Source organism: Gordonia sp. NPDC057258, from assembly GCF_042668985.1.
In the GTDB taxonomy this organism is placed as follows: domain Bacteria; phylum Actinomycetota; class Actinomycetes; order Mycobacteriales; family Mycobacteriaceae; genus Gordonia; species Gordonia hongkongensis.
Genome location: NZ_JBHUXZ010000002.1, coordinates 169,756 through 270,078 on the forward strand (window position 1 = coordinate 169,756; position 100,323 = coordinate 270,078).

Sequence of the window (100,323 nt, forward strand, 5' to 3'; positions counted from 1 at the left end):
CATTGGGCGTGGGCACGGGCGACACGGTGGAACTCGCGACCCCCAACGGTCCGCGGCAGACGGTCGTGCGTGACACCGTCGACTACGTCTCCCTCGACTCCGGTGTGGCGGCCATGTCGCAGGAGTTGCTGGGGGAGTGGTTCGACCGCGACGGCGACACCTACCTTCAGGTGATCACCTCGCCCGATGCCGACCCGGAGCAGGTCCGCCGGGACCTCGAGGCGCTCGTCGACGGCGTCCCGACGACGGGCAACAAGCCCATCAGTGTCTACAGCGGTGCCGAGGCCCTCGCGGCCACCCAGGCCACTGTCGAGCAGGCGGGCGCGTTCGCGGTCGCCATCCAGTGGATCGTCGCCGGTGCGGCCGCGATCGCACTGCTCAACACGCTGCTGCTGTCGGTCCTCGAACGACGCCGCGAGCTGGGCGTCCTGCGGGCGATGGGGGCCTCCCGCCGGTTCGTCTCGCGGACGGTGCTCGCCGAGGCGGGAGCGGTCGCCCTGGTCGGGTCGGTCCTCGGCGTCGTCCTCGGTGCCGCCATGCATCTGCTCAGCAACCAGATCCTGACCATCACGACGTCCCTGACGGTGCTGTACTCGCCACGGCCGTCGGCCCTGCTCTTCGTGACCATCGCCGTGGCTCTCTGCCTGATCGGTGCCTTCGTCCCCGCGGTCCGGGCCGGGCGGATGAACATCAGCGAGTCGATCCAGAACGAGTAGTCCGGTCGCGGATGCGCGATCGAACCAGGTGTGCCATGCCCCGCTCGTCAACTATTCTTGACACGACCATGATGTCAACATAACCTGACATCATGCACGACGACCACAGCACCGACACCGCACCCGACGCACCGAGCGCCGAGCTGGCCGGAGACGCCGCGAGCGGCGATCCGGCGAGGGGCCTGGCCGCGGTACGCGCCCTGCGCACCCTGGCCGACCGACTCGAGGACGTGCAGGTGGCCAACGCCCGTGCCCACGGGTGGAGCTGGCAGGCGATCGCAGAAGTGCTGCAGATCAGCCGACAGGCCGTGCATCAGAAGCACTCACAACGTGAGGCCCGCGCGAGTGGGCCAGAAGGAGACACAGATGTTTGAGCGAATCAGTCGCGATGACAAGATGCTGCTGGCTTTCGCCACGCAGGAGGCCGGCGACCTGGGTCACCGGCAACTCGGCAACGACCACCTGATCCTGGGCATGCTCTGCAACGCCCGCAGCCCGTTGTTCGCGCTGCTGGCCGACCAGGGGCTAGCGCTGACGTCGGCCCGGGAGGTGGTTCGGAAGTATCACGACGAGCACGCGGAACGGTCCGACGCCGCGGAGACCGCCGACGACGAGTCGGCTCGCGAACGCTATGAGGAGGATCGAGAAGCCCTGCGCGGCATCGGGATCGACCTCGACAAGGTCCGGGACGCGGTGCGCGGGCGCTTCGGTGAGGACCTGTCCGACGGCTGGGGCGAGCGTGCCCAGCGCGGCCCTCGAGGACGTGGTCACGGGCGTCGGGGGCACCGGCACCATGGTCGCGGTCGCGGACCCCGGCCGGATTGCGGCCCACAGGGTCTCGGGCCAGAGGGTTTCGGGCCGGGTGGTTTGGGGCCGGAGGGTTTCGGGCCGGGAAGTTTCGGACCGGGCGGACCGTTCGGCGGCGAGGGGCCCTGGGAGCCGGGGCGCGGCCGGCGCGGACCGCGGGGCCGGGGCGCCCGTCCGCGTTTCGCGGACGACACCCGGACGGTGTTCGGCCGGGCCATGGAGATCGCGCGGGAACGGGGTGACCGCCGCCTCCGCGCGGAGTACCTGTTGCTGGGGATCATCGACACCGCCGACGACGCGTCGCGGGCGTTGATCGAGTCCGCCACCACGGCCGACGAACTCCGCGCCGCGGTCGTGGCGAGCCTGCCCGACGTCGAGGCGCAGGTCTGATCGTCGGCGCAGGTCTGGCGTCGAGGTCCGTCAGGTGAGCGCGAGCGAGACCGCCGTGACGACCGCCCAGGCGAGCATCGCCTTGCCGGTCGTCCCGATCGACGGGATCAGTCCCGGTCCGGCCGCCCCGGTTCGGACCGGGGCGTAGGCCTGCCACAGCAGTGGGAACGTCACCAGTCCGAGCAGCGCCCAGGGGGTCGCGAACGCCAGGACCACGCTCATCGCGAGCGGAGTCAGGAGAAGCACGGCGAACAGGATCCGGGTCCGGGCGTCACCGAGGCGCACGGCGAGGGTGATCTTGCCGGATTCGGTGTCGCTGGGGATGTCTCGGAGGTTGTTGACGACCAGCACGCTGCTCGAGATCGCGCCGATCGCGATCGCGCCGGCCAGTCCGACCCAGTCGACGCGGCCGGCGGAGACGAACTGGGTGCCGAGGACGGCCACGAGCCCGAAGAAGGTGAACACCGCGACCTCGCCCCAGCCGGCGTAGCCGTATGGGCGCTTGCCGCCGGTGTAGAACCAGGCGCCGGCGATGCAGATCGCGCCGACCAGCACGAGCCACCACGCCGTCGCGATGGCGAGGACGAGCCCGCAGACCGCGCCGATCCCGAAGCACAGGAACGCGGCGGTCTTCACGGCCTTCGGCGAGGCGGCGCCCGACCCGACCAGGCGCATCGGACCGACCCGGTCGTCGTCGGTCCCCCGCACGCCGTCGGAGTAGTCGTTGGCGAAGTTCACGCCGATGATGAACGCGACGGCCACCGCCAGCGCGAGTACGGACTTCCACCACGTGACGTCGCCGGAGTGCGCCGCCGCGCCGACACCGACCACGACCGGCGCGATCGCGTTGGGGAGCGTGCGCGGACGAGCGCCCTGGATCCACTGCGAGGGGGTAGCCACGGGGTTCATCGTGTCACGGCCGCGCGCGCGAGCCGGCGGCTGCCCGGCAGGTGTAGAACTTCGTGGCGCCTGGCGCGACGACACACTACATCTGCGGGGGACGTCGAGCGATGGAACCGGTTGCGGCGCAGGTGCGTCTGAAGGTCATGCATCTTCCGCCGGACTTTCGGGCGTTCGCCCTCGACCAGGACGGCGTGTTCACCGTTGCCGATGCCCGCGGACACGGCATCAACCGGTCGGCGGTGCACCGTCGGGTGCGGGCCGGCGAGTGGGTATCGGTGCATCCTCGTGTCTATCGGCTCGCCGACCACCCCGAGACCGACCGCACGCGAATCCGGACCGCGACGCTGGCCGTCGGCACTCACGGGGTCCTCTCGGGACTCGCTGCCGCATGGTGGCATGGGATCGTCGAAGCCCCACCCGCCTTGCCCACGGTCACCGCTCTCCGCGGCCGCCACGGTCATCCGGTGACGGGAGTCCGGATTCTCAACCGCGCTCTCGCCGACGCCGACGTGCTGACCCGGGACGGGCTACCGGTCACCGGGGTCGCGTTGTCGGCTTTGGAGGGTGCGGTTGAGGGCGGCGTCGAGGTCATCGATGCTGCGCTGCAGCAGCGGCGCACCACGGTCGAGCGTCTCGTCGAAGCCTACGAGCGGCGGCGCCGGTGCGTCGGCGCGGCGGACATGGGTCCGATGGTCGAGTTGCTGGAATCGGGTGCGCGGTCGGCCGCCGAGCGTCTCGCTGTCACGATCCTCCGGACCGCGGGTATCGAAGGGTGGGTGGCGAACCATCCGACCTGTGGGTACGAGATCGACTTCGCCTTCCTCGACCGGATGGTGGCGGTGGAGATCGACGGGTTCGCCTTCCACCGCGACTCGAAGACGTTCCAGCGTGACCGCACCCGACGCAATGCGCTCCTCGCGGCGGGTTGGACGGTGCTGAACTACACCTGGGGTGACCTCCGCGACCGAGCGGAGTACGTCGCGACGTCGATCTCCCAGGCACTTGCGACCGCCGCCTGAACTGCAGTTGTCGCACATCGTTGCGCCAGGCGCGACGACACACTACATCTGCGCACCGAAGCGGGCCCGCAAGGCGCGTCGGTCGTACTTGCCGGGTCCGCGGAGGGGGAGGGCGTCGAGTTCGACGACCCGCCTGGGGGCCGCGTACTTGTCGAGCCGCTCGGTGACCGAATCGCGAATGCGGTTGACGTCGAGGCGTTCTCCGGGACGGACGACGACGAACGCGGTGACCGCCTCGCCGAGCCGGTCGTCGGGGAGTCCGACGACGACGCATTCGGCGACCGCCGGGTCGTCGGCGATCACGGCCTCGACGACCTGCGGTACGACGGTCAGCCCGCCGGTCGAGATGGCCTCGTCGGCGCGGCCGACGATCGAGAGCAGTCCGGCGTCGTCGACGCGGCCGAGGTCGTCGGTGCGGAACCAGCCCGGCTCGGCGAAGGCCGGATGGTCGGGCAGATTGCGATAGCCGGAGGCGACGACCGGACCGCCGAGCAGTACGCGCCCCACCCCGTCGGGTGCCGGATCGGCGATGCGGACCGCGACGCCGTCGAGGGGCCGCCCGTCGTAGACGCACCCTCCGGCGGTCTCGCTCATCCCGTATGTCGCGACGACCGGCAGACCTTCGTCGACCGCTCTGTCCCACAACGGTTTCGGGGTCGCCGCACCGCCGACGAGGATGGCGTCGAGCTCCCGCGAGGCGGCGGTCGCGGCGGGCTGGTCGAGAACCTTGACGAGTTGGGTGGGCACCAGCGAGGTGTATCGCCGCGGACCTTCGAAGTCGCGTACGGCGCGGGCGTAGACCTCGGGATCGAAACCGGCCCGCATGTCCAGGACCACCGGCGTCTGCCCGGCGGTCAGCGCGCGGAGCAGGACCTGCAGGCCGGCGATGTGGTGCGGGGCCAGCGCCAGCAGCCAGTTGCCCGGCCCGCCCAGATGATCGGCGGTGGCCCGCGACGACGCGGCGAGGGTCGCCGGAGTGTGTTGCGCGCCCTTGGGGGTGCCCGTCGACCCCGATGTCGAGACCACGAGGGACACGGGGTCGTCGATGGGTGCGCCCACCTGCAGCGCCGAGGCGAGTTCGGCTGCGGCGCGGGCGTCGTCGGGCACGGGCAGGAAGGCCGAGGAACCGTCGAGGATCGCCCGGAGGTCGTCGACGTGGTCGAGCACGGCGGCGGTCGACGGCAGCGGCAGGGTTCGCAGGGTCCTCAGGGCAGGTCCCCATCGGTCGGACCGTCCCCATCAGGATCGGGGTCGTCGCTGAACGGCCATCCGCGGGCGACGAGGTGTGCGCGTACCCGCGCGATGTCGTCCTCGTGCGGCAGTTCATGGGTGTAGTGGGTGATCTTCACCGCCGCGTCGATCCGCGATATCGGTTCGGGTGGCGGCGGGGACTCGCGGGCCAGCTCCGCCGACACCTGGCTCACCTCGTCGTCGGTCAGCTGCCGGCGCAGCAGCGCCACGAGCGGTATGTAGTCGTTGTGCGGGACGCCGTCGGGGTAGCCGGCGCGCAACCACTCCACGACCTTCTGCAGAAGTGTCGGGCGGTCCACGGGGTGTCTCCGATCAGAAGCGGGGACGATCACTTGTAGCCGAACGGGAAGATCTTGACGCCGGTGTAGTAGAAGATCGTCTGCCGGGTGATCCAGAGGATCCCGACGACGATCACCAGGATGACGACGCCGAAGATGAGATACGCCACGGGCTTCAGCGCGGGATGCGGATCGGAGGTCGTTCCGTCGGCGGCGACGGAACCCTCGGCGAGGGACCGCAGACGCAACCCGACTGCGAACAGCGCGGGCAGTCCCGCTCCCAGTACCAGTCCGACGATGAGGACCTTGCCGATGGCCTCGAACGTCTCCATTCTCAGGCGCTCCTCTCCGGGTCGTGCTGCACGATGATCTCGGCCGGGATGACCGGTGGCAGCGGGAGGGTCGTGTCGTCCGTCTCGGTGGCGACCGCTTCCTCCCACTCCTCGCCCGCGAGGGCCTCGCCCTCCCAGGCGTCGTTGACGTTCTCGTGGTCGACCTTGTTCTCCTGCGCGCGCCAGTACATGTAGCCCGACGCGACGACCAGGATCGCGAAGATGATGAGGGCCCCGGTGACGTCGCCGAACAGGTGCGCGAGGAAGTAGCAGGCGGCACCGACCGCGCCGGCGGCGGGCAGGGTCGTCACCCAGGCGACGGCCATCCGGCCGGCGACCGACCAGCGGACCTGGGCGCCTTTGCGGCCGACCCCCGAACCCAGGATGGAGCCGGTCGCGACCTGGGTGGTCGAGAGCGCCATGCCCGCGGCACTCGAGGTGAGGATGATGGCGGCCGACGACGCCTCGGCGGCCATGCCCTGCGGCGAGGTGATCTCGACGAGTCCCTTGCCGAGTGTGCGGATGATCCGCCAGCCGCCCAGGTAGGTGCCGATCGCGATGGCGGCGGCGCAGCTGAACACCACCCAGAAGGGGAGTCCGTGGCTGACGCTCGACGCCTCGAGGTGTCCGGTGGCGATGAGGGCCATCGCGATGACACCCATCGTCTTCTGGGCGTCTCCGGTGCCGTGGGCCAGCGAGACCAGCGATGCGGTGGCGACCTGCCCGTAGCGGAAGCCGTCCTCCTTCTGCCGGTCGGCGATCCGGCGGGTGATCGCGAAGACCAGCCAGGTTCCGCACGCCGCGACCAGACAGGCGATGACCGGTGCGGCCAGCGCGGGGATGAGGATCTTGGAGGTGATCCCGGACCAGTTGATCCCGCTGACACCGATCGCGGCCAGGCCCGAACCGATCAGCCCGCCGAACAGGGCGTGGGACGAACTCGAGGGCAGCCCGAACAGCCAGGTGAAGAGATTCCACAGGATGCCGCCGATCAGGCCCGCGAAGATGATGAGCAGCGCCGTCGTCGCCGACAAGCCGGCCACCAGCTCCCCGGCGTCGGGTCCCGAGGTCTGCTGGATGTTCAGCACGTCCTTGGTGATGGTCGCCGCGACCTCCACGGACAGGAAGGCGCCGACCAGGTTGAGCAACGCCGACAGCCCGACCGCGACCTTCGGCTTCAGGGCGCCGGTGGCGATCGACGTCGCCATCGCGTTGCCGGTGTCGTGGAAGCCGTTGGTGAAGTCGAAGCCGAGGGCTGTGACCACCAACAGCACCAGGATCAGCATCTCGCCGCTCATGGTGACGATTGTGGGACCTACCGCCCTCATTTACCTAAACATCGGGCACAGTTCCGGTGCGCGGGGTCCCCGGCCGGGGCCGACCTATCGAACGTTCAACAGACCCTCGGAAACCGGTCGCCGCTGTGGAAGAATCCGTCGGCATGACATCGATGAAGCTGGGCATGCCGATCAACTACGCGGGCGACTTCCGCGAGACCATCAACAACCTCGCGGACTTCGAAGCCGCGGGCGTGCAGCGCATCGCGGTTCCGGAGGCCTACAGCTTCGACGCCGTCTCGCAGCTGGGGTACATCGCGGCCAAGACCGAGACGATGGAACTGCAGACCGCGATCCTGCCGATGTACTCGCGGACGCCCACCAACCTGGCGATGACCGCGGCCGGCCTCGACTACATCAGCGGCGGTCGCGCGGTGCTCGGTATCGGCGCATCCGGTCCGCAGGTGATCGAGGGATTCCACGGCGTCAAGTACGACTACCCGCTGGGACGCGCCCGCGAGCACGCCGAGATCTGCCGGATGGTCTGGCGCCGCGAGAAGCTGAACTACCAGGGCAAGCACTACACGTTGCCGCTCGACGAGGAGCATGGCGGCTCGGGACTGGGCAAGTCCCTGAAGATCATCAATCACCCCGTACGCGACAACATCCCGTTGCTCCTCGCCGCCATCGGCCCGAAGAACATCGAGTTGGCCGCGGAGATGTTCGACGAGCTGCAGCCGATCCTGTTCCACCCCGAGCAGATCGACGCGGCCTTCGGTGAGTCGCTGGCGGCGGGCAAGGCCAAGCGCGATCCGTCGCTGGGGGATCTGGGCATCGTCGTCCAGGCCACCGCCCGCATCTCCGACGACGCCGAGCAGATCGACAACGCCAAGCAGCTCGTGCGCCATCATGCCGCCCTGTACATCGGCGGGATGGGCGCCCGTGGGAAGAACTTCTACAACCAGCTCGCCATCCGCTACGGCTACACCGACGAGGCGAAGCTGATCCAGGACCTCTACCTCGACGGCAAGAAGATGGAGGCCGCCGCCGCGGTCCCCGAGGACCTCGTCACGTCGATGTCGCTGATCGGTTCCAAGGCCCAGGTGGCCGAGCGGGTCGCGGCGTTCCGGGAGGCCGGTGTCACGTGCATCCTGGCCTCGCCCACCGCGCCGACCCACGCCGAGCGCGTCACCGAGGTCGAGCACCTGCGCGACATCTTCGGGGGCTGATCGCGCGATCGGCGATTGTTGTCCGGAAAACGACGGCCCGTGTACGCACGGCCGTCGTTTTCCTTTCTCGGTCTTTGCTCCTCGGGTGCAATTCCGAGACATTTCACTACACTTCGACGTTGTTCTGCCGACCGTGAATTCGGGTGTGCATTCACGGTGTTTCCGAATCCCGTCGCAGGTCGCGCGAAATACCATTCCGTTCACATCGATTAGCGTCAGTAACGGCGTTCCCCCCGAGTTGTGAGGCGACAACCCGTCCCATAGGCTCTTGTCATCCGCTCGGCCCGCATCGGTTTCACGCCGAGCGGCCGTCGCGATGACAGTGTCGGGAAATGGCCGTTCGCCCCGGTGACGCGTCGATGATGAGAATCACCACGCGACCGGCGGCAACGGATCGGCGTGACAAGAGGACGGCACATGGTGAGTGGTGAGGCAAGGCGTTGAATTCGACGACGCCCGTGTTTCGATCTCGCGGCCGACGCATGCCTTTTTCATGCACGGCTGGGTGTGGCATGGCATTTCTGGGACCGGGGGGATCAGACGGTCGGCCCGCCCCGTGAGCCCCGTTCTCCCCGGCCGCACGCGTAGAGGCCGGGTCGTCGTATGAGCGATTCGTCCAAGCGCGAGTTCGTGGCCCCGTCGGGTCCCTCCGACCCCGACGCCCCGCGTCGTTTCACCCTCAGCGCGGCCCAGCGATCGCTGTGGTTCACCCAGCAGGCGGCGCTCGATGTGCCGATCAACGTCGCCCAGTACGTCGAGATCGACGGTCCCATCGACGCCGAACTCTTCGTGCGGGCGACCAGCACGGTGGTGCAGCGCGCGCAGTTCACCCAGCTCCGGTTCGTCGACACCGAGGACGGGCTGGTCGGCGTGTACGACCCCGCCCTGCACTACTGGGCCGACATCATCGATCTTCGTGACCGGCCGGACCCGCGCGCCGTCGCCGAGGAGATGATGGCGCAGGACTATTCGCGACCCCTCGACCCCCGGGTGGACCGGACCGCACGCGGGTGCCTGTTCCGGCTGTCCGACGACAAGGCGCTGGTCTACAACCGCGGTCATCACCTGCTCTCGGACGGGATGGGCGGCAAGGACCGGATGGTCGAGGCCCTCGCGGCCTATCACGCGGCGGTCACCGGCGAGCCCGCGCCGCCCCAGAAGCCGGTCGACCTGGACCTTCCGGCCCGCGCCGACGCCGAGTACCGCCAGTCGAAGCGCTTCGCCACCGACCGCGCGTATTGGCGGGAGAACATGGCGGGCGTCGGGATCGCCGCGACCCTGGCGCACCGCCCGGGGCGTCCCGCAGCCGTTGCCAGGCGCGTCGCCTCCGCAGTGCCCGCCGACACGATGGCGCGGTTGCGTGCGGCGGCACAACACGGTTCGACGATCCTGCCCAACGTTCTCGTCGCCGCCTTCGCGGCCTATCTGGGCCGCGCGGCCGCGCAAGGCGACGAAGTGATCTTCCAGTTCCCGGTCGCCGCGCGGACGACCGCGGCGCTGCGTGCCACCCCGCTCCCGGTCGCCAACATCGTGCCGCTGCGCACCGGGGTCACCGGATCGGGCAGCGTCGCCGACGCGCTCGCGTCCACCCAGGCCGCGCTCATGGGCGCACTGCGACATCAGCGCTACCGCGGCGAGGACATCTGGGCCGACCTCGCCGCCGACGAGTCCTCCGGGGCGACACCCCGCACGGCGGCTCAGGAACGCTCCGGGCCGATGCTCAACCTGATGCTGTTCGACCGCCAATTCCCCTGCGGCGAAGCACGAGCCACGTTTCACATCCTGACCGTCGGCCCAGCCGACGACCTGACGATCAACATCTACCCGGTACCCGGCGAGGATCAGGATTCGTCGCTGATGATCGGCGTCGAGGCGAACCCCAACCGGTACGACGACGCGGAGGTCGCCGAACACCACGGGCAGTTCCTGTCGATGCTCGACACGTTCGCCGATGCGCTCCTCCGGGCGCCGGACACCCGCGTCGACGACCTGCCGCTGCGTTTCTCCGACACCCCGGCCGGTGAGGCGCGTGCGCTGACGGCGAACGAGGCGCCGGACGCGGGCACCGTCTGGACGGCCCTCACAGACGTCGCGCTGCGGCACCGGCATGAACCCGCCGTCGAGGTCTCTGGAACATCCTCGGACGCATCGCTGCTGACCTTCGAGCAGCTGCACGCGCGGGCTCGCGACCTCGGCGCCCGGTTGCGCACGCTCGGAGCGCGACCCGGCTCGGCGGTCGGCGTCCTGGTCGGGCCAAACGCGGACCGGGTGCTGTCGTGGTGGGCCGTCGCGGCGACGGGGGCCGCCGTGATCCTGCTCGATCCCGCAGCACCGCACTCGGTGTCGCCGGATGTCCCGGGGGTGTCCGGCGTGCTGGTGATCGCCGACGACGATGCGGACGTGCCGGCCGGCGTCCGCGCGGAGGACGTGCACACCCTGTCCGGACTGACCGGCGTCGCGCCGTCGGCGGAGCCCGCGTCGTCCCGTCCGGAGGACACCGCCTGCTTCGCCGTCGGCGCCGAGGGTGTCGTCGCACTCCCGCAGCGGGCCGTGTCCGTGCTCATCGTTGACGGCCTGTTCGCGCCGGAAACAATCGGCCACAACGTATCCGACGCGGGACAAGGACAGCTGGCGGTCACGGCGCCGACGGCCTCCTGGGCGGCCCACCTCGAGATCGTCGCCGGTGCCGCCCACGGGTTGCGGCTCGTCGAGACCGACGCCGCCGGCGTGACGCACCGGATCGTGCCCTCCGGGCTGCTTGTCGACGACCCGCAGCACGGCGCCGGGACGACGGTGCTGATCGTCGACGCCGGCGCCGCGCCGGCACCGGCCGTCCGATACGCCGCGGGCCGCGATGTGCGGACCGCCTACAGCCCTCGGGGCGTGCTGGGCCCCTACACCGCAGCGAACCGGGTCCGTTCCGACCAGCCGATCGACCGGCCCCTCCCGAGTGGACACCCGCGCGACGGCGTCGGCATCGCGATCCTCGACCACCGTCTACGACCCCTCCCGCCCGGCATTACCGGTGACGTGTACGTCGTGGGAAGCGTTGTGCCACAGTACTTCGCCGGAGACGGAATGCGTACTTCGACGACGCTCGTCGCCTGTCCGTGGCATCCCGGCCGGCGCATGCTGGTCACCGGCGACCGCGGGCACCTCGAACCGGGGACGGGACTTCTCGTCGTCGATCACCGTGCCGGCGAGATCGTCGAGATCGACGGCATCCGAGTCGATCTCGCACTGCTCGAACGTGCCGCCGCGGAGGTCCCCGGTGTTGCGGCCGCGACCGCGACCGTACTCGGCGACGGCGACGGCGACGGCGACGGGCTCGCGCTCGGACTCGTGCCCGCCCGTTCCGCGTCGTCGGAGGCGACCGAACCCCTTGATTCGCAACGGATTCGGGCGGCGGCTCGGCGCCGGGTCAACGCGGAACTCCCGGCGGTGCTGTGGCTTCGCCGGGTCACGATCCTGGATGCGGTACCGCTCGACGGGTTCGGCGGCGTCGACCGGTCTGCCGCCGCCGGGCTGATCGCCGCGGCGCCCGAAACGCCCGCCGCGCGCCGCCGTCCGTCGACGCCGATCGAACGCGCCGTTGCCGACGCGGTGACGTCCGTCCTCGGCGTGCCCGACCCGTCCCTGGACGACGAACTGGTCCAGCTCGGCGCCACGTCACTGGGATTCATGCAACTGGCCACGCACCTCGGTGACACCTTGCAGGTCGTCGTCAGCGTGCGCGATCTCGGTGATGTCACGACCCTCGCCGAACTCGCCGCCGTCCTCGAGGCCTCCGCGCCGCGCCGCGCCGCGCCGGGTGATCCCGCGGGCACCGTCCGCTACCGGCCGACCCGCGCGCAGCAGGAGATCTGGCTGCTCAATCGCGCCGACCGGCAGGCGACCGTTTATCACCTGCCGGTGCATGTCGTTCTCGCCGAGGGTATCTCGGCCGAAGTCGTCCGCGCCGCACTCATCGACGTCGCGGCGCGGCACGAGGCGCTGCGGACCGTGTACCCCGACAACGGCGGGGAGCCGGTCGCGGTCGTCCGCGGAGTCGACGAGGCGAGTGTGGCCGCGCCGATGACCGCGGCCACCCTCGACGCGACCGGCATCGACCTCGCCGTCGCGGCCCCCTTCGACCTGACGGTGGACCTGCCGTGGCGTGCGGTCGTCGACGAGACCGGCGAACGGACCGAGCTCGCACTCGTCGCCCACCACATCGCGATCGACGAGTGGTCGCTGCACACCGTCGTCGACGACTTCGCGCATGCACTGCGTGCTCGTCTCGACGGTGCGACTCCGGTGTGGACCGAGGACGCGGTGGCCTTCAGTGCCGCGCTGTCCGCGCGGCCGGCCGCGGTGGATGCGGCGGCCGAGGTCTATTGGGCGAAGACATTGCGGGAGGCCCCTTCTCGCCTCGTGCTGCCGGAGCCGGCGCAACCGGTGCCGGCGGGACTCACCTCCGGTCCGGCGACCGTCCTGCGTCGTGACGTCGACCGTGGGGCCCGGGACCGTGCCGCTGCTCGTGCACGCGACTACGGGACGACGCTCAACACGATGCTGTGCGTGGCGCTCTCGGCCGTACTGGCCGAGTACTCGGATTCCGACGACTTCGTGTTGTCGGTGCCGGTCTCAGGACGATTCACCACCGAGGAACTACGCCCGGTCGGCATGTTCGTCGAGACGGTACCGGTGCGGATCACCGGGGTGCGGCGCCGCAGCGTTGCGGAGGCCCTCGCCCGCGTGGGCGCGGACCTGACGGCGGCGATCACCCACGCCGACGCGGCACCGACGGGGCTCGCCGATGTCATCTTCGCCTATCACGCCTCCCGGCCCGACGTCGCCGACCCGGCGGTGTTCGCCGAGGTCCAGACCTTGGCCGCCGGCCAGGCGCGAACCGCATTGGAATTGACCGTCTTCGACGAGCCGGACGGGTTGTCGGTCTCGCTGACCGTCGCCGAACGCCGGGTCGACCCGATGGTTGCCGGCCACCTGCTCGACCGTTTCGTCGAGACGGTCGCCGCGCTCGGTGTCGCGACGCCCGACTCGGTCGTCGCGGGGTGCGTCCCGGTTCCCGCCGCCCGGGCGCTCTCCGACCGCAGCCGCCGGACCACTCCCGTCGACCCGATCGATGCCCTGCGACGCCGTGCGCAGGCGAAGCCGGACGCCGCCGCGGTGATCGCCGACGACGCGATTCTGACCTACCGGGATCTGCTCGGTCGCGCCGAGTCCCTCGCGAACACGTTGCGGGAGAACGGGGTACAACCGGGCGACCGAGTCGCGCTGTCGCTGCCCCGGAGCGCCGAGCCCGTGATCGCGATCGTCGCGGTGCTCTTGGCCGACGCGGTGTACGTGCCCATCGAACCCGACGATCCGCCGTCGAGGACGGAGCTGATCGTCGACGCCACCGCTCCCGTCGCGGTCATCGAAGCCGGGCCGGCGGTGCGCGCCGTCGCGACGGGCGAACGTGCACAACCGGTTCCGGGTGGCGCCTACGTGATCCACACCTCCGGCTCCACCGGTGTACCGAAAGCCGTCCTGGTGACCCGCGCGAATCTGGCGGCCATGCTCGGCGCCGCGCTGGACACGATCGCCGCGTCCGACGACGACGTGTGGAGCTGGGTGCACTCCTACGCGTTCGACTTCTCCGTCTGGGAGATCCTGGGGCCGTTGGCCTCCGGTGGTGCCGTGGTCGTACTGGAGCGCGCCACCGTGCTCGACCCGCGCTTGCTGGCGGCGGCGATCGACCGGTACGGGGTCACCGTCTGTTCGCAGACCCCGACGGCGTTCGGCAACCTCATCGACCCGACGGTGGCCGCCGTCGCCCCGGACGCCGGATCACCCGCGTTGCGAGCCGTCGTCTTCGGTGGCGAACCGTTGTCGCCGGGGCTGTTACGGGAGTGGTCGGCCGCGCATCCGGACGTCCGGTTGGTCAACATGTACGGCATCACCGAGACGACCGTGCACCTCACTGCGGTCGACGTCGATGTCGACGACGCCCGGAGCGACATCGGTGTCCCGCTGGACGGCGTCTCGACGGCGATCCTGGGCCGCGACCTACGCCCGGTTCCGGTGGGCGCCATCGGCGAACTGTACGTGAGCGGCGATCAGGTCACGCTCGGCTATCACAACGCCCCGGCCACGACCGCCTCGCGGTTCGTCGCCGACCCGCGCGGCATTGGCCGCCGGATGTACCGTACCGGCGACCGCGTACGCGAGATCGCCGGCGGCCGCATGGTCTATCTCGGCCGCAGCGACGACCAGGTCCAGATCCGCGGGCACCGCATCGAACTCGGTGAGATCACGTCGGTGCTGCGCGAGCACCCCGGCGTCGGCGACGCGCGCGTGCTCCTCGACCCGGGCAGCCGCCGCGGCGAGGAACGGCTGCTCGCATTCGTCACCGAGGACGGCCTCGCCGACTTCGATGTGCTGGACGCCCTCTCCGCGGAGCAGATCCTCGTGTCCTGTGCGAACAGGCTCCCGGCGCACATGATCCCGACGCGGGTCGCGATCGTCGACGGTTGGCCGATGACCCCGACCGGCAAACTCGACCGCCACCGGCTCACGGAACTGCTGCCCGAGGTGCCGACGGGATCGACCCGAGCACTGACACCGGTCGAGCAGACCGTCGCCGACGCCATGCGTGCCGTGATCGGCACGGATGCCGTGGTCGCCGCGGACACCAACTTCTTCGCGACCGGAGGGACGTCGCTGTCGGCAGCACGACTCGCGGCCACGCTGACGGGCACGGGCGACCATGTCTCCGTCGCCGATGTGTTCGCCCACCCGACGGTGGCCGCACTCGCCGCGCACATCGAGTCCGCGGCGAGTTCGGGACGCACGATCGCCGACGGCTCCCGGACCGGTCTCGCCGACTTCGCAGCCGCTGACGGGGTGGATCTGCCGCTCACCCCCGAGCAGATGGATCTGTGGCTCCGGTGGCGCACCGAGCCGGACTTCACCGGGTATCTGATGCCGCTCGCCCTCCCGATCGACGCCGGCCCCGACGAGCTGCGCCGTGCCCTGCTCGAGATCGTGACGCGGCACGACGCGTTGTGCACCGTGTTCCCGTCGGGTCCCGACGGCCCGGTGCAGCGTCGCCGACCCGACTACCTTGTCGCGGGTGAACTGAGAGCGCAACTGGCGCAGACGGTCTCGGTCGCGGACGTCGAGTCGGTCGACGCCGCGCTGGGTGCGCTGCACACGCCGATCGACCTGGCCGCCGAACTGCCCTGGCGGGTACGGATCTGCGCGGTGGACGGGCAGACCTGGCTTCTCGTCGTCGCGCACCACATCGCGGTCGACGGCGAGTCGTTCGGCATCCTGTTCGCAGAGCTGCGATACGCCCTGTCCGGGACCCTCCCGGCACCCGCCGATGTCGACTACCAGGAGTACTCGGCGTGGCGAGCCGGGTCGCTGGCCGCCCGGCGGACCGAGCTCGTCGCGCACTGGGTCTCGGCGTTCGATCGGGCCGTCGAACCACTGCGCCTGCCCGAACTGAACCCGGCGGCCCCGCATCCGTCCGCGCCGGAACGAGCGGTGGTGCACCGTGCGCACCGGGCGCTCGACCGCACCGAGACCGGAGCACTCGACGAACTGGCGGTGGCCAGACACAGCACTCCGTTCATCGTCGTGCACACCGCGCTCGCGGCGGTGCTGACAAGGCAATCCGACGCCGAGGCGGTCACGATCGGCACCGCCCTGTCCGGGCGGATCGACCCGCGCCTGGTCTCCGTGCCGGGGCTGTTCGCCCGTGCCGTACCCCTGCACACCCCGATCGACGTCGGCCTGCCGTTCGTCGACCTCCTGGCCTCGGTCACCGCGGTCGACCTCGGCGCGTTCGCGCACGCCGACCTCCCGCTCACCGAGATCACCGAGATCGCCGATCCCGGTCGGGTCAAGGCGGGCACCCCGCTGTTCGAGGTTTCCCTCGGCGCCGTCCCGGACGAGCTGGTGGCGGCGAGTCCGGCTGCGGCAGCGGGTGTCCCGTCGGACGCGAGTGCCTTCGGGGGAGTGCCGCTGTTCGGTGTGGACGTGTCGATGTACCGCCGGGACGGTGCGCTGCATCTGATGATGACGTGCACGGATGCGGTGGCGAGCGCCGCGAGACTGGACGCGCTGTGCGACCTCGTCGTCGAGACGATCCGGCGCGGGGTCCGCGAGCCGAACCGGACGGTCGCGGCGCTGCTCGCCCCGGCTGCCTCGACGACGGTCTTGGAAACCGTGCCGGAGAACCGGATTCGCGAGTTCGACACGCTCGACGAGCTGCTGACCGGTGGGCTCGCTGACGATCCGGATGCGATCGCGGTCGTCGACCGGCGCCATCCGGTGCCCGGGCCGGGTGTCTCGCTCACCAATTCCGACCTCGACCGCCTCGCGTCGTTCACGGCTCGCTCGCTCATCGAGGCGGGAATCGGTCCGGGGGACGTGGTGGTCGCCCTGCTGCCGCGCTCGGTCTTCGGCGTGCTCGCCACGGTCGCGGTCGCCCGCGCGGGCGCAGCGTTCGTGAACGTCGATCCGGCCGACCCAGCGGGGCGCCGGCAGATGATCATCGAGCGGTGCCGACCGCGTGCCGTTGTCACCCTCGCGGCGACCGCGGAATCCGTGACCGGCGGCATCCCGGTGCTCGCCCTTGACGAGTTGCTCGCCCGACATACCGATTCCGTTGCGAATGCGGCGGATTCGCTGCCGTTCGCCGCCGCCGAGCGGGTGCGCCCGCTGTCGGTGGACGACGTCGCCTACATCACCTTCACCTCGGGGACGACCGGACTGCCCAAGGGTGTGCAGGTGACCCATCGGGGCCTCACGGACTGGGCGCGCGACACCGTGGCCCGATTGCGGCTCGACTCGTCGGACGCGGTGTTGCACACGTATGCAACCGGATTCGACGCCCACCTGATGGGGCTCGTGCCCCCGCGGGTCGCCGGCGCCACGATCGTCGTGTGCCCGCCCGATGTCATCGCCGCGGACGAGCTCGCCGAGTTCGTCGACGCCGAACGGGTCAGCGTCCTGCTGACCACCCCGTCGGTGCTCGCGACCCTGCGGCCCGACGAACTCCCCGGTGTTCGTCACGTGGCGGTCGGCGGTGAACCCCTCGGCGCCGGGCTGGTCCGGGAGTGGACGGCCGGCCACACGCTGAGCAACGAGTACGGCCCGACCGAGGCGACCGTGGCGGTGAGCAGCGCGCGGTACACGGCGACTCCGGGCGGACCGATTCACATGGGCGCGCCGCTGGTGGGTGTGGGGATGTATGTGCTCGACCGTGCGCTGCGACGGGTGCCCGACCACACCGTCGGCGAACTGTACCTTTCCGGGAACTGCCTTGCCCGTGGGTATCTCGACGACCCGGCGACGACGGCCGGGGCGTTCGTCCCCGATCCGTTCAGCACCGACCCGTTCAGCGCCGGCGGGCGGATGTACCGGACCGGTGACCTCGTCCACCGTCGTCCCGACGGCACGTTCGTGATCCACGGTCGCACCGACGATCAGGTGAAGATCCGCGGCGTGCGTTTGGAGCCGGGTGAGGTCGATGCGGCGCTGTCGGGGCTGCCCGGCGTGGCGACCTCGGTGACCGCGACGCGGACCACCCCGGCGGGCGAGAAGATCCTCGTGTCGTGGGTCGTGGTCGACGGAGACGATGCGGAAGTGGCCGACCTGCCTCGTCAGCTCGCGCACCTGTTGCCGCGCAGCATGATCCCGAGTGCGATCGTCGGTGTCCCGGCGTTGCCGTTCGGACGCAACGGGAAGATCGACGTGGCGGCGCTGCCCGATCCCGATTTCGCCGGTGCGGCAGCGGGTTCGGATGTCCGCCCCGGGCGGCCGCCGTCGGGGGCCACCGAGGAACTGGTGACCGCGGTGTGGGCGGAGGTCCTCGACCGTCCCGTTCAGTCGCTGGACGCCGATTCCGATTTCTTCACCGAGGGTGGTACCTCGCTGTCGGCCACGCAGGTGACGTCGAGGCTGACGGCGGCGACCGGTGCGGACATCGGGGTCCGCGAGATCTTCGAAGCACGCACGGTCGCGGGAGTCGCGCGACGTGTCGACGAACTGCTGGCCGGGCCGGGTGATACCGGCGCCGGAAGCGGAGTGGAGTCCGGCGCGGCACCCACCCGACTCCCGGTGCCGGAGTTCCTGCCGCTCGCATATCCGCAGCGCCGCATGTGGATTCACCATCAGTTCGATCCGCGTTCGACGGCCTACCATGTTCCGCTCGTGTTGCGGATGAGTGGCCGTGTCGACCTCGCCCGCCTGCGGAAGGCGGTCGACGAGGTGGTCGCGGCTCATGCCGTCCTCCGGACCGTCCACCCGGACTCGCCGTCGGGTCCACGGCAGCGCCGGATCGAGCATCGGAGTCCGGTGCTACGGCATCGCCTCGTCGACGCCGCGACGGGTCCCGAGGGTCTCCGTCGGGACATCGACGACTTCCTGCGGCGGCCGTTCGATCTGGGGTCCGAGACCGGGTTCCGGGCCGCGGTCTTCGAGCTCGACTCGGCGGAGGATCCGCACACCCATCTGGCGGTGGTCCTGCATCACGTCGCGATCGACGGGTGGTCGATCCGGGTGCTGCTCACGGACCTGCTCCGTGCCTACGACGGCCAGCGGCTCTCGGTCCCCGCCGACGAGGCGTTCACCTACGCCGACTTCACCCAGTGGCAGATCGCCCGTCTCGGCGACCCGTCCGATCCGCGCAGCAGGTACGCACGGCAACTGCGTTTCTGGACGTCGACGCTCGCCGAAGCCCCCGGCCCGCTCCGGTTGCCGGGCATCGCGGACACCGGCGGGCGGCCGCGCGACGCTGCCGCCGGGCGGTTGTCGGCGTCGATCGTCGGCACGGATTCACTGCACCAGACCGCGAAAGCGATGTCGGCGAGCGTCTTCCAGGTCGCACACGCCGCGCTCGCGACGGTGCTGGGCCGGTGGACCGGTGAGTGGGACCTGCTGATCGGCGTACCGGTGCACGGCCGGCACGCGCCGGAGTGGGAGTCGGTGGTTGGCATGTTCGTCAACACCGTCGCCCTGCGGACGCGACTGCATCCGGAGCTCCCGATCCGCGACGCCGTCGTGCGGGCTCGCGATGCCGCCCTGGCCGCCCAGCCGCACAGTGAGGTCCCCTATGAGGACGTCGCCCGTATGGTCCGTCCCGATGGCCGGGGGGCCGGGGACCCGCTGATCTCGATACTGCTGGTCAATCAGGACGTCGTGCCCCAGTCCTCCGGCGAAGTCGTGCTCGGCGGAGCGTCGGCGGGTGGCCCGGGTCCCGAGGCGGATGCCGTGATCGCCAGGCTGGTCCCGGAGTACACCGAGACCGTGGACGCCAAGTTCGACGTCGAGGTCGTGCTCGCCGAACGCGACGACGAGTTGCACATCACGGTGGTGCACTCCGCCGCCGTCCCGACCGTGGTCGCGCAGGCGCTTCTCGACGACTTCCGCAGATCGGTCGTCGCGGCGGCAACCGATGCCGATCAGCCGTTCCCGGAGGTCGACGGACCGGACGTCGACGTCATTGCGGCCGAACGGGTATCGGGCACCGCGGTGGCGCCGGCTGGTGCCGGGGCGCCGTCGCATGCGGTGTCCTCGGCTCCACTCGTCGCGGCGATCGCCGACGCGATGGCCGAGGTGCTGGAGGTCTCACCGGGTTCGGTGGGGGACGCCGACGACTTCTTCACGATGGGCGGTACCTCGCTCTCGGCCACACGGGTGACCTCCGCGCTGGGGCGCCGGCTCGGCGTCCGCGTGCCCACCCGGTTGCTCTTCGAGCACCCCACCCCGGTCGCGCTCGCGCGGGCGGTGACCGAACTCCCCGCGGAGGGGACGGATGCGGGAGGCGGCGCGCCGGCCGGCGCGTCGGAGTCCGACCTCGGCGACCTCCAACTCGCTCCGACGCAGCGCCGGATGTGGGTGGGCGCGCAGATGCTCGGAGCGGTGCCGATCTACGCCGTGCCCGCGGTGGTGCCCGTGCCGCCCGGAACCGACGAGTCCGCGGTCATCGGCGCGGTCGAGGCCCTCGTCGACCGCCATCCCGCGCTCCGTACCCGGTATCTCACGACACCTGACGGTCCCCGGCAGCGTGTTCTCGACGCCTGGCGCCCGTCCCTGCGGCGGGTGGGTGCGGCCGAGCTCACGACGCCCGCGGGGATCGGGATGCTCGGGGAGGCTTTCGATCTCACCGGTGAGCCACCGGTCCGGGTGTGGCTGGTCATCGGCGACGATCAGGTGACCCCGGTGGCGGTCGTGGTGATCGCGCACCACATCACCATGGACGGTGAATCCGCCGGCATCGTGCAGCGTGAGCTCGCGTCGCTGCTGGCGGGTCTCGACCTCGGCCCGGCGCCGACGGGTTTCGCGGCGGTCGCCCGGCAGATGGCGGCCGACGACGAGCGATCCCGGGTTGCCCTGGTGGACTTCTGGCGGCGCGCGCTCGAGGGGCACAGCGGCGAGCTCGACCTCGCCCAGCGCCGCCCCGTCGTTCGGGACCTGCGGACCTCGACGACCGAGTATCTGCTGGAAGATGCGGTCGGACAGGCGATTCCGGCGGCCGCGCGCCGGGCGTCGGCGAGCGAGTTCCACATCCTGCACGCGGCGCTGGTGCTGGCCCTCGCGGTGCAGTCGGGATCCGATGACATCGCGCTGGCCACGCCCGCCTCGATGCGCCGCGACTCCGACACCGCCGGCACGGTCGGCATGCTCATCTCCACCGTCGTGTTGCGCACCCGGATTCGCCCCGGCATGACCGTCGGCGAGCTGATCACGGCGGTCCGCGACGACGACCTGGCGGCGCTCGATCATGCTGCGATCGCCTTCGACGATGTGGTCGCCCTGATCGACCCGCCGCGCGTCCCCGGGCGGCATCCGCTGGTACAGGTGGCGTTCTCGATGGCCGATCCGGACATGCCCGGGCCCGACCCGGCAGACACCGGCGCGCCGACGTGGATGTCGCCGCGCAGCGAGTTCGACATCCACGTCGAGGCGGTGCCCGACGCCGGCGGCTGGCGGTTGCGGGTCCACCACGGCCGGGAACTGTTCGACGAGGGCACGATCCGCGCCCTCGGCGAGCGAGTGGTCGCCGCGGTCGCCGCCGTCGTGGGGGAGCCGTCACGTCGCCTCGCGGCCATCGAGCCGCTGACCGGCGCCGAACGACGCTTCGTCGCCGACCGGGCGCGGGCGTCCTCGACGACGGGGGCCGAACCGCTGCTGGCCGAGCTGTTCACGACGGCTGTCGCGGCGTACGGCGACCGTCCCGGCATCGCCGACGAGCACCGGTCCCTCACCTACCGCGAATTCGACGGGTGGGTCTCGGTGACCGCCCGCGCGATGCGACGTCGAGGGCTCGGTGCCGGTGACGCGGTGGCCGTCGTGGTGCCGCGGTCGATCGAGTCGGTCGTCGCCATCTGGGCGGTGAGCCGGATCGGCGCGGTGTGCGTACCGGTCGACGTCACCTACCCGACGGCCCGGATCGACCACGTGGTCGCCGGCGCGTCCGCGAGTGTGATCACGCCCGCCGACATCCCCGCACAACCGACGGAACCCGTTGTGTCCGAACCCGTCACACCGGTGTCGCGCGACGCGCTGGCCTACGTCATCACCACGTCGGGTACCACCGGGACCCCGAACATCGTCGGGGTCACCCATCGCGGTGTACACCGCGTGGCCTCGCTCGGCGACGTCGAACCAGACGACCGCGTCGGGATGGCCATCAGTCCGGGATTCGACGCCACGTTCCACGACATGCTGTTGCCACTCGCCGCCGGCGCCACCCTGGTGGTGGTCCCGGCCGGGATCACCGGCGGGGACGACCTCACCCGGTTCCTCGACCGCACCGGGGTCAGCGTCTTCACGGCGACGCCTTCGGTCGTCCGCACACTGCGACCGGCGGCGATCGGTGCGCTGCGCCTGGTGTACATCGGCGGCGAGGCACTCTCGGCCGATCTGGCCGCGGTGTGGTCGGAGCATGCCCAGGTTCTCAACATCTACGGCCCCACCGAGACGACGGTGACCGTGTCCACCAGTGCGTTCCGGCGCGGCGAACCGATCCGGCTGGGGCATCCGCGACCGGGCATCGGCGCCGAGGTGCTCGACGCCCAGCTGCGCCACGTCCCGCCGGGTGTCGTCGGCGAGTTGTACATCGGCGGAACCGGGGTCGCCCGTGGCTATCTCGGTGATCCGGCGCACACCGCTACGACGTTCGTCGCCGGCGCCGACGGCGTGCGCCGCTACCGCACCGGGGACCTGGTGCGGTGGGATCGCGACACCGGCGAGCTGGTCTACGTCGGCCGGGCGGACCGTCAGGTCAAGATCCGGGGTCAGCGGGTGGAACCCGCCGAGATCGACGCGGTGATCGTGCGGGCGGGCGCCGAGCGCTCGGTGACCGTCCTGCGGCCGGGTCCGGTCGGACCAGCGCTTGTGTCCTATGTGGTGGCACCGTCGGTGCCGGCCACCGAGCTCCGGGCCGCGTGCCGGTCGTCGCTGCCGCGGCACATGGTGCCTAGCCGGGTCGTCGTGCTCGACGACCTGCCGCTCAGCGGCGCGGGCAAGATCGACGTACGCCGACTGCCCGAACCGGCCTGGTCGGAGTCCGTGCGCGAACCGGGAACCGCCACCGAGGCAGCGGTTCTCGACGCCTTCCGGGCCGTGCTGGGTGACGCGGCGGCCGGTCCGCACGCGGGCGCGGACGGTGCCGGGACACCCATCGGCATGGACGACGACTTCTTCGCCGCCGGTGGGCATTCGCTCGCCCTGCTGCAGTTGCGGGACGAACTGGCCCGCCGGACGGGCCGGGTCGTCGACGCGGCGGAGCTCTTCGGTCATCGCACCCCGGCCGAGATCGCCCGGCTGCTCGACGACCCGGAAGGCGGCGTCAGCGGCCGACGCGTCGTGCCGCTGTCGCCCGGCACCGGCCGACGACCCGAGGTCTGGTGTGTGCACACCGCGACCGGGATCGTCGAACAGTTCCGGGCGCTGGGTGAGTCCCTGCCGTCGGCGTCGGTGTTCGGCCTGCAACTGCCCGAACTCGTACTCGCCGAGCGGGATCTGCCGACGACGATCGAGGGCATCGCGGCACTGCACGTCGAGGCCATCCGGGCGACCCAACCGCAGGGACCGTACCGGGTCGTCGGCTGGTCCGTCGGCGGTGTCGTCGCCCACGAGATCGCGCGCCGGCTCGTCGAACTCGGCGAAGAGGTCGCGCTGCTGGTGCTGCTCGACGCGCGGACGCCGGCCGAACTGGCCATGGTGGACGACGCGGAGCTGCGAGCCGCCGATCACCCCCTGCGTGCCCTGGCCGAGCAGCACGATCCCGACGCACTGCGGCGCTTCGAGGACCGGACGAGGGGCCTGGCCGCGGCGGCGCGCTCCTACGACCTGCGTCCGGTGGCCGCCGGTAAGGTGCTCTACGTTGCGGCGCAGGACAACCCGGACCCGGACGCCTGGAGGCGTGCGGTCGATCCGGCCGGACGGGCCGTCGTCGACGTGCTGCACGCCGGCACGACGCACGCAGAGCTGGGGCATCCGGACGTATTGGCGCGGGTTGCCCGCAGAATCGAGGAGGAATGGTGACCGGATCCGAAGCGGCGACGCCGCAGATGTCGATCCTGTTCGTGTGCACGGGCAACATCTGTCGTTCACCGATCGGCGAACGCGTGCTGACCGGCCTCGCCGGCCGGGCGGGTGTCCCCGTGACGTCGTCGAGCGCCGGTGTCGGAGCGCTCAACGGGCAGCCCATCCATCCGCACGCCTCCGCCGTCCTGGTCGAGAACGGTTACGACGCATCGGGGTTCGAGTCCCGGTATCTGCGCCCGCCGATGCTCACCGAGGCCGACCTCGTGCTGTGCATGAGCCGCGAACACCGTGCCGCCGCGCAGCAGATGGCCCCGGCACGCTGGAAGCGGGTGTTCACGCTGACCGAGTTCGCCGCGCTCTGCGACCTCGGCGCGCTGCCGGAGATCATCGCCGGGCGCGGACGCCTGGATCCGAACTCGGACCTGCTGGACATCGTCGACCCGATGGGCCGTCCGCGCGAGGACTTCGACCGGGTCTTCGCCGAGGTCGAACCGAAGGTCGAGGCGTTGGTCACGTGGCTGGCGGCGCCGGGAGCGAAGCGAGCGGGCCAATCGTCCGCCGAGCAGGCCTCCGCCACTCGACCGGGCCGGCACGCGACGGGGGAGAGCCGATGATCCGGCGACTGGCGGGCAACCGCGTCGTCCAGGTCGTCGCGGTGGTGCTGCTGCTCGTCGCCGCCGCGCTCATCTGGCTGGCGTACTCGGCATTTCAGGTCCGCGACGATCTGGAGTCGGTGCGCGCGGATGCGAGCAGGGCCCGGGCGTTGATGCTCGACGGCGATCAGGCCGGCGCCCGTCAGGCGGCCGAGGCGGCGTCGGTGCGGGCCGAGGACGCCCAGGACCGTGCGAACGGTTTCCTGTGGTCGGCTGCTGCGGCGGTGCCGGTCGTCGGATCGCCGCTGAAGTCGGTGCAGCAGATGAGCGATGCCGTCGCGGCGCTCTCGGCCGACGTGCTGGTGCCGGCTGCCGACCTCGCCACCGTGCTCGACCCGAATCGCCTGCGCACGGGCAACACCGTGAACCTGGCACTGCTGCGGGATGCGCAGCCGGCGCTGAAGTCGGTCGCGGAGCAGTCGGCTGCGGTGGCTGCCCAGGTCTCGGCGATCGAACCGAGTTGGCTGGGCGTCGTGGCCGATGCCCGGGATCAGCTCGCCGAGCAGGTCGAGGCTGCCGACTCGACGGTGCAGGCGACGAGCATCGCGGCCGAACTCGTCCCGTCGATGCTCGGTGCCGACGGTCCGCGCAACTACTTCATGGCGTTCCAGACACCGTCCGAGGCCCGTGGCACCGGTGGCCTCGTCGGCGGTTTCGCGGTACTGAACGCCACCGGGGGCCGGGTGACCATCCCTGAGCTCGGTGCGAATTCGGAGTTCCGCGACCCGGCCACCCCGCAGATCAACCTCGGCCCCGAGTACGACGCGATCTACTCCTACTACCGCCCCTACACCGACTTCCGGAACGGCAACCTCAGCGCCCATTTCCCTGACGCCGCGCAGATCTGGCTGGCGAACTGGCGCGCTCAGACCGGCCGCCAACTCGACGGGGCGATCGCGCTGGATCCGATCGCGCTGAAGTATGTCCTGGAGGTCGTCGGCCCGGTGTCGGTGGGGCGGGAGAAGATCACCGCCGACAACGTCGTCCCGATCACGCTGTCGACGGCGTATCAGCGCTTCGCGGACGACAACGCCGCGCGAAAGGACTACTTGCAGGCCATCTCCCAGGCCGTGGTGAACAAACTCGTCACGTCCGGCGGCAGCACGCGGGATCTGCTCGAGGCGCTCGGTCGCGGCGTGCACGAGCGGCGGATCATGGTGTACAGCACCGATGCCGAGGATCAGAAGATCCTCGAGTCGACGAAGCTGGGTCACCAGATCTCCGACACGTCGTCGCCCTATCTGCAGGTGGCCATCGGCAATGCGTCCGGAACGAAGCTGGACTATTTCCTGCGGCGCGAGATCAGCTACACCTCGGGCGGGTGCGAGGGTGACACCAGAGAGTCGACGATCACGGTGAAGCTCACCAACACCCTCGACACCACGGACACCACCGACTACGTCGCCGGCAACCTCGGGACTGAACTGTCGGTGAAGAAGGGCACCAACCTCGCCAACGTCGAGTTCCTGGCGACGAAGGGCGCGGTCCTCAAGGAGATGACCCTCGGCGAGGGCGGGGCCTTCTACGTCGAGCAGGCCCTGCACGGTCGGCCGTACTACTCGACCCGCGTGGGCATCGCACCGGGCCAAACCGCCACCATCGTGCTGAAGATCGACGAGCCGACCTCGGCACACGGGGACGCCGAGGTCCCGATCCAGCCGCTCGTCGACGACCCGACCGTCACCGTCGACGTCCCGGCGTGTGGGCCGGAGAACTGAGCACCCGGAGCTTGCGGAGGGCGCGGCCGCCCCTGCCCCCTGAGGAGGCCGGCGCTTGCGGAGGGCGCGTCACCCCGCTCCCTAATCCGAAGAACCACAAAACCGCTGTTCTAGGGGGTGCAAGCGATGGCCCCTTCTGCTCCCTGAGGTGCGAGGAGCGTTAGCCGCCGGGCCGAGCAAGCGACGAAGGAGCGCGTCGAGGTCGACGAGCCTCGAAGGGTTGGCGACGCAACTCGCCAGGACCCTTCGTGACGGCCTCCGCAAGCTCCGGCCTCCTCAGGGAGCAGTAGTGGGGCTCGCCCCGTGCACAACGGGTTTCTTCGTAGTCCCCGACGGCCCGTCCCCGGCCCACGATTCTGACCGGGAACGGAGCCGACTGGGGCGTCACTGTGGAGTTGTCAAGGGACAGATGCGATCCCGGGCGATGGCCGGGTGCGAAAAGGTGCTGCGCGAAAGTGTGTGTCGGAGGGCCGGTCAGGCGGCGTCGTCGAGGCGCATGGTGCGTCGGTTGTATGCGGGTAGCGGTCGGCGTTGCGGATCGATCGACACGGGCGGTACGAGCCAGGGGTGGCGGTCGAAACCCATCACGATGTCCCACCCGTGGTGGTGGACCTGTGTGTGGCAGCGCTGGCAGAGCAGGCAGCCGTTGTCGAGGTCGGTGGGACCGCCGTCGGCCCACGGCCTGATGTGATGCACCTGCGTATGGGACGGCGGTGCACCACATTTGATGCAGCACGCGTCGCGGACGATGATCGCTTTGCGTAAGTGTGCCGGATACAACCGACGGGTGTGACCCATCTGCAGCGGTACGCCCTCACTGTCGAGGACGATCTCGGTCAAGGATCCGTCGCAGGAGACCTGCTTCGCGGTGGCATGGCTGACCGATCCGGTCCACGGCAGTGTTGCGAGGTCTCCCGTGGCGGGGATGGTCAGCATCAGTTGCGTGCGTGGGCTTCCGACGGTGTTGATGCTCGCGCCGATCGCGGCTTGGTCGAGGATCAGTTCGAAGGCGTCGGCGCGGCGTTGCTCGGCGGTGCGTCGATCCTGTGCGCCGTCGGGTTCGGGCCTGGGGCAGGAGCGTTCGTCGATCATGGCCTGGAACTTCTCTCCCACGATTTGGGTGAGGTCGGCATGTACTTCGACGCGGCCGTCGTCGGTGGTGTGGGCGTTGACCGCGTTCAGCGATGGGTCGTCGGCGGCCGGTACACCGGAGTCGGCGGTGTCCGCCAGAGTATTGGCGATGGCTCGGCCATGCTTGAGCACTTCTGTCGGTGTTGCGCCGGAGAGTGCTTGCGCGATGAGTTCGAGTTCGTACTGGGCGCGCTCGTCATCGGAAAGGGCTTTGTGACAACGCTTCTCGATCTCGTTGATCCCCCGCACGATGGCATCGACGACCTCGCCGGACAGCCGCCCATCAGCGGCGTGACGCGCCACCACGGGCAGCGTCGGCAGCGCGTCGACACCCCGCATGGTGCGAAGAGCGGCGGCCGGTGCATGTCCTGACTTGATCAGCAGTCTCTTGGTGGTGCTACCGGCCTTCTGGGCGACGCCTAGTTCGTCGAGTTGCGCTGCGTGCAGGGCGATCTGATGATCTGCAAGGTTGCGGATCAGACGCCACGTGTCAAGGGCGTCGAATGTTGCTCTGCCCGTGGGATCGTCGGCGGGTGGGGCGGTCTCGACGAGCTGATCGAGGAGCGTGGTGAGCTCTGGCATGACTCCAAGGTACAGGAACATGGGTTCTATTTCGAGGAGTTTCCACAGGCTCGGAAATCGCGAAACTGGCTACTGTGCAGCATGTTTCGTTGATTGTGCCTCGATCGTCGTCAGTAGTCTAATCCTGTCACATACGTACCGTATTCTGTCCCAGAACGGTAGATGTGCTGCTGACCGACGACGGTCGTGTGACCGAATGTCGCGCGTCGTCCTGCTGCAGAGGTATCTGCTTGGTCAGGAAGCGGTCGATTACTCCTGAGCACAGGCGCTGCTCGTCGGGTGATTGATGGTGGACGGGCCAGTCACCGAGGTGGCACGGGAACTCAACGTCCACGAGATCGCAAGGTGCCGCCCGACCGAGGCGGCGGGTGAGCGCGCGGAACGGACTAGACTGCGTGCCGAGCTCGCCGAGAGGGACCGTGACGTCGCGCTACGGAAAAAAAGTTTCGGCGTACTATGCGGCGCAGCATCATCGGTGAGTCGTTTCGAATTCATCGCCGCGGAGTGCGCCGGCCATCTTGTCATGAAAGGCGGTGCGCCTCTCATCATTTAGCGGACTGGATTTCTGCGCGTGCAGGTCGGCAACGCCGCGTCGAGTTGACGCCACGACAGCGGCGGCGCCGCGATCTGGAGGTGTCTGGCGCACTGGCAGGCCACGCGACGCACCTACGGTTCACCGCGTACTACTGCCGCACGCCGAGGCGGGTCCGGTCTCTCAGCTCGATTCGGCGGCGTCGTTCGCACCGGACCTGGTTCGCCGCCGGTTCGATCAGGGCGGTGTCAATATCGTCCGGAATCGCCTGCGAGTGGGCAACTCATGACTCCGGTCGACAACCCGGAGGGGCGTGAGCTGTGTTGTCGACGGGGTCGAACCCGCTGAAGAATGATCGCCCACATCCAACATCGATCTACGTCAGACGAGCGACGCTGGTCGTCACCCGCCCTCAATGAATGCTCTGTGCGTTCGACACTCTCGGGCACCCGGCTCAGTAGTAGTACGGGTAATCGTCCCAGCGCGGGTCGCGCTTCTCGAGGAACGCATCACGCCCTTCGACGGCTTCGTCGGTCATGTAGGCCAGGCGGGTCGCCTCACCGGCGAACACCTGCTGGCCCATGAGGCCGTCGTCGGTGAGGTTGAACGCGAACTTGAGCATGCGCTGGGCCGTCGGCGACTTGCTGTTGATCCGGCGCGCCCAGTCGATCGCGGTGGCCTCCAGCTCGGCGTGCGGGGCGACGCGGTTGACCGCGCCCATCCGGTGCATGGTCTCGGCGTCGTAGGCCTCCCCGAGGAAGAAGATCTCGCGCGCGAACTTCTGCCCGACCTGCTTGGCGAGGTAGGCGCTGCCGTAACCGGCGTCGAAGGAACCCACATCGGCGTCGGTCTGCTTGAACCGGGCGTGCTCGGCCGAGGCGAGGGTCAGGTCGCACACGACGTGCAGGGAATGCCCGCCGCCGGCCGCCCAGCCGTTGACGACCGCGATCACGACCTTGGGCATCGTCCGGATCAGGCGCTGGACCTCCAGGATGTGCAGCCGCCCGCCCTCGGCCTTCACCCGCGCCGCGTCGACCGTCTCGGCGCCGGCCGCAGCGACGTCGTCGTCGTGTGTCGTGGCGTACTGATAACCGCTACGCCCGCGGATGCGCTGATCGCCGCCGCTGCAGAACGCCCACCCGCCGTCCTTGGGGCTCGGGCCGTTGCCGGTCAGCAGGATCGTGCCGACGTCGGGTGACCGCCGCGCATGGTCGAGGACGCGGTACAGCTCGTCGACCGTGTGCGGGCGGAAGGCGTTGCGGACCTCGGGACGGTCGAATGCGACGCGCACGATCCCGTACTCGCGGCCCTCGCCGACGTGGCGGTGATAGGTGATGTCGGTCAGGTCCTCGAAGCCGGGCACCACCGCCCACGATGCCGGGTCGAAGGGTTGGCCGGAGGGTCCCTGGGTGTCGGGCGTCGCACTCATGGGACCAGCCTATCGACGGGGCGACCGGTCGCTCCGCACGCCTGCAAGCGGCGGATTGGTCGGAAGAGATCACGAAGTCGTGACGGGTTCGACGCGGATTGCATTCAACCATTGGATGCCGGCCGGTCTTCGGCTCGAACATCACCGAAATCTCAGTTTCGGATGCTTAGCTGTCCGTATGGCTGTATGGGGGTGGATTCTGATCCTCGGGGGCGCGTGGTGTGTCGTGTCCGCGGCGGTCGCGGTGATCGTCGGGAGGGCGGTCCGGATCCGGGACGAGAAGGAACGCGGTCCGCGTGGCGTGCCGGACTACATACCCGAGTCGACGCGCCGGCTGGCCCGGGGCGGGGTGTGTGTGGATCTCGCCGACCGTCGTCGCACGGAGGGGAACACCGACACCGACACCGGCTAGGGCACGGCACCGCCGGCTCTTATACGGTTGGCCGGTGAGCGAAGCGAACGATCGCGCCGTCGAGACCGTCGACGAGGACCCGCACGAGGGTGGTTTCCGGGCCCATGCGGCCATCACCACCGACCGCGGCGGACCCCGATACGGCGAGTTCAGTGAGCAGGTCCGCCTGCTGATGGACAACGCCCGCTACGCCTGCCCCGACGACGAACTCGTCGACGAACTCATCGAATCACTGAAAACGCTCAACGACCGGCTCGCCGATTCCCGGATCGACGAGTGGCACTCACCGGCGGGGACCCGCATCGACCTCCCGTCGCGCGGCAACATCACCCTGCCGCCGTATGTGGTCACCGAGGTGGACGACAACGGGGTCGTCGCCGAACTGACCTTCCGCGATTTCCACCTCGGCGGGAACAACGCCGCGCACGGCGGTCATGTCGCGGTCGCCTTCGACGACGTGGGCGGCTTCGCGTCGGCGGTCGCGATCCAGCATGTCAGCCGGACCGCGTATCTGACCGTGCAATACCGGTCGATCACTCCGCTGAACACGCCGCTGCGAATCCACGCCTGGGCGGACCGGATCGAGGGGCGCAAGGTCTTCATCAAGGGCACCCTGCACGACGGCGACCGCCTCTGTGCGGAGATGGACGCCCTGTTCATCAAGCTCAACCCCGGTCAGGCCTGACCAGCACTCGTCGGCGGGCGCACGGGCAGACGACGGCTCACCTCCACCGGCGCATCCGTGCGCGACAGGCGCAGCACGATGGTCGGCGCCTCGCCGGCATCGAGGGGCCACGTCTCGAGCATCTCGTCGCGCAGGGCGGCCAGTTCGTCGCCGTGATTGCTCGACAGCGTTCGCGCGGTCGCGTCGTCCCCGGCGTAGAGGAACGTCGGTGTCATCGGGTGAACCGCAAAGCCGAGACGCTCGGCGGCCACCCACAGCTGCTGCGCGACGATCCCACCGCGGAGGTAATCGGCGGGGGTCGTGCCCTGCTGCACCAGGACCAGGATCGCCGACGACGACGCGGCCCGGGCGCCGGCATCGGCACCGAGCGCGGCACCGCCACCCCATTCGTCGAGCAACGCCATGACATCGGCACGCCGCAACACGTCGAGCATCCCCGCCATCGCCGGCGGTAGGTCGAGCGAGGCGACGTCGATGCCCTCGGCGGCGGCCGGATCGGTGGTGAGCTCGGCGAACATCTCCCGATGCAGTTCGGGCGTCAGGAACCGGGCGCGATCCGATCGGGCGATGATCGAGGCATATCGGTCGATGTCCGCGCGGTCGTCGAGCGCCACCAACCGGGTCCGATCACTCGTGGCGGCATCGTGCAGTCGGACGAGATCGGAGGCCGACAGCGGTGATCCGTCCCCGACTCCACGTCGGGTGCCGCGGGCGAGCAATGCGTCGAGTTCGGTCTCCGCGTCCGCGGAGCGCGACCCGGTGTCGATGCCCTTGAGGCGTGCCCGGCCGGCCAGCGTGTCGGCCGTGTCGACGATCTCGATGTCGTCGAGCACCCCGCGCGCGACGGCCGCGACCTGCGCGTTGTACAGGGCGGCGCCGACCGCCACCGCGGATGCCCGGTGCTCGACGTCGAGGGTCGAGGTGCGGCTGCGGTCCAGGACAATGGTGACGGCGTCGTCATCGGCGATGATCTGCCAGGGCTGCTGGTTCCCGGCGGACGGCGCGCGGCTCGCGGCGTACACGACGAGTTCGCGATCGGTCATCGCCGCGACGGCGGGCTGCACCTGCGGACGGAGCGGTTCGGCGTCGGCCGGTGGTTGTGCTGGGGGTGCGGAGGCATGGGTGTCGATCGGGTCCTCGAGGCCGTCCAACCAGGCGTCCCGGTCGAATCGGACGCGACCGGACGGCAGGGACTTGCCTTGCACGAGGCGGCGGACGGCCGCGGCCACGGTGGCGCCGCCCAGGAGGACGTCGCCGCCGAGCTGCGGCCAGGCGGTGACCGTGTGCCCGAGCTCGATGGCTGACGCCGCCATCGGCGCGGTCACCTTCGTCGGCTCGAGTACCCGGACGGCGAGCGGGGTGAGCGACGCGCGGTCGAGTCCGACGAGATCTTCGATGCGCAGGTCGCCGGCCAGGCCGTGGAAAAGGGGCCGATCCGGTTCGAGGTCGAATCTCTCGACATCGAGGGTTCCACCGTCACTCGTCTCCATGAGAACCGGAATTCCTCGCTCGCGACATTTCTGGCGCACGAGGACCTTTACATCGAAGGAATCACATTCTTCGACGACGAGATCCAGGCCGTCGAGGAATTCATCGATGTTCTCGATTGTTATGCCGTCCACATGTACGACGGTGGTGAGATAGGGATCGATCTCGGAAATGCGTCGAGCGGCGACCACAGCCTTGTTGTCGTGAATATCCATAATGGTCGCCGGAATTCGATTCATATTCGTGAGTTCGAGTTCGTCGAAATCGGCAAGACGTAATTCGCCGGTAAGGCCTTCGAGTGCGAGCGTGAGTGATATCGCGTGTCCCACACTCAAACCGACGACACCGATCCGGAGCTCGCCCGCAGCGTCTTGCTGCGACGCGGTCAGTTTGTGCCGGTTGCGGTCGAGCCGCAGGCGCCGGAACGTGCGCGGACCGGGGATCTTGACGAGGGCGTTACGCCAGGGAAAGTGCGCGTAACGAGGTGTCTCGTCCCGGAGAGCGGGCTCGGCGGGCGGGAGGAGTTCATCGAGCGCGCGGGCGGCGCCGGCCGTGATGTCGGACACAGTGAGGGACGGTTCGGCGGTCAACGCGGCGGGTAGTTCGTCCGGGAAGTAGAGGGTGGCGGCGGCATCCGGCGGCGTGTGCATAAGCCCATGGTGTCGCACGGGATTGCACGACGCCAACCGTCAAAGCGACGGTCGGGCAAAAAGAACTGCGCTTGTGGGAGTGCATAAATGTGGCCTTGTGGCAGCATTACACGCGGGGTCGGGGGAGATCTCGTCTCTAAATTTACTAATTCCTGGAAGGCAATACTGCGATGAATAAGGTGTCAGTCACCAATGATCAGGTTCGCACCGGGATGTTGCGATCGATCGCACCCGAAACCGGGGCGGAGTACTCGGTGGTCGTGGCGAGCCCGCGGTCGGAGCCCGAACTGTGGCGTGAGTACCTCGCCGGCGCGGACGCGTCGTACCACCGCCACGGGTGCGCGGCCGCACTCGAGTACGACGAGGTCGCCGGCGGCGAGGGCACCGCGATGTTCTTCGCGGTGCTCGACAGCGAGGGCAAGGTTGTCGGCGGACTACGGGTCCAACCCCGGTTGGAGGCGGCTGCGCAGTCGCACGCGCTGGTCGAATGGGCGGGTCAGCCCGGTCAGGTGCAGCTCGTCAACGCCATCGAAGAACGCCTGCACGACGGCATCGTCGAGGTCAAGACGGCCTGGGTGGACGAGCGATCGGCGATCGCGGGGTCGGTGGCCGGTCAGTTGTCGCGGTTGGGGCTGGTCATCATGGAGATGTCCGGGGTCGAGGCCATGATGGCGACCGCGGCCGACCACGTTCTGCGCCGTTGGCAATCCGGTGGTGGACGCCTCGACGAGTCGGTGTCCGCGACGCCGTTCCCCGACGACCGGTACCGCACCCGGCTCATGTGGTGGGACCGCGCCCGGCTCGACACCCTCACCAGCCCGGAGACCTGGCGTCGGATGCGCCGGGAGGCCGACGCACTCCAGGCCGCGACGACTCAGCGCCCGCTGGTCCGGCTGTCGATGTCGACGAAGTCGGCCGGGCGTCGGTAGAAGACCTCGTACAGGCTGGCCGACGGCGGAGACACCGTCCGCTCGGCGTCGGCGGCATGTGCGCTCGGCGCGCCGTCGTTCCAGGTCACTGCGTCGATGGATTTGATGACCGTGGTGTCCCGGCCGTTCTCCTTGGCCTGATACACGCAGGCGTCGGCCTGGCCCAGGAGGTTGCCGATCACGTCGTCGGTCGAATAGGCGGTGTCGAAACGGCCGGAGACCAGCGGGTCGCCGGCGACGCGCAGCGGCGCGCAGACACCGCCGACGCTGATGGTGACCGGCGCTGCGGCGGCGACGGCGGCCCGTAGGCGTTCGGCGCTGAGCCACAGTTCGTCCGCGTCGTGGACGACGTGGAACATGAGGAACTCCTCGCCGCCGTAGCGGCACACCTCCGAACCCACGGGGGCGTGCTCGCGGATCGCGGCCGACGCCGCCAGCAGCACGCCGTCACCGGCGAGGTGGCCGTACTGGTCGTTGATCTTCTTGAAATGGTCGACGTCGAGCAGCAGGATGCCGATCCAACCGGTGGACGACCGTGCGGCCGAGAGGAGCTGCGATGCGCGGATCAGGAAGCCACGTCGGTTCAGCAGGCCGGTCAGCGGGTCGATCCCGACCAGGCGGGTCTGCTGATCGAGCACGGCCTCCATCGACTTGCGCAATGCGACGACCAGGAAGACCGGCACCACGATCAGGCCGAGCATCGCGCCGAAGCTGATCAGGTACTCCGGCAGCGAGGGCGTTGTCACCGCGAGGACGGTTGCCGCACAGACGACCGCCAGCGCCAGATGGGACAGGATGAGTCGGGTGGTCGCCGAGATCGCGCCGATCGCCGGGATGACCGCGACGATGGCGAGGACGAGCGTCGACGATCGTGGCGAGGCCAGGATCATCGAGGTGCCGCAGATGCCCACGATCCCCAACCCGCCCAGGAACGCGAACTCGAGGTCGGTCAGCCGGGCGCGGATGGCCGTCACCGCGAAGACGACCGCGATGAACGACCAGATGGTGAGCAGGATGGGCATGCCGCCCGGGTACAGCGTCTCGGGCGCGAGCACGCTGATGACCGGCAGCGGGATGACACCGCCGGTGCTGATCAGTGTCGCCATCGACCGGGCGTCGTAGCGCCGGAGCACCCTCCTGATCAACGACATCTACCACGACCGCTTTCCGTCGGCGGCTGTGGGGACAGCCGCTTGTTCGCCGAGATTCGCATTAATGCCACTGCGACTGCATTGGCGGAAACCGCGTAATCTTTCGTGTCCTACGCATAGGCAATGAAAGCACCTTACCAGCAGTTTTGCCGCACCTCGCGGAATCGTTAGCAGCGCTGCCGAGAATAGTGGCGAATCGCCGGCCGCGTCGGTCTCAGATTTTGTGAACATCTGTCAAAAGAAATCGATGTCTCGACCCGGGCCCACGAAAATTGCACACGGTTTCGTCGAACCGTCGCGGCGGGCATTTGTGAGAACGGTCATGACGGCCGGCCCTGGTCCCCCAGCGGTGGCGCCTCGTCCTCCTTCCCGGAAGCGGACCGGCTGAGTAGTATCTCCGCGATGGAGAACTGCGGCGCCCCCGGCGTCGCCCTGGGGGGATCGGACCAGCGAATGACGTCGTGTTGACGTTGGGAACCTCGGTGATCGCGGTGTCGGTCGACCCGTACCACCGAGCTGTCGTCGCCTATGGCTACGAGACGTCGGCCGCGGCCGCCGAGCGCTTCATCGAACAGGTGCTGATGCCCATCAGTCCGCGGGCGCGTTTCCAGCGGCGGTCGGACTTCGACTGGCTCATCCACCTTCCGTGGACCGGCGCCGGTGACGACGAGAGTGGACGCAACGCACTGATCGAGGCGGCCCGCACCAAACTCGGTGCGCACACCGTGAGCGACGGGGAACGCAGCTGGTTCCTCGACGTGTGCATGGGCGTCGCCGTCGGAGATGTGCACCTCGCCGCCGAGTCCGAGGACGATCTGGTCCGCCACGCCGACGCCGCCCTGTGCATCGCGCTGAGCAGCCGCACCGCTGTCGCATTCGCATCGCCGACGACGCTGCGCCACATCCGGGCCGAGGTCGACCTCGCGGGTTGGCTCACCAGATCGGTCGAGCGCGACTTCTCCGTCTTCTACCAGCCGATCGTCGCGGTACCCGACCGGCGGGTCGTCGGTTACGAGTCGCTGCTCCGGTGGCACACCGAGTCCGGCGTGCTGGCTCCGGACGCGTTCCTGTCTGTGGCCGAGGGGATCTCGCTGCTCGCCCCCATCGGACGGCACGCCATCGGCGAGGCCATCCGGGACCTGTCGGGGGAGATCACCCGGCACGTCGGGCCGAGCACGTTCGTCTCCCTCAACCTGTCCGGGCAGCAGTTGTGGGACGACGGGCTCGTCTCGTACGTCCACGGCCTGATCGACGGTCACGGTGTCGAGCCGTCGAGGGTCTGGGTCGAGGTGCGGGAGGACCAGGCGATCCGGGTCGACACCTCCGCGTCGCGGGCGATCGACGCGCTCCACGAACTCGGCTGCACGATCTGCATCGACGACCTGGGGGCCGGGTTCTCGGCCCTGCGCTACGTCCGCGATCTCCCGGTCGACGTCCTGAAGGTCGATCGGACGCTCATCGCGCAACTGGCCGACAGCTCGCCCGATCGCGCCGTCGTCCGCGCGATCGGTGAGATGGCCGCCGCCACCGGGGTGAAGATGGTCGCCGAGGGGATCGAATCCGAGGCGTTGCTCCCGATGCTCGAGGAGTTCGGGTTCGACTACGCCCAGGGCTTCCTGTTCGGCCGCCCGGCGCCGCTCGTCGAACTGTTCGGGTCTGACCGGTAGCGAAGGCTAGGTGCCCGATTCCGTTGTGGCGCAGCGTATTGCTCCCTGGGGTGCGAAGCGTGGCCGATCCTGCTCCCTGAGGTGCGAGCGAAGCGAGCCTCGAAGGGCGTGGTGAACATTTTTTGCCAGGCCCTTCGAGGCTCGTCGCTATCGCTCCTCGCACCTCAGGGAGCGAAAGGCTGTCGCTATCGCTCCTCGCACCTCAGGGAGCGAAAGGCTGTCGCTATCGCTCCTCGCACCTCAGGGATCAGGGATTACAGCTCCTCCGAATGGGAGAGAGGTTGTGCTGCAGCGGCTCATGTGACCGTACTGGTCTCGATCGCCTGTGGTCGGCCGGCCGACTCCACCTCGATCCGCCGCGGCTTGGCCTTCTCGGCGACCGGGATGGTCACGGTGAGAACGCCGTTGTCGTAGCGCGCCGAGATGGCCGCGCTGTCGATGGCGTCGCCGAGAGTCAGTTGGCGGCGGTAGGTTCCGGAGAATCGTTCGCTCGTCAGCCACTGCACGCCCTCGTCGGACGGCGTGCTCCGCTGGGCGGAGAGGGTGAGGACCCCGTTGTCGACGCTGACGTCGATCGAACCGGGATCGGCGCCGGGCAGATCGGCGATGAGCAGGTAGTGGTCCTCGACCTTGTACAGGTCCAGGGGCATGAAGCGGGGAGTGCGGGCAGTTCCGGCCGCTGAACCGGTCATCATGCCTCGGGTCCAGGCATCCATGTCGGAAAAGGGATCGAAACGAAGCACAGCAGTTCACCTCCTGATTCTCAAGGCTGCTCGCCACCCGTTAGACGAGCAGTTCATCGCTGTACTGCCAACGAAGATAGCACCGGATCCGGCACTCGTCTAGCACTCTGGAGGTGAGAGTGCCAGATTTTTCCGGGGCCCGAAGACGACGCCGCCCGACCGCGAGTTCGACTGTGCCGGAGTGGGTCCGGTCTGCGCCGGCGTGGCTGCCGGAGGGTCGAACGACGCGATCGGGCGGGGTCGGGTCAGGGTCAGTCGGTGAGCTCGGTGGCGTCGATGCTGAACCCGGCGTTGCGGAGACGGTCGATGAGAGCGTCGCCCATCGCCACGGCGGTCGTCAGCACCCCGGCCCGCTTGGGCAGGTGGTCGCGGTCGAGGGCCAATGCCAGCGCGCTCTCGGCGAGCATCACCGCGGTGGCCTTGTAACCGGGATCGCCCTGGGCGCGCATCCGGGCCTTGTAGCGTCGTCCGGTGGTCGTCCGCGTGAACGTGTCGACCACGAAATAACCGTTCTCGCGGGCCTTTTCGCTGGGTCCGTCACCGGGCTTCGGCAACACGCGGTCGAGGACACGTCGCGTGGGGCCGAAACTCATCGCTCCCATGAACGCGCCGGTGCCGACCGCGACGGCGCCGGCGATCAGGGTCGACACCGCGGGGACGCCGCCGACGCTCATCGTCTCCGCGTAGTGGAAGTCGTTGCCGTAAGCGTTGTCCAGCAACGCATTCGAGCGCCGCACGATCCGGGTGTTGTGGGCGGCCATGAAGAAGGGCGCGAGGGTGCCGCGCAGCGATGGGTCGACCTTCTTGGCGTTGATGATGGACAGGTCGCTCGGTTCGTCGGACAGGCTGACCCGCGGGACCTCGCCGGGGCCGCCCGAGAGGGCCTGCGGGTTGAGCATGAGCCGTCGGGACTGGGCGTTGCGGGCCTCCTCGGCGATGACCCGCATCGAGTCGATCGTTCCGCCGGAGATCCCGCCGCGGAAGGACGCGACGACGAGGGTCGTGTCGGTCATCTCGCCGGCGGCGTCGTCGGAGACCTTTCGATGCAGCGCGTAGGTGGTGATGTCGGAGGGCACGGAGTCGAAGCCGCAGGAGGGCACGATGCGGGCCCCCGAGGCGGCGGCGACGTCATGGACCTTGTCGATCGCGTACCGCACGAACGGCACCTCGCCGGTGAGGTCGACGTAATCGGTTCCGGCGGTGGCCGCCGCCACGATGAGGGCCTCGCCGTACTTGAGGTAGGGGCCGACGGTGGTGCAGACGACCCGGGTGCGCGCGACCATCGCGTCGAGCGCCGCGGGTGATTCCGCGTCGGCGATGATCAGCGGCCAGTCGTGTGCGCGCAACGGCAGCCGCTTGCGGGCGTCGGTCAGCTTCGACTCGTTGCGGCCCGCCAGCGCGATCTTCGTACCGATCGGCGCGTGATCGGCCAGATACCGTGCCGTGAGTTCGCCGACGAAGCCGCTGGCGCCGTAGACCACGACGTCGAACTCGCGGCCGTGGGAGGTGGATGATGCCGTGTCGGTGTTCGATTCCCCGCTCATCTTCCCGACCTTACGTGGGACCGGGGTCACACGTAACCGTCGAGTCGGGCGAGACGGTCACGACGCCCGCCGAGCGGCGAGGCGCGCGGCGAAGGGCGCCACGAACAGCATGAGCAGGACGCGCAGGATCTGGGCGGCCACGACGAACGCGACGTTCCCGCCCGCCCCGGTGGCCGCGGCGAGGACGGCGTAGATCCCGCCCGGAGTGGTCGCGAGATAGCAGTCGAACATCGACTCGCCGGTCCACGCGGACAGCACGACCCCCAGCAGGGCGCAGCCGGCGCCGATGACGAGGATCAGCACCAGCGCCAGCGGCAGGACACGGCCGATCGCACGCAACCGCGGCATGGTGAATCCGAGGCCCGCCTGCCAGCCGATCACCGCGTAGGCGACCGCCAGCAGTGCGGGGGACACCTCGGCGGAACCGGCGATCCCGGTCAGCTCGGCCGCGGTGGCCAGCGCCAGCGGACCCAGCAGACCGGCTGCGGGCATGCGCAGCAACCGGCCGAGCGGGATCCCGACGCCCAGGCACACCGCCAGCAGCAACAGTCCCCAGCCCTGATTCTGCAGAGTTTCCGCCGACCAGGCGTCGGGTCCCGGTGCGACGGCTCCGTTTTCGGCACCGAACACGAGCGAGGCGACCACCGGGATGGTGACGGTGACCAGCGCGACGCGCAGGTACTGGATGACCGCGACCATCCGTTCGTCGCCGCCGAACTCGCGGGTCAGCGCCACCAGCCCGGACGCGCCGCCCGCGACGAGTGCCAGCGAGCCGGTCAGAGAGTCGACGTCTCGGTGCAGCCCGAGCAGGGCGCCGCAGGCGATCGAGATGACCAGTGTCCCCAGGCCGATGACGAGCACCGGGAACCACGACGACCCGAGTCCGCCGACGGTCTCGGGCTCGGCCATCGTGCCGATGAAGACGCCGAGGACACCCTGCGACGCCACGAACGCCCATCGCGGGACGATCGGGTCGTCGGATTCGTCGGCGTCGCTGTTCGTCCGGCCGGGCGCGCGGCCGGCGATCGCGAGAGCACCCGCGACCACGAGCCCCGCGAACAGGGCGGCGGCGTCGACCTCGAGGAGCTCCAGAACGAGCGTCGCGACCGCGGTGAGGAGTACCAGCACTGTCCAGCGACGCACTGGCTCCACAGTAGGCCCACGGGCCTCAGACCGGCCGCGCGGTCCCGACGGTCAGAGCGCCGAACGGTTTCGGTACGCCGGGCTGATAGAACGCATCGACCGGCCCGAGTGCGAAGCCGGCGGCGGTGAGCTCGGCGCGCACGTCGCGGGTGAGATGGCAGCCGCCTGCGACGCGTTTCTGGATCGGTTCGAGTCGGCGCTGCCACCGCCGGACGCGGGCGTCGGGGGCGGAACCGTGTTCGAGGAATCCGAGTTGTCCGTCCGGACGCAGCACGCGGCGGAGTTCGGCGAGCGCCGCTTGGTGGTCGGGGATGGTGCACAGGGTGAAGGTCGTGAGCGCGGCGTCGAACGAGTCGTCGTCGAACGGCAGTCGTTGGCCGTCGAGTCCGGCGCGTTCGATGGGCACGGGGGAGGTGGCGACGCGGTCGGCGGCCATCGACCATCCGACGGTCGACGGTTCGACGGCGGCGACCTCGGTGAGCCCGGCCGGGTAGACGCCGACGTTGAGGCCCGAGCCGAAGCCGATCTCGATCATCCGGCCGGACAACGACGCGCAGGCCCGCGCCCGCAGCGGGGTCAACGCCGCCATGCCGCAGGTGCGCTCGATGAGGTGCGGCAGGACTCGATCGTCGTAAAAGCCCACGTGACGAGGGTAACGCCGCTCCCCGCCGCGATGTGGGGACTCGGGAGAGCACTAGGCTTGTGGGATGAACCGACCGGCCCAGAACGCCCCCGGGCCCAACCCGTCCACACTGCAGGCCCGGGTCATCGTCGACGAGATGATCCGCGGCGGTGTCCGCGAGGCCGTGCTGTGTCCGGGGTCGCGCAACGCGCCGCTCGCCTTCGCCCTCCACGCCGCCGACGCCGCCGGGCGATTGCGTCTGCACGTGCGGATCGACGAGAGGTCGGCCGGTTATCTGGCTCTGGGGCTCGCGGTGTCGTCGGGACAGCCCGTCCCGATCGTGATGACCAGCGGCACCGCCGTGGCGAACATGGGACCGGCGGTCTTCGAGGCCAACTATGCGCGGGTGCCCCTGGTCGTCGTCAGCGCCAACCGGCCGTACGAACTGCTCGGCTCCGGCGCCAACCAGACCGTCGAACAGTTCGGCATCTTCGGGACCCAGGTGCGTGCGGCGATCAGCCTCGGCCTCGCCGAACAGGATCTCGACACCAACAGCCAGTGGCGCTCGGCGGTCGGTCGCGTGCTCGCCGCCGCCCGGGGCGCGCGTACCGGCAACGCCGGACCCGTGCAGTTCGACATCCCGCTGCGCGAACCGCTGGTCCCCGACCCGGACGAACTCGCCGGCCCCGACCCGTCGACCGACCTCGGCTCGTTCTCCGGCCGGCCCGGCGGACTGCCCTGGACGCAGGCGCCCGTCGGCAAGCTCGACGTCCCGCTGCCGATCGACCTGTCGCTGGACACCGTGGTCGTGTCGGGGCACGGATCGGGCATCCACCCGGGTCTGGCCGGGATCCCCACCGTCGCCGAACCGACGGCACCGCGGCCGGCGACGCCGCTTCATCCGCTGGGCCTGAACTCCGTCCGGCCCCAGCAGGCGATCATCTGCGGCCGGCCGACGCTGCACCGCGGGGTGTCCCGCCTGCTCGCCGACCCCGAGGTCCGCGTCTACGCGCTGACCACCGGTCCGCGCTGGCCCGACGTCTCCGGCAACGTCTACGCGACCGGCACCCGGATCGAGGTCGTCGGCGAGCCGCGCGAGGACTGGCTCAAGGAGTGCGCGGCGGTACAGGAGCGGGCGGCCTTCGCCGTCACCGCCGAACTCGACGAGCCGGGCCCGGCCACCGGGCTCCACGTCGCACGGGCGGTCAGCGACGCCATGGCCGCCGGCGACCAACTCGTCGTCGGCGCCAGCAACCCCATCCGGGACATCGCCCTGGCCGGCCGGATCGCCGACGGGGTGCGGGTCCTCTCGAACCGCGGGGTCGCGGGTATCGACGGAACCAATTCGACGGCGATCGGTGCCGCGATGGCACGTGACCGGGATCAGGCCGGCGCGCGGACGATCGCCCTGATGGGCGACCTGACCTTCGTGCACGACGCGACCGGTCTGGTCATCGGCCCGGGCGAGCCGCGCCCGACGTCGCTGCGGATCGTGGTCGCCAACGACGACGGCGGCGGGATCTTCGGTCTGCTCGAACAGGGCGACCCGCGCTACAACACCGGGCTGTACGCCGGGGCCTACGAGCGGGTCTTCGGGACCCCGCATCGGACCGACATCGCGTCGATGTGCGCGGGTTTCCACATCCCGCATCGTCGGGTGGGGGTCGGTGAGCTCGGCGCGGTGCTCGCGGAGGAGCCTGCTCCCGGCGGGATCGAGGTCGTCGAGGTCGCCACCGACCGCGAACGGCTGCGATCCGTCCACGCGTCGATTGCGGCGCGCCTTCGGTAGTGCGGCCGGTGCGTCCCGGCGGTGCGCGACCGGTCGGGCCGGGCACCGGCGGATCGGTGCCCGCTAGTCTGAACGGCATGAATCCGGTGATCCAGCGACGCGTGCAGCTCGGTCTGCTCGTCGTCGGCGTGACGATCACCTTCATGGCGATGACGCTCATCGCCGGTTGTTTCAAGAACGACGCGACGATCGAGGCCAGCAAGGCGACCGTGATGGCCGAGGTCGTGTCCGTGGACAGCCTGCACGCCGCGGTGAATTTCCAGACACCCGACGGCTCGTTCCACAGCCCCCGCTTCGGACTGCTGTATCCGACCGAGCTGAGCGAGGGACAGCGCATCAGCGTCGACTACGCGGTCTACAACCCGGATCTCGCCCGCCCGACCGGCCGCACCGCGGTGCTGTCCATCATCCCCGCCGTGTCGGTGATGGTCGGAGCGTGGCTCGTCATCGGCCTGCTGATGGTCGGGGTCGCGGAGTCCAGTCGTCGCTGGGCCCGCCGCGGCACCGCCGACGACGCTGTCGCCGAGGACTCCGACGCCGAGGACTCCGGCAGCGACGCGGCAGACCGGGACCCGGCCGCGGCCGACCAGGACGAGACGGTCAGCCCGGGATCACCCTGAGGTCTCCGCCGGCGACGACGATCGCCTCGGCGTCGGTCAGGAAGTGCAGCCGGTGCTCGGCGCCGAACCGCTGCCTCGTCGCCGCGATCGGTCCGCGACCCCCGACGGTGCCCTCCGCGTGCGGGATCACCGTGGTGTCGATCAGTCCGAGGCCCGCGGTCGAGGTCAGGGGTGCGGCCTCGGCGGGATCGTCGAGCAGCGACAGGGGAGCGATGTCGGGGCCGACGACCGCGGCGCCCGCGCTGACCCCGATGTAGGGGAGGCCGGCGCGGACCGCGTCGACGAGGGTGCGGTCGGCACCCGCCAGGCGCAGCGCCCCGAGTAGATGGAAGGTGTTGCCGCCGGCGACGAACACCGCGTCGACCCCGGCGAGCTCCTGGGCGAAGACGGCTGACCCGGTCAGTTCTGGATCGAGGTCGGTCACCTCGAAACCCTGCTGCCGAAGGGTGTCCCGCTCGAGGTCGAGCCACGCGTGATCGGGATAGATCGACGACGCGGTGGGGACGTAGCCGATGCGGCAGCCCGGCCCGGTCAACGGGGCGAGGAACTGCGGGACCGGGGTGAGCCAGCGACTCAGCAGCAGGAGGTGGGTGTCGGCCACCCCTCCACTGTGCCCGGTCGGAGGGCAACGCACCGTTCATCCTGAATTGGGTGGGCCGACACGTGCGCCGTGTGGTCCGGTCAATTCTGCGGGGGACGATCGCGATCATGCGCGTCGCGATCGTCGCCGAGAGCTTCCTGCCCCAGATGAACGGGGTGGTCAATTCCGTCCTCCGGGTTGTCGACCATCTCGAGTCCACCGGCCACACCGTGGTCGTCATCGCACCCGACACCCCGCGCGGCGTGCCGGGCGGGCCGCGGATGGTCGGCCGCCGGACCCCGGTGCACCTGCTGCCCGCGGTGCAGGTGCCGCGGGTGACCTCGCTCCCGGTGGGAGTGCCGTCGCCGCTGCTGTACCGCACCCTGCGCGACTTCGAACCGGATGTCGTCCACCTGGCGTCACCGTTCGTGGTGGGTGCCGCGGGCGCCGTCGCCGCCCGGGCGCTCGGCGTGCCCGTGGTCGCCGTGTTCCAGACCGACGTCGCCGGGTTTGCGGCAGCCTATCGGCTGGGTGCGGTGGAGAAGCTGGCCTGGCGCTACACACGCCGGCTGCACGAGATGTGCGACCTCACCCTCGCGCCGTCGACCGCGACGCTGGAGGTCCTCGCCGCCCACGGCATACCGCGACTCGCGCGCTGGGGTCGCGGCGTCGACGTCGGACTCTTCTCGCCGGACAAGCGCGACCCGTCGCTGCGCGCGGACTGGCTGGGTGCCGCCCGCGACGCCCTGGTGGTCGGGTTCGTGGGCCGGCTCGCGCCGGAGAAGCACGTCGAACGCCTGGCCGGACTGTCGGGCAACCCGGGCGTGCAGCTCGTGATCGTCGGGGACGGCCCCGAGCGGGACCGGCTCCAGCGCGCCATGCCGGATGCGGTGTTCACCGGTGAACTGCGCGGGGAGGCGCTGGCCCGCGCGTACGCGAGCTTCGACGTGTTCGTGCACGCCGGCGAACACGAGACGTTTTGTCAGGCCATCCAGGAGGCGATGGCCAGTGGCCTGCCCGTGATCGGTCCCGACGCCGGCGGCCCGCGCGACCTGGTGTCGGCGTTCCGGACCGGATATCTGCTGGAGGTCGGATCTCTCGCCGCGGAGCTGCCCGCGATCGTCGAATCCCTGCACGACGAGTCGGTCCGGGCGGCGTTCGGCCGAGCCGCGGTACAGGCCGTGCGTGCGCGCACCTGGCCGTCGGTGTGCGCGGAGCTCGTCGGCCACTACGCGCGCGTGACGGGCCGCGGAGTCGTCACCGAGGTGGGGCGGCCTGCCTGAGGTGGCGGCCGACCGCCCGGCGAGGCGACGCACCTCCCGGCGGTCCTGGCCCGAACGACCGGTAGCGTGATCGGCATGTCATCGACGGGCGCGACACCACCGGAACGAGCGGGTCTGGGCCGGACGAGTGTGGGCCGGGCGAGCCTGGAGAAGGACCCGGCCGAGGTCGCGGCCATGTTCGACGGCGTCGCACGCCGCTACGACCTCACCAACACGGTCCTGTCGTTCGGCCGGGATCGCGGCTGGCGCAAGAAGACTCGTAGGGCACTCGACCTGCGTCCGGGCGACGTCGTCCTCGACCTCGCGGCGGGCACCGCGGTGTCGACCGTCGAACTCGCCTCCTCGGGGGCGCACTGCATAGCCGCGGACTTCTCGCTCGGCATGCTCAAGGCCGGTGCGCATCGGGACGTGCCGAAGGTCGCCGCCGACGCTCTGTCGCTCCCGTTCGCCGACGATTCGTTCGACGCCGCCACCATCTCCTTCGGCCTGCGCAACGTCAACGACGTCCCGACGGCGCTCGCCGAGCTCCGCCGGGTACTCAAGCCCGGCGGACGACTGGTGATCTGCGAGTTCTCCACGCCGACGCTGAAGCCGTTCCGCACGGTGTACATGGAGTACCTGATGAAGGCGCTGCCCGCGGTCGCGACGAAGGTCTCGAGCAGCCCGGCCGCGTATGTCTATCTCGCCGAGTCGATCCGGGCGTGGCCGGACCAGTTCGCGCTGGGCGACCTCATCCGCGACGCCGGGTTCACCGGGGTGCGGTGGGAGAACATGACCGGTGGGATCGCCGCGATCCACTCGGCGCGGGCCTAGTGGTGTGTCTCGGAAATAAGTGACTGGTCTCCGGCGCTCGATCGGCGCCTGGCTGCGTTGTCGTCGGTCGAGATAGCTCCGCTATCCCTCCCTCCTCCGCCTTGCCAGACCACCGATCGCTCCACCGGATACCGGCCACCTATTTCCTAGACACACCACTAGGAGGTCGCGGCCCGCGGGGTCTCGTCGTGCGACACCGGGCACCCGGGCGCGAAGGTGCCGAGGTCGTCGATTCGGAAACCGCCGGGATAGCTGCGAACCTGCTTCGTCTGGCGACCGAAGAGCGGTTCGGTGCGGGGTGACGCGAAGAGGCGGATCGCGAGCCCGCGAGCCTTGAGCCCGCCGCGCACCAGGACCCGTTCGACCGCGGTCGGTTTCGGATATCCGAACGCGCCGAGGAGCCGATCGTCCATGAGCGCGAACGACATCCGACGCACCACCGCCCGCGGCAGCAGCTTGTAGGGCATGAACGTGCCGAGGAGGTCGAGGGTGGCGTCGGCGACGGCGAGCGAGTCGGGACTGAAGGCGAAGTGGGCGGTCTCGTACTCGTCGTAGAACGTCTTGAAGTCGTCGTAGGTCTCGGGGATGTCCTTGATGCCCATCAGCTGGCCGAGCCGGCGGTAGTAGTTGGTGAGACCGAGGACCTCGTGGTTGGTCAGCGAGCGCCACTCATAGGAGTTGACCCACTCGACCGGGCAGACGACGAAAGTGGCCAGCACATAGAGGAAGTCGCTGTTGGGGATGTCGTACATCCCGTGCATCTGGTTGATGCGCCGGATACCGGCCCGTCCGGCCGGGCTGTCGACCCCGTGCTCGATCGGGGCGTCGAGCAGCAGGACCGTGTCGTCGTAGCGCTTCTGCGTCGACTCGGTGAACTGGCTGGTCTTGTAGAGAAGGTCGCCGATGGACGGCACCGCGTAGGTGCGGAACAGGGCGAAGCTCAACGCCTGTGTGATGCCCCACGGGAATTCCTGCGTGCCCAGGGCGCGGGCGATCGCGGTCGGGTCACCGACGGCATCCATGCGGTCGATCTCGCCGCGCAGGTGGTAGCGCTGTGCCAGGCGGTTCTGGACGGCGTGCTTGGCTCGGGTGGCGAGAGTGGATGCGGCGGACATCTTCCATCTCCTGGGTCGACGGGTGGCCTGATTCTGTCACAGCTGTGGCCGCGGCCACACGTGTTGGAACACTACAGCCCGATCGTCTCAACGCGCCACCGGGATGGCCCCGGCGGCCCCTCTCAGGAGAACGGCGGCCGCGGGTCGACCTGCCGGGAAACCCGCCCGGCGGTGCGCCAGGCCCGGGCCACGAGGTCGGCATCCTCGGCGGTGATCAGGTTGCCCATGACCCGCACCACCATGGACATCAGTTGCGGCGACCGGATGCCGGGCCGGCCCAGGGTGGGGACGGTCTTGGGCATGGTGAGCAGGCCGGCGAGACGTCGGGCGGCGGAGAACGCGAGCCCGTAGTGCTCCACCAGCACATCGCGCCACCGGTCGGTGTAGTCGTCCGTGCCGAGGAGTTCGACGGCGAGCCGGGCGGTCTCCAGGGCGTAGTCGATGCCCTCGCCGTTGAGTGGATTGACGCACGCGGCGGCGTCGCCGATCAGCATCCAGTTGCGACCCGCGACACCGGACACCGCACCACCCATGGGCAGCAGGGCGGACGTGATCCGGACGGGTGGGCCGTCGAGAGCCCACTCGTCGCGCACCATCGCGGCGTAGTGCTCGAGGATCGGTCGAAGTGCCATGTGCGCCGGACGTTTCGACGTCGCGAGCGCCCCGACGCCGACGTTGACCTGTCCGCCCCCGGCCGACCCGAGGGGGAAGACCCAGCCGTACCCGGGCAGCAGTGCGTCGTCGGGTCCCCGGAGTTCGAGGTGCGACCCCATCCAGTGCGAGTCGGCGCGCGCCGACGGTGCGTACGCCCGGGCGGCGACTCCGTAGGCGGTGTTCCGATGCCATTGTCGCCCCAGCGATTTGCCGATTCCCGAACGGACGCCGTCGGCGACGACGAGGTCGGTGACCCGCATCGTGTGTGTGCCCGCCGGCGTCGCGAAGGTCACCGCGCCCACCCGGTCGCCGTCCATCTCGACGCCGATGGCCTTGGCGCCCTCGATCATTCGCGCTCCCACCGACACCGCATGCGTACGGATGGCGTCGTCGAACTCGGTGCGCGCCACCGCGCTGCCGTAGGCGGGGAACCGGCCCGAGGGCCACCGGACCTGCTGGCGTGCGCCCCAGCCGTTGAGCAGGAGTCCGTCGATGCGCGGACGGTCGTCGAGGAGTGCGCCGAGCCCCAGCGCGTCGAGTTCGGCGACGGCCCGCGGCGTGAGGCCGTCGCCACACGTCTTGTCGCGCGGGAACACCGCGGCGTCGGCGAGGACCACATCCCGGCCGGCGGCGACGGCATGGGCGGCCGCCGCCGATCCACCCGGTCCGGCGCCGACGACGAGGACATCGGCGGAATCGGGGAAAGTAGGCGTCGTGTCCGTGCTCACCCGACCAGTATGTCCGGACCCCCGACGGGCTAGGCTCGCAGCAGGTGGGGTCTACGCGGCAGTCGCGTGTCCGCCGTCGAGTAGTTGCCGGATCAGACGAGATGGGGCCGCGTTTCCGTGAAGTCCACATTCGCCGGGGTTGACCTGGTGTCGGATGAGTTCGCCGATACGGTGCGCTCGTCGCTGCAGCGGGTCGAGGATCTGTTGCTCGCCGAACTCTCGTCGGGTGACGAGGTCATGACCGAGGCGGCGACCCACCTCGCGAAGGCCGGGGGCAAGCGGTTCCGGCCCATGTTCGCGATCCTGGCGGCCCGGTTCGGTCCGCGCCCGGATTCCGACGATGTCATCACCTCGGCGACGGTGGTGGAGATGATCCACCTCGCCACGCTCTATCACGACGACGTGATGGACGAGGCCGCGATGCGCCGCGGTGCGGCGAGTGCCAACGCGCGCTGGACGAACAGCGTGGCCATCCTGTCCGGAGACTTCCTGTTCGCGCGCGCCTCGCGACTCGTCTCGACGCTGGGCCCCGAGGCGGTGCGCATCATCGCCGAGACGTTCGCCGAACTCGTCACCGGCCAGATGCGGGAGACGGTCGGGGTCAAACCCGGCGCCGACCCCATCGAGCACTACCTGCAGGTCGTCTGGGAGAAGACCGGCTCGCTGATCGCCGCCGCCGCCCGCTTCGGCGCGATGGCCTCCGGGGCCGAGCCCGACGACATCGAGCGGCTCTCCCGCATCGGCGACATCGTGGGAGTCGCCTTCCAGGTGTCCGACGACATCATCGACATCAGCTCGGTGTCGGTGGAGTCGGGCAAGACCCCGGGCACCGACCTCCGCGAAGGCGTCCACACGCTGCCGGTCCTCTACGCGCTCACGGGCGACGACGCGACGTCGGCCCGGTTGCGCGAACTCCTGGTGGCCGCCGACGGCGCCGCCCGGCCGCTCACCGACGACGCCGAGGTTGCCGAGGCGATCGAACTGCTCGGCTCGTCGGCGGGTATGACCGCCGCCCGGGCGAAGTTGCAGGAGTTCGCCGACGAGGCGCACGCGATGCTGGCTGAACTTCCCGAGTCGCCGGCCCACCGTGCCCTGGCGTCGCTCGTGGACTACACGATCGAACGCGTGGGCTGAGGGGTCGACCGGCAGGATCTCTGCCCAGCCGGCTCAGCGACCGTCGCGGGCCATCTCCTGCAGGCGGCGGATGCGTTCCGCGGTCGGCGGGTGGGTGGCGAACATCTTGGCCATCCGGTCGGTCGCGCGGAACGGGCTCTCGATCATCATGTGCGACTGGGCCGCGATGTCGGGCTGCGGCGGCAGCGGCGCGGCCTGCACCCCGCCGGAGATCTTCGCCAGCGCTGATGCGAGTGCGAGCGGATCCCCGGTGAGTTCGGCCCCGGACTGGTCGGCCTGGAACTCGCGTGAGCGGGAGACGGCCAGCTTCACCAGGGTGGCCGCGATCGGTCCCAGCAGCGCGATGAGCAGCATCGCCAGCGGGTTCGGCGCGTTGTCCCGCCCGCCGAACGCGCCCATGAACATCGCGAAGTTGGCCAGGCCGCTGATCACCGCCGCCATCGCGCCGGCGATCGAGCTGATGAGGATGTCGCGGTTGTACACGTGGGACAGCTCGTGGCCCAGCACGGCGCGCAGCTCGCGCTCGTCGAGCAGGTGCAGGATGCCGGTGGTGCAACACACCGCGGCGTTCTTCGGGTTGCGGCCGGTCGCAAACGCGTTGGGCGACTCGGTGGGGGAGATGTAGAGGGCGGGCATCGGCTGGTGTGCCGTGGTCGCCAGCTCACGCACGATCCGGTACATGACCGGTGCCTGCAGTTCGGTGACCGGTTGCGCGTGCATCGCCTTCAGCGACATCTTGGCGCTGTTGAAGTAGACGTAGGCGTTCATGCCGACGGCGACGATCACCGATCCCCACAGGATCAGCGGGCTCTGGAACAGTGCGCCGATGCCGACGATGATCGCCGACATCAGACCCAGCAGAGCCGCCGTCTTCAATCCGTTGAAATGCATCGGGTCCTCGTCTGTCCGGCGCCGCGGGTCTCGGGCTCCGCGGGCGGCCCGGGCGAACCCGGTGCCGGCCGCGGAGTGCAGGCGCCTCATCCGGTCAAACGACGCAGCGCCCGTCTGGGTTTCCGACGGTCGGGGTTCGGTGCCGCCGACCCACCGACCGGGCGGGTCAGCGGTAGTTGACGAACTGCAGGGCGATGCCGAAGTCCTCGCCCTTGAGCAGCGAGATGACGGCCTGCAGGTCGTCGCGCTTCTTGCTCGACACGCGCAGTTCGTCACCCTGGATCTGCGCCTTGACGCCCTTCGGCCCCTCGTCGCGGATCTTCTTGGAGATCTTCTTGGCGTGCTCGGAGTCGATGCCCTGCACCAGCGAGCCGGTGATCTTGAAGGTCTTGCCCGAGCCGACGACCTCGCCGGCGTCGAAGGCCTTCAGCGAGATGTCGCGTCGGATCAACTTCTCCTTGAACACCTCGAGGCCCGCCTGCGCGCGCTCCTCGGCGTCCGAGGTGATCACGATGTTCTCCTCGCCGGACCACTCGATGCCGGTGTTGGTGCCGCGGAAGTCGTACCGCTGCGACAACTCCTTGGCAGCCTGGTTCAGGGCGTTGTCGACCTCTTGCCGGTCGACCTTGCTCACCACGTCGAACGATGAATCAGCCATGTCCGACAGGGTATGTCATGGCGATCAGCGCAAGTGGGCGGCCGCGGGGGTCTACCGGGACGTCCGACGCTGTGCCTGCTCGGCGAGGGCACGACGTGACTCGTCGTGGAGCACCTCGAGCAGTTCTCGCTCGAGGGCGACGAACTCGGGAGCGGTGAGCCCCGCCGGATCGCGCGGGCGCGGGAGGTCGACACGCACCTCGTGGACCACGGTGGCCGGGCGGGCGGACAGCACGATCACGCGGTCCGAGAGGTGGACGGCCTCGCGGACGTCGTGGGTGATCATCAGCACCGTCCACCGATAGCGCTGCCACACCGACTGCAACCACGTCTGCATCTCGGTCCGGGTGAGTGAGTCGAGGGCGCCGAACGGCTCATCGAGCAGCACCAGGTCGCGATTCGAGACGACGGTGCGCAGGAGTGCGGCGCGCTGTCGCATCCCGCCGGACAGCTGGAACGGGCGGGCGTCTTCGAATCCGGCGAGTCCGAAGGCGGGGAAGAGGTCCGCGGCCCGGCGTCGGGCCTCGTTCGTCGGCACGCCCTGCACCTGGAGCCCGAGGATGGTGTTGTCCAGCACGGTGCGCCACGGGAACAGCAGGTCCTTCTGCGGCATGTACGCGCAGTGTCCGGCGACGGCGGGTTCGGAGCCGACGGACGCGCTGCCGGAATCGGGGACGTCGAGTCCGGCCAGCAGGCCGAAGACGGTGCTCTTGCCGCATCCGCTGGGCCCGATGACGGAGACGAACTCGCCGGGCTCGGCGGTGAACGACACCCCGTCGAGGACCTCCAGGGGCGGTTGTCCGCGGCCGGGTCGCGGATAGGACTTGGTGAGCCGGTCGACCACGAGCCGGTGGTCTGGGACGAGCCGGTGGTCAGTCATGGTGGTTCCGGTCCTCGGCGCGGGCCCAGGGCGCGACGACCCGCTCGACGGCGAAGGTGAGCAGGTACAGCGTGACGCTCAGGAGCGCGGTCACCAGCACTGCCGCGAGCACCAGGTCGGTGCGGAACGAGTTCTTCTGCAGGCTCATGTAGATGCCGAGCCCCTGGGTGGCGCCGACGTACTCGGCGAACACGGCGCCCACCACCGCATAGGTGATGCCGATCCGCAGCGCGGTGAAGAACCTCGGTAGCGCGGACGGGAGCCGCACGTACCGGAAGACCTGGCGGCGGGTGGCCCCCATGCTGCGCATCAGCGCGCCGGCCTCGCGGTCGGTGGCGGCGAATCCCTCGATCAGGCCGATCGCCACCGGAAAGAACGTGACCAGGGCGATGACCAGCACCTTCGGGAGTAGGCCGAAGCCGAACCAGATGATCATCAGCGGTGCGATCGCGATGATCGGCAGGGTCTGGGAGGCGACGAACAACGGCACGAACGCCCGTCGCAGCGCCGGCGAGAAGTCGACGACGATGGCCAGCAGCCAGGCCAGGACCATTGAGACCGTGAACCCGATCAGGGTCACCTGCAGCGTCGCCGCGGCGTGCACCCCGATCTCCGCGCGGTGCGACCAACCCTGCGCGACGACGCGCGACGGCGACGGCAGCACCTGCGGCCGGATCCCGCTGACGTCGACGTAGACCTGCCAGACCGCCACCAGGACGACCACCGCGACGAGCGCGGGCGCGATGCGACGCAGGCCGGTGCTACCGAGGGGTGTCGAGGTAGTCATTGGTGAAGTACGTCGACCAGTCCGGCTCGGTCGTGAGCGGCGCCCCGTCCGGGCCGGTCAGCAGACCACTGCGGTACAGGAACCCGGAGTTCCCGGCCCACTGTTCGAGCGTCTGTCGCCCGACCCGGCCGTCGGCGTCCTTCATGTACTGACCGGCGAGCATGCGCTGGCTCTCGAACACCAACTGCTCGTCGTTGAACGCACCGGGGTTGGCGGCGAGGAGGTCGCGGGCCGCCGCGTCCGGGTCGTCGGCCGCCGCCTGGTAACCGCGCTGCAGCGCCGTCACGAAGGCCGCCGCGCGGTCCGGGTTGTCCGCCAGCCAGTCCTCGTTGGCGTCGACGACGATCGCGTATGCCTCCGGGAATCCGAAGTCGGTGTAGTGGAAGTACCTCATCGGGGTTCCGCGATGCTCGGCCTCGATGCCCTCCCACGCGAGATAGGAGACGGTGAAGTCGGCCTGACCGGAGTAGACCGCCTCGTATGCCGAGGTTCCGAGGGTCACCGAGGTGAACTCGCCGGTGCCGCCGTCGTTTCGGATCACCTGCTCGAGGGTCTTCTCCTCGCCCGGGTCGCCGAAACCGGCGTATGTCTTCCCGTCGAGGTCCTTCGGGCTCGTGATGTCGCGGCGATCGGCGCGGACACCGATGCCGGTGGCCCACTTCTGCAGCGGCGCGAACACGGAGATGGTCTGCGCGCCCGATGCCCGCGAGAAGGTCGACGAGTTGTGGGTGCTGATCCCGAACTCGGCGTTGCCCGCGTCCACGATGGTGTCCACGGCGGTGTTGTTGTACGGCAGGATCTCGACGTCGAGTCCGGCCTCCTCGAACCAGCCGCGCTGCTGCGCCACGAACAAGCCCGTGTGGTTGGTGTTCGGGGACCAGTCGAGCGCGAATCGGATGCTGCCGTCCGAACCGGCGCCCGAACCGCACGCGGTGATCGCCGACGACGCGACGACCGCGGCGGCGAGCACGGTGAGGAGGCGGCGCGCGCGGGCGCTCATGCGGCGGGCCACGGTTGCGGGTTCAGCGCGGTGTCCCAGAACAGAAGCTCGAACCGGGTGGCGACGGTGAACGCCGTGGCCATCGCGGCCCGCTCCCGCTCGCCGGCGTGCGCCGCGGCCTCGTCCACGAGTTCCCTTGCCCGCGAGGCGGATTCCTGGAATTCCGGGGCGTCGTAGGTGGTCACCCACTGCGCGTAGGGGTGGTTCGGGTCGGCGGCGAGCACCTGGGCGGCACTCGCGGCCAGGGCCCGGCCGACTTCCGCGTAGATCCAGAAGCAGGGCAGGGCCGCGGCCGCGCCGACCGCATACGACTCGGTCGCGGCGACGGCCGTCAGGTAGGACACGTACCCCAGGCACGCCGGCGACGGCTCGGGTTCGCCCTCACGCGGCGGCAGTTGGCCGCCGTTGAGCAGGTCGCCGTGGAGCGCCGACTCGACGGTGGCCGCGGTGGCCGACGAGTTCGCCCAGAACCCCGCGGTCTGCGGGTCGGGGGACTTCGACGCCAGGATGGCGAGGGCCTTCGCGTACCCGGCGAGGTACAGCGAGTCCTGCTCCATGTAGGTGCGGAACACCTCGAGTGGCAGCGTCCCGTCGCCGAGCCGCCGCAGGAACTCGAGGTCGTCGATCGCCGTCCGCAACCCCTTCGTCTCCTCCCAGAGGTGGTCGGAGAATCGGCCGGAGACCGGCACGTGCGCATGCACAGACATGACATCCCTTCGTCAGCATTACCTGGACAGGTTCTCGGGTCTCATCTCAGCCCCCGCGTCGCGGAGCACCCCGTGTCAGAACGCAGCCACAGTAGCAGGAGTGGGGGTCGCGGTGGGACGCCTGTGCCACGACCATGTCCCGGCCTGTTGACCAGCCGGTTTGCGCGTTGATGCGGTGTTCGTTGTATTCTTCACGGCGTTGTTCGTACGGCCGTCACGGTGGCCGGAAGAGCGGCACGGCAGGTTGCCCGAGCGGCCAAAGGGAGCGGATTGTAAATCCGTCGCGCAAGCTACATAGGTTCGAATCCTATACCTGCCACGGCGTGGTCCAATCTCGCGAAACTGCTCTACAGACGGTCTCCGACCAGCGATTTGTCTAGCGCAGACGCGAGTGTGTAACCTCGTTAAGGCTCTCGGGCGCAACCGCCCGGGGCACGCCCCCTTAGCTCAGTCGGCAGAGCGTTTCCATGGTAAGGAAAAGGTCGACGGTTCGATTCCGTCAGGGGGCTCGCTGGACGAGAAGTCCGCGGGGCGGTGTAGCTCAGCTGGTTAGAGCGCACGACTCATAATCGTGAGGTCGAGGGATCGAGTCCCTCCACCGCTACACATCGGGTCCGACCGGAACCGAGCGCAAGGGTCGCAAGCCCTGAGGGAACTTCCGAACCCGACCACGTACCACCCGAAAGAAGGCAATCAAGTGGCCTCCTCAACAGATGTTCGCCCCAAGATCACCTTGGCCTGCGAGGTGTGCAAGCACCGTAACTACATCACGAAGAAGAACCGCCGCAACGATCCCGATCGCCTCGAGATCAAGAAGTTCTGCCCGAACTGCGGCAAGCATCAGGGGCACAAGGAATCGCGCTGACGCCGTCGTCGGCCGTTTCGAAGTACCACCAGCAACGGGCTGCCTCTCGATGAGGCAGCCCGTCTTGCTGTGTCGGCCGAAGGAGTAGAGCTCAATGTCACAGGTAAGCGGAGCCGAGATCCAGGATCGTCCGGACGAGGCGTCGAGCGGTGGTGCGAAGCCGACCCCCGACGAGATCGCCGCCCACACGCAGAGCCTCGTCGGCTTCCACTACACGGTCGACGACTATTACGAGATCGGCCGCGAGGAGATCCGTAAGCACGCGATGGCGGTGCAGGATGCGCACCCGACCCACTGGAGCGAGGAGGGCGCCCGGGCCTTCGGCCACGACCGCCTGATCGCCGCGCCCACCTACGTGTCGGTGCTCGGGATCATCGCCCAGCGCAAGCTCTTCGAAGACGTCGTCACCGGCTACGACATGTGGCAGATCATGCAGACCGACCAGCGGCTGGTCTACCACCAGCCGATGAAGGTCGGGGACCGCCTGATCTGCGACGTCTCGCTCGAGTCGTTCCGGCATGTGAGCAGTCCCGAGATGATCGACCTGATGGTCACCAAGAACGTCATCTGGAACCAGCACGACGAGCCGGTCATGACCACGTGGACCTCCCTGGCGGCGCGTCCCGGTATGGACGTCGACCCCGAACTCGAGGCGTCCCTCGACCACGTGATGATCAAGGTCGACGCCATCGGCGAGTCCGGGCACACCGTCGAGCCGAAGGCGGGTCGCTACGACCTCCCCGACCCGACGCAGTCGCCGGGCGCCTTCGGTGCCGTCGACTTCGACACGCTCACGGTGGGTCAGGAACTCACGCCCAAGCGGTACCTGCTGACGCGCGGCAATCTCGCGAACTATGCGGGCGTGGCCGGCGACCCCAACCCGATCCACTTCTCCGACCACGTCGTGAACGCGGCCGGCATGGACGACGTCGTCGCGCACGGCATGCAGACGATGGGGCTCGGCGCGAGCTTCGTCTCCGAGTTCATCGGCGACCCGGCGGCCTTCTGCGAGTACAACGTGCGCTTCACCAGCCCGGTGTACGTCCCGGCCGACGACAGCGCGGCCGTCGACTTCACCGGCAAGGTGAAGTCGCTCGATCCCGCAACTCGTCGCGGGACCATCGCGATCACCGCCAAGCAGGGTGACCGCCGGATCTTCGGACGCGCGCAGGCCGTCATCCAATTCAATTGATCGAGAGTGATCGTCGCTGCTAGGGTCGCCACCCATGTACTCCGGCATCGCCTCGTTGAAGCTCTGGACTCGTCGCTGACGGCGACGAGTTCCCTGTGAGTTCCCACCTGTAGTTCTCGTACGCCGTCCCGGTCCAAACGCCGGACGGCTGTGTCGTGCTGTCCGGCTCCCGACCCGATGAGAAGCCACGTCTCTCATCGGCTACCGAAGAGCTGAGAACTCACCATGTCTGCTGAACGCAGTACCCACATATCCGAAGGTCGACTCCCGGCGGGTTCGGCCGCCCACGTCCGTGCCGAGGCCGTTAGCGTCGTACGAGGCCCGCGCACGGTCCTCCGCGACGTCGATGTGACCGTCTCCGCGGGGTCGAGGCTTGCGGTGGTCGGCGAGAACGGTCGCGGCAAGACCACCTTGCTCCACGTCCTGGCCGGCGCCGTGATCCCGGACGGCGGGACCGTCACCCGCGCCGGCACGGTCGCGGTGGTCGAGCAGGACCTGCCGACGGGCGACGCGCGCACGGTCGGGGACCTGATCTCCGACGCTGTCGGGGACTCGCTCGCAGCACTGGCCGAACTCGACGCCGCTACCGATGCGCTGGCCGAGGGAGCGCCGGGTGCCGACGACGGTTATGCCGCCGCCCTCGAGTCGGTCACCCGGCTCGATGCGTGGGACGCCGAACGTCGCATCGACATCGCGCTCGCCGGCATGGCGGCATGCACCGACCGGGACCGCCCCTTGTCGACTCTGTCGGTGGGGCAGCGGTACCGCGTGCGGCTGGCGGTGGTGCTGGGCGGCGGCACCGACCTGCTGCTGTTGGACGAGCCGACCAACCACCTCGACGCCGAGTCGATGGCCTTTCTGTCCCGCAGGCTGCGGTCGCACCCCGGCGGAGTCGCGGTCGTCAGTCACGACCGCGCCTTCCTGCGCGACGTCGCGACCGAGTTCATCGACCTCGATCCGACGCGGGACGGACGCCCGCGAACATACCGGGGCGGTTACGACGGATGGGTCGTCGGCAGATGCCGCGAACGTGAGCGCTGGGAGCGAGATCACGCCGCTCAGCAGGCTGCGCACGCCGAACTCATCCGTGCGGCGGACGCGGCCCGCGGGCGCCTGCAGAGCCACTGGACCCCGGACAAGGGCACCGGCAAGCATCAGCGGGCGACCCGGGCCGGCGGAGCCGTGCAACTGTTCAACCGTCGCGTCGACGAGCTGGAGAGACATCGGATCACCGTGCCGGTGCCGCCGGGGCAGTTCTGCCTGCCGGGTTCGGACACCCGCGCCGGGGCGCCGCTCGTGGACGGATGGGACCTCACCGTCGCAGGCCGCCTCGAGACGCCGGTGTCGGTGTCGATCGTCGGCGGATCGCGCCTGCTTCTCGTCGGACGCAACGGAACCGGCAAGTCGACCCTGCTCGCGGTGCTCGCCGGACTGCTCCCGCCCGACGAGGGCCGGCTCGACGTCCGTGCCGGTGCGCACCTCGGTTTCCTCACGCAGGAGGTCCCGCGGTGGGACCCCGACCGGACCGCGCACGAGATCTACGACGAGCAGCGGCGTCGGCTCGAAGTGCGCGGCGCCGACGCCCCGTCGCTGCGCAGCCTCGGTCTGCTCGACGCGGACGCCGCCCGCACCCCGGTCTCGCGGTTGTCGCAGGGGCAGCAGCGACGGCTCCACCTGGCGTCCTGCCTGGTCGCCCGGCCGGACGTCCTGCTCCTGGACGAGCCGACGAATCACCTCTCGGCCGGCCTCGTCGACGAGCTGACGGCCGGACTCGCCGACGCGGCGTGCGCGGTCGTGGTGGCCAGTCATGATCGGCAGATGCGAGACGATCTCGACGGGTGGCCACGCATCGAACTCACCGATGGACGCGAACCGTGACGGTGAGCCGTCGCGGCGGGTGTACGGTCGTCGGGGGAGCGGAGGCGAGCCCGTTTTGGGTCCACCGCCCCGGTGATCTACACTGAAGTGTCTGATTGATTCAGACTTGCGCGCTACCCATAGGGTGGCGCGTTGGTTTTGTCGGCGACGAAACGTCGACGGGCCGCGAGGCCGGATCGAGAAGGACGGCAACGCCGACCACTCCGGTGGCGGGCGTCGCAAAGGGGCGTAGCTCAATTGGCAGAGCAGCGGTCTCCAAAACCGCAGGTTGCAGGTTCAAGTCCTGTCGCCCCTGCCCTGGTGAAGGGCACACGCTGACGAGAGGACCGCGAAGTTGAGCAAGCGAGACCGGGCCGCCCGCGCCAAAGACGCCGCAGAGGGTTCTGCGGCCGATTCGGCCGCGGCTGAGCTCGACGGTCGCGACGAGGCCACCGACGCGGGTACGGACGACGACACGTCGACCGGAACCGCGAAGGAGCTGCGTCCGTCCGGCAAGCGCTCGGCTCGCGGACGTCGCTCGGCGGCGGGTGCAACCGACGGTGACACCGACTCCGACACGGGGTCCGTCGCCGTCAAGGAACGCAAGACCAAGAAGAAGGCGTCTGCCGAGGAGAGCCGGAATCCGTTCGTACGGATCTGGGTCTTCCTGACGCAGGTCGTCGCCGAGCTGAAGAAGGTCATCTGGCCTACGCGGCGCGAGATGATCACCTACACGATCGTCGTGCTCGTGTTCGTCATCGTGATGACCGCGTTCATTGCCGGCCTCGACCTCGCCTTCGCCAAGGGCGTGCTCTGGTTGTTCGGCTGACCCACGCGGTGGGCTCGGCCGGCGACGAGGAACACGACCGCCAGATGAACCATAAGGAGCGTGGGCTGCAGTGAGCACCCCGGAGAACGAACTCGCCTCGACCGATTCCGTCGACGTGGCTGCTGCCGACGTCGACGCTGTCGACGCGGCCGTGACCGACGCGGTGGACACCGAGGGTGACGCGGTCGCCGACGACGCGGTCGTCGAGGGTGACGAGGACACCGTCTCCGAGAATGCCGACGAGGTCCCGGTTGACGAGGCCGCCGCTGGCGAGGCCCCTGTCGAAGAGGCCCTGGTTGAAGAGGCGGAGGTCGATCCGGTCGAGGAACTGCGCAAGCAGCTCCGGCGCGCGCCCGGCGACTGGTACGTGATCCACAGCTACGCCGGTTACGAGAACAAGGTCAAGGCCAACCTCGAGACCCGCGTGCAGAACCTCGACGTCGGCGACTACATCTTCCAGGTCGAGGTGCCGACCGAAGAGGTCACCGAGATCAAGAACGGCCAGCCCAAGAAGGTCAACCGCAAGGTGCTGCCGGGTTACATCCTCGTCCGCATGGAGCTCAACGACGAGTCGTGGGGCGCCGTGCGCAACACGCCGGGCGTCACCGGCTTCGTCGGGATGACCAGCAAGCCGTCGCCGCTCTCGCTCAACGAGGTGCTGCAGTTCCTGATGCCGCGGACCGAGGCCAAGAAGCCCGCCGCGTCGCGCGGTGCCGCTGCCGAGGGCGTGGAGGCCGCAGCTGCCGCCGCGTCGAACGTCATCGAGGTCGACTTCGAGGTCGGCGAGTCGGTCACCGTCATGGACGGCCCGTTCGCCACGCTGCCCGCGTCGATCAGCGAGGTCAACGCCGAGCAGCGCAAGGTCAAGGTCCTCGTGTCGATCTTCGGTCGCGAGACACCGGTCGAGCTCGGGTTCAACCAGGTCGAGAAGATATGACCGACGCGAAGCGGCGCTCGTATCTTCACCGACCTCTGAGAGTCACGGTCGAGAAGATCTAGGGCCGGACCACCAACCCAGAACTTTCACGTCTCCAGCGGGCGTGAATTCGCAAGGAAACAAGCAAGGAACAGAAGATGCCTCCCAAGAAGAAGAAGCTCGCCGGGATCATCAAGCTCCAGATCTCGGCAGGCCAGGCCAACCCGGCCCCGCCCGTGGGTCCGGCGCTTGGTCAGCACGGCGTGAACATCATGGAGTTCTGCAAGGCGTACAACGCGGCGACCGAGTCGCAGCGCGGCAACGTCATCCCGGTCGAGATCTTCGTGTACGAAGATCGCTCCTTCGACTTCAAGTTGAAGACACCGCCGGCCGCGAAGCTCCTGCTGAAGGCCGCCGGCCTGCAGAAGGGCTCCGGCGAGCCCCACACCAACAAGGTCGGCAAGGTGAGCATGGACCAGGTCCGTGAGATTGCCAAGACCAAGGCCGAAGACCTGAACGCCAATGACATCGACCAGGCCGCGAAGATCATCGCCGGTACTGCTCGGTCCATGGGCATCACCGTCGAAGGCTGAAAGACCTCATCATCACCGTGGGAGGGCCGGCTCGGCCCGCACCACACACCCCGCCGACTGACGGCGGAGAAGGAACAGAGCAATGAGCAAGAAGAGCAAGGCCTACGCGGCCGCGGCCGAGAAGGTCGACAAGACCAAGCTGTACAGCCCGCTGGAGGCTGTGGAGCTGGCGAAGGACACGTCGTCGAAGAACACCGACGCGACCGTCGAGGTCGCGATGCGGCTGGGCGTCGACCCCCGTAAGGCAGACCAGATGGTTCGAGGCACCGTCAATCTGCCGCACGGCACCGGTAAGACTGCCCGCGTGATCGTGTTCGCCGCCGGCGACAAGGCCGCTGAGGCCACCGCCGCCGGTGCCGACGAGGTCGGCGCCGAGGATCTGATCGAGCGCATCCAGGGCGGTTGGCTGGACTTCGACGCCGCGATCGCCACCCCGGATCAGATGGCCAAGGTCGGCCGTATCGCGCGTGTCCTCGGACCCCGCGGCCTGATGCCGAACCCGAAGACGGGCACCGTGACCACCGATGTCACCAAGGCTGTCAACGACATCAAGGGCGGCAAGATCAACTTCCGCGTCGACAAGGCTGCGAACCTGCACTTCGTCATCGGCAAGGCTTCGTTCGACCCGGCCAAGCTGGCCGAGAACTACGGCGCTGCCTACGACGAGATCATGCGCGCCAAGCCGTCGGCCGCCAAGGGCCGCTACATCAAGAAGGTCACCGTCTCCACGACGACGGGCCCGGGCATCCCGGTCGACCCGGCGGTCACCCGCAACTTCGCGGAGGCACCGCAGGCCTGATCTGATCAGGCGCACTGACACCCACGAGGGGCCCGGCATTCCGATGCCGGGCCCCTCGTGTTGTGTGCAATCACGCGTGGTCGGTGAGTATGCGTGCGAGTTCTGCTTCGACCGGGGTCAGCGGTGGGGTGGTGAGGTGCTCCGGCGGTGTTCGCGGATGGACCAGTTCTCGGTAGGCGAGTTCGAGGCGCCGCCCGCGGACGCCGTAGCCGACGGCATCGGGGCGTGACTGATCGCCGGGCCCCCTGCTCCCTGAGGAGCGCCCGGAGCTTGCGGAGGGCGCGTCAGCCCTGCTCCCTGAGGAGCGCCCGGAGCTTGCGGAGGGCGCGTCACGAAGGGTCCGGCGATCGAGCCTGCGAAACCCTCGGGGTGGTGGCCCGTGGATCTCGTTGCGCACGGTGTTCAGGTGTTGGGCGAACCGCCGGGGTATGTCGGGTCGGCGGTTGAGGCGTTCGGGGTTGGGCGGGGCGCCGGGTTCGACGTTCAACCGCCACAGGCAGCGGCCTTCGTCGTGTCCGGACCGTTCGATGCGGGTCGTGTATTGGCCGGGTTGGTCGCCGACCATCCGGTTGTGACGGGGGCAGGCGGGGGCGAGGTCATCGATGTCGGTGAGTCCGCCCTTGGCCCAGTCTCGTTCGGCGTGATGAAGCTCGATGTGGGTGGCGGGCTGATCACACCCGGGTGCCGAGCACACTTCCCCGTCGGGGCGGGCGAAGGAGACGAGACGTTGTTCGCGGGTGGCCAGTCGTTTGCCCCGTCCGAAGTGCAGGGGGACGGTGGTGGCGTCTTTGAAGATCGCCAACCATGGTTGGACGTCACCGGCCATCGCGATCAAGTCCCGGATGGGCAGCAGGGTGCCGGTGGCGGTGGTGGCGAGTCCGGCTTCTCGGATCAGGTCCCCGAGGTCGGCTTTGACGATCAGTTGCACGGGCAGGCCTCGGTGCGAGGTTCCCAGTGTTCCGTCGGCGAAGCCTGCGGCCAGGGCGGCGTCGAGGGCGTCGTGATTCGTTTGGGCGAGAGTGCGACCGTCGCGGTCGGCTGCGGCGGTCAGGGCGTCGGGGTCGGCGGTGCCGGCCGGCCCGCGTGGCGACTGCGGGTCGTCGGAGTTGTTCAGTCCAGGTTTGCCCCACACGGCGAACATCATCGACAACCGGGCGGCGAGTTCGGGAGTCAGCGTGCCCGAGATCTTTGCGGTCCCGTCAGCGCGTTGCCGACCGATCCACAGGCCGCGGCGCCTCTTGCGTTCCGAATCGTCGGCCAGTGTGCCGTCGGGGTCGAGGTGGGCCAGCAGCCGCGCACCGAGCTGGGTGATCTCGGCGGGGGTGTGGGCTTCGGCGATCTCGGCCATCTGTCGCTCGGCGGCGACCTTGATGTCGTGGTCGACGGCGACCGGGATGCGGTCGAGGACATCGAGGGTGGCCTGCACGTGCGCGGTGCCGACCGCGCCCTGTGCGAAAGCTTCCGCAAGGCAGGGGTACTCGGGTGGGAGGACCTCGCCACCGAGGCTGGTCCGGTGGGCGGTGGCGTCCATCTGCTTACGGCGGCGCATCGGGTTCGACACCCGCAGCCGGTGCGTCATGTACTGCATGAGGGTGCGGCAGCCGGCCTTGCGGGGCAGGTCGCGAGCGACGGCCTGATCGATCTGCCGGTCACCGGCGACGGTCAGACGCGCGATGGCGCGCTCGGTCTCCGCGGCCACTTCAGCGAGTTCGGCATCGGTACACGGCGACAGGTCCACGGTCTGCAACTCACCGAGGATGCGGTGCAGGTCGGCCACCAACTCGAGGGCACGCGGTCGCCGCGACGCTTGTTCGTCAGACATGGTCACCCCCCGAGAACCGTTGCCGCGAATGTACGTTCGAGTGTACACCGGTGCGAGCGCATTGCAAGCCAAAACTGATGTTGTGCAACGCTATTCGGAGCCGGTAACTTGTCGGTGCCTCGTGGTAGGGGTCCACCGACTTCTCCGTGGGGCGGCGGCATGACGATCGCCGCGGCCCCACGTGTTCAACGGGGCGTCCCGCGACTCACTCCAGCCAGTTGTTGCCCCCGAGGTCCAATTGCGCGACATCCAGGGACGGGGTGATACCGGATTCCGGTGCGAGGCCGTGGTTCTCGAGAACGCCGCGCATGATCTCGGCGGCGTCGATGTTGAGTGGGCTCGACACCCACATCGCGTACGGCAGGTTCACGAAGCGGTTCTCGCGCACGGCCTTCAGGTTCCGGCTCGCCGGATTGGAACGCAGGGCGGCGATCTTCTCGTCGACCGACTGGCCGGGATAGTCGACGAACACGATGACGTCGGGGTCCGCGGTGGTGAGGCGTTCCCAGCTCACGGCGGTCCAGGTGTCCTCGATGTCCTCGGTCGCGTTGCGCGCGCCCGCGGCGTCGATGATGCCCTGCGGGCCGCCGAAGGACCCGGAGGAGAAGATGGTGTCCGATACGCTGTCGAAGACGAAGACCGTCGGTTTCGCGGTGGGTTGTCGTGCGGCGCGCAGCTTCTCGAGGCGGTCGGCCACCTCGTCGGCCGCGGCGGCGCCCTGCTCGGGATTGCCGGTGAGGGTGCCGATGTTGCGCAGATCGGTGTCGAGCGCGACCCACGGGTCCATGGTGCCGCGCTGCGCCTCGCCCTCGGTCTGCCGGCACGCCTCGGACAACTGGTACACGTCGATGCCGTGTCCGGCGAGGATCTCGGGTGTGATCCCGCGCGATTCGCTCATGCCGTAGTTGTATCCGGCATACAGCACTTGGGGTTTCGCCGCGACGATGTTCTCGAGGGTGGGACGTTCGGTCGCGACCTCGTTCAGGGTGTCGACCTGGGGTCCGTACTCCAGCCGCAGGATGTCCTTGTCCCGGGCGAGCGCGCTGACCGCCACCATGTTGTCACGGGCACCGGCGGCGAGTGCGATCGCAATCATGCCGCCGTCGTTGACGAACAACCGGTCGAGGGGTTGCGGGAAGGCGACGTCGGCTCCGCAATTCGATATGGTGACAGTGCTTTCCGACGCTGCGGTGCTGTCGGCACCGCAGGCGGTGGCAGTTCCCAGGATCAGTGTCGCCGCCACGATGGCGACGGTCGGGTGGACTCGGGACGTACGTATGGTCAAAGGATGTCCTCTCACGGGATGTCTTTCGTCAGAGCGCTGGGGGCGGGTGTGGTGGTGGGAGTGTTCAGGAGCAGATGGGGCAGGCCCGTCGATGGATGGTCGACGACGGTGCCGGACACCTCGAAGACGTCGGCCAGCAGAGCCGGCGTCAGCACCTCGACGGGTGGTCCGTGCACGATGACACCACCGTCGGAAACCACTGCGACGGAGTCGAAGTGACGCAACACCAGGTCGAGGTCGTGCATCGCCGCGACCACGGTGGCGTCGAGCTCGTCGAGGATCTCCATCAGTCGTAGTCGCCAGGCGGCGTCCAGGTGATTGGTGGGTTCGTCGAGCACCAGGATCGGGGTCTGCTGAGCGAGCGCGCGGGCGAGGACGACGCGGTGCCGTTCGCCGCCGGACAGCTGGGTGCACGAGCGGGTGCCCCAGCCGTCGAGCCCGACCTGGATCAACGCGCGATCGACCACCGTCTTGTCGTCGGAACTCCCGGTGGACCAGGCCGACCGGTACGGGGTCCGGCCGAGGCCGACCGCCTCGGCGACCGTCAGCTCCGCGGAGGGCTGTTCCTCCTGGCCGACCACCGCCATCGACATGGCGCGGCGTCGCGAGGGGATGCGGTGGAGGTCGTCTCCGTTCACCTCGACGGTGCCGGCGGCCGGGCGTTCGAGACCGCACAGCGTGCGCAGCAGGGTGGTCTTGCCGGAACCGTTGGGCCCGACGATGGCCAGTCGGGTGCCGGCGGGGACCGCGAGATCGACATCCCGCAGTACGACGCGGCCACCTCGACGGCACGCAAGCGCGTTCGCGCGCAACGACATCGACGATGCGCGGGCGGGGTCGGTCACGAGCCTCCCCCGAACACGTACTGGCGTCGTCCCATGAGGAACAGGAAGATCGGTGCCCCGATCAGTCCGGTCACGATGCCCAGCGGCATCTCGCGCGGTGCGGCCGCCACCCGCGAGATCACGTCGACCCACACCAGGAAGAGCGCACCGCCGCAGACCGCCACCGGCAACATCGCGCGGTGGGTGGCGCCGACCAGGAGCCGCGCCGCGTGCGGGACGATCAGACCGACGAAGCCGATGCCGCCCGCCACCGCGACGAGCACGCCGACCAGGAGACCCTGGACACCGAACAGCGCGTTGCGCATCGCGCGTACCGGCACGCCCAGCGACGTCGCGGTGTCGGTGCCGGCCGCGTAGGCATCGAGCCAGGAGTGGATGGCGAGCATGGCCACGACGGTGACCAGCACGACCGCCCCGGCGATCTGCACTTTCGCCCAGGTGGCGCCCGCGACGCTGCCGAGCATCCAGAACATCACGTTGTCGGCGGCGTGCGGGTCGGCGGCGGTGAACACCAGCAGCGACGACAACGCCATGAACGCCGAGGACAACACCACCCCGGACAGGATGAGTCGCAGCGCGGTCAGCCCGCCCTGGGCGCGGGCCACCAGGTACACCGTGACGGTGGCGGCCAGCGCGCCGAGTAGCGCCCCGCCGGACAGCGCCCAGACTCCCAGTCCCGCGAGCACGCCGAGGGTCATCACCGCGGTGGCCCCGACCGCCGCGCCGGCGGACACACCCAGCAGATACGGCTCGGCCAGCGGGTTGCGGACCAGGGCCTGCATGAGTGCGCCGGCCAGCGCCAGCCCGGCTCCGACCAGCGCGGCCAGCACGGACCGGGGCAACCGGAGATCCCAGATGATGACGGCGTGCGCGGAGTCGAGCTCGGCCCCGGTCATTCGGCCGACGACGGTGTGCCACACGTCGCCGACGGGGATGGTCTCCGCGCCGAAAGCGGTGGCCAGGGCGATGCTGAGAAGGGTGAGGACGAACAGTACTGCGGCTAGCGGCGTCGCCGGGAGTCGCCGGACCGACGGGGCGGTCGCGCTCTCGGTCGTGCCGTCGGTACGACGGGACACGGGTGGTACTGCCTATCGGTCTGGGTATCTGTGCGCGAGATACACGATGGACTCGAGCGAGAACGGCCGGTAATCGGACTCGGGATCGTGGCGCCGGCGCCTTCCCGGGTCGCCCCGGTGTCCGCGCCGAATCCGTCCCCCATACCGTTGCGCGCCAGTCCCGGATTCACACCGGGTTCCCTGACACCCACGTGTGCGGGTGTGACCGTTCTCGGGGCTGAACATACCAACAACGATTCGCTACACCTGAGTCAGATGTCGCAGTTCGTGGTTCTGGGCGCAACGATGCGCGACATCGGTGCCCGGACAGCCGACACGCGAGCACCTACGCTGGGGGCCGACGATCGATGAACCCGACGCGGAAACGGTGAAGCGATGGACGTACGAGACACGAAGCTGGCCATCATCGGGGCGGGTGCGGTGGGCACCGCGATCGCCTACTCGTCCCTCATCCGAGGTGTCGCACGGACCATCGCCCTCCTCGACATCAACGCTGCCAAGGTGACCGCCGAGGTGCTCGACATGTCGCATGGCCTCGAGTTCGTGCCCCGCGCGGACATCATCGGATCCGACGACGTGTCGGTGTGTGCGGACGCCGACGTCGTCGTGTTCACCGCCGGCGCGAAGCAGAAGCCCGGGCAGTCGCGCCTCGAATTGGCCGAGGCGACAATCGGTCTGACACGCGCCATCCTCCCCGGGGTCTTGGCGGTGGCCCCGAACGCGATCTATGTGATGGTCACCAATCCCGTCGACATCGTCACCTACGCCGCCCAGGAGATCAGCGGGCTGTCACCGCACCAGGTCTTCGGCTCGGGCACGGTGCTGGACTCGTCCCGGCTGCGATTCCTGATCGCGCAGCACTGCGGGGTCGCGGTGCAGAGCGTGCACTCCTACATCGTCGGCGAACACGGCGACAGTGAGATCCCGCTGTGGAGTTCGGCGTCGATCGGGGGCGTGCCGCTCACCTCGTGGACGCCGCTGCCCGGCCGTCCGGCGATGGACGCCGTTGCGCGCGAACGTATTCACCACGAGGTCGTACATGCCGCGTACACCATCATCGAGGGCAAGGGGGCGACGAACTACGCGATCGGTCTGGCCTCGACGCGCATCGTCGAGGCGATCCTGAACAACGAACACCGGGTGCTGCCGGTGTCGACGAGGGCGGACGGCATCGAGGGGCTCGACGGCGTGTGCCTCTCGCTGCCGACCGTCGTCGACCGCGGTGGTGCCCAGACCCGGCTCGATGTCCCGCTGTCGGACTCCGAGCGGGCGGGTCTGCTGGCATCGGCGGAAACGCTGCGCGGGATGCAGGCGCGGTTCGGGTTCTGACGTCACACGGGGACGGTCCCGCGCAAGAACTCGAGCTGATCGGCGACCACCCGCTCGAAGTCGGCGCCGACGTAGATGTCGAAATGTCCTGCCGGATAACGAATCACTCGCGCTGCCGGGGCGCGGCGGGCGTACCGGGCAGTCGGTCCGGCCGGCGCCACGGTGTCCTCGTCGCAGATGCACACGAGCGTGGGACAGGTGAGCTTTCGCAATGCCCGACCAGGCGTGTGCAGCGGGATGGCGAGACCGGCCCGCGCGGCGACCTCGTTGATGAACTCCAGGTCGTCGGGCACCAGCGGCAGGTATCCCGACACCGCGTCGGGTGCCGTCATCAGGGCGGCCGAGCCGGACGCACCGGCGAGGCCGACGGTGACCGGCGGACGGCCCAGTGCCGAACCCGCCAGATCCGCGAGCGCGCGCACGGTCACCTTCGCCCCGGACACCACCCCCAGGGCGGCGGTGGAGGCTGTTCCACTGGTGAAGGGGCACTGGGAGATCACCGCGGCCACCCGGCCGTCGCGTTCGCCCGCGACCAGGACGTGTCCGCCGCCGAAGGACGTGCCCCACAGCACTATCCGTGAGGTGTCGACACCGCTGAGTGTTCGGGCGAAGGCGATTGCCGCGGCCCAGTCGTCGAGTTGGCGGCGAATGGAGAGCAGCTGTCGCGGTTCGCCGTCGCTGTCACCGAAGTGGCGGTAGTCGAACACCAGGCACGAGTATCCCGCGGCGGTGAAACGCTCGGCGAACGCGTCCAGGCGCATCCGCCGGACCGCACCGAGCCCGTGTGCCATCACGATGACCGGTGCCGGAGTGGTTCCCTCGGGCCGGTACCACCAGGCCCGGCATGTCGTCCCGGACGAATCGAACTCGACGTCGTTCCTGCTCATCGTTCCCCCGCTGTCGGTGGTTGCCTGGCCGGACTGTACCAATACGCGTTGTCGAATGGCAGGCTCGTGGCAGGCTGTGGAAAGCGAGATGGAACCCGACGTCGACGCTGCTAGCGTCTGCCGTCGTGAAGAGATTGATAGCGGGGGCGTTGATCGCCGGAACAGCAGTATTCGGATTGGCCGTGGGCGCGGGTGATTCCGACGCCAAGATCAAGCCGGGTAACTACAAACATCAGCAGCTCATCTACGGGGTCATCCCGACCCCGGAGTCGAACGTCCGGGTCATCGGCAACGGTTTGTACACCGACTACTACGGACTCGGACCGTGGAATCTGTCGCGTCAGCAGATCCAGCACACGAAGAGTGGTGGCGTCGTCGCGTTGACCGCGGACCCGCCCGTGCAGTGGTACCAACGGGTCGAGTATCGGCGTACCAAGAACGGTTACACCGGTACGACGTACATCCTCGGCGGCATCCCGACCGGCAACGTCCTGCTCAAGGAGCAACCCCGCCGCTGACCCCGCGCCTTCCGATCCCGGGTCCGGCCGACGGCGTGTCCGTCGGCCGGACCAATCTTCGCGTCGCATGCGCTTTTCGCCGGCCGGAACCCGTAGTGTCACCTAGTCACGTTGAGGTGTCGGGGGACACTACGAAGAAGGTCAAGCACGATGCGTTGCTCGCGAAAGATGGTTCTCGGATTCCTGGCCGCGGCGTCGATGACGGTCGCTCCGCTGATGGTGGCGGCACCCGCCTCGGCGGCAACCGACTACGGCAATTGCACCGAGCTGCGCGGCGACTACCCGCACGGTGTCGGCAAGACCGGCGCCGTCGACTCGACGTCGGGTACGCCGGTCACGACGTTCACCGTCGACGACGAACTGTACGAGGCGAACTCCGAGAGCGACCGCGACGGGGACGGCATCGCCTGCGAGAAGCACTGAGCGTGCGTCACACTGGGTGACGTGTTCACTCAGGTCGAGGACGAGAACCGCCGGTTGCTCCGTGCGCGCGACGCCATCGACCGCTCCTACGCCGACGACCTCGACATCGCAACGCTCGCCCGCATCGCGCTGATGTCGCCGTCGCACTTCATCCGCCGGTTCCGGGCCGTGTTCGGGGAGACGCCGCACCGCTACCTGCAGCGTCGGCGCATCGAGCGGGCCTGTGCCCTCCTTCGGACCACCGACGTCCCGGTGCTCGACGTCGCGTTGCTGGTCGGCTACGACAGTCCTGGCACGTTCGGCCGGACGTTCAGCCGAATCGTCGGCTCCAGTCCCACGGCCTACCGGCAGCGTGTCGCTCCGATTCCCGTTCCCGGTTGCTTCGTGCGCCGGTGGACCAGGCCGAGCGATGCTGCCACCGGGGTCCCGCGAGCGGCCGAAGTGAGCGATTTCGGAGAAGCGCCGGCCGGGCCGCCGGTCGTATCGTCGGGCGCATGATCAACGGCATCGGTATCCATTCCGTCTACGTCCTCGATCAGGACGTCGCACTCGACTTCTACGTCGGCACACTCGGTTTCACGGTCGACACCGACGTCGACATGGGTTTCATGCGGTGGTTGACGATCGCGCCGCCCGGTCAACCCGACCGGCTCATCCTGCTCGAGAAGCCCGGGCCGCCCGCGCTTTCCGACGAGACCGCCGCGAAGATCCGCGACCTCGTGACGCAGGGGGCGATGCCGGTGACGATCCTGTCGACCGACGATTGCCGCGGCACCCACGCGGCGCTCGTCGCACGCGGCGTCGAGTTCACCCAGGACCCCGAAGACCAGCCCTACGGCACCGATTGTGCGTTCCGGGACCCGTTCGGCAATGCGTTGCGAATGACCCAGCGGGCCGTCTCCGCCCGGCCGATCCGAGCCGAGGACATCGCCTGCTGGGCACCGGACGATTGACCTGGTCCGCCGACCATCCCGACCGGCACGCAGGCGTTAGATTCGTGCCCATGGCGGTCCGACTCGACAAGTACCTGAGCAGCAACCACCCGGACATCGCGATCGCGGCGGCGTTGCTGTTCCTGGCCGGGCTCATCGACGCCATCGCGTTCGTCGTGCTCAAGGGCAGCTTCGTCGCGTTCATGTCCGGCAACTCGACGATCCTGGGAGCGTCGACCGCCGCGGGCCGGTGGTCGACGATCGCGATCGTCGCCGGACTCGTCGCGGCCTTCTTCGGCGGGGCCGTGGGCGGCGCGGCACTCGGTCGCTGGGGCGGACAGCACTCGCCGGTCTGGGTTCTCGTGGCCGTGACGGTGACGCTTCTCGCCGGCACCGTTGTCGCGCTGACCGCGTCGCCGACGGCCGGGATGATCGTGGTGGCGACGGCGACCGGCGCGATCAACTCGGCGCTGTCGCACACGTCGGCGGTGCCGGGCGGCTTGACGTACGTCACCGGCACGCTGGTGAAGTCCGCGCACGAGCTGGTCGCCTCGCTGGGTACCGATCGACCGTGGGCGTGGCTGGCGGTGTTCTGGATGTGGCCGGTGTTCGTCCTGGGCGCGGTGTGCGGCGGTTTCGCAGAACGTCACTGGGGTGTCGCCGGGTTGTGGGCCGGGGTCGCGATCGCCGCCTGCACCCTCCTCCTGCGGGTTGCCGAGACGTTGTCTCGGGGCAATTCGCGCTCAGATGGAACCGATCGGGCCGCTGGATAGTCTGAGTTACATGCGCGACGACAAGCTGCTCACCCGGATCTCCGCCCTTCTCCGTCAAGCGGAGAACACCGACAACGAGCACGAGGCCGAGACCTTCATGCAGGCCGCCCAGCGGCTCGCAACGGCGTCGTCGATCGACCTGGCGGTGGCGCGGGCCCACGACCCCGCGGCGCGCAAGAAGGTCACCCCGATCAGTCGACAGATCGCGATCGGCGAGCCCGGCAAACGCGGACTGCGGACCTATGTGCAGCTCTTCGTTGCCATCACCGCCGCCAACGACGTGACCGTCGACGTGGCGAGCAACTCGACCTTCGTGCTCGCCTACGGGTACGAAGCCGACATCGACGCCTGCGAGGCCCTCTACACGTCGCTGATCGTGCAGATGGTCGCGGCCAGCGACGCCTACCTGCGGTCGGGTGCCTACAAGGGCGAGACGTTCGCGCGGGTCGTCACCCGCGGGAACGGGTGGCGAGCCCGGCGGGTGATCGAGGAGAAGCCGTTGTCGCCGATCACGGCGCGGCTCAACTTCCAGTCGGCGTTCGCCGAACGCATCGGCAAGCGTCTCGCCGAGGCCCGCGACGCGGCGCGTGCGGAGGCCCTGGCCGCCGAACGCGACTCCGGGGAGACCACGCGCTCGACGGCGGTCGCGTTGCGCAACAAGGAGATCGAGGTCACCGACTTCTACCGGACCGAGTCGAGCGCCCGCGGGACGTGGCGTCCGTCGAGCGCCTCGGCCGGCTACTCGGAGGCCGCACGCCGCGCCGGCGACCGCGCGGGACGTCGCGCGAAGATCGGTGCCGACCGCGAGTTCGGCGGTGCGCGTGGCGCTTTGGAGGGTTAGGGCTCCACGCGCGTGGGCGGGGCGTCCACCGGACTCCCGGGAGGCCGGTCGTACCAGGATGCAGACGGGTGCGGGACGAACGGTGTCGGTGTGCCGGCCCACCGCCGCACCCACCGGCCCAGACGACCCTCGTCCGTTGCCACGGCGTGCACGACGATGGCGGTGACGACGAGGATCAGCGCGAACACGAACATCCAGCTGATCGCGACGAAGACGACACCGAGGGTGCCGTAGCTGCGGATGGTGCCCGCCGCGAGCGTCGGCAGTGCGACGCGGCTGCCGGCGAGCAGGGCGGTGATGAGGATGCCGGTACCGAGGCCGTTGAGGACGAGCAGCTTCATCGGTACCTGAGACGACACCAGGAGCCGCGGGATCGCGGTGAAGGTGACCGACCAGATCAACACGGTCACGGCGACGATGAGCCCGATTCCCAGGACGCCCCGATCGCCGATGTGCATGCCGAACAGCGAGGTGGCCTCCACTCCGGTGGACAGACCCTGCACGGTGACCGCGGCGGGGATGAGGAAGACGACGACGACCCATCGCCAGAAGCTGCTCCACGGCAGTTTGGCGACGTCCCAGATCGACACATACATTCGGCCGAGAGCACGGGACAGGGAGGTGGCGCCGGCGATGGTCATCAGCGCACCGACGATGCCGAAGGTCGTCGCCGAGGTCGGGTCGTCGATCGTGGGCGTGTCGAGACTGCTGACGGGGATACCGAGCTGGGTCAGTGCGTCGTCGACGACGCTGGCGCCCGGCAGGGTGAGCACCAGGATCACGACCGGGAGGATCGAGGTGAAGGCCTGCGCGGCCAGGGTCATCGACCGGTCCGTGAGATTACCCCGAGCCATGTCGATGACGATGCGGAGCATCAGGGAGGCGCCGGGCAGTCGCATCACGCGCTCGCGTACGGCATCGAGGTCGGGACGGCGCATGAAGTCTCCCATCGGCTCCGGGGTGCGCTTCGGCCCGCTCGCTTCGCTCCCGGCGCCGTGGCTCCTCGGCCCGCTCGCTTCGCTCCCGGCGCCGGGTCTCTCATCATCGGCGATGCCGTGAGTGAACGGGACACCGGGCGCGCACGATTCTATGAGGCCGAGCACCTCGTGCATCGCCTGTTCGACAACGTGTCGTCGTCACGGACGGTGCAACTCGCCGGCACCGAGGTCACCCTCCCCGCGGAGGCGCGCTTCGCCTCGATCGACGCCGTCGACGACTACGTGGGCCGCGTGCTCGCGCTGCCGGGTGTGCGGTCGAGTTTCGAGCGCGCGTCGCACCCGGTATCGGTCCGCGAACGGCGCGGCCAGCGGTCCGCCCACTACGCGGCGCGGGTTCGCAGATCCAATGGTGTGCCGGTCGCCGCCGAGATCGCCATCCCGTCCGCGGCCGACGGACGCTGGGCGCTGCGTGAACTGGTGGTGCTGCACGAGCTCGCCCATCACCTCGACGGCACGACCGGCCCGGCTCACGGGCGCGGATTCGTGCTGACGCTCATCGAACTCGTCGGGCTCGTACTGGGGCCCGAAGCCGCGTTCGTCTATCGCGTCGTGCTGTCGGATTCCGGGGTGGGGTGAACGACCTCAGCGCAGCCCGTCGCCGGCCAGCAACGTCAGATGGCTCGGGTGGTCGGGGTCGAGGACCAGACGCTGGTGTCGGCGTCCGCGTGCCTTGATGAGGTCGGGCACGAGCGTCAGGTAGCGCGGCAGGCTCGCGGCGTAGACGTCGACCCGGAGCCGATGGCCCGGCTGCAGGACCGCGTCGGTGGGGACGAGATCGACGTCGAGGCGGATCGGTTCGTCGGCGGGCACCGGCAGCTTGCGCTTGCGGGACAGATAGTGGTGCGCCGAGAGCAGGCTGCCGTCGTCGGCGTACGTCGACTTCGATTGGTCCAGTGCGCGATTCGACGCCGACAGCGCACCGTTGGTCAGCACCACCGACGTACCGTCGGGAGCGACGTCGTTCACGGTCACCGCCCAGACGGCCTCGTGTGCCGTGGTGGCGACGTTGAGGCGCAAGTTCATGGCGCCGCTGATCGGGGTGGCCTCTCCGACCGGCTCCGTGGTGAACGACAACGCGCCCCGCTCCTGGTATCGCGCGTCCCGGGCGAAGTCCGCGCCGAGGGCCAGCGTCGCTCCCGCGGTCACCTGGGTCATGTCCCGGGACCGGAGCCCCCGGGTGTCGGGCCGGACGTGTAGGGACGAAACACCCTGTGCGGGAGTGGTGCTCAGCGAACCGTCATGGACGCAATGGTCGGCGGTCGACGACGATTCGGCAGTCAGGTAGAGCCGCGTCGGGGCCACCCCGGGACGGGGGAAGCTCTGGCCCGCGGTCCACGCCCCGCCCTGCTGCAGCATGGTGACCGGCCCGTAGTACTCGATCCCGTTGCGGTGCCCCTTGAGCCAGCGGTCGAACCACGCGCGTTCGAGGACGTCCAGGCGCGGTGGAGCGAACTTGCCGCCGTATCCCGACCCCACGTCGAGGTGATAGCCGTCGCCGACGATCATCTGCTTGCGGCCCGGCTCCATCTGCAGGCGTTCGTACACCCCGGTTGCGCTGCGGCCGAACAGATCATGCCAGGCACCGACGGTGAAGGTGGGAGCTTCGATGCGGTCGACGATCGGGTCGCGGTCGTCGAAGTACGGGTCGTCGAAGATGCGGGGATCGCGTGCGGTGAGGAATCCCCACAGCAGCGAGGGGATCTCGGTGGCCGGGGACTTCACCCGATCGATCGCCCAGCGCACCGCGTCACCGCGCACGAGGTCGCGGATCACGTTGGCGGGGTTGGGAACCCACTTGAGCATGTTGACCGCGGACAGCCACACCGGGATGAAGGCCGACGGCATGCCGCCGGTGATGTAGATGTCGCGCACCAGGTCGTCGCACCCCTCGACGGCGAACACGGCCTTGAGTGCGGCGGGCCGCTTGTCGGCGGCCTGCAGCGAGTTGATGGCGGAGTACGACCAGCCCGCCATCCCGACGGTCCCGTCGCACCACTCCTGCTCGGTCACCCAGTCGATGACCTCCACCGAGTCCTGCTGCTCGCGAGGACCGAGGATCTGCCATTTGCCCAGGCTCGCGCCGGTTCCGCGGACGTCGACGACGACCTGCACGTACCCGCTGCGTACCAGGTTGCGATTGATGCCGAAGACGTCGAAGACCCCGCCCGACAGGGTCTGTGTCAGCGTCGTGAGTCCCTCGAGGGCCGTGCCCGTCGCGTCCATCGACCGGGATGCGGTGTGCAGTGCCTTGCCGAGGACGGGGGCGTGGAGGGTCTGGTCGATGAAGTCGATGGCCGCGCGGTTGTACGGGTTGATGTTGATGACCGCGGGATAGGGCGTGAGGATCGTCTGCCCGAACCGGTTGGCGGGCCGGATGACCGTGGCGCGCAGGACCACGCCGTCGCTCATGGTGATGGAGACGTTCCGGTCGATGACGACGCGCGGGTAGAGCTGCTTGCCGTCGACCTGCTCGCGCCAGCGGAGACCGTCGGCGCCGCCGGTGGGATCGCCGAGGGGGAGCGTGCCGAAATGCGGCGCACCAGTGGTGCGGGTTCGCGTCGACGGAGCGACACGGGAGCGCGGCTGTGTGGGATCCAGCTGGTACGTCATGGTGCATCACCCTGCCTGGGATGAGGTGTCGCACCCGCGAGTTGTTGCACGGATCGAGACGGCCGGGTGGACACCGACACCCCGTCGTGTCGGTCGCTTGCGTCCCGGCCCGTCCGCTGGCTGCGGATTACAGTGTGGTCCAGGTCACTTCACGTAGTCGCTGAAGGATAACTCAGCGGCGGTATCGGATGGCTAACGAGGTGGCGTCTTTTGGTCATGGCCGTGTGTGTTCCTGGTCACATTCAGGTAAACCCAGGTCGATGGCGGCCGCCGCCTCGAGCACCATCCACGCCGACAACTGCACCGACAGATCCCGCTCCGGGACCTCCGAGGGATTGACGGCGCCTGCCACGAACTGGGCTTTCGTGCCGGCGTCGGTCGGGATCACCGCGGTTCGTCGCCAGTCGCTGGAGAAGATCACCCGTCCGGCGACCTCGGTGCGATGGGCCCATGCGGCGTCCGCGCTACGGGTCACGATCCGGGCTGCCCGCGTACGGAGTTCATCCGACCCGTCGACCTCGGGCAGGTCGGTGGCGATGAGTGCGAGGTAGCGGGCCAGTACGCCGTGGAAGAGGCCGCCGTCGCCGCCACCCCCGCCGTTGATCACGCCGTCGGTGCAGGAGTGGCGTTCGACGGCGCCGAGCAGCCGGGCCAGCCGGTCGAGGTGCCGGCGATCTCCGGTCGCCCGCAACGCCTCGAGTTCGGCGCCCAGCACGACGCCCTGACAGTAGGTATAGGTGCCGGTCTCGGGCTTCAGCGAACCGTCGGGGAGCTTCTTGAGGCCGTCGATGACCAGGTGGGTGTCGGGATCGACGAGGTTGGCGTCCATCCAGTCGCACATCGCCACGGCGCGTTCGACGTGGCCGGTGCGGGCCAGCAGGATCGCGGCCGGGCCGTTGGCCGGTGCGTTGAAGAACTGATCGGCCTTGCGCCAGGGGATGCCGCCGCCGTCCGCCGGCACCCAGGCGTCGAGCATCTGCGCGGCGAGGACACGGAGTCCGCTCGCATGGTCGAGGTGCAGGTGCCGGTCGGCGCGTTCGATGGCCAGTCCCAGCCACGCCATGTCGTCGAAATAGTTGTTGGTCCAGCGGCCGCCGTTGCGGACCCGGATGCCGCGCAGCAGCCGGTTGGCGTCGTCGGCGACGTCGGGGTCGAAGGAGCGGTCCGACCCGACGCGGTGGATCGCGGCGTCGACGAGCAGGTCGACGAGGTGTGCCTGCCACCAGTAATGCCAGGATCCGAACTGGGCCTGCACGCGCCCGATTGGCCAGGCGACGGCTCCGGCACGTGTCCCCGGCAGCCAAAAGGCCCGCTGCAGGTGCCGGTCGTAGATGGCATCCGCGGCGGCCTGTGCGCGGGCGTTGGGGTCCCGCAGGTCCGACGATTTGGATTGTTCGTCCACGTCCGCGTAGCCTAGTCGTCGATGTGATGCACACCCGTGCGTCGTATCGGTTCAACCAGAGACCGTTGGTCGTCGGGATCTCCCGGACGAAGGCGCGACGAGGTCGCCGGCCCACGCAGGATGAACGAGGAATGTCGCTCCACACGAACAGTGTGTGCGTTCACGCCCCGTGCCTGTGTGCCGGGGCGTTTGTCATCTCCGCCCTCGATCGCCTCCCGATGCCCGTCGCTCTCTTGTTGGACTCGACCAACTCATAGTGACGAGGAGAGGAGGCGAAGTATGGCCAAGTCCGAAAAGGTCGCCGCAGTTGCGGAGATCGCGGAGCAGTTCAAGAGCTCCACGGCGACGGTTGTCACGGAATACCGTGGCCTGTCCGTCACCCAGATCAGCACGTTGCGACGTTCCCTCGGTGAGGGTGCAACCTACTCCGTCGCCAAGAACACCCTGGTGAAGCGTGCCGCTGCTGAGGCGGGCGTGGAAGGGCTCGACGAGCTGTTCACCGGTCCGACCGCCATCGCCTTCATCGAAGGTGAGCCGGTCGTGGCCGCGAAGGCGATCAAGACGTTCGCCAAGGACAACAAGGCGCTGGTCATCAAGGGCGGGTACATGGACGGCCGCGCGCTGTCCATTGCCGAGATCGAGCAGATCGCCGACCTTGAGACCCGTGAGGTCTTGCTGGCCAAGCTCGCCGGTGCCATGAAGGGCAACTTGGCTAAGGCCGCCGGTCTGTTCAACCAGCCGGCTTCGCAGGTGGCGCGCCTGGCCGCGGCCCTGCAGGAGAAGAAGAACGAAGCCGGCGAGACCGAATAGGTCGTCCGCCGCACCACACCAATCCCCGAACCGTACGGGGATGAACACCAAAGCCCCGTACGGGGACTGACAGGAAGGACGCCAACCATGGCGAAGCTCACCGCTGACGAGCTCATCGATCAGTTCAAGGAACTGACCCTGCTGGAGCTCAGCGATTTCGTGAAGAAGTTCGAAGAGGTCTTCGAGGTCACCGCTGCGGCTCCGGTCGCCGTCGCCGCTGCCGGTGCCCCGGCTGCCGGTGGCGCCGAGGCCGCTGCCGAGCAGGACGAGTTCGACGTCATCCTCGAGGGTGCCGGCGACAAGAAGATCCAGGTCATCAAGGTCGTCCGCGAGGTCGTCTCGGGCCTGGGCCTGAAGGAAGCCAAGGACCTCGTCGAGAGCGCTCCGAAGGCTCTGCTGGAGAAGGTCGACAAGGAGGCCGCCGAGGCTGCCAAGGCCAAGCTCGAAGAGGCCGGCGCCAAGGTTTCGGTCAAGTAAGACCGACTCACGCGCAAGCGTTTCACGAGCCCGGGACAGCATCGCTGTCCCGGGCTCGTTGCTGTCTGCTGTCTGCGTCCCTCGCCCTCGGTCCGCGGCGAAACTCGTCGGCCTGCTGCGGCTTCGGCCGGCGGTCTCCCCGGATTGAAGTCGCACGCGACATCGATCCGTCGGTGCGACCTCGATCGAAGTCGCACCGACGGACTGACATCGCATGCGACTTCGATCCGGGGGCTCGGCGCACGGTGCGCAGGGAGAAATCCGGAATGGGATGCAACCGAGACGGGGTCGTTTGCGTCCAAGACGCATGGCCTGGTTCCCTGCTGACAGTTTTCCCACCGACCGCCACGGGCTGATCCGTCGAGAGGCGACACTCCGGGCGGGTATCGGCGATGGCGTGGTCACCACTGCAGTCGCACGGGGAGCACTCGTCCGTCTCGCGCCGGGCGTGTGGATCGCCGCGTCGGCGGAGTTCGACGGCCCCGACGGCGCCGACAGGCTCTATCGGAAGCGGTCGATCGCCGTCGCCACCTCCGCGCGAGACCGCGGTGTCGCGACCCTCAGCCATCAGTCCGCTGCCGCTCTGCTCGGCCTCGCGACACTGCATCCTCAGCGTGAGACGGTCCACCTCACCAAGCCGTCGAGTTCGAGCGGCGGGTTCGTCCGTGGGCACCGCCACGTCCACAACGGCCCACTGGGCAGAGATGAGACGGTGGTCGTCGAAGGTGTCCTGGTCACCCGCGCCGAACGCACCGCGGTGGACATCGCCATGTCCGGCGACTTCGCTCAAGCGCTCGTCGTCTTCGACCAGGCGCTGCGCATGGGGGCAGATCCTGGGCTGATGTCCGCGATGGTCGACAGCCGCGCAGGCTGGCGCAACGTCGGTGTCGCACGTCAAGCGCTGGATGTTGCCGACGCGCGCGCCGAGAGTGTCGGTGAGTCGTGGAGCCGAGCGCAGATGGTTCTGGCCGGACTGCCGACGCCGCGCCTGCAGCACACGTTCCAGACGCCGCACGGCGAGGCGCGGGCCGACTTCGACTGGGATGGACGAATCATCGGCGAGTTCGACGGTCTCCAGAAGTACGGACTCGTGGGTCCGGGCGAATCCCCTCGGGATGTGTTGATCCGAGAGAAGCGGCGCGAGGACGCCCTCCGCGCCCAAGGGATAGTCGTGATCCGTTGGACGTGGGCGACACTGGAATCCGGCGAGCTCGTCGGTCTCTTGCGGCCGTGGCTGGCGAAGTTCGGTCACACAGCTGCCTGAGCCGCACCTCCGCGCTAACGCCGGAGACCGAGCAACCCCCGATATCGTTTCCGACATCATTCCGACGCCACCGCCCATCGACTTCGAGGGTGGTCATCGGCCGTCGGATCGTGTTCCGCAGGTGGAGCCCAGGTCTGCGGCGGCCGTCACATCGAGGGGCCGGCCCGACTTCCCTCACCGCGAACGATCGGATATTGTCATCGTCGCGGCGAGAGTTACCGGGCGGTAGGTTTCCCGCAGCCATCACCGAGAACCACGCGGCGGCGTTGTGGGCGGGGACGGGTCGGTTAGAGTGACCCCAACCACAAATGCCGCCGGTTGGTGCGCGGTCACACCGTGGCCGCCTCGGGGGCAGCGATCGTCTGGAGGAAGTTGTGGGTGTTGAGGTCAGCGTCGAAGGACTCACCAAGTCGTTCGGTTCGCAGAACATCTGGCGTGATGTCACTCTGACCCTGCCGGAGGGGGAGGTTTCGGCGCTGCTGGGTCCGTCGGGTACCGGTAAGTCGGTGTTCCTGAAGACCCTGATCGGTCTGCTGCATCCGGAGCAGGGGTCGGTGATCATCGACGGGACCGACATCACGCAGTGTTCGGCCAAAGAGCTCTACGAGATCCGCAAGCTGTTCGGTGTGCTGTTCCAGGACGGTGCGCTGTTCGGGTCGATGAGCCTGTTCGACAACATCGCGTTCCCGCTTCGTGAGCACACGAAGAAGAAGGAGAACGAGGTCCGCGACATCGTGATGGAGAAGATCGACCTCGTCGGTCTGACCGGTGCCGAGGACAAACTCCCGGGTGAGATCTCCGGCGGTATGCGCAAGCGTGCCGGGCTGGCGCGCGCGCTGGTCCTCGACCCGCAGATCATCCTGTGCGACGAGCCGGACTCGGGTCTGGATCCGGTGCGTACCGCCTACATCAGCCAGTTGCTGATCGACATCAACGCCCAGATCGACGCGACGATCCTGATCGTGACCCACAACATCAACATCGCGCGCACGATCCCGGACAACATCGGCATGCTGTTCCGCAAGGAGCTGGTGATGTTCGGTCCGCGTGAGCAGTTGCTGACCTCGGAGCAGCCGGTGGTCAAGCAGTTCCTCTCCGGTGACCGGTTCGGTCCGATCGGTATGTCCGAGGAGAAGGACGAGGCGGTCCAGAAGCAGGAAGAGGCGATGCAGGCCGCGGGTATCTCCGGTGGTGGTACCAAGGAGGACTTCACCGAGATCATTCCGCAGGTGCAGCCCAATCCCGGTATGCCCGAACGCAAGGCGATCGCCCGGCACCGCGAGCGTGTGCACGCGATGCTGCCCGACCTGCCCCAGAACGCCCAGGAGGCGATCCGCCGCAGCCAGGAGCAGGAAGACCAGATCCGCGAGGAGAGCCGCGCGCACGCCGACAACATGGAGAACGGCAACGGCCCGTCCGGCAACAACGGTTCCGGCAGCGAGTGGACCACCGCGCCGGGCAACGTCGCCGTCGCGGACTCCAAGACCGACGTCATCGACTACGGCGGCAGCGATGCCCCGACCGAACAGTGGCACACACCCGGTGATGCACTGACCAAGCCCAGCCATCGTGCTGATGGGAACGAAGGGCGGACACCCTAGGGATGAGCAGTGCCACCACGCGTGGCGTCGACCGAATCGCGCAAGCCGGGACAGGTGCCCTGTCACAGACCGGCAATATCGTTCAGCTCTTCGTCGATGTTGCACGCCAGACCTTTGTGCGCCCGTTTCAGTGGCGGGAGTTCATCCAGCAGGCGTGGTTCATCGCCAGTGTGACGATCCTGCCCACCGCCCTGATCGCGATTCCGTTCGGCGCGATCGTCTCGCTGCAGACGGGTTCGCTCATCAAGCAGCTCGGCGCGGAGTCCTACACCGGCGCGGCCAGCGTGCTCGTCGTCATCCAGCAGGGTTCACCGCTGGTGACGTCATTGCTGATCGCGGGTGCGGCCGGGTCGGCCGTCGCCGCCGACCTCGGCTCGCGCACCATCCGCGAGGAGATCGACGCGATGGAGGTGCTCGGCATCAACCCGATCCAGCGCCTCGTCGTACCGCGTGTGCTGGCGATGGTCCTGGTGGCGATGCTGCTCAACGGTCTGGTCGCGGTCATCGGCATCGGTGGTGGTTACTTCTTCAACGTCGTCGTCCAGGGCGGTACCCCGGGTGCCTACCTCGCGTCGTTCGGTGCGCTGGCACAGCTGCCCGACCTCTGGGTCTCGACCCTGAAGGCCGCGATCTTCGGTGTGCTCGCCGGCGTCGTGGCGTCGTACAAGGGCCTCAACCCCAAGGGCGGTCCGAAGGGCGTCGGTGACGCGGTCAACCAGAGCGTCGTCATCACGTTCCTGCTGCTGTTCCTGGCGAACCTGATCATCACTGCGGTCTACCTGCAGGTCGTCCCACCGAAGGGGAGCTAGACGTGACCGAAGGTGGGGGCGGTGTGACCATCGCCAAGAGCCGGCCCGAGTACTACATGTACGAGGCCCGCAAGCAGCTGGGCAAGCCGCTGAAGGTGCTCGACGGCGCCGGCGAGCAGATGTCGTTCTACGGCCGGACGCTCGCGTGGATGCCGAAGACGATCGTGCATTACACGCGCGAGGTCCTGCGCCTGCTCGCCGAAGTCGCGTTCGGATCGGGCGGACTCGCGGTCATCGGCGGCACCATCGGCGTGATGGTGCTGATGTCGGGGTTCACCGGCGTCGTGGTCGGCCTGCAGGGGTACGCCGCGCTCGACCAGATCGGGTCGCAGGCCCTCACCGGCTTCCTCTCCGCCTACGTCAACACCCGCGAGGTGGCGCCGCTGGTGGCGGGTCTCGCGCTGTCGGCGACCGTCGGTTGCGGCTTCACCGCCCAGCTCGGCGCCATGCGGATCTCGGAGGAGATCGACGCGCTGGAGACGATGGCCGTGCCGTCGATCCCGTTCCTGGTGTCGACCCGAGTGATCGCCGGTTTCATCGCGGTCATCCCGCTGTACGTGCTCGGCCTGCTGTCGGCGTATCTCGCCTCCCGCGTGGTGACGACGGTCTTCAACGGCCAGTCCGGCGGCTCCTACGACCACTACTTCAACCTGTTCCTGCCACCGGCCGACGTCTTGTGGTCGTTCGGCAAGGTGCTGGTCTTCGCGTTCGTGATCATCCTCGTGCACTGCTACTACGGCTACTACGCTTCGGGCGGTCCCGCGGGTGTGGGCGTGGCCGTCGGGCACGCGGTTCGAGCGGCTCTGGTGCTGATCGCGGTCCTGGACTTCTTCCTCGGCCTGGCGATCTGGGGCACCACGACAACCGTGCGAGTGGGAGGTTAGCGTGACGCTGCTGCGTAAACGGTTGCTCGGACTCGTCTTCTTCCTCGTGGTCGCGTTGTTCCTCACCTTGACGATCACCAAGTTCAACAAGACGTTCACCGAGTTCACCGACGTCACGTTGCTGACCGACTCGACCGGCAACGCGCTGCCGGCGAACGCCGACGTCAAGGCCCGCGGCATGACCGTCGGCGAGGTGCGCGAGGTCAAGCCCGGACCCGACGGTTCCGTCGAAGTCGTGTTGGGACTCAACCCCGATCAGGCGTCGACGCTGTCGGCCGAGACCACCGCGCGCATCCTGCCGAAGACCCTGTTCGGCGAGCGCTACGTCGCCCTGCAGGTGCCGGAGGACAACTCCGGGCCGACGCTGAGCAACGGTGCGACGATCCAGACCGACCAGAGCGGCAACGCGCTGGAAATCCAGCAGTTGTTCGACAAGCTGCTCCCGGTCCTCGAGGCGATCCCGCCGCAGGATCTGAACGCCACGCTGACCTCGCTGTCGTCGGCACTCTCGGGCCGCGGTGAACAGCTGGGCACGACGCTGGAGGAACTCGACCAGATCTTCGGCGAGATCAACGAGAACCTGCCCGAACTCGAGGGCACCCTCGAGGGGTTGGCCAGCTTCTCGCAGACCTACTCCGAGGCGCTGCCCGACGTGGTCGACGCGCTCGACTCCCTGCGCACGACGACGAACACCATCGTCGAACGCCAGGACGACCTGCGGACCCTCATCGCCACCCTGGGTGTCGCGTCCGACGACCTGACCGGCTGGCTCCGTGCCAACCGCACCGACCTCATCGACCTGGCCGTCGACTCCGAGGAACTCCTCGTCGGACTCGCCAAGCAGTCACCGGCGTTCGTGTGCACCTTCCGCAACTTCGCGGGTCTGATCCCGGAGTCGCGCAAGATCGTCGGCCAGGGCACCGACAATCCGGGTGTGCGGGTGAACCTGCAGTTCGTCAACCCCCGTGGCCGTTACCTACCGAACCAGGACGAACCCCGCTTCATGGACCTCGATCCGCCCGCTGTGTGTTACGACCCCAAGATGGGTGGCGACCGCCCGTTCCCGCAGTACCCGGGTGGTTCGCTCGCCGACGGCAGCTACCAACCGCCGTCACGTAACCCCGGTCCGCGCACGATGCCCGAGTTGCCGCAGCCGCAGTTCAGCGGCGTGCCCGCGGGGTCGGTCTCGGCCGCGTCGGGTGCGAAGCCGGTCGCGGTGGAGTCCAACCCGTTCGACGACCCGGACTACCGCAAGCAGCTGCAGGTCATCTACGGCGCCACCTCGGGCAAGGCGCCCGAAGAGGTGCCCACCTGGGTGACCATGATCGGCGGCGGTGCGCTGCAGGGTGCGAAGGTCGACATCAAATGAAGTCGATCGTCGGACCGCTGATCAAGTTGGTCATCTTCGGCGTGGTCACGGTGGTGACCACGAGTCTGCTCGCCGTCACCATCGCCAATGCGGGCGGTGACGGGGACGCGAAGTTCAACGCCGTCTTCACCGACGCCACGCTGCTCAACCCGGGCGACGACGTGCGCATCGCCGGTGTGCGTGTGGGACAGGTCGAGAGCGTCGAGGTCTACGACCGCAACAAGGCGAAGGTCGCGTTCAACGTCGACCGCGACCGGCTGCCGGACGGGACCCAGCTCTTCATCCGCTACCGCAACCTGACCGGGCTCCGGTACCTCGCGCTCGAGCGCGGGGCGGGCGATCCGTCGCAGACGGTCGCGCAGGGGCACACCTTCGGTCTGAACCCGGGCGTCAAGGACACCCACCCGCCGGTCAACCTGACCGAGCTGTTCAACGGATTCCGTCCGCTGTTCCAGCAGCTCTCGGCCTCCGACGTGAACAAGCTGACCGAGCAGATCATCGCGATCTTCGACGGTCAGGGCGGTTCGATCACCCGTCTGGTCAGCGACACCGCCGATCTGACGAACGCGATCGCCGACAAGGACAAGGTCATCGGTGAGCTGATCACGAACCTCACCAAGGTCCTCGACACCGTCAACCGCAACGACGAACAGTTCACCAGCCTGCTCGACAACACCGAGAAGCTCGTGACAGGCCTTGCGGCGCAACGCGGTTCGGTGGGTTCGGCGATCACCTCGGTCTCCAATCTGACCTCGGTCACGGCGAACATCCTCGGTGCGACGCGGCCGTCCATCCAGGGCGACATCGCCGGCCTGAAGTCGCTCGCCGATCAGATCAACGCGCGCGACGAGGACATCGAGGAGACGCTGACCAATCTGCCGATCAAGCTCCAGAAGATCGGCCGCGCAGCGACATTCGGTTCCTGGTTCCAGTTCTACCTGTGCGGTATCGACGTGGTGGCGGGCAACGGCAAGTCGCCGGTGCTGACGCAACCGCTGGTCCCGCTGCCCGACATCAACCATGTGCTCTACACCAGTGCGGCGACGCGCTGCTGGGCCGACGACCGGCCAGGGGGGTGACCACGATGGCAGACAACAACGATCCGAACCCGCGTGACCCGAATGTGAACGACGACGAACGCGACGCGGCTGACGCCCCGGTGCAGCATCCGCACCGGCGCTTCGGCGGCCGGCGCAGCCCGGTCAGCATCGGCGCCATCGGCATCCTCATCCTGATGATGCTCGGACTCAGCTCGTTCTATCTCGCCGAACTGCCGCTGCTCGGCGCGGGTGCGCGCTACACGGCGAAGTTCACCGAGGCCGCCGGCCTCAAGCCGGGCAACGAGGTCCGCGTCGCGGGCGTGAAGGTGGGCGAGGTCGACGACGTCACCCTGGACGGGGACCGCGTCAACGTGACCTTCCGGGTGGAGAACACCTGGATCGGTGACCAGACCCAGGCGACGATCCAGATCAAGACGATCCTCGGTCAGAAGTTCCTGTCGCTGAATCCGCGTGGCAGCGAGCCCGCCGATCCCGACGTCCCGCTGACCGACACGGTCGCCCCGTACGACGTCATCGAGGCGTTCTCCGGTGCGGCCGAGCAGATCGGCGAACTCGACAACGACCAGCTGGCCGAGTCGATGCGCGTGCTGTCGGACACCTTCTCGGGGACCGCGGGTACCACGGGACCGGCGCTCGACGGCATCGCCCGTCTGTCGCAGACGATCTCGAGCCGCGACCAAGAGGTGCAGCGACTGCTCGCCGCGACGAAGGACACCTCGAAGATCCTGGCCGACCGCAACGAGGAGTTCGTGCGCCTCATCGGCGGCGCCGGTCAGTTGCTCGACGAGCTGAACAACCGCCAGCGCAACATCTCGGCGTTGCTGGCCAGCACCACGAGCCTTGGTGATTCGCTCACCGGCATCGTGCGCGACAACGAGGAACAGATCGGACCGGCACTCGACGCGCTGAAGGGCGTGAACGAGCTGCTGCAGCGGCAGAACCAGAACATCCGCGACTCGATCAAGTACATGGCGCCCTTCTACCGCCTGTACGCGAACGTGCTCGGCAACGGTCGATGGTTCGAGTCGTCGGTCGTGAACCTCCTGCCGCCGGCACTGCCGCAGCAGAACACGACGCGGCCGCCGAACAAGCAGGCCATGGAGAACCAGGCCGGAACGGGGGTCGGCTGATGACCGCACCAGACCTGACCCAGAACTCGGGTCCCGGTCGCTGGTTCACGCCGCGGCACATCGTGGTGCTCGTGATCGGGCTGATCCTCGCACTCATCGTCGCGGGTGCGCTGTGGTGGGTGTTCACCTCGGTCGGCACCACCAAGATCACCGCGACCTTCAAGCGGTCGGTCGGCATCTACGAGGGCTCCGATGTCCGGGTGCTCGGGGTGGCGGTCGGCAAGGTCGACTCGGTCACGCCGGAGGGCGACACCGTCAAGGTGACGATGACCGTCGACCGCGGTGTCGAGCTGCCCGCGGATGTCCGTGCGGTGCAGATCATCCCGTCGGTCGTCGCGGATCGCTACATCCAGCTGACCCCGGCCTACACGGGCGGGGAGAAGGCGCCTCGCGACCTCACCCTCTCCGTCGACCAGACGATGGTCCCGGTGGAGGTCGACCAGATCTACGCGAGTGTCAAGGAGCTGTCCGACGCTCTCGGACCCGATGGCGCCAACAAGACCGACGGCACCGGCCGGCAGGGTGCGGTGAGTGAACTCGTCACCACCGGCGCGGAGAACCTCGAGGGCAACGGCGAGAAGCTCGGCGCGGCCATCGAGGGATTGTCGAAAGCGTCGACGACGCTCAGCGACTCGCGCGGCAACCTCTTCGACACCGTCAAGAACCTGAACGTCTTCGTCGGCGCGCTGCGTGAGAACGACGCCCAGGTGCGGCAGTTCAACACGCAGATGGCCTCGTTCAACCAGTTCCTCGCCGGTGAGCGCGAGCAGCTCGCCGCGGCGCTGAACAAGCTGTCGATCGCTCTCGGCGACGTGGCGACGTTCCTTGCCGACAACCGTGAGCAGATCGGGGAGACGGTGAAGGACCTGCAGCCGACGACCCAGGCCCTGCTCGATCAGAAGAACAACCTCAAAGAGGTCCTGACCGTGCTGCCGATCACGGTGAACAACCTGATCAACGCCTACGACGCCGAGTCGGGCACGCTGTCGATGCGCCTGACGATCCCGGACCTGCAGGATCTGATCGGTGCCCAGTGTCGCCTGCTCGACCTCGGCAAGCTGCTGCCGGGCAACCCGGCCGCCGATCAGTTCAGCGACACCCTGCGGCCGCTGATCAGCCAGTGCGAGGAGATCGGTGAGCAGATCCAGGAAGGCGTCCTCGAGCCGCTGCTGCCCGTGCTGCCCTTCGGCATCATGAGCAACAACAAACTGCAGCGTGCGCCGGTGCCGGGCACCGTCCCGGGCAACCCCGATCCGGAGATCGGCAACCCGCCGTCGGAGCGGGCCCCGGCCTCCTCGTCGACCACCCCGCGACCCCGGGGAGGCAACTGATGAACCGCACGTCGATGCGTACGGCGATGGCCGGCGCGGCGCTGTCGCTGACCCTGCTGGTGACCGGCTGTATGTCCAACGGCATCCAGTCGATCCCGCTGCCCGGCGGGGTGAACACAGGCGACAACGCGCGCACGTACAAGATCCAGTTCGACGACGTGCTCGACCTCGTGCCGCAGTCGATGGTCAAACGCGACGGGATCCCGGTCGGGCGCGTGACCAAGGTCGAGGTGCCCAACGATCAGTGGTTCGCCCAGGTCACCGTCGAGGTGCAGAACAACGTCGACCTGTCCGATGAGGCCGAGGCGAGCGTGCAGCAGACCTCGCTGCTCGGTGAGAAGTTCGTGTCGCTCACCGAGCCCGACGGCAGTGCCGACGCGCCGCGCCAGAACCCGGACCAGCCGATCCCGGTGTCGCGGACACGGACCGCCACCGACATCGAACAGGTCCTCGGGGCGCTCGCGCTGCTGCTCAACGGCGGTGGCCTCAACCAGCTGCAGCCGATCGTCACCGAGCTCAACAAGGCACTCGACGGCCGGACCGACAAGGTGCGCGACCTGATCGGCGAGACCGAGGACCTGATCGCCGGCCTCAACCGTCAGCGCGACGACATCATCACCGCGATCGACGGCCTGGCCGAGCTGTCCACCCGGACCGCCGCGCAGACCGCGCAGATCGACCGCATCCTCAAGCAGCTGCCCGCGGGCGTCGAGGTGCTCGAGGAGCAGCGTCCGCAGTTCGTCGAACTGCTGACCAAGCTCGACGAGCTCGGCCAGGTCGGTACCGACGTGCTGGGCAAGTCGCGCAAGGCGCTGATCAACGACCTGAAGGCGTTGCGGCCGGTGCTGACGCAGCTCGCCGCGGCGGCTCCGGATCTGATCACCGCCGCGCCGCTGATGCTCACGCATCCGTTCCCGGACTGGTTGCTGCCGGGTGTGCGCGGTGACTCGACCAACCTGTTCATGACGCTGGACCTCCGCGTGCTCAATCAGCTCGAGGCGCTCGGTGTCGGCCAGGGGACCCCGAGGTACGTCCCGCCCGCTCGGGTGAACGTGCCGGTCGACCGGCGCAACCCGTACTACCGCGGCAACGGCCCGCGCTACGGCTGGCCGACGATCACGCTGCTCCCGCCGGCCCCGAACTCACGTCCGGGACCGAACACCCCGCCGTCGGGTGGCACCTACCCCGCGTCGTTCTCACGCCCGGCCGATGCGGCCGGACAGATGCCGACCCCGGCGGTGCCCGGTCAGGGCATCCTCGACGGTCCGCTGGCCGCCATGGGGCTCGCTCCGGCGGCGTCCGCCGGGAACCCGGCATCCGACCCGTCAGGAGGTGGACGATGATCGGCAAGCTCGTCAAGATCCAGCTGATCGTGTTCGTCGTCGTCGGCCTGGTGGCGCTGGTCTACGTGGGCGCGAAGTACGCCCGTCTGGACAAACTGGCCGGTGTCGGCATGTACACCGTCACCGCCAAGCTGCCCGACTCCGGCGGCATCTTCACCAACGCCGAGGTCACCTATCAGGGTGTGCCCGTGGGTCGCGTCGGCAAGCTGACGCTGACGCCCGACGGCGTGGACGTCGCTCTCGACATCGACTCGGGTGGGCCGGAGATCCCGGCGTCGGCGACCGCGGTCGTCGCGAACCGGTCGGCGATCGGTGAGCAGTTCGTCGATCTGCAGCCGACGTCGTCGGAGGGGCCGTACCTGAAGGGCGGCGACACGATCACCAAGTACGCGCTGCCCGAGCCGCTCGAGGACGTGGTGGCCTCGGCGATCGACTTCACCGATTCGATCCCGGTCGACGACCTGAACACGGTCATCACCGAACTCGGCAACGCGTTCAACGGCCAGGGCGAGAACCTGACCCGCCTCGTCGACTCGCTCGGCAAGCTCTCGCGGGCCGGCGTCGACAACCTGAGCGAGACGGTCGCGCTCATCCAGAACTCGAACGTCGTGCTCGACACGCAGGCCGACCAGTCCGACGCGATCCTGACCTGGTCGCGCAACCTGAACCTGGTGACCGCGACCCTCGCCTCGGCCGATCCCGACCTGCGGCGACTGCTCACCACGGGCACCTTGTCGGCGACGCAGATCTCGGAGCTGATCCAGAAGAACGGAAACGACCTGTCGAAGGTCGTGAAGGATCTCGCCGAGGTGGCCCGCACGATCGAGCCGGCGACCTACACGACGTCGACGACGTTCGCGATGCTCTCCGCGCTGTCGGCGGGCAGCCACGCACCCGCGCCGGGCGACGGCCAGATCCACTTCGGTGTCGTCCTCGAGACGAACAACCCCGCGGCCTGTACGCGCGGATACGAGAGCACCGACGCGGTGTTGGCCGAGGCTCGTCGCCAGAACCCGGACTTCGACGTCCACTACGACGACTTCGCGTTCAACACCGAGGCGAAATGTACGGTGCCGTTCGGTAATCCGACGGGTGTCCGCAGTGCCGGGCGTGCCCAGTACGCCAACCCGGCGTACCCGCAGCCGTGGGACAACACCCCCAAGAAGGATCCCGACAAGCTCAACCTCAACCCGCTCGCCCAGCAGCTCGCAGCGCTGCTCGGCGTCCGGCCGCGCTAGACCCGACCACCCGACGAGCGTCGCCGCCCCTGATCGGACCTCCCACGGTCCGAACCTCGGCCTTGGCTTGCGCTCAGGAGCGATATATACAGTGTGTTCCCGATGACTGGCACCGCAGAACCGACAGAGAACAAGCCCGGCGGCCCCCGTCCCGCCCTGCGGCGGGCGGCGAAGTCCGCACCGTTCGTCCTGGCTGCCGTGGCGGTCGTGGTCGGCGTGGTGCTCGTCGCCGTGTTCGGTGTGCGGGCCTACAACGTCTACTTCGACGAGTACCCGGCGCAGGAGACGCGCGACGCCGCCACCCAGGCCGCCGAGCAGGCCGTCCTCAACATCACGACGATCGACCCGGCCGACGTCGACGGCTTCCGCAAGCGTGCGGAGGCGTCCCTGACCGGGAAGGCCAAGGACGAGGTGCTCGGCAGTGAGAAAGACGGTGAGGGCGGCAACGTGCTCGACATGCTCGGGACCGCCGGACCGAACACCGCCAAGCTGAACGCGCGCCTCTTGCGCAGCGCACCGAGCGAGGTCGACGCCGACGAGCAGAAGGCCAAGGTGCTCGTCTACGTCGTGACGACGCTCGAACGCCCCGGCCAGCCCGGGATCGACGAGACACGCGGCTTCGACGTCAGCATGACCAAGGACGGCGACACCTGGAAGGCCGAGAACATCCTCGGTCTGGAGGGCATCGCCTACGCCGACGGCGGTGGCGCGCCCGCCCCCGCGGCCCCGGCCCCGGCTCCGGAAGGGGGCAACTGATGGCACCGGACCGCGGTAAGAAGAAGCCCACCCCGAAGCGCCGCCCGACCCCGAAGGTCGCCGGCCGGACCTCCCCGCCCTCTGAGGTGCGAGAAGCCCCCCTGCCCCCTGAGGTGTCGGACGAAGCGACAACCCCTCTGCCCCCTGAGGTGTCGGACGAAGCTGCGTCCCCCTTGCTCCCTGAGGTGCGAGGAGCGAAAGCCGCCGGGCCGAGCGAGCGAAGCGAGTCGAGGTCGACGAGCCACGAAGGGCCTGGTGACGCCACCGCGGAAACCGGCAATTCCCTGCCCCCTGAGGTGCGAGGAGCGCGAGCGACGAGCCTCGAAGGGCCTGGTGACGCCACCGCGGAAACCGACACCGCGGAAACCGACGCCGTCAGCCTCGAGAAGCCCTCTCCGGCCGAGTCGCCCACACCCGACGTCACCAAACCCAAGACCAAACCGGTCGCGCGGGTCTCGACCCTGCGCCGCGGAGACACCCCGGCGCCGGCCGGGTCGTCGGACAAGCCGAACCGGCCGATGGGCCGGCGTCCCGGCAAGCGGGACCGGCGGGGGAGGGGTGCCTCCCGCAATCCCCTCGGCATCCGTACCGGAGTGCTGGCGGGCATCGCGGCCGTGTTGTTCGTCATCGCTGCCATCCTCGCGTTCCATCCGGGCGCCGAGATCGGACCGAACAAGGCGTTCGTGGACCAGGAGTCGACATCGCAGCTCACCTCGCAGGCCCAGGAGCGGATCTGCGCGGTGTTCGGGTATGACCACACCGAACTCGACGAGTGGCAGCGGCGGGCGCAGGACGCGCTGACCGGGCAGGCCCGCACGGAGTTCGACGACACGCTGAAGGCGCAGCGCGAGCTGATCACGCAGACCAAGACGGGTGCGGAGTGCCGGGTCGACGCGATCGGCGTCCGGGACCTCTCCGGCGCCGACGACGGCGCGACCGCGACCGTCATCGCGAACCTGGTGGTGAGCGAGACGCAGAACAGCATGGCCACCAACAGCGGTGCACCGCGCGCCCAGTTCGCGATGGTGCGTGAGGGCGACCAGTGGCGGATCCGGGCGGTCGAGCCCTTCTGATCGAGGTGCGTCGCCCCCTCATCACCAGGTCGGACGCCGAGTTCGACACCGACTTCGCGAAATTCGCGCGTAGCGCTTGACGTGGAGGCGATGTCGGGCCAGGCTGTGACCAGCGATCGACGTGCAGGCAGCCACCCGCGCGAAATCGCTTTCCAGACGGCTTGACAAAGTGCGTCTATTTTCTGCTACAGTTGGACGTTGCGCTGGCTGCCTCCTGTCCATCTATCGATCCTTCTTCGGCCACTCTCTAGACGTGTGTGCTGCGGTGATCGCCGATTCCAGGGTGTCACCAGCGAACGGCCCATCAAGCCACGTACTGCACATCTAGGTTGTGAATAACGTCGTGTTGGAAGGACGCATCTTGGCAGTCAACCGCCAGTCCACCTCAACAATCCCCGGCGCGCCGCATCGCGCGTCGTTTGCAAAGATCAGCGAGCCGCTGGAGGTCCCGGGCCTCCTCGACCTCCAACTCGATTCGTTCGAATGGCTCGTCGGTTCGCCGGAGTGGCGCGCGAAGGCGATCGCCCGCGGCGACGAGAACCCGACCGGTGGCCTCGAGGACATCCTCCACGAGCTGTCCCCGATCGAGGACTTCTCCGGTTCGATGTCCCTGTCGTTCTCCGAGCCGCACTTCGACGAGGTCAAGGCCTCCGTCGAGGAGTGCAAGGACAAGGACATGACCTACGCGGCGCCGCTGTTCGTCACCGCGGAGTTCATCAACAACAACACCGGCGAGATCAAGTCGCAGACCGTCTTCATGGGCGACTTCCCGATCATGACCGAAAAGGGCAGCTTCATCATCAACGGCACCGAGCGTGTCGTGGTGAGCCAGCTGGTGCGCAGCCCCGGCGTGTACTTCGACGCCTCGATCGACAAGACCACCGAGAAGACCCTGCACACCGTCAAGGTGATCCCGGGTCGCGGTGCGTGGCTCGAGTTCGACGTCGACAAGCGCGACACCGTGGGTGTGCGTATCGACCGCAAGCGCCGTCAGCCGGTCACCGTGCTGCTCAAGGCGCTGGGCTTCACCGCCGAGGAGATCACCGAGCGGTTCGGGTTCTCCGAGATCATGATGTCGACGCTGGAGAAGGACAACACCGGCAGCCAGGACGAGGCGCTGCTGGAGGTCTACCGCAAGCTGCGCCCGGGTGAGCCGCCGACCAAGGAGTCCGCGGAGAACCTCCTGGAGAACCTGTTCTTCAAGGACAAGCGTTACGACCTCGCCCGCGTGGGCCGCTACAAGGTCAACAAGAAGCTGGGCCTGACGGGCAACCCGATGGTGGGCGAGTCCACGCTGACCCGCGAGGACATCATCGCGACCGTCGAGTACCTGGTGCGTCTGCACGAGGCCGACCCGCACACCACCACCTACATGACCGTCCCCGGTGGCGTCGAGGTGCCCGTCGAGGTCGACGACATCGACCACTTCGGCAACCGTCGCCTGCGTACCGTCGGCGAGCTGATCCAGAACCAGATCCGCGTGGGCCTCTCGCGTATGGAGCGTGTCGTGCGTGAGCGTATGACCACCCAGGACGTCGAGGCGATCACCCCGCAGACCCTGATCAACATCCGTCCGGTCGTGGCGGCGATCAAGGAGTTCTTCGGGACCAGCCAGCTGTCGCAGTTCATGGACCAGAACAACCCGCTGTCGGGTCTGACCCACAAGCGTCGTCTGTCGGCGCTGGGCCCGGGTGGTCTGAGCCGTGAGCGTGCCGGCCTCGAGGTGCGCGACGTGCACCCGTCGCACTATGGCCGCATGTGCCCGATCGAGACCCCTGAGGGTCCGAACATCGGTCTGATCGGTTCGCTCTCGGTGTACGCGCGGGTCAACCCGTTCGGATTCATCGAGACCCCGTACCGCAAGGTCGTCGACGGCGTCGTCTCCGATGACATCGAGTACATGACCGCCGACGAGGAGGACCGCTTCCTCATCGGTCAGGCGAACACCAACTTCGACGGCAGCGGACGCATCACCGACGAGCGTGTCCTGGTGCGCAAGAAGGGCTCCGAGGTGGAGTTCGTCGGCGCGACCGATGTCGAGTACCTCGACGTCTCGCCGCGTCAGATGGTGTCCGTCGCGACCGCGATGATCCCGTTCCTCGAGCACGATGACGCCAACCGCGCCCTGATGGGTGCGAACATGCAGCGTCAGGCCGTGCCGCTGGTGCGCAACGAGTCGCCGCTGGTCGGTACCGGCATGGAGCTGCGTGCCGCCGTCGACGCCGGTGACGTCATCGTGTCGTCGAAGACCGGTGTGGTGGAAGAGGTCTCGGCCGACTACATCACCGTCATGTCCGACGACGGCACCCGCGACACGTACCGGATGCGCAAGTTCGCGCGCTCCAACCACGGCACCTGCGCCAACCAGCGTCCGATCGTGGACGAGGGTCAGCGCGTGGAGTCCGGCCAGGTCCTCGCCGACGGCCCCTGCACCGAGAACGGTGAGATGGCGCTCGGCAAGAACCTGCTCGTGGCGATCATGCCGTGGGAGGGCCACAACTACGAGGACGCGATCATCCTGAGCCAGCGGCTCGTGGAGGAGGACGTGCTCACCTCGATCCACATCGAGGAGCACGAGATCGACGCCCGCGACACCAAGCTCGGTGCCGAGGAGATCACCCGGGACATCCCGAACGTCTCCGACGAGGTCCTCGCCGATCTCGACGAGCGCGGCATCGTGCGCATCGGTGCCGAGGTCCGCGACGGCGACATCCTGGTCGGCAAGGTCACCCCGAAGGGCGAGACCGAGCTGACCCCGGAAGAGCGTCTGCTGCGTGCCATCTTCGGTGAGAAGGCCCGTGAGGTCCGCGACACGTCGCTGAAGGTGCCGCACGGCGAGACCGGCAAGGTCATCGGCGTGCGCGTGTTCAGCCGCGAGGACGACGACGACCTGGCTCCCGGCGTCAACGAGCTGGTCCGCGTGTACGTGGCCCAGAAGCGCAAGATCCAGGACGGCGACAAGCTCGCCGGTCGTCACGGCAACAAGGGCGTCATCGGCAAGATCCTCCCGCAGGAGGACATGCCGTTCCTGCCCGATGGCACCCCCGTCGACATCATCCTCAACACCCACGGTGTGCCGCGGCGTATGAACATCGGCCAGATCCTGGAGACCCACCTCGGGTGGGTGGCCAAGGCCGGCTGGAACATCAACGTCGCCGAGGGTGTGCCGGAGTGGGCGTCGCGTCTGCCCGAGGACATGTACTCGGCCGAGCCCGACACCAACACCGCCACCCCGGTGTTCGACGGCGCCCGCGAGGAGGAGCTGACCGGACTGCTGTCCTCGACGCTGCCGAACCGCGACGGTGAGGTCATGGTCAACGGCGACGGCAAGGCGACGCTGTTCGACGGTCGTTCCGGCGAGCCGTTCCCGTACCCGGTGTCGGTCGGCTACATGTACATCATCAAGCTGCACCACCTGGTCGACGACAAGATCCACGCTCGTTCGACCGGCCCGTACTCGATGATCACCCAGCAGCCGCTGGGTGGTAAGGCGCAGTTCGGTGGTCAGCGCTTCGGTGAGATGGAGTGCTGGGCCATGCAGGCCTACGGTGCGGCGTACACGCTGCAGGAACTGCTGACCATCAAGTCGGACGACGTGGTGGGCCGCGTCAAGGTCTACGAGGCGATCGTCAAGGGCGAGAACATCCCGGAGCCGGGTATCCCCGAGTCGTTCAAGGTGCTGCTGAAGGAGCTTCAGTCGCTGTGCCTGAACGTCGAGGTGCTCAGCTCCGACGGTGCCGCCATCGAGATGCACGACACCGACGACGAGGACCTGGAGCGCGCCGCTGCCAACCTCGGCATCAACCTGTCGCGCAACGAGTCGGCCACCGTCGACGATCTCGCCAACTGATCTGACCCTCACCCGGCCGGGTTTCGCCCCGGCTACTGACAACAGAGCTCTGGAAAGGTAACAAGTGCTCGACGTCAACTTTTTCGACGAACTGAAGATCGGCCTGGCCACGGCCGACGACATCCACAACTGGTCATACGGTGAGGTCAAGAAGCCGGAGACGATCAACTACCGCACGCTCAAGCCGGAGAAGGACGGCCTGTTCTGCGAGAAGATCTTCGGCCCGACCCGCGACTGGGAGTGCTACTGCGGCAAGTACAAGCGCGTCCGCTTCAAGGGCATCATCTGTGAGCGCTGCGGCGTCGAGGTGACCAAGGCCAAGGTGCGCCGTGAGCGCATGGGCCACATCGAGCTGGCCGCCCCGGTCACGCACATCTGGTACTTCAAGGGTGTGCCGAGCCGGCTGGGCTACCTGCTCGACCTGGCGCCGAAGGATCTCGAGAAGATCATCTACTTCGCCGCCTACGTGATCACCGCGGTCGACGACGAGCTCCGGCACAACGAGCTCTCGACGCTCGAGGCCGAGATGGAGGTCGAGAAGAAGGCCGTCGCCGATCAGCGCGACGTCGACCTCAACGAGCGTCAGCAGAAGCTCGAGCAGGATCTCGCCGAGCTGGAGGCCGAGGGCGCCAAGGCCGACGTGCGCCGCAAGGTGCGCGACGGTGCCGACCGCGAGATGCGTCGTATGCGCGACGCCGCCCAGCGTGAGCTCGACGGTCTCGAGGAGATCTGGGACAAGTTCGTCAAGCTCGCCCCGGGCGACCTCATCATCGACGAGAAGCTCTACCGTCAGCTCGAAGAGCGCTACGGCGAGTACTTCCAGGGTTCGATGGGTGCCGAGGCGATCAAGAAGCTCCTGGAGACCTTCGACATCGACGCCGAGGCCGAGTCGCTGCGCGAGACCATCCGCAGCGGCAAGGGCCAGAAGAAGCTGCGCGCGCTCAAGCGACTCAAGGTCGTCGCGGCGTTCCAGCAGTCGGGCAACTCGCCGCTGGGCATGGTTCTCGACGCCGTTCCGGTGATCCCGCCGGAGCTGCGTCCGATGGTGCAGCTCGACGGTGGCCGCTTCGCGACCTCCGACCTCAACGATCTGTACCGCCGCGTCATCAACCGCAACAACCGCCTCAAGCGACTGATCGATCTGGGTGCTCCCGAGATCATCGTCAACAACGAGAAGCGGATGCTGCAGGAGTCGGTCGACGCCCTGTTCGACAACGGTCGTCGTGGCCGTCCGGTCACCGGGCCGGGCAACCGCCCGCTGAAGTCGTTGAGCGATCTGCTCAAGGGCAAGCAGGGTCGTTTCCGTCAGAACCTGCTCGGCAAGCGCGTCGACTACTCGGGCCGTTCGGTCATCGTGGTCGGTCCGCAGCTGAAGCTGCACCAGTGCGGTCTGCCGAAGCTGATGGCTCTCGAGCTGTTCAAGCCGTTCGTGATGAAGCGTCTGGTCGACCTGAACCAGGCGCAGAACATCAAGTCGGCCAAGCGCATGGTCGAGCGTCAGCGCCCCGCGGTGTGGGACGTCCTCGAAGAGGTCATCGCCGAGCACCCGGTTCTGCTGAACCGTGCACCGACGCTGCACCGCCTCGGCATCCAGGCCTTCGAGCCGCAGCTGGTGGAGGGCAAGGCCATTCAGCTCCACCCGCTGGTGTGTGAGGCCTTCAACGCCGACTTCGACGGTGACCAGATGGCCGTGCACCTCCCGCTGTCGGCGGAGGCGCAGGCCGAGGCGCGCATCCTGATGCTGTCGTCGAACAACATCCTGTCGCCGGCGTCGGGCCGTCCGCTCGCCATGCCGCGTCTGGACATGGTGACCGGTCTGTACTACCTGACCACCCTCAAGGAGGGTGCGGCGGGCGAGTACACCCCGGCGAACGGCGACGACGTCGAGCGTGGTGTCTACTCGACCCCGGCCGAGGCCATCATGGCCGTCGACCGCGGTGTGCTGACCGTGCAGTCGCGCATCAAGGTGCGTCTGACCGACCAGCGTCCGCCGGCCGACATCGAGGCCGAGCAGTTCCCCGACGGCTGGAAGTACGGCTCGCCGTGGGACATCGAGACCACGCTGGGCCGGGTGCTGTTCAACGAGCTGCTGCCGATCGAGTACCCGTTCGTCAACGAGCAGATGCCGAAGAAGCGTCAGGCCGTGATCATCAACGATCTCGCCGAGCGCTACCCGATGATCGTGGTCGCCCAGACCGTCGACAAGCTGAAGGACGTCGGCTTCTACTGGGCCACCCGTTCGGGCGTCACCGTCTCGATGGCCGACGTGCTGGTGCCGCCGCAGAAGGCGGAGATCCTCGACAAGTACGAGGAGCGGGCCGACGGTCTGGAGCGCAAGTTCCAGCGCGGTGCCCTCACCCCGGACGAGCGTCGTGACTCCCTCGTCGAGATCTGGAAGCAGGCGACCGAAGAGGTCGGCGCGGCCATGGAGGCGCACTACCCGGACGACAACCCGATCCCGATGATCGTGAAGTCGGGTGCGGCGGGCAACATGACCCAGATCCGCTCGCTGGCGGGCATGAAGGGTCTGGTGACCAACCCGAAGGGTGAGTTCATCCCGCGTCCGATCAAGTCCTCGTTCCGCGAGGGCCTGACCGTGGCCGAGTACTTCATCAACACGCACGGTGCCCGAAAGGGTCTGGCCGACACCGCGCTTCGTACCGCCGACTCGGGTTACCTGACCCGTCGTCTGGTGGACGTGTCGCAGGACGTCATCGTGCGCGAGACCGACTGTGGCACCGAGCGTGGCATCACCACGACCATCGCCGAGAAGCAGGCCGACGGCACGCTCATCCGTGACGCGCACGTCGAGACCTCGACCTACGCCCGCACGCTGGCGCAGGACGCGGTCGACGCCGACGGCAACGTCATCGTCGAGCGCGGTCACGACCTGGGCGACCCGGCCATCGAGGCCCTGCTCGCCGCCGGCATCACGCAGGTGAAGGTCCGCTCGGTCCTGACCTGTGGGACCGGCACCGGTGTGTGTGCGATGTGCTACGGCCGTTCGATGGCCACCGGCAAGCTCGTCGACATCGGCGAGGCCGTCGGTATCATCGCGGCCCAGTCGATCGGTGAGCCCGGTACCCAGCTGACGATGCGTACGTTCCACCAGGGTGGCGTCGGTGACGACATCACCGGTGGTCTGCCGCGTGTCCAGGAGCTCTTCGAGGCCCGCGTGCCCAAGGGCGTGGCGCCGATCGCGGAGGTCTCCGGCCGGGTGCGCCTCGAGGACGACGACCGCTTCTACAAGATCACCCTCATCCCGGACGATGGTTCGGAAGAGGTTGTCATCGACAAGATCTCGAAGCGCCAGCGTCTGCGCGTGTTCAAGCACGACGACGGTTCCGAGCGGCTCCTCGCCGACGGTGACCACGTCGAGGTCGGCCAGCAGCTCATGGAGGGCTCGGCCAACCCGCACGAGGTGCTCCGTGTCATGGGTCCCCGTCAGGTGCAGATCCACCTGGTCAACGAGGTCCAGGAGGTCTACCGCAGCCAGGGTGTGTCGATCCACGACAAGCACATCGAGACCATCGTGCGTCAGATGCTGCGTCGCGTGACGATCATCGATCACGGTTCGACCGAGTTCCTGCCCGGTTCGCTCGTCGAGCGCGCCGAGTTCGAGGCGGCCAACCGTCAGGTCGTGACCGAGGGTGGCGAGCCCGCTGCCGGACGTCCGGTGCTGATGGGTATCACCAAGGCCTCGCTGGCGACCGAGTCGTGGCTGTCGGCGGCGTCGTTCCAGGAGACCACGCGTGTCCTGACCGACGCGGCGATCAACAGCCGCAGCGACAAGCTGATCGGTCTGAAGGAGAACGTGATCATCGGTAAGTTGATCCCGGCCGGTACCGGTATCAACCGCTACCGCAACATCCAGGTTCAGCCGACCGAGGAAGCTCGTGCCGCGGCGTACGCGGTGCCGTCCTACGACGACACCTACTACAGCCCGGACGGCACCTTCGGTGCTCCGGCCGGCGCTGCGGTGCCGCTGGACGACTACGGGTTCTCCAACGACTACCGGTAGGCGCTAGGACAAGACGACGCGGCCCCCGCACTCATCGCGAGTGCGG

The 100,323-nt window shown here is 68.7% G+C and carries 78 protein-coding genes, 4 tRNA genes and 2 riboswitches (1 of these 84 only partly in view); of the genes, 52 read left to right on the top strand and 30 right to left on the bottom strand.

Annotation, left to right across the window (positions count from 1 at the left end; all coding sequences use genetic code 11):
* The 3 genes from ACFUEJ_RS02915 to ACFUEJ_RS02925 form a co-directional block, all read left to right on the top strand.
* A protein-coding gene (locus ACFUEJ_RS02915; protein ID WP_165630517.1) for an FtsX-like permease family protein crosses the window boundary here: on the top strand, positions 1-716 show its 3' end. It extends 1,849 nt beyond the left edge of the window; 716 of the gene's 2,565 nt are visible here — the last part of the coding sequence; the start codon falls outside the window, past its left edge; its stop codon occupies positions 714-716.
* A gap of 92 nt (positions 717-808) precedes the next feature.
* Positions 809-1,090 (top strand): hypothetical protein, encoded by a 282-nt coding sequence (locus ACFUEJ_RS02920; protein ID WP_065629224.1) that lies wholly within the window; start codon positions 809-811, stop codon positions 1,088-1,090.
* Positions 1,083-1,913: a Clp protease N-terminal domain-containing protein gene (locus ACFUEJ_RS02925; RefSeq protein ID WP_159370169.1), complete on the top strand. Its 831-nt coding sequence runs from the start codon at positions 1,083-1,085 to the stop codon at positions 1,911-1,913. The genes ACFUEJ_RS02920 and ACFUEJ_RS02925 overlap by 8 nt, the downstream gene beginning before the upstream one ends.
* Before the next feature lie 30 nt (positions 1,914-1,943).
* Here the strand turns inward: ACFUEJ_RS02925 and ACFUEJ_RS02930 are convergent, their stop codons facing one another.
* Positions 1,944-2,813 (bottom strand): 1,4-dihydroxy-2-naphthoate polyprenyltransferase, encoded by an 870-nt coding sequence (locus ACFUEJ_RS02930; RefSeq protein WP_159370170.1) that lies wholly within the window; start codon positions 2,811-2,813, stop codon positions 1,944-1,946.
* 146 nt (positions 2,814-2,959) lie between these two features.
* Here ACFUEJ_RS02930 and ACFUEJ_RS02935 point away from each other — a divergent pair, with 146 nt between their 5' ends.
* Entirely contained in the window at positions 2,960-3,835 is an 876-nt protein-coding gene (locus tag ACFUEJ_RS02935) for a type IV toxin-antitoxin system AbiEi family antitoxin domain-containing protein (RefSeq protein ID WP_388027563.1), read from the top strand.
* A 42-nt stretch (positions 3,836-3,877) separates the two neighbouring features.
* Here the strand turns inward: ACFUEJ_RS02935 and menE are convergent, their stop codons facing one another.
* Genes menE through ACFUEJ_RS02955 form a run of 4 tightly spaced genes read right to left on the bottom strand, consistent with a single transcriptional unit; the run spans position 3,878 to position 6,994 of the window.
* On the bottom strand, positions 3,878-5,002 hold the full coding sequence (gene menE / locus ACFUEJ_RS02940) for an o-succinylbenzoate--CoA ligase (RefSeq protein WP_388027476.1): 1,125 nt from the start codon (positions 5,000-5,002) through the stop codon (positions 3,878-3,880).
* Between the two features lie 38 nt (positions 5,003-5,040).
* Positions 5,041-5,385, bottom strand: a complete 345-nt coding sequence (locus ACFUEJ_RS02945) for a DUF3349 domain-containing protein (RefSeq protein ID WP_159370171.1) — start codon at positions 5,383-5,385, stop codon at positions 5,041-5,043.
* A 29-nt stretch (positions 5,386-5,414) separates the two neighbouring features.
* On the bottom strand, positions 5,415-5,696 hold the full coding sequence (locus ACFUEJ_RS02950) for a hypothetical protein (protein ID WP_065629227.1): 282 nt from the start codon (positions 5,694-5,696) through the stop codon (positions 5,415-5,417).
* Between the two features lie 2 nt (positions 5,697-5,698).
* Positions 5,699-6,994 (bottom strand): inorganic phosphate transporter, encoded by a 1,296-nt coding sequence (locus tag ACFUEJ_RS02955; protein ID WP_137809708.1) that lies wholly within the window; start codon positions 6,992-6,994, stop codon positions 5,699-5,701.
* Positions 6,995-7,137: 143 nt separating this feature from the next.
* Here ACFUEJ_RS02955 and ACFUEJ_RS02960 point away from each other — a divergent pair, with 143 nt between their 5' ends.
* The 4 genes from ACFUEJ_RS02960 to ACFUEJ_RS02975 all read left to right on the top strand — a co-directional run bounded on the left by ACFUEJ_RS02960 (position 7,138) and on the right by ACFUEJ_RS02975 (position 26,122).
* Positions 7,138-8,202: an LLM class F420-dependent oxidoreductase gene (locus ACFUEJ_RS02960; RefSeq protein ID WP_068970733.1), complete on the top strand. Its 1,065-nt coding sequence runs from the start codon at positions 7,138-7,140 to the stop codon at positions 8,200-8,202.
* A 603-nt stretch (positions 8,203-8,805) separates the two neighbouring features.
* A complete protein-coding gene (locus tag ACFUEJ_RS02965) occupies positions 8,806-23,748 on the top strand; it encodes an amino acid adenylation domain-containing protein (RefSeq protein ID WP_388027481.1) in 14,943 nt (4,980 codons plus the stop codon).
* Positions 23,742-24,365, top strand: coding sequence for a low molecular weight phosphotyrosine protein phosphatase (locus tag ACFUEJ_RS02970; protein WP_231742510.1), 624 nt, complete (start codon positions 23,742-23,744; stop codon positions 24,363-24,365). The genes ACFUEJ_RS02965 and ACFUEJ_RS02970 overlap by 7 nt, the downstream gene beginning before the upstream one ends.
* Positions 24,362-26,122, top strand: coding sequence for a DUF4012 domain-containing protein (locus ACFUEJ_RS02975; RefSeq protein ID WP_388027483.1), 1,761 nt, complete (start codon positions 24,362-24,364; stop codon positions 26,120-26,122). The genes ACFUEJ_RS02970 and ACFUEJ_RS02975 overlap by 4 nt, the downstream gene beginning before the upstream one ends.
* Positions 26,123-26,596: 474 nt before the next feature.
* Here ACFUEJ_RS02975 and ACFUEJ_RS02980 read toward each other — a convergent pair whose 3' ends face one another.
* Together ACFUEJ_RS02980 and ACFUEJ_RS02985 are read right to left on the bottom strand one after the other, a co-directional pair.
* Complete coding sequence (locus ACFUEJ_RS02980) at positions 26,597-27,856, bottom strand: DUF222 domain-containing protein (protein WP_388027486.1); 1,260 nt, start codon at positions 27,854-27,856, stop codon at positions 26,597-26,599.
* A gap of 965 nt (positions 27,857-28,821) precedes the next feature.
* Positions 28,822-29,796 carry a 1,4-dihydroxy-2-naphthoyl-CoA synthase gene (locus ACFUEJ_RS02985; protein ID WP_159370189.1) on the bottom strand — a complete coding sequence of 325 codons (975 nt, stop codon included), beginning with the start codon at positions 29,794-29,796 and terminating at the stop codon, positions 28,822-28,824.
* 178 nt (positions 29,797-29,974) lie between these two features.
* Between ACFUEJ_RS02985 and ACFUEJ_RS02990 the strand changes: the two genes are divergently transcribed.
* Positions 29,975-30,208 carry a hypothetical protein gene (locus ACFUEJ_RS02990; protein ID WP_247451560.1) on the top strand — a complete coding sequence of 78 codons (234 nt, stop codon included), beginning with the start codon at positions 29,975-29,977 and terminating at the stop codon, positions 30,206-30,208.
* 34 nt (positions 30,209-30,242) lie between these two features.
* Positions 30,243-30,893 carry a PaaI family thioesterase gene (locus tag ACFUEJ_RS02995; protein WP_388027490.1) on the top strand — a complete coding sequence of 217 codons (651 nt, stop codon included), beginning with the start codon at positions 30,243-30,245 and terminating at the stop codon, positions 30,891-30,893.
* On the opposite strand, the gene ACFUEJ_RS03000 is transcribed toward ACFUEJ_RS02995, so the two are convergent.
* Entirely contained in the window at positions 30,884-33,031 is a 2,148-nt protein-coding gene (locus ACFUEJ_RS03000) for an Rv1355c family protein (RefSeq protein WP_388027493.1), read from the bottom strand. The genes ACFUEJ_RS02995 and ACFUEJ_RS03000 overlap by 10 nt on opposite strands.
* A 170-nt stretch (positions 33,032-33,201) precedes the next feature.
* Between ACFUEJ_RS03000 and ACFUEJ_RS03005 the strand changes: the two genes are divergently transcribed.
* Positions 33,202-33,960: a hypothetical protein gene (locus tag ACFUEJ_RS03005; RefSeq protein WP_137809702.1), complete on the top strand. Its 759-nt coding sequence runs from the start codon at positions 33,202-33,204 to the stop codon at positions 33,958-33,960.
* Here ACFUEJ_RS03005 and ACFUEJ_RS03010 read toward each other — a convergent pair.
* A complete protein-coding gene (locus tag ACFUEJ_RS03010) occupies positions 33,906-35,111 on the bottom strand; it encodes a diguanylate cyclase (protein WP_223258822.1) in 1,206 nt (401 codons plus the stop codon). The two genes, ACFUEJ_RS03005 and ACFUEJ_RS03010, sit on opposite strands and share 55 nt — an antisense overlap.
* Positions 35,112-35,572: 461 nt before the next feature.
* On the opposite strand from ACFUEJ_RS03010, the gene ACFUEJ_RS03015 reads away from it, so the two are divergent.
* The gene (locus tag ACFUEJ_RS03015; protein ID WP_259935648.1) at positions 35,573-36,778 is read left to right on the top strand and encodes an EAL domain-containing protein; all 1,206 of its coding nucleotides are present in this window, start codon (positions 35,573-35,575) and stop codon (positions 36,776-36,778) included.
* Positions 36,779-37,074: 296 nt separating this feature from the next.
* Here the strand turns inward: ACFUEJ_RS03015 and ACFUEJ_RS03020 are convergent, their stop codons facing one another.
* From ACFUEJ_RS03020 to ACFUEJ_RS03035, 4 genes are all read right to left on the bottom strand, one after another.
* Positions 37,075-37,521, bottom strand: a complete 447-nt coding sequence (locus tag ACFUEJ_RS03020) for an Hsp20/alpha crystallin family protein (RefSeq protein WP_058253341.1) — start codon at positions 37,519-37,521, stop codon at positions 37,075-37,077.
* A gap of 251 nt (positions 37,522-37,772) precedes the next feature.
* A complete protein-coding gene (locus tag ACFUEJ_RS03025; RefSeq protein WP_388027499.1) occupies positions 37,773-39,065 on the bottom strand; it encodes a saccharopine dehydrogenase family protein in 1,293 nt (430 codons plus the stop codon).
* A 57-nt stretch (positions 39,066-39,122) separates the two neighbouring features.
* A complete protein-coding gene (locus ACFUEJ_RS03030) occupies positions 39,123-40,208 on the bottom strand; it encodes an AbrB family transcriptional regulator (protein WP_388027502.1) in 1,086 nt (361 codons plus the stop codon).
* Between the two features lie 25 nt (positions 40,209-40,233).
* Entirely contained in the window at positions 40,234-40,851 is a 618-nt protein-coding gene (locus ACFUEJ_RS03035) for a class I SAM-dependent methyltransferase (protein WP_058253339.1), read from the bottom strand.
* 64 nt (positions 40,852-40,915) lie between these two features.
* On the opposite strand from ACFUEJ_RS03035, the gene menD reads away from it, so the two are divergent.
* Together menD and ACFUEJ_RS03045 are read left to right on the top strand one after the other, a co-directional pair.
* On the top strand, positions 40,916-42,619 hold the full coding sequence (gene menD, locus ACFUEJ_RS03040; RefSeq protein ID WP_388027506.1) for a 2-succinyl-5-enolpyruvyl-6-hydroxy-3-cyclohexene-1-carboxylic-acid synthase: 1,704 nt from the start codon (positions 40,916-40,918) through the stop codon (positions 42,617-42,619).
* A 77-nt stretch (positions 42,620-42,696) separates the two neighbouring features.
* Positions 42,697-43,239 (top strand): hypothetical protein, encoded by a 543-nt coding sequence (locus tag ACFUEJ_RS03045; RefSeq protein WP_388027509.1) that lies wholly within the window; start codon positions 42,697-42,699, stop codon positions 43,237-43,239.
* Here the strand turns inward: ACFUEJ_RS03045 and ACFUEJ_RS03050 are convergent.
* Positions 43,220-43,840 (bottom strand): Type 1 glutamine amidotransferase-like domain-containing protein, encoded by a 621-nt coding sequence (locus ACFUEJ_RS03050; RefSeq protein WP_068970027.1) that lies wholly within the window; start codon positions 43,838-43,840, stop codon positions 43,220-43,222. The two genes, ACFUEJ_RS03045 and ACFUEJ_RS03050, sit on opposite strands and share 20 nt — an antisense overlap.
* A 107-nt stretch (positions 43,841-43,947) precedes the next feature.
* On the opposite strand from ACFUEJ_RS03050, the gene ACFUEJ_RS03055 reads away from it, so the two are divergent.
* Positions 43,948-45,102: a glycosyltransferase family 4 protein gene (locus ACFUEJ_RS03055; protein WP_388027512.1), complete on the top strand. Its 1,155-nt coding sequence runs from the start codon at positions 43,948-43,950 to the stop codon at positions 45,100-45,102.
* A 75-nt stretch (positions 45,103-45,177) separates the two neighbouring features.
* Positions 45,178-45,915: a demethylmenaquinone methyltransferase gene (locus ACFUEJ_RS03060; protein ID WP_068970034.1), complete on the top strand. Its 738-nt coding sequence runs from the start codon at positions 45,178-45,180 to the stop codon at positions 45,913-45,915.
* A 158-nt stretch (positions 45,916-46,073) separates the two neighbouring features.
* Here ACFUEJ_RS03060 and ACFUEJ_RS03065 read toward each other — a convergent pair whose 3' ends face one another.
* Both ACFUEJ_RS03065 and ACFUEJ_RS03070 read right to left on the bottom strand, forming a co-directional pair.
* Positions 46,074-47,030 (bottom strand): oxygenase MpaB family protein, encoded by a 957-nt coding sequence (locus ACFUEJ_RS03065; protein ID WP_247451569.1) that lies wholly within the window; start codon positions 47,028-47,030, stop codon positions 46,074-46,076.
* A 122-nt stretch (positions 47,031-47,152) separates the two neighbouring features.
* Positions 47,153-48,412: a geranylgeranyl reductase family protein gene (locus tag ACFUEJ_RS03070; RefSeq protein ID WP_247451570.1), complete on the bottom strand. Its 1,260-nt coding sequence runs from the start codon at positions 48,410-48,412 to the stop codon at positions 47,153-47,155.
* 117 nt (positions 48,413-48,529) lie between these two features.
* Here ACFUEJ_RS03070 and ACFUEJ_RS03075 point away from each other — a divergent pair, with 117 nt between their 5' ends.
* Positions 48,530-49,546 (top strand): polyprenyl synthetase family protein, encoded by a 1,017-nt coding sequence (locus tag ACFUEJ_RS03075; RefSeq protein ID WP_068970024.1) that lies wholly within the window; start codon positions 48,530-48,532, stop codon positions 49,544-49,546.
* A 33-nt stretch (positions 49,547-49,579) separates the two neighbouring features.
* Here the strand turns inward: ACFUEJ_RS03075 and htpX are convergent, their stop codons facing one another.
* The 6 genes from htpX to ACFUEJ_RS03105 all read right to left on the bottom strand — a co-directional run bounded on the left by htpX (position 49,580) and on the right by ACFUEJ_RS03105 (position 54,468).
* Positions 49,580-50,437: a zinc metalloprotease HtpX gene (gene htpX / locus ACFUEJ_RS03080; RefSeq protein WP_058253356.1), complete on the bottom strand. Its 858-nt coding sequence runs from the start codon at positions 50,435-50,437 to the stop codon at positions 49,580-49,582.
* Positions 50,438-50,603: 166 nt separating this feature from the next.
* Positions 50,604-51,095, bottom strand: coding sequence for a YajQ family cyclic di-GMP-binding protein (locus ACFUEJ_RS03085; RefSeq protein ID WP_058253332.1), 492 nt, complete (start codon positions 51,093-51,095; stop codon positions 50,604-50,606).
* A 51-nt stretch (positions 51,096-51,146) separates the two neighbouring features.
* Complete coding sequence (locus ACFUEJ_RS03090) at positions 51,147-51,974, bottom strand: ABC transporter ATP-binding protein (RefSeq protein ID WP_247451571.1); 828 nt, start codon at positions 51,972-51,974, stop codon at positions 51,147-51,149.
* Positions 51,967-52,761, bottom strand: a complete 795-nt coding sequence (locus ACFUEJ_RS03095; protein ID WP_259936989.1) for an ABC transporter permease — start codon at positions 52,759-52,761, stop codon at positions 51,967-51,969. The genes ACFUEJ_RS03090 and ACFUEJ_RS03095 overlap by 8 nt, the downstream gene beginning before the upstream one ends.
* A complete protein-coding gene (locus tag ACFUEJ_RS03100) occupies positions 52,736-53,761 on the bottom strand; it encodes an ABC transporter substrate-binding protein (RefSeq protein WP_259936988.1) in 1,026 nt (341 codons plus the stop codon). The genes ACFUEJ_RS03095 and ACFUEJ_RS03100 overlap by 26 nt, the downstream gene beginning before the upstream one ends.
* Entirely contained in the window at positions 53,758-54,468 is a 711-nt protein-coding gene (locus tag ACFUEJ_RS03105) for a TenA family protein (RefSeq protein WP_159370202.1), read from the bottom strand. The genes ACFUEJ_RS03100 and ACFUEJ_RS03105 overlap by 4 nt, the downstream gene beginning before the upstream one ends.
* Positions 54,456-54,551: riboswitch (TPP riboswitch) on the bottom strand. (Overlaps the previous gene by 13 nt.)
* A gap of 155 nt (positions 54,552-54,706) precedes the next feature.
* On the opposite strand from ACFUEJ_RS03105, the gene ACFUEJ_RS03110 reads away from it, so the two are divergent.
* From ACFUEJ_RS03110 to rplA, 11 genes are all read left to right on the top strand, one after another.
* Positions 54,707-54,787: transfer RNA gene (locus ACFUEJ_RS03110), tRNA-Tyr, on the top strand.
* Between the two features lie 117 nt (positions 54,788-54,904).
* A tRNA-Thr gene (locus ACFUEJ_RS03115) sits at positions 54,905-54,977 on the top strand.
* Positions 54,978-54,998: 21 nt separating this feature from the next.
* Positions 54,999-55,072, top strand: a tRNA-Met gene (locus ACFUEJ_RS03120).
* A 93-nt stretch (positions 55,073-55,165) separates the two neighbouring features.
* Positions 55,166-55,333, top strand: coding sequence for a 50S ribosomal protein L33 (gene rpmG, locus ACFUEJ_RS03125; protein WP_045823858.1), 168 nt, complete (start codon positions 55,166-55,168; stop codon positions 55,331-55,333).
* 94 nt (positions 55,334-55,427) lie between these two features.
* A complete protein-coding gene (locus tag ACFUEJ_RS03130) occupies positions 55,428-56,525 on the top strand; it encodes a fused (3R)-hydroxyacyl-ACP dehydratase subunits HadA/HadB (RefSeq protein ID WP_058253328.1) in 1,098 nt (365 codons plus the stop codon).
* A gap of 225 nt (positions 56,526-56,750) precedes the next feature.
* A complete protein-coding gene (locus tag ACFUEJ_RS03135) occupies positions 56,751-58,403 on the top strand; it encodes an ATP-binding cassette domain-containing protein (RefSeq protein WP_288813517.1) in 1,653 nt (550 codons plus the stop codon).
* Between the two features lie 222 nt (positions 58,404-58,625).
* Positions 58,626-58,698, top strand: a tRNA-Trp gene (locus ACFUEJ_RS03140).
* A 39-nt stretch (positions 58,699-58,737) separates the two neighbouring features.
* A complete protein-coding gene (gene secE, locus ACFUEJ_RS03145) occupies positions 58,738-59,211 on the top strand; it encodes a preprotein translocase subunit SecE (protein ID WP_269554087.1) in 474 nt (157 codons plus the stop codon).
* 70 nt (positions 59,212-59,281) lie between these two features.
* The gene (nusG, locus tag ACFUEJ_RS03150; RefSeq protein ID WP_259936987.1) at positions 59,282-60,148 is read left to right on the top strand and encodes a transcription termination/antitermination protein NusG; all 867 of its coding nucleotides are present in this window, start codon (positions 59,282-59,284) and stop codon (positions 60,146-60,148) included.
* A gap of 137 nt (positions 60,149-60,285) precedes the next feature.
* Complete coding sequence (gene rplK / locus ACFUEJ_RS03155; RefSeq protein ID WP_004021736.1) at positions 60,286-60,720, top strand: 50S ribosomal protein L11; 435 nt, start codon at positions 60,286-60,288, stop codon at positions 60,718-60,720.
* An 82-nt stretch (positions 60,721-60,802) separates the two neighbouring features.
* The gene (gene rplA, locus ACFUEJ_RS03160) at positions 60,803-61,519 is read left to right on the top strand and encodes a 50S ribosomal protein L1 (protein ID WP_159370204.1); all 717 of its coding nucleotides are present in this window, start codon (positions 60,803-60,805) and stop codon (positions 61,517-61,519) included.
* A gap of 70 nt (positions 61,520-61,589) precedes the next feature.
* Here the strand turns inward: rplA and ACFUEJ_RS03165 are convergent, their stop codons facing one another.
* The 4 genes from ACFUEJ_RS03165 to ACFUEJ_RS03180 all read right to left on the bottom strand — a co-directional run bounded on the left by ACFUEJ_RS03165 (position 61,590) and on the right by ACFUEJ_RS03180 (position 66,547).
* Positions 61,590-63,341, bottom strand: coding sequence for an HNH endonuclease signature motif containing protein (locus ACFUEJ_RS03165; protein WP_259936986.1), 1,752 nt, complete (start codon positions 63,339-63,341; stop codon positions 61,590-61,592).
* A gap of 205 nt (positions 63,342-63,546) precedes the next feature.
* Complete coding sequence (locus ACFUEJ_RS03170) at positions 63,547-64,584, bottom strand: ABC transporter substrate-binding protein (protein WP_259936985.1); 1,038 nt, start codon at positions 64,582-64,584, stop codon at positions 63,547-63,549.
* 53 nt (positions 64,585-64,637) lie between these two features.
* Complete coding sequence (locus ACFUEJ_RS03175) at positions 64,638-65,444, bottom strand: ABC transporter ATP-binding protein (RefSeq protein WP_078113076.1); 807 nt, start codon at positions 65,442-65,444, stop codon at positions 64,638-64,640.
* Between the two features lie 23 nt (positions 65,445-65,467).
* Positions 65,468-66,547: a FecCD family ABC transporter permease gene (locus ACFUEJ_RS03180; protein WP_388027527.1), complete on the bottom strand. Its 1,080-nt coding sequence runs from the start codon at positions 66,545-66,547 to the stop codon at positions 65,468-65,470.
* Between the two features lie 46 nt (positions 66,548-66,593).
* A riboswitch (cobalamin riboswitch) is annotated at positions 66,594-66,772 on the bottom strand.
* Between the two features lie 150 nt (positions 66,773-66,922).
* On the opposite strand from ACFUEJ_RS03180, the gene ACFUEJ_RS03185 reads away from it, so the two are divergent.
* Positions 66,923-67,876 (top strand): L-lactate dehydrogenase, encoded by a 954-nt coding sequence (locus ACFUEJ_RS03185; protein WP_078113046.1) that lies wholly within the window; start codon positions 66,923-66,925, stop codon positions 67,874-67,876.
* A 2-nt stretch (positions 67,877-67,878) separates the two neighbouring features.
* Here ACFUEJ_RS03185 and ACFUEJ_RS03190 read toward each other — a convergent pair whose 3' ends face one another.
* Entirely contained in the window at positions 67,879-68,763 is an 885-nt protein-coding gene (locus ACFUEJ_RS03190; protein WP_259936983.1) for an alpha/beta fold hydrolase, read from the bottom strand.
* Between the two features lie 125 nt (positions 68,764-68,888).
* Between ACFUEJ_RS03190 and ACFUEJ_RS03195 the strand changes: the two genes are divergently transcribed.
* The 6 genes from ACFUEJ_RS03195 to ACFUEJ_RS03220 all read left to right on the top strand — a co-directional run bounded on the left by ACFUEJ_RS03195 (position 68,889) and on the right by ACFUEJ_RS03220 (position 72,250).
* The gene (locus tag ACFUEJ_RS03195; protein WP_068971791.1) at positions 68,889-69,281 is read left to right on the top strand and encodes a hypothetical protein; all 393 of its coding nucleotides are present in this window, start codon (positions 68,889-68,891) and stop codon (positions 69,279-69,281) included.
* 150 nt (positions 69,282-69,431) lie between these two features.
* On the top strand, positions 69,432-69,704 hold the full coding sequence (locus tag ACFUEJ_RS03200) for an excalibur calcium-binding domain-containing protein (protein WP_280360616.1): 273 nt from the start codon (positions 69,432-69,434) through the stop codon (positions 69,702-69,704).
* 21 nt (positions 69,705-69,725) lie between these two features.
* Positions 69,726-70,202: an AraC family transcriptional regulator gene (locus ACFUEJ_RS03205; RefSeq protein ID WP_280360618.1), complete on the top strand. Its 477-nt coding sequence runs from the start codon at positions 69,726-69,728 to the stop codon at positions 70,200-70,202.
* Positions 70,199-70,657 (top strand): VOC family protein, encoded by a 459-nt coding sequence (locus tag ACFUEJ_RS03210; RefSeq protein ID WP_068971788.1) that lies wholly within the window; start codon positions 70,199-70,201, stop codon positions 70,655-70,657. Before ACFUEJ_RS03205 ends, ACFUEJ_RS03210 begins: the two co-directional genes overlap by 4 nt.
* A gap of 50 nt (positions 70,658-70,707) precedes the next feature.
* Positions 70,708-71,409 carry a YoaK family protein gene (locus tag ACFUEJ_RS03215; protein WP_388027534.1) on the top strand — a complete coding sequence of 234 codons (702 nt, stop codon included), beginning with the start codon at positions 70,708-70,710 and terminating at the stop codon, positions 71,407-71,409.
* Positions 71,410-71,419: 10 nt separating this feature from the next.
* Positions 71,420-72,250, top strand: coding sequence for a DUF2786 domain-containing protein (locus ACFUEJ_RS03220; RefSeq protein ID WP_058253315.1), 831 nt, complete (start codon positions 71,420-71,422; stop codon positions 72,248-72,250).
* Here ACFUEJ_RS03220 and ACFUEJ_RS03225 read toward each other — a convergent pair.
* Positions 72,247-73,188: a hypothetical protein gene (locus tag ACFUEJ_RS03225; RefSeq protein ID WP_388027537.1), complete on the bottom strand. Its 942-nt coding sequence runs from the start codon at positions 73,186-73,188 to the stop codon at positions 72,247-72,249. The two genes, ACFUEJ_RS03220 and ACFUEJ_RS03225, sit on opposite strands and share 4 nt — an antisense overlap.
* Positions 73,189-73,305: 117 nt before the next feature.
* On the opposite strand from ACFUEJ_RS03225, the gene ACFUEJ_RS03230 reads away from it, so the two are divergent.
* Positions 73,306-73,824: a TIGR04338 family metallohydrolase gene (locus ACFUEJ_RS03230; protein ID WP_078113079.1), complete on the top strand. Its 519-nt coding sequence runs from the start codon at positions 73,306-73,308 to the stop codon at positions 73,822-73,824.
* Between the two features lie 6 nt (positions 73,825-73,830).
* On the opposite strand, the gene ACFUEJ_RS03235 is transcribed toward ACFUEJ_RS03230, so the two are convergent.
* On the bottom strand, positions 73,831-75,858 hold the full coding sequence (locus ACFUEJ_RS03235; RefSeq protein WP_288816840.1) for a CocE/NonD family hydrolase: 2,028 nt from the start codon (positions 75,856-75,858) through the stop codon (positions 73,831-73,833).
* A 214-nt stretch (positions 75,859-76,072) separates the two neighbouring features.
* Positions 76,073-77,260, bottom strand: coding sequence for a glycoside hydrolase family 76 protein (locus ACFUEJ_RS03240; RefSeq protein WP_388027540.1), 1,188 nt, complete (start codon positions 77,258-77,260; stop codon positions 76,073-76,075).
* 279 nt (positions 77,261-77,539) lie between these two features.
* On the opposite strand from ACFUEJ_RS03240, the gene rplJ reads away from it, so the two are divergent.
* The 16 genes from rplJ to ACFUEJ_RS03320 all read left to right on the top strand — a co-directional run bounded on the left by rplJ (position 77,540) and on the right by ACFUEJ_RS03320 (position 100,277).
* Entirely contained in the window at positions 77,540-78,070 is a 531-nt protein-coding gene (rplJ, locus tag ACFUEJ_RS03245; protein ID WP_004019499.1) for a 50S ribosomal protein L10, read from the top strand.
* Between the two features lie 87 nt (positions 78,071-78,157).
* Positions 78,158-78,547 carry a 50S ribosomal protein L7/L12 gene (gene rplL, locus ACFUEJ_RS03250; protein WP_004019500.1) on the top strand — a complete coding sequence of 130 codons (390 nt, stop codon included), beginning with the start codon at positions 78,158-78,160 and terminating at the stop codon, positions 78,545-78,547.
* Between the two features lie 307 nt (positions 78,548-78,854).
* Positions 78,855-79,811: a hypothetical protein gene (locus tag ACFUEJ_RS03255; RefSeq protein ID WP_058253308.1), complete on the top strand. Its 957-nt coding sequence runs from the start codon at positions 78,855-78,857 to the stop codon at positions 79,809-79,811.
* Between the two features lie 374 nt (positions 79,812-80,185).
* Entirely contained in the window at positions 80,186-81,412 is a 1,227-nt protein-coding gene (locus ACFUEJ_RS03260; RefSeq protein WP_388027543.1) for an ABC transporter ATP-binding protein, read from the top strand.
* A 2-nt stretch (positions 81,413-81,414) separates the two neighbouring features.
* Positions 81,415-82,221, top strand: a complete 807-nt coding sequence (locus ACFUEJ_RS03265; RefSeq protein WP_004023366.1) for an ABC transporter permease — start codon at positions 81,415-81,417, stop codon at positions 82,219-82,221.
* Positions 82,222-82,223: 2 nt separating this feature from the next.
* Complete coding sequence (locus ACFUEJ_RS03270) at positions 82,224-83,105, top strand: ABC transporter permease (protein ID WP_058253306.1); 882 nt, start codon at positions 82,224-82,226, stop codon at positions 83,103-83,105.
* Between the two features lies 1 nt (position 83,106).
* A complete protein-coding gene (locus ACFUEJ_RS03275) occupies positions 83,107-84,474 on the top strand; it encodes an MCE family protein (protein WP_165630498.1) in 1,368 nt (455 codons plus the stop codon).
* On the top strand, positions 84,471-85,553 hold the full coding sequence (locus ACFUEJ_RS03280) for an MCE family protein (protein WP_058253304.1): 1,083 nt from the start codon (positions 84,471-84,473) through the stop codon (positions 85,551-85,553). Before ACFUEJ_RS03275 ends, ACFUEJ_RS03280 begins: the two co-directional genes overlap by 4 nt.
* A gap of 5 nt (positions 85,554-85,558) precedes the next feature.
* A complete protein-coding gene (locus ACFUEJ_RS03285) occupies positions 85,559-86,665 on the top strand; it encodes an MCE family protein (RefSeq protein ID WP_065629320.1) in 1,107 nt (368 codons plus the stop codon).
* A complete protein-coding gene (locus ACFUEJ_RS03290) occupies positions 86,665-87,996 on the top strand; it encodes an MCE family protein (protein ID WP_205333515.1) in 1,332 nt (443 codons plus the stop codon). Before ACFUEJ_RS03285 ends, ACFUEJ_RS03290 begins: the two co-directional genes overlap by 1 nt.
* Entirely contained in the window at positions 87,996-89,339 is a 1,344-nt protein-coding gene (locus tag ACFUEJ_RS03295; protein WP_159370212.1) for an MCE family protein, read from the top strand. Before ACFUEJ_RS03290 ends, ACFUEJ_RS03295 begins: the two co-directional genes overlap by 1 nt.
* Complete coding sequence (locus tag ACFUEJ_RS03300) at positions 89,336-90,577, top strand: MCE family protein (protein ID WP_205333516.1); 1,242 nt, start codon at positions 89,336-89,338, stop codon at positions 90,575-90,577. The genes ACFUEJ_RS03295 and ACFUEJ_RS03300 overlap by 4 nt, the downstream gene beginning before the upstream one ends.
* Before the next feature lie 102 nt (positions 90,578-90,679).
* Positions 90,680-91,333, top strand: a complete 654-nt coding sequence (locus ACFUEJ_RS03305) for a hypothetical protein (protein WP_065629321.1) — start codon at positions 90,680-90,682, stop codon at positions 91,331-91,333.
* A gap of 296 nt (positions 91,334-91,629) precedes the next feature.
* Complete coding sequence (locus ACFUEJ_RS03310; protein WP_307814805.1) at positions 91,630-92,406, top strand: hypothetical protein; 777 nt, start codon at positions 91,630-91,632, stop codon at positions 92,404-92,406.
* Between the two features lie 343 nt (positions 92,407-92,749).
* Positions 92,750-96,256 carry a DNA-directed RNA polymerase subunit beta gene (locus tag ACFUEJ_RS03315; protein ID WP_247451586.1) on the top strand — a complete coding sequence of 1,169 codons (3,507 nt, stop codon included), beginning with the start codon at positions 92,750-92,752 and terminating at the stop codon, positions 96,254-96,256.
* A gap of 64 nt (positions 96,257-96,320) precedes the next feature.
* The gene (locus ACFUEJ_RS03320) at positions 96,321-100,277 is read left to right on the top strand and encodes a DNA-directed RNA polymerase subunit beta' (RefSeq protein WP_058253299.1); all 3,957 of its coding nucleotides are present in this window, start codon (positions 96,321-96,323) and stop codon (positions 100,275-100,277) included.
* The last annotated feature ends 46 nt before the right edge of the window (positions 100,278-100,323 follow it).

What these genes read in the sequence shown, in the direction of transcription:
- ACFUEJ_RS03165 (WP_259936986.1), bottom strand. Translation starts at nt 63,341, where the DNA reads ATGTCTGACGAACAAGCGTCGCGGCGACCGCGTGCCCTCGAGTTGGTG.
- ACFUEJ_RS02955 (WP_137809708.1), bottom strand. Translation starts at nt 6,994, where the DNA reads ATGAGCGGCGAGATGCTGATCCTGGTGCTGTTGGTGGTCACAGCCCTC.
- ACFUEJ_RS03280 (WP_058253304.1), top strand. Translation starts at nt 84,471, where the DNA reads ATGAAGTCGATCGTCGGACCGCTGATCAAGTTGGTCATCTTCGGCGTG.
- ACFUEJ_RS03105 (WP_159370202.1), bottom strand. Translation starts at nt 54,468, where the DNA reads ATGTCTGTGCATGCGCACGTGCCGGTCTCCGGCCGATTCTCCGACCAC.
- ACFUEJ_RS03085 (WP_058253332.1), bottom strand. Translation starts at nt 51,095, where the DNA reads ATGGCTGATTCATCGTTCGACGTGGTGAGCAAGGTCGACCGGCAAGAG.
- ACFUEJ_RS03225 (WP_388027537.1), bottom strand. Translation starts at nt 73,188, where the DNA reads ATGCGCCGTCCCGACCTCGATGCCGTACGCGAGCGCGTGATGCGACTG.
- ACFUEJ_RS03290 (WP_205333515.1), top strand. Translation starts at nt 86,665, where the DNA reads ATGACCGCACCAGACCTGACCCAGAACTCGGGTCCCGGTCGCTGGTTC.
- ACFUEJ_RS03090 (WP_247451571.1), bottom strand. Translation starts at nt 51,974, where the DNA reads ATGACTGACCACCGGCTCGTCCCAGACCACCGGCTCGTGGTCGACCGG.
- rplJ (WP_004019499.1), top strand. Translation starts at nt 77,540, where the DNA reads ATGGCCAAGTCCGAAAAGGTCGCCGCAGTTGCGGAGATCGCGGAGCAG.
- ACFUEJ_RS03215 (WP_388027534.1), top strand. Translation starts at nt 70,708, where the DNA reads ATGGCGGTCCGACTCGACAAGTACCTGAGCAGCAACCACCCGGACATC.
- ACFUEJ_RS03045 (WP_388027509.1), top strand. Translation starts at nt 42,697, where the DNA reads ATGAATCCGGTGATCCAGCGACGCGTGCAGCTCGGTCTGCTCGTCGTC.
- rplL (WP_004019500.1), top strand. Translation starts at nt 78,158, where the DNA reads ATGGCGAAGCTCACCGCTGACGAGCTCATCGATCAGTTCAAGGAACTG.
- ACFUEJ_RS02925 (WP_159370169.1), top strand. Translation starts at nt 1,083, where the DNA reads ATGTTTGAGCGAATCAGTCGCGATGACAAGATGCTGCTGGCTTTCGCC.
- ACFUEJ_RS03295 (WP_159370212.1), top strand. Translation starts at nt 87,996, where the DNA reads ATGAACCGCACGTCGATGCGTACGGCGATGGCCGGCGCGGCGCTGTCG.
- ACFUEJ_RS02960 (WP_068970733.1), top strand. Translation starts at nt 7,138, where the DNA reads ATGACATCGATGAAGCTGGGCATGCCGATCAACTACGCGGGCGACTTC.
- menD (WP_388027506.1), top strand. Translation starts at nt 40,916, where the DNA reads ATGAACCGACCGGCCCAGAACGCCCCCGGGCCCAACCCGTCCACACTG.
- ACFUEJ_RS03130 (WP_058253328.1), top strand. Translation starts at nt 55,428, where the DNA reads ATGTCACAGGTAAGCGGAGCCGAGATCCAGGATCGTCCGGACGAGGCG.
- ACFUEJ_RS02950 (WP_065629227.1), bottom strand. Translation starts at nt 5,696, where the DNA reads ATGGAGACGTTCGAGGCCATCGGCAAGGTCCTCATCGTCGGACTGGTA.
- rplK (WP_004021736.1), top strand. Translation starts at nt 60,286, where the DNA reads ATGCCTCCCAAGAAGAAGAAGCTCGCCGGGATCATCAAGCTCCAGATC.
- ACFUEJ_RS03300 (WP_205333516.1), top strand. Translation starts at nt 89,336, where the DNA reads ATGATCGGCAAGCTCGTCAAGATCCAGCTGATCGTGTTCGTCGTCGTC.
- ACFUEJ_RS03200 (WP_280360616.1), top strand. Translation starts at nt 69,432, where the DNA reads ATGCGTTGCTCGCGAAAGATGGTTCTCGGATTCCTGGCCGCGGCGTCG.
- htpX (WP_058253356.1), bottom strand. Translation starts at nt 50,437, where the DNA reads ATGCATTTCAACGGATTGAAGACGGCGGCTCTGCTGGGTCTGATGTCG.
- ACFUEJ_RS03095 (WP_259936989.1), bottom strand. Translation starts at nt 52,761, where the DNA reads ATGACTACCTCGACACCCCTCGGTAGCACCGGCCTGCGTCGCATCGCG.
- ACFUEJ_RS03190 (WP_259936983.1), bottom strand. Translation starts at nt 68,763, where the DNA reads ATGAGCAGGAACGACGTCGAGTTCGATTCGTCCGGGACGACATGCCGG.
- ACFUEJ_RS03135 (WP_288813517.1), top strand. Translation starts at nt 56,751, where the DNA reads ATGTCTGCTGAACGCAGTACCCACATATCCGAAGGTCGACTCCCGGCG.
- ACFUEJ_RS03060 (WP_068970034.1), top strand. Translation starts at nt 45,178, where the DNA reads ATGTCATCGACGGGCGCGACACCACCGGAACGAGCGGGTCTGGGCCGG.
- ACFUEJ_RS03175 (WP_078113076.1), bottom strand. Translation starts at nt 65,444, where the DNA reads ATGTCGTTGCGCGCGAACGCGCTTGCGTGCCGTCGAGGTGGCCGCGTC.
- ACFUEJ_RS02965 (WP_388027481.1), top strand. Translation starts at nt 8,806, where the DNA reads ATGAGCGATTCGTCCAAGCGCGAGTTCGTGGCCCCGTCGGGTCCCTCC.
- rplA (WP_159370204.1), top strand. Translation starts at nt 60,803, where the DNA reads ATGAGCAAGAAGAGCAAGGCCTACGCGGCCGCGGCCGAGAAGGTCGAC.
- ACFUEJ_RS03100 (WP_259936988.1), bottom strand. Translation starts at nt 53,761, where the DNA reads ATGAGCGCCCGCGCGCGCCGCCTCCTCACCGTGCTCGCCGCCGCGGTC.
- ACFUEJ_RS03265 (WP_004023366.1), top strand. Translation starts at nt 81,415, where the DNA reads ATGAGCAGTGCCACCACGCGTGGCGTCGACCGAATCGCGCAAGCCGGG.
- ACFUEJ_RS02975 (WP_388027483.1), top strand. Translation starts at nt 24,362, where the DNA reads ATGATCCGGCGACTGGCGGGCAACCGCGTCGTCCAGGTCGTCGCGGTG.
- ACFUEJ_RS03185 (WP_078113046.1), top strand. Translation starts at nt 66,923, where the DNA reads ATGGACGTACGAGACACGAAGCTGGCCATCATCGGGGCGGGTGCGGTG.
- ACFUEJ_RS03025 (WP_388027499.1), bottom strand. Translation starts at nt 39,065, where the DNA reads ATGAGCGGGGAATCGAACACCGACACGGCATCATCCACCTCCCACGGC.
- ACFUEJ_RS02980 (WP_388027486.1), bottom strand. Translation starts at nt 27,856, where the DNA reads ATGTTCCTGTACCTTGGAGTCATGCCAGAGCTCACCACGCTCCTCGAT.
- ACFUEJ_RS03255 (WP_058253308.1), top strand. Translation starts at nt 78,855, where the DNA reads ATGGCCTGGTTCCCTGCTGACAGTTTTCCCACCGACCGCCACGGGCTG.
- ACFUEJ_RS02985 (WP_159370189.1), bottom strand. Translation starts at nt 29,796, where the DNA reads ATGAGTGCGACGCCCGACACCCAGGGACCCTCCGGCCAACCCTTCGAC.
- ACFUEJ_RS03055 (WP_388027512.1), top strand. Translation starts at nt 43,948, where the DNA reads ATGCGCGTCGCGATCGTCGCCGAGAGCTTCCTGCCCCAGATGAACGGG.
- ACFUEJ_RS03010 (WP_223258822.1), bottom strand. Translation starts at nt 35,111, where the DNA reads ATGTCGTTGATCAGGAGGGTGCTCCGGCGCTACGACGCCCGGTCGATG.
- ACFUEJ_RS03000 (WP_388027493.1), bottom strand. Translation starts at nt 33,031, where the DNA reads ATGCACACGCCGCCGGATGCCGCCGCCACCCTCTACTTCCCGGACGAA.
- ACFUEJ_RS03210 (WP_068971788.1), top strand. Translation starts at nt 70,199, where the DNA reads ATGATCAACGGCATCGGTATCCATTCCGTCTACGTCCTCGATCAGGAC.
- ACFUEJ_RS03220 (WP_058253315.1), top strand. Translation starts at nt 71,420, where the DNA reads ATGCGCGACGACAAGCTGCTCACCCGGATCTCCGCCCTTCTCCGTCAA.
- ACFUEJ_RS03305 (WP_065629321.1), top strand. Translation starts at nt 90,680, where the DNA reads ATGACTGGCACCGCAGAACCGACAGAGAACAAGCCCGGCGGCCCCCGT.
- ACFUEJ_RS02935 (WP_388027563.1), top strand. Translation starts at nt 2,960, where the DNA reads ATGCATCTTCCGCCGGACTTTCGGGCGTTCGCCCTCGACCAGGACGGC.
- ACFUEJ_RS02970 (WP_231742510.1), top strand. Translation starts at nt 23,742, where the DNA reads ATGGTGACCGGATCCGAAGCGGCGACGCCGCAGATGTCGATCCTGTTC.
- ACFUEJ_RS02920 (WP_065629224.1), top strand. Translation starts at nt 809, where the DNA reads ATGCACGACGACCACAGCACCGACACCGCACCCGACGCACCGAGCGCC.
- ACFUEJ_RS03065 (WP_247451569.1), bottom strand. Translation starts at nt 47,030, where the DNA reads ATGTCCGCCGCATCCACTCTCGCCACCCGAGCCAAGCACGCCGTCCAG.
- ACFUEJ_RS02990 (WP_247451560.1), top strand. Translation starts at nt 29,975, where the DNA reads ATGGCTGTATGGGGGTGGATTCTGATCCTCGGGGGCGCGTGGTGTGTC.
- ACFUEJ_RS03005 (WP_137809702.1), top strand. Translation starts at nt 33,202, where the DNA reads ATGAATAAGGTGTCAGTCACCAATGATCAGGTTCGCACCGGGATGTTG.
- ACFUEJ_RS03235 (WP_288816840.1), bottom strand. Translation starts at nt 75,858, where the DNA reads ATGACGTACCAGCTGGATCCCACACAGCCGCGCTCCCGTGTCGCTCCG.
- ACFUEJ_RS03285 (WP_065629320.1), top strand. Translation starts at nt 85,559, where the DNA reads ATGGCAGACAACAACGATCCGAACCCGCGTGACCCGAATGTGAACGAC.